General features: G+C 70.6%; 104 protein-coding genes, 1 tRNA gene and 2 pseudogenes (2 of these 107 only partly in view). 59 read left to right on the top strand and 48 right to left on the bottom strand.

Annotated features, from left to right (window positions below; translation table 11 throughout):
• Positions 1-650: the 3' portion of a cytochrome P450 gene (locus ACQPZX_RS38450; protein WP_433366806.1), read on the top strand. 553 nt of this gene lie to the left of the window's left edge; the window shows 650 of its 1,203 coding nt (coding positions 554-1,203); its start codon lies off the left edge, out of view; its stop codon occupies positions 648-650.
• On the opposite strand, the gene ACQPZX_RS38445 is transcribed toward ACQPZX_RS38450, so the two are convergent.
• Positions 647-1,420, bottom strand: coding sequence for a hypothetical protein (locus tag ACQPZX_RS38445; RefSeq protein ID WP_433366803.1), 774 nt, complete (start codon positions 1,418-1,420; stop codon positions 647-649). The genes ACQPZX_RS38450 and ACQPZX_RS38445 overlap by 4 nt on opposite strands.
• A 199-nt stretch (positions 1,421-1,619) precedes the next feature.
• On the opposite strand from ACQPZX_RS38445, the gene ACQPZX_RS38440 reads away from it, so the two are divergent.
• The 4 genes from ACQPZX_RS38440 to fxsT all read left to right on the top strand — a co-directional run bounded on the left by ACQPZX_RS38440 (position 1,620) and on the right by fxsT (position 7,882).
• Positions 1,620-2,447 (top strand): serine hydrolase, encoded by an 828-nt coding sequence (locus ACQPZX_RS38440; RefSeq protein WP_433385692.1) that lies wholly within the window; start codon positions 1,620-1,622, stop codon positions 2,445-2,447.
• 43 nt (positions 2,448-2,490) lie between these two features.
• A complete protein-coding gene (locus tag ACQPZX_RS38435) occupies positions 2,491-3,732 on the top strand; it encodes a L,D-transpeptidase (RefSeq protein ID WP_433366801.1) in 1,242 nt (413 codons plus the stop codon).
• A gap of 74 nt (positions 3,733-3,806) precedes the next feature.
• Positions 3,807-4,286 carry a hypothetical protein gene (locus ACQPZX_RS38430; protein WP_433366798.1) on the top strand — a complete coding sequence of 160 codons (480 nt, stop codon included), beginning with the start codon at positions 3,807-3,809 and terminating at the stop codon, positions 4,284-4,286.
• A 143-nt stretch (positions 4,287-4,429) separates the two neighbouring features.
• Entirely contained in the window at positions 4,430-7,882 is a 3,453-nt protein-coding gene (gene fxsT, locus ACQPZX_RS38425; RefSeq protein WP_433366795.1) for an FxSxx-COOH system tetratricopeptide repeat protein, read from the top strand.
• 1 nt (position 7,883) lies between these two features.
• Here fxsT and ACQPZX_RS38420 read toward each other — a convergent pair whose 3' ends face one another.
• Genes ACQPZX_RS38420 through ACQPZX_RS38410 form a run of 3 tightly spaced genes read right to left on the bottom strand, consistent with a single transcriptional unit; the run spans position 7,884 to position 9,747 of the window.
• Positions 7,884-8,489: a DedA family protein gene (locus ACQPZX_RS38420; protein ID WP_433366792.1), complete on the bottom strand. Its 606-nt coding sequence runs from the start codon at positions 8,487-8,489 to the stop codon at positions 7,884-7,886.
• Positions 8,486-9,262, bottom strand: coding sequence for an MBL fold metallo-hydrolase (locus tag ACQPZX_RS38415; RefSeq protein WP_433366789.1), 777 nt, complete (start codon positions 9,260-9,262; stop codon positions 8,486-8,488). Before ACQPZX_RS38415 ends, ACQPZX_RS38420 begins: the two co-directional genes overlap by 4 nt.
• Positions 9,259-9,747: a DUF1990 family protein gene (locus ACQPZX_RS38410; RefSeq protein WP_433366786.1), complete on the bottom strand. Its 489-nt coding sequence runs from the start codon at positions 9,745-9,747 to the stop codon at positions 9,259-9,261. The genes ACQPZX_RS38415 and ACQPZX_RS38410 overlap by 4 nt, the downstream gene beginning before the upstream one ends.
• A gap of 53 nt (positions 9,748-9,800) precedes the next feature.
• Here ACQPZX_RS38410 and ACQPZX_RS38405 point away from each other — a divergent pair, with 53 nt between their 5' ends.
• From ACQPZX_RS38405 to ACQPZX_RS38390, 4 genes are read left to right on the top strand one after another with little or no spacing between them, the layout of a single operon-like run.
• Positions 9,801-10,739 (top strand): diacylglycerol/lipid kinase family protein, encoded by a 939-nt coding sequence (locus ACQPZX_RS38405; RefSeq protein WP_433366783.1) that lies wholly within the window; start codon positions 9,801-9,803, stop codon positions 10,737-10,739.
• A complete protein-coding gene (locus ACQPZX_RS38400; protein WP_433366781.1) occupies positions 10,736-11,746 on the top strand; it encodes a YihY/virulence factor BrkB family protein in 1,011 nt (336 codons plus the stop codon). Before ACQPZX_RS38405 ends, ACQPZX_RS38400 begins: the two co-directional genes overlap by 4 nt.
• A gap of 9 nt (positions 11,747-11,755) precedes the next feature.
• Positions 11,756-13,303 (top strand): phosphatase PAP2 family protein, encoded by a 1,548-nt coding sequence (locus ACQPZX_RS38395; protein WP_433366778.1) that lies wholly within the window; start codon positions 11,756-11,758, stop codon positions 13,301-13,303.
• Positions 13,221-13,874: an endonuclease/exonuclease/phosphatase family protein gene (locus ACQPZX_RS38390; RefSeq protein ID WP_433366775.1), complete on the top strand. Its 654-nt coding sequence runs from the start codon at positions 13,221-13,223 to the stop codon at positions 13,872-13,874. The genes ACQPZX_RS38395 and ACQPZX_RS38390 overlap by 83 nt, the downstream gene beginning before the upstream one ends.
• Here the strand turns inward: ACQPZX_RS38390 and ACQPZX_RS38385 are convergent.
• Positions 13,861-14,823, bottom strand: coding sequence for a hypothetical protein (locus tag ACQPZX_RS38385; RefSeq protein ID WP_433366773.1), 963 nt, complete (start codon positions 14,821-14,823; stop codon positions 13,861-13,863). The genes ACQPZX_RS38390 and ACQPZX_RS38385 overlap by 14 nt on opposite strands.
• Before the next feature lie 113 nt (positions 14,824-14,936).
• Here ACQPZX_RS38385 and ACQPZX_RS38380 point away from each other — a divergent pair, with 113 nt between their 5' ends.
• Positions 14,937-15,569, top strand: coding sequence for an AfsR/SARP family transcriptional regulator (locus tag ACQPZX_RS38380; RefSeq protein WP_433366770.1), 633 nt, complete (start codon positions 14,937-14,939; stop codon positions 15,567-15,569).
• Between the two features lie 250 nt (positions 15,570-15,819).
• Positions 15,820-16,605: a hypothetical protein gene (locus tag ACQPZX_RS38375; RefSeq protein ID WP_433366768.1), complete on the top strand. Its 786-nt coding sequence runs from the start codon at positions 15,820-15,822 to the stop codon at positions 16,603-16,605.
• A gap of 84 nt (positions 16,606-16,689) precedes the next feature.
• Here the strand turns inward: ACQPZX_RS38375 and ACQPZX_RS38370 are convergent, their stop codons facing one another.
• Together ACQPZX_RS38370 and ACQPZX_RS38365 are read right to left on the bottom strand one after the other, a co-directional pair.
• A complete protein-coding gene (locus ACQPZX_RS38370; protein ID WP_433366765.1) occupies positions 16,690-18,075 on the bottom strand; it encodes a M36 family metallopeptidase in 1,386 nt (461 codons plus the stop codon).
• 34 nt (positions 18,076-18,109) lie between these two features.
• A complete protein-coding gene (locus ACQPZX_RS38365) occupies positions 18,110-19,513 on the bottom strand; it encodes an MFS transporter (protein ID WP_433385689.1) in 1,404 nt (467 codons plus the stop codon).
• A gap of 88 nt (positions 19,514-19,601) precedes the next feature.
• On the opposite strand from ACQPZX_RS38365, the gene ACQPZX_RS38360 reads away from it, so the two are divergent.
• Positions 19,602-21,041 carry an alpha/beta hydrolase family protein gene (locus ACQPZX_RS38360; RefSeq protein WP_433366763.1) on the top strand — a complete coding sequence of 480 codons (1,440 nt, stop codon included), beginning with the start codon at positions 19,602-19,604 and terminating at the stop codon, positions 21,039-21,041.
• Here the strand turns inward: ACQPZX_RS38360 and ACQPZX_RS38355 are convergent.
• Entirely contained in the window at positions 21,038-21,451 is a 414-nt protein-coding gene (locus tag ACQPZX_RS38355; RefSeq protein WP_433366760.1) for a hypothetical protein, read from the bottom strand. The two genes, ACQPZX_RS38360 and ACQPZX_RS38355, sit on opposite strands and share 4 nt — an antisense overlap.
• 106 nt (positions 21,452-21,557) lie before the next feature.
• Between ACQPZX_RS38355 and ACQPZX_RS38350 the strand changes: the two genes are divergently transcribed.
• From ACQPZX_RS38350 to ACQPZX_RS38330, 5 genes are all read left to right on the top strand, one after another.
• Positions 21,558-23,744, top strand: a complete 2,187-nt coding sequence (locus tag ACQPZX_RS38350) for a glycoside hydrolase family 3 N-terminal domain-containing protein (protein WP_433366757.1) — start codon at positions 21,558-21,560, stop codon at positions 23,742-23,744.
• 93 nt (positions 23,745-23,837) lie between these two features.
• Entirely contained in the window at positions 23,838-24,548 is a 711-nt protein-coding gene (locus tag ACQPZX_RS38345) for a hypothetical protein (protein WP_433366754.1), read from the top strand.
• Positions 24,549-24,601: 53 nt separating this feature from the next.
• Positions 24,602-25,489: a metal ABC transporter substrate-binding protein gene (locus ACQPZX_RS38340; RefSeq protein WP_433366751.1), complete on the top strand. Its 888-nt coding sequence runs from the start codon at positions 24,602-24,604 to the stop codon at positions 25,487-25,489.
• 28 nt (positions 25,490-25,517) lie between these two features.
• On the top strand, positions 25,518-26,219 hold the full coding sequence (locus tag ACQPZX_RS38335) for a metal ABC transporter ATP-binding protein (RefSeq protein ID WP_433366748.1): 702 nt from the start codon (positions 25,518-25,520) through the stop codon (positions 26,217-26,219).
• Positions 26,216-27,091, top strand: a complete 876-nt coding sequence (locus tag ACQPZX_RS38330; RefSeq protein WP_433366745.1) for a metal ABC transporter permease — start codon at positions 26,216-26,218, stop codon at positions 27,089-27,091. Before ACQPZX_RS38335 ends, ACQPZX_RS38330 begins: the two co-directional genes overlap by 4 nt.
• A gap of 7 nt (positions 27,092-27,098) precedes the next feature.
• Here ACQPZX_RS38330 and ACQPZX_RS38325 read toward each other — a convergent pair whose 3' ends face one another.
• Complete coding sequence (locus ACQPZX_RS38325) at positions 27,099-28,343, bottom strand: IS110 family transposase (protein WP_433366742.1); 1,245 nt, start codon at positions 28,341-28,343, stop codon at positions 27,099-27,101.
• 239 nt (positions 28,344-28,582) lie between these two features.
• Between ACQPZX_RS38325 and ACQPZX_RS38320 the strand changes: the two genes are divergently transcribed.
• Entirely contained in the window at positions 28,583-29,410 is an 828-nt protein-coding gene (locus tag ACQPZX_RS38320) for a metal ABC transporter permease (protein ID WP_433366739.1), read from the top strand.
• Here ACQPZX_RS38320 and ACQPZX_RS38315 read toward each other — a convergent pair.
• A complete protein-coding gene (locus tag ACQPZX_RS38315; RefSeq protein ID WP_433366736.1) occupies positions 29,407-30,066 on the bottom strand; it encodes a hypothetical protein in 660 nt (219 codons plus the stop codon). The two genes, ACQPZX_RS38320 and ACQPZX_RS38315, sit on opposite strands and share 4 nt — an antisense overlap.
• A gap of 214 nt (positions 30,067-30,280) precedes the next feature.
• Between ACQPZX_RS38315 and ACQPZX_RS38310 the strand changes: the two genes are divergently transcribed.
• The gene (locus ACQPZX_RS38310; protein WP_433366734.1) at positions 30,281-31,645 is read left to right on the top strand and encodes an MFS transporter; all 1,365 of its coding nucleotides are present in this window, start codon (positions 30,281-30,283) and stop codon (positions 31,643-31,645) included.
• Between the two features lie 3 nt (positions 31,646-31,648).
• On the opposite strand, the gene ACQPZX_RS38305 is transcribed toward ACQPZX_RS38310, so the two are convergent.
• Positions 31,649-32,452 (bottom strand): SAM-dependent methyltransferase, encoded by an 804-nt coding sequence (locus ACQPZX_RS38305; protein ID WP_433366731.1) that lies wholly within the window; start codon positions 32,450-32,452, stop codon positions 31,649-31,651.
• A gap of 138 nt (positions 32,453-32,590) precedes the next feature.
• Here ACQPZX_RS38305 and ACQPZX_RS38300 point away from each other — a divergent pair, with 138 nt between their 5' ends.
• Genes ACQPZX_RS38300 through ACQPZX_RS38280 form a run of 5 tightly spaced genes read left to right on the top strand, consistent with a single transcriptional unit; the run spans position 32,591 to position 36,804 of the window.
• A complete protein-coding gene (locus tag ACQPZX_RS38300; RefSeq protein WP_433385686.1) occupies positions 32,591-33,421 on the top strand; it encodes a helix-turn-helix domain-containing protein in 831 nt (276 codons plus the stop codon).
• A 37-nt stretch (positions 33,422-33,458) separates the two neighbouring features.
• Positions 33,459-34,175, top strand: coding sequence for an ArsR family transcriptional regulator (locus ACQPZX_RS38295; protein WP_433366728.1), 717 nt, complete (start codon positions 33,459-33,461; stop codon positions 34,173-34,175).
• Entirely contained in the window at positions 34,172-34,555 is a 384-nt protein-coding gene (locus ACQPZX_RS38290) for a VOC family protein (protein ID WP_433366726.1), read from the top strand. Before ACQPZX_RS38295 ends, ACQPZX_RS38290 begins: the two co-directional genes overlap by 4 nt.
• The gene (chrA, locus tag ACQPZX_RS38285; RefSeq protein WP_433366723.1) at positions 34,552-35,673 is read left to right on the top strand and encodes a chromate efflux transporter; all 1,122 of its coding nucleotides are present in this window, start codon (positions 34,552-34,554) and stop codon (positions 35,671-35,673) included. The genes ACQPZX_RS38290 and chrA overlap by 4 nt, the downstream gene beginning before the upstream one ends.
• A gap of 12 nt (positions 35,674-35,685) precedes the next feature.
• On the top strand, positions 35,686-36,804 hold the full coding sequence (locus ACQPZX_RS38280; RefSeq protein ID WP_433366720.1) for a CDGSH iron-sulfur domain-containing protein: 1,119 nt from the start codon (positions 35,686-35,688) through the stop codon (positions 36,802-36,804).
• Here ACQPZX_RS38280 and ACQPZX_RS38275 read toward each other — a convergent pair.
• Positions 36,777-37,844: a hypothetical protein gene (locus ACQPZX_RS38275; protein ID WP_433366717.1), complete on the bottom strand. Its 1,068-nt coding sequence runs from the start codon at positions 37,842-37,844 to the stop codon at positions 36,777-36,779. The two genes, ACQPZX_RS38280 and ACQPZX_RS38275, sit on opposite strands and share 28 nt — an antisense overlap.
• A 75-nt stretch (positions 37,845-37,919) precedes the next feature.
• Between ACQPZX_RS38275 and ACQPZX_RS38270 the strand changes: the two genes are divergently transcribed.
• Genes ACQPZX_RS38270 through ACQPZX_RS38260 form a run of 3 tightly spaced genes read left to right on the top strand, consistent with a single transcriptional unit; the run spans position 37,920 to position 39,292 of the window.
• Positions 37,920-38,339 (top strand): hypothetical protein, encoded by a 420-nt coding sequence (locus ACQPZX_RS38270; protein ID WP_433366714.1) that lies wholly within the window; start codon positions 37,920-37,922, stop codon positions 38,337-38,339.
• 3 nt (positions 38,340-38,342) lie between these two features.
• On the top strand, positions 38,343-38,564 hold the full coding sequence (locus ACQPZX_RS38265; RefSeq protein ID WP_433366712.1) for a helix-turn-helix transcriptional regulator: 222 nt from the start codon (positions 38,343-38,345) through the stop codon (positions 38,562-38,564).
• An 11-nt stretch (positions 38,565-38,575) separates the two neighbouring features.
• Positions 38,576-39,292, top strand: coding sequence for a DUF4386 domain-containing protein (locus ACQPZX_RS38260; RefSeq protein ID WP_433366709.1), 717 nt, complete (start codon positions 38,576-38,578; stop codon positions 39,290-39,292).
• A gap of 123 nt (positions 39,293-39,415) precedes the next feature.
• Here ACQPZX_RS38260 and ACQPZX_RS38255 read toward each other — a convergent pair whose 3' ends face one another.
• A complete protein-coding gene (locus tag ACQPZX_RS38255; protein WP_433366706.1) occupies positions 39,416-42,868 on the bottom strand; it encodes a PQQ-dependent sugar dehydrogenase in 3,453 nt (1,150 codons plus the stop codon).
• A gap of 137 nt (positions 42,869-43,005) precedes the next feature.
• Here ACQPZX_RS38255 and ACQPZX_RS38250 point away from each other — a divergent pair, with 137 nt between their 5' ends.
• Positions 43,006-45,288, top strand: coding sequence for an MMPL family transporter (locus ACQPZX_RS38250; RefSeq protein WP_433385683.1), 2,283 nt, complete (start codon positions 43,006-43,008; stop codon positions 45,286-45,288).
• A gap of 13 nt (positions 45,289-45,301) precedes the next feature.
• On the opposite strand, the gene ACQPZX_RS38245 is transcribed toward ACQPZX_RS38250, so the two are convergent.
• The 6 genes from ACQPZX_RS38245 to ACQPZX_RS38220 form a co-directional block, all read right to left on the bottom strand.
• Entirely contained in the window at positions 45,302-47,050 is a 1,749-nt protein-coding gene (locus tag ACQPZX_RS38245) for a hypothetical protein (RefSeq protein ID WP_433385680.1), read from the bottom strand.
• A gap of 273 nt (positions 47,051-47,323) precedes the next feature.
• Entirely contained in the window at positions 47,324-47,740 is a 417-nt protein-coding gene (locus tag ACQPZX_RS38240) for a PPOX class F420-dependent oxidoreductase (protein ID WP_433366704.1), read from the bottom strand.
• A gap of 40 nt (positions 47,741-47,780) precedes the next feature.
• Positions 47,781-48,641 (bottom strand): hypothetical protein, encoded by an 861-nt coding sequence (locus ACQPZX_RS38235; RefSeq protein ID WP_433366701.1) that lies wholly within the window; start codon positions 48,639-48,641, stop codon positions 47,781-47,783.
• Positions 48,642-48,686: 45 nt separating this feature from the next.
• The gene (locus ACQPZX_RS38230) at positions 48,687-49,478 is read right to left on the bottom strand and encodes an SAM-dependent methyltransferase (RefSeq protein WP_433366698.1); all 792 of its coding nucleotides are present in this window, start codon (positions 49,476-49,478) and stop codon (positions 48,687-48,689) included.
• A 339-nt stretch (positions 49,479-49,817) separates the two neighbouring features.
• A tRNA-Val gene (locus ACQPZX_RS38225) sits at positions 49,818-49,889 on the bottom strand.
• A gap of 51 nt (positions 49,890-49,940) precedes the next feature.
• Positions 49,941-50,309, bottom strand: a complete 369-nt coding sequence (locus tag ACQPZX_RS38220; protein WP_433366695.1) for a TIGR02611 family protein — start codon at positions 50,307-50,309, stop codon at positions 49,941-49,943.
• Between the two features lie 309 nt (positions 50,310-50,618).
• Between ACQPZX_RS38220 and ACQPZX_RS38215 the strand changes: the two genes are divergently transcribed.
• The 4 genes from ACQPZX_RS38215 (at position 50,619) to ACQPZX_RS38200 (ending at position 52,871) form a co-directional block, all read left to right on the top strand.
• Entirely contained in the window at positions 50,619-51,050 is a 432-nt protein-coding gene (locus ACQPZX_RS38215; protein ID WP_020514863.1) for an SsgA family sporulation/cell division regulator, read from the top strand.
• A gap of 199 nt (positions 51,051-51,249) precedes the next feature.
• Entirely contained in the window at positions 51,250-52,104 is an 855-nt protein-coding gene (locus tag ACQPZX_RS38210; protein WP_433366692.1) for a helix-turn-helix domain-containing protein, read from the top strand.
• Between the two features lie 65 nt (positions 52,105-52,169).
• Positions 52,170-52,625 (top strand): RrF2 family transcriptional regulator, encoded by a 456-nt coding sequence (locus tag ACQPZX_RS38205; protein WP_378977234.1) that lies wholly within the window; start codon positions 52,170-52,172, stop codon positions 52,623-52,625.
• Positions 52,626-52,691: 66 nt separating this feature from the next.
• The gene (locus tag ACQPZX_RS38200) at positions 52,692-52,871 is read left to right on the top strand and encodes a DUF4236 domain-containing protein (protein ID WP_433366688.1); all 180 of its coding nucleotides are present in this window, start codon (positions 52,692-52,694) and stop codon (positions 52,869-52,871) included.
• On the opposite strand, the gene ACQPZX_RS38195 is transcribed toward ACQPZX_RS38200, so the two are convergent.
• Complete coding sequence (locus ACQPZX_RS38195; RefSeq protein ID WP_433366685.1) at positions 52,863-53,741, bottom strand: hypothetical protein; 879 nt, start codon at positions 53,739-53,741, stop codon at positions 52,863-52,865. The genes ACQPZX_RS38200 and ACQPZX_RS38195 overlap by 9 nt on opposite strands.
• Before the next feature lie 98 nt (positions 53,742-53,839).
• Between ACQPZX_RS38195 and ACQPZX_RS38190 the strand changes: the two genes are divergently transcribed.
• The 3 genes from ACQPZX_RS38190 to ACQPZX_RS38180 all read left to right on the top strand — a co-directional run bounded on the left by ACQPZX_RS38190 (position 53,840) and on the right by ACQPZX_RS38180 (position 57,625).
• A complete protein-coding gene (locus ACQPZX_RS38190) occupies positions 53,840-55,375 on the top strand; it encodes a fibronectin type III domain-containing protein (RefSeq protein ID WP_433366682.1) in 1,536 nt (511 codons plus the stop codon).
• Positions 55,376-55,467: 92 nt separating this feature from the next.
• Positions 55,468-57,033, top strand: coding sequence for a diguanylate cyclase (locus ACQPZX_RS38185; RefSeq protein WP_433366679.1), 1,566 nt, complete (start codon positions 55,468-55,470; stop codon positions 57,031-57,033).
• A gap of 67 nt (positions 57,034-57,100) precedes the next feature.
• On the top strand, positions 57,101-57,625 hold the full coding sequence (locus ACQPZX_RS38180; RefSeq protein WP_433366676.1) for a hypothetical protein: 525 nt from the start codon (positions 57,101-57,103) through the stop codon (positions 57,623-57,625).
• Here ACQPZX_RS38180 and ACQPZX_RS38175 read toward each other — a convergent pair.
• Positions 57,553-58,437: an AraC family transcriptional regulator gene (locus tag ACQPZX_RS38175; RefSeq protein WP_433366674.1), complete on the bottom strand. Its 885-nt coding sequence runs from the start codon at positions 58,435-58,437 to the stop codon at positions 57,553-57,555. The genes ACQPZX_RS38180 and ACQPZX_RS38175 overlap by 73 nt on opposite strands.
• A gap of 54 nt (positions 58,438-58,491) precedes the next feature.
• Between ACQPZX_RS38175 and ACQPZX_RS38170 the strand changes: the two genes are divergently transcribed.
• On the top strand, positions 58,492-59,451 hold the full coding sequence (locus tag ACQPZX_RS38170) for a zinc-binding dehydrogenase (protein ID WP_433366671.1): 960 nt from the start codon (positions 58,492-58,494) through the stop codon (positions 59,449-59,451).
• A gap of 57 nt (positions 59,452-59,508) precedes the next feature.
• Positions 59,509-61,014, top strand: coding sequence for a serine/threonine-protein kinase (locus ACQPZX_RS38165; protein WP_433366668.1), 1,506 nt, complete (start codon positions 59,509-59,511; stop codon positions 61,012-61,014).
• Between the two features lies 1 nt (position 61,015).
• Here the strand turns inward: ACQPZX_RS38165 and ACQPZX_RS38160 are convergent, their stop codons facing one another.
• The 3 genes and pseudogenes from ACQPZX_RS38160 to ACQPZX_RS38150 all read right to left on the bottom strand — a co-directional run bounded on the left by ACQPZX_RS38160 (position 61,016) and on the right by ACQPZX_RS38150 (position 63,341).
• Complete coding sequence (locus ACQPZX_RS38160; protein WP_433366665.1) at positions 61,016-61,816, bottom strand: hypothetical protein; 801 nt, start codon at positions 61,814-61,816, stop codon at positions 61,016-61,018.
• 304 nt (positions 61,817-62,120) lie between these two features.
• Positions 62,121-62,255: pseudogene (locus tag ACQPZX_RS38155) on the bottom strand (P-loop NTPase fold protein); the annotation flags it as partial.
• A 108-nt stretch (positions 62,256-62,363) separates the two neighbouring features.
• Positions 62,364-63,341, bottom strand: coding sequence for an NAD(P)H-dependent flavin oxidoreductase (locus tag ACQPZX_RS38150; protein WP_433366662.1), 978 nt, complete (start codon positions 63,339-63,341; stop codon positions 62,364-62,366).
• Positions 63,342-63,435: 94 nt separating this feature from the next.
• Here ACQPZX_RS38150 and ACQPZX_RS38145 point away from each other — a divergent pair, with 94 nt between their 5' ends.
• The 3 genes from ACQPZX_RS38145 to ACQPZX_RS38135 are packed head-to-tail and all read left to right on the top strand — an operon-like array spanning position 63,436 to position 67,666.
• Positions 63,436-64,248 carry a TylF/MycF/NovP-related O-methyltransferase gene (locus ACQPZX_RS38145; protein ID WP_433385677.1) on the top strand — a complete coding sequence of 271 codons (813 nt, stop codon included), beginning with the start codon at positions 63,436-63,438 and terminating at the stop codon, positions 64,246-64,248.
• Complete coding sequence (locus ACQPZX_RS38140; protein ID WP_433366659.1) at positions 64,173-66,794, top strand: glycoside hydrolase family 3 C-terminal domain-containing protein; 2,622 nt, start codon at positions 64,173-64,175, stop codon at positions 66,792-66,794. Before ACQPZX_RS38145 ends, ACQPZX_RS38140 begins: the two co-directional genes overlap by 76 nt.
• Positions 66,791-67,666, top strand: a complete 876-nt coding sequence (locus tag ACQPZX_RS38135) for a hypothetical protein (protein WP_433366657.1) — start codon at positions 66,791-66,793, stop codon at positions 67,664-67,666. Before ACQPZX_RS38140 ends, ACQPZX_RS38135 begins: the two co-directional genes overlap by 4 nt.
• Here ACQPZX_RS38135 and ACQPZX_RS38130 read toward each other — a convergent pair.
• Genes ACQPZX_RS38130 through ACQPZX_RS38105 form a run of 6 tightly spaced genes read right to left on the bottom strand, consistent with a single transcriptional unit; the run spans position 67,656 to position 73,428 of the window.
• Positions 67,656-68,387 carry a GNAT family N-acetyltransferase gene (locus ACQPZX_RS38130; protein ID WP_433366654.1) on the bottom strand — a complete coding sequence of 244 codons (732 nt, stop codon included), beginning with the start codon at positions 68,385-68,387 and terminating at the stop codon, positions 67,656-67,658. The two genes, ACQPZX_RS38135 and ACQPZX_RS38130, sit on opposite strands and share 11 nt — an antisense overlap.
• Positions 68,384-69,715, bottom strand: coding sequence for an NtaA/DmoA family FMN-dependent monooxygenase (locus ACQPZX_RS38125; RefSeq protein ID WP_433366651.1), 1,332 nt, complete (start codon positions 69,713-69,715; stop codon positions 68,384-68,386). Before ACQPZX_RS38125 ends, ACQPZX_RS38130 begins: the two co-directional genes overlap by 4 nt.
• Positions 69,708-70,835, bottom strand: a complete 1,128-nt coding sequence (locus ACQPZX_RS38120; RefSeq protein ID WP_433366648.1) for an LLM class flavin-dependent oxidoreductase — start codon at positions 70,833-70,835, stop codon at positions 69,708-69,710. Before ACQPZX_RS38120 ends, ACQPZX_RS38125 begins: the two co-directional genes overlap by 8 nt.
• Complete coding sequence (locus ACQPZX_RS38115; RefSeq protein WP_433366645.1) at positions 70,832-71,806, bottom strand: ABC transporter substrate-binding protein; 975 nt, start codon at positions 71,804-71,806, stop codon at positions 70,832-70,834. Before ACQPZX_RS38115 ends, ACQPZX_RS38120 begins: the two co-directional genes overlap by 4 nt.
• A gap of 15 nt (positions 71,807-71,821) precedes the next feature.
• Complete coding sequence (locus ACQPZX_RS38110; RefSeq protein ID WP_433366642.1) at positions 71,822-72,562, bottom strand: amino acid ABC transporter ATP-binding protein; 741 nt, start codon at positions 72,560-72,562, stop codon at positions 71,822-71,824.
• Positions 72,559-73,428, bottom strand: coding sequence for an amino acid ABC transporter permease (locus ACQPZX_RS38105; protein WP_433366639.1), 870 nt, complete (start codon positions 73,426-73,428; stop codon positions 72,559-72,561). Before ACQPZX_RS38105 ends, ACQPZX_RS38110 begins: the two co-directional genes overlap by 4 nt.
• Before the next feature lie 122 nt (positions 73,429-73,550).
• Here ACQPZX_RS38105 and ACQPZX_RS38100 point away from each other — a divergent pair, with 122 nt between their 5' ends.
• From ACQPZX_RS38100 to ACQPZX_RS38075, 6 genes are all read left to right on the top strand, one after another.
• Complete coding sequence (locus ACQPZX_RS38100) at positions 73,551-74,651, top strand: LLM class flavin-dependent oxidoreductase (protein ID WP_433366637.1); 1,101 nt, start codon at positions 73,551-73,553, stop codon at positions 74,649-74,651.
• Positions 74,652-74,775: 124 nt separating this feature from the next.
• Complete coding sequence (locus ACQPZX_RS38095) at positions 74,776-79,515, top strand: carbohydrate-binding protein (protein WP_433366634.1); 4,740 nt, start codon at positions 74,776-74,778, stop codon at positions 79,513-79,515.
• 76 nt (positions 79,516-79,591) lie between these two features.
• On the top strand, positions 79,592-80,218 hold the full coding sequence (locus ACQPZX_RS38090) for a TetR/AcrR family transcriptional regulator (protein ID WP_433366631.1): 627 nt from the start codon (positions 79,592-79,594) through the stop codon (positions 80,216-80,218).
• On the top strand, positions 80,215-80,652 hold the full coding sequence (locus ACQPZX_RS38085) for an acyl-CoA thioesterase (protein ID WP_433366628.1): 438 nt from the start codon (positions 80,215-80,217) through the stop codon (positions 80,650-80,652). Before ACQPZX_RS38090 ends, ACQPZX_RS38085 begins: the two co-directional genes overlap by 4 nt.
• 77 nt (positions 80,653-80,729) lie before the next feature.
• On the top strand, positions 80,730-81,407 hold the full coding sequence (locus ACQPZX_RS38080) for a hypothetical protein (protein WP_433366625.1): 678 nt from the start codon (positions 80,730-80,732) through the stop codon (positions 81,405-81,407).
• 338 nt (positions 81,408-81,745) lie between these two features.
• On the top strand, positions 81,746-82,591 hold the full coding sequence (locus tag ACQPZX_RS38075; protein ID WP_433366622.1) for an oxidoreductase: 846 nt from the start codon (positions 81,746-81,748) through the stop codon (positions 82,589-82,591).
• Between the two features lie 853 nt (positions 82,592-83,444).
• On the opposite strand, the gene ACQPZX_RS38070 is transcribed toward ACQPZX_RS38075, so the two are convergent.
• A complete protein-coding gene (locus tag ACQPZX_RS38070; RefSeq protein ID WP_433366620.1) occupies positions 83,445-84,539 on the bottom strand; it encodes an aldo/keto reductase in 1,095 nt (364 codons plus the stop codon).
• Between the two features lie 99 nt (positions 84,540-84,638).
• On the opposite strand from ACQPZX_RS38070, the gene ACQPZX_RS38065 reads away from it, so the two are divergent.
• Positions 84,639-87,485, top strand: a complete 2,847-nt coding sequence (locus ACQPZX_RS38065) for an ATP-binding protein (protein ID WP_433366617.1) — start codon at positions 84,639-84,641, stop codon at positions 87,483-87,485.
• Here ACQPZX_RS38065 and ACQPZX_RS38060 read toward each other — a convergent pair.
• Together ACQPZX_RS38060 and ACQPZX_RS38055 are read right to left on the bottom strand one after the other, a co-directional pair.
• Positions 87,469-88,206: an ABC transporter permease gene (locus ACQPZX_RS38060; RefSeq protein ID WP_433366614.1), complete on the bottom strand. Its 738-nt coding sequence runs from the start codon at positions 88,204-88,206 to the stop codon at positions 87,469-87,471. The genes ACQPZX_RS38065 and ACQPZX_RS38060 overlap by 17 nt on opposite strands.
• Positions 88,203-89,093 (bottom strand): ATP-binding cassette domain-containing protein, encoded by an 891-nt coding sequence (locus ACQPZX_RS38055; protein WP_433385674.1) that lies wholly within the window; start codon positions 89,091-89,093, stop codon positions 88,203-88,205. The genes ACQPZX_RS38060 and ACQPZX_RS38055 overlap by 4 nt, the downstream gene beginning before the upstream one ends.
• Positions 89,094-89,182: 89 nt before the next feature.
• Between ACQPZX_RS38055 and ACQPZX_RS38050 the strand changes: the two genes are divergently transcribed.
• Positions 89,183-89,731, top strand: a complete 549-nt coding sequence (locus ACQPZX_RS38050) for a phosphohydrolase (protein ID WP_433366612.1) — start codon at positions 89,183-89,185, stop codon at positions 89,729-89,731.
• Here ACQPZX_RS38050 and ACQPZX_RS38045 read toward each other — a convergent pair.
• The gene (locus ACQPZX_RS38045; RefSeq protein WP_433366609.1) at positions 89,728-90,084 is read right to left on the bottom strand and encodes a PRC-barrel domain-containing protein; all 357 of its coding nucleotides are present in this window, start codon (positions 90,082-90,084) and stop codon (positions 89,728-89,730) included. The genes ACQPZX_RS38050 and ACQPZX_RS38045 overlap by 4 nt on opposite strands.
• Positions 90,085-90,146: 62 nt before the next feature.
• Between ACQPZX_RS38045 and ACQPZX_RS38040 the strand changes: the two genes are divergently transcribed.
• Positions 90,147-90,593: a group II truncated hemoglobin gene (locus tag ACQPZX_RS38040; protein ID WP_433366606.1), complete on the top strand. Its 447-nt coding sequence runs from the start codon at positions 90,147-90,149 to the stop codon at positions 90,591-90,593.
• On the opposite strand, the gene ACQPZX_RS38035 is transcribed toward ACQPZX_RS38040, so the two are convergent.
• Positions 90,594-91,172, bottom strand: a complete 579-nt coding sequence (locus ACQPZX_RS38035; RefSeq protein WP_433366603.1) for a class I SAM-dependent methyltransferase — start codon at positions 91,170-91,172, stop codon at positions 90,594-90,596.
• Positions 91,162-91,875 (bottom strand): helix-turn-helix domain-containing protein, encoded by a 714-nt coding sequence (locus ACQPZX_RS38030; protein ID WP_433366601.1) that lies wholly within the window; start codon positions 91,873-91,875, stop codon positions 91,162-91,164. The genes ACQPZX_RS38035 and ACQPZX_RS38030 overlap by 11 nt, the downstream gene beginning before the upstream one ends.
• Positions 91,876-92,065: 190 nt before the next feature.
• Here ACQPZX_RS38030 and ACQPZX_RS38025 point away from each other — a divergent pair, with 190 nt between their 5' ends.
• Positions 92,066-92,731 (top strand): DUF4097 family beta strand repeat-containing protein, encoded by a 666-nt coding sequence (locus ACQPZX_RS38025; protein WP_433366599.1) that lies wholly within the window; start codon positions 92,066-92,068, stop codon positions 92,729-92,731.
• A gap of 3 nt (positions 92,732-92,734) precedes the next feature.
• Here ACQPZX_RS38025 and ACQPZX_RS38020 read toward each other — a convergent pair whose 3' ends face one another.
• Positions 92,735-94,336: a CocE/NonD family hydrolase gene (locus ACQPZX_RS38020; protein WP_433366596.1), complete on the bottom strand. Its 1,602-nt coding sequence runs from the start codon at positions 94,334-94,336 to the stop codon at positions 92,735-92,737.
• Between the two features lie 40 nt (positions 94,337-94,376).
• Positions 94,377-94,718, bottom strand: a complete 342-nt coding sequence (locus ACQPZX_RS38015) for a nuclear transport factor 2 family protein (protein ID WP_433366593.1) — start codon at positions 94,716-94,718, stop codon at positions 94,377-94,379.
• Positions 94,719-94,790: 72 nt separating this feature from the next.
• Here ACQPZX_RS38015 and ACQPZX_RS38010 point away from each other — a divergent pair, with 72 nt between their 5' ends.
• Positions 94,791-95,660, top strand: coding sequence for an RNA polymerase subunit sigma-70 (locus ACQPZX_RS38010; protein ID WP_433366590.1), 870 nt, complete (start codon positions 94,791-94,793; stop codon positions 95,658-95,660).
• A gap of 95 nt (positions 95,661-95,755) precedes the next feature.
• On the opposite strand, the gene ACQPZX_RS38005 is transcribed toward ACQPZX_RS38010, so the two are convergent.
• From ACQPZX_RS38005 to ACQPZX_RS37995, 3 genes are all read right to left on the bottom strand, one after another.
• Entirely contained in the window at positions 95,756-96,946 is a 1,191-nt protein-coding gene (locus tag ACQPZX_RS38005) for a flavin-containing monooxygenase (protein WP_433366587.1), read from the bottom strand.
• 160 nt (positions 96,947-97,106) lie between these two features.
• A complete protein-coding gene (locus ACQPZX_RS38000) occupies positions 97,107-97,898 on the bottom strand; it encodes a winged helix-turn-helix transcriptional regulator (protein ID WP_433366585.1) in 792 nt (263 codons plus the stop codon).
• 83 nt (positions 97,899-97,981) lie between these two features.
• The gene (locus tag ACQPZX_RS37995) at positions 97,982-98,341 is read right to left on the bottom strand and encodes a hypothetical protein (protein ID WP_433366582.1); all 360 of its coding nucleotides are present in this window, start codon (positions 98,339-98,341) and stop codon (positions 97,982-97,984) included.
• A 641-nt stretch (positions 98,342-98,982) separates the two neighbouring features.
• Between ACQPZX_RS37995 and ACQPZX_RS37990 the strand changes: the two genes are divergently transcribed.
• The 4 genes from ACQPZX_RS37990 to ACQPZX_RS37975 are packed head-to-tail and all read left to right on the top strand — an operon-like array spanning position 98,983 to position 102,017.
• Positions 98,983-99,510 carry a SigE family RNA polymerase sigma factor gene (locus tag ACQPZX_RS37990; protein WP_433366579.1) on the top strand — a complete coding sequence of 176 codons (528 nt, stop codon included), beginning with the start codon at positions 98,983-98,985 and terminating at the stop codon, positions 99,508-99,510.
• Positions 99,497-100,612 (top strand): hypothetical protein, encoded by a 1,116-nt coding sequence (locus ACQPZX_RS37985; protein ID WP_433366576.1) that lies wholly within the window; start codon positions 99,497-99,499, stop codon positions 100,610-100,612. Before ACQPZX_RS37990 ends, ACQPZX_RS37985 begins: the two co-directional genes overlap by 14 nt.
• Before the next feature lie 30 nt (positions 100,613-100,642).
• The gene (locus ACQPZX_RS37980) at positions 100,643-101,302 is read left to right on the top strand and encodes a YdcF family protein (RefSeq protein ID WP_433366573.1); all 660 of its coding nucleotides are present in this window, start codon (positions 100,643-100,645) and stop codon (positions 101,300-101,302) included.
• Positions 101,303-101,312: 10 nt separating this feature from the next.
• A complete protein-coding gene (locus ACQPZX_RS37975) occupies positions 101,313-102,017 on the top strand; it encodes a glycosyltransferase family 2 protein (RefSeq protein WP_433366570.1) in 705 nt (234 codons plus the stop codon).
• A gap of 40 nt (positions 102,018-102,057) precedes the next feature.
• Here ACQPZX_RS37975 and thrS read toward each other — a convergent pair whose 3' ends face one another.
• The 5 genes from thrS to ACQPZX_RS37950 are packed head-to-tail and all read right to left on the bottom strand — an operon-like array spanning position 102,058 to position 106,388.
• Positions 102,058-104,037: a threonine--tRNA ligase gene (gene thrS / locus ACQPZX_RS37970; protein ID WP_433366567.1), complete on the bottom strand. Its 1,980-nt coding sequence runs from the start codon at positions 104,035-104,037 to the stop codon at positions 102,058-102,060.
• Positions 104,038-104,090: 53 nt separating this feature from the next.
• The gene (locus ACQPZX_RS37965; protein WP_433366564.1) at positions 104,091-105,005 is read right to left on the bottom strand and encodes a hypothetical protein; all 915 of its coding nucleotides are present in this window, start codon (positions 105,003-105,005) and stop codon (positions 104,091-104,093) included.
• A complete protein-coding gene (locus ACQPZX_RS37960; protein WP_433366561.1) occupies positions 105,005-105,319 on the bottom strand; it encodes a type VII secretion target in 315 nt (104 codons plus the stop codon). Before ACQPZX_RS37960 ends, ACQPZX_RS37965 begins: the two co-directional genes overlap by 1 nt.
• Before the next feature lie 53 nt (positions 105,320-105,372).
• Positions 105,373-105,675 carry a hypothetical protein gene (locus tag ACQPZX_RS37955; RefSeq protein ID WP_433366558.1) on the bottom strand — a complete coding sequence of 101 codons (303 nt, stop codon included), beginning with the start codon at positions 105,673-105,675 and terminating at the stop codon, positions 105,373-105,375.
• A gap of 8 nt (positions 105,676-105,683) precedes the next feature.
• Positions 105,684-106,388, bottom strand: a complete 705-nt coding sequence (locus ACQPZX_RS37950; protein WP_433366556.1) for a TetR family transcriptional regulator — start codon at positions 106,386-106,388, stop codon at positions 105,684-105,686.
• On the opposite strand from ACQPZX_RS37950, the pseudogene ACQPZX_RS37945 reads away from it, so the two are divergent.
• Both ACQPZX_RS37945 and ACQPZX_RS37940 read left to right on the top strand, forming a co-directional pair.
• Positions 106,387-107,040, top strand: a pseudogene (locus ACQPZX_RS37945) (SDR family NAD(P)-dependent oxidoreductase); the annotation flags it as partial. The gene ACQPZX_RS37950 and the pseudogene ACQPZX_RS37945 sit on opposite strands and share 2 nt — an antisense overlap.
• A gap of 337 nt (positions 107,041-107,377) precedes the next feature.
• Positions 107,378-108,052 (top strand): epimerase, encoded by a 675-nt coding sequence (locus tag ACQPZX_RS37940; RefSeq protein WP_433366553.1) that lies wholly within the window; start codon positions 107,378-107,380, stop codon positions 108,050-108,052.
• 57 nt (positions 108,053-108,109) lie between these two features.
• Here the strand turns inward: ACQPZX_RS37940 and ACQPZX_RS37935 are convergent, their stop codons facing one another.
• Both ACQPZX_RS37935 and ACQPZX_RS37930 read right to left on the bottom strand, forming a co-directional pair.
• Positions 108,110-108,823, bottom strand: coding sequence for a phosphotransferase family protein (locus ACQPZX_RS37935; RefSeq protein WP_433366551.1), 714 nt, complete (start codon positions 108,821-108,823; stop codon positions 108,110-108,112).
• 68 nt (positions 108,824-108,891) lie between these two features.
• Positions 108,892-109,605, bottom strand: a complete 714-nt coding sequence (locus ACQPZX_RS37930; protein ID WP_433366548.1) for a nicotinamide mononucleotide transporter family protein — start codon at positions 109,603-109,605, stop codon at positions 108,892-108,894.
• Positions 109,606-109,648: 43 nt separating this feature from the next.
• Here ACQPZX_RS37930 and ACQPZX_RS37925 point away from each other — a divergent pair, with 43 nt between their 5' ends.
• Both ACQPZX_RS37925 and ACQPZX_RS37920 read left to right on the top strand, forming a co-directional pair.
• A complete protein-coding gene (locus ACQPZX_RS37925) occupies positions 109,649-110,647 on the top strand; it encodes a magnesium transporter CorA family protein (RefSeq protein WP_433366545.1) in 999 nt (332 codons plus the stop codon).
• A 33-nt stretch (positions 110,648-110,680) separates the two neighbouring features.
• Positions 110,681-112,024 carry the start of an FtsX-like permease family protein gene (locus tag ACQPZX_RS37920; RefSeq protein ID WP_433366542.1) on the top strand. Its footprint extends 1,617 nt past the window's final position, so 1,344 of the gene's 2,961 nt are visible here — the first part of the coding sequence; the start codon lies at positions 110,681-110,683; the stop codon falls past the right edge of the window.

The raw sequence follows: 112,024 nt of genomic DNA, 5'->3' as shown, positions 1-112,024 counted from the left end.
TCACGATGGGGGCGTTCTACTGGCGGGACGTCAGGCCGGCGGTGGCGGTGCGCCGGAAACAGAGGCGGGACGATCTGATCTCGCACCTGATCGACGAAGGGTGCAACGCGCGGGAGATTCTTGGGGAATGTGTGACGTTCGCGGCGGCCGGGATGATTACGACGCGGGAGTTCATCTCGGTGGCGGCCTGGCATCTGTTCGGGGATGACGAGCTGCGGGCGCGCTATCTGGCGGGGGACGAGAAAGAGCGGTTCCTCGTGCTGCACGAGATTCTGCGGCTCGAACCGGTGGTGGCCGATCTGATGCGGTGGACCACGGCGGACGTACGCGTCAAAGGCGTGACGATCCCGGAAGGCTCTCTCGTGGATGTCGGTGTGGCGGCGGCGAATGCCGACGTTGCGGCTGTCGGCAGCGAGCCGGAGCGCGTTTGCCCGGGGCGGAAGCTGGCCGATGGGGTGGGTGACATGGGGCTGTCGTTCGGGGACGGCGCGCATCGGTGCCCGGGGGCCTACATCGCGATTCAGGAGACCGACATCTTCCTCGGCAAGCTTCTCCGCATGCCGGGGGTACGCATGGTGGGTGAGCCCGAGGTGCGGATCCGGCCCGAGATCGCCGCCTACGAGCTGGTGGGGCTGGTCGTCGAGGGTTAGGGGTGGGGGATCTCGCCCGCCTTTTCCCGCTCCTCGCCGCGGCGGCGGAGCAGGCGCAGGCCGGGGATGCCGGCGATGGCCAGGTGCAGGTCTTCCGTGACCTCCAGGAGCTTGTGGATGTCGGGGCCGACCTGGTCGAGCTTGCTGAGCAGCGGCATCACGTCGTTCACCAGGTGATCGCGCAGCTGGGGCAGCGTGTCGACCATGCGGATCGCGGCGGTTACCTCGGCGGGGGACAACTCGTCGACGAAACGGGCGGCGAGCGGGGCTCCCTTGCGCAGGGTCCCGGCGTACGCGTCAAGAAGCTCTGTGGCATCGCCCGCCGCCGACTCCGCCTGCCGGACCACCGCGGTGGCGTCGGCGGTGATGCCGCCGGCCGAGACGATCACGCCCTCGGCGGCCTGGCTGAGCGACGACGCCCGGGTGATCACGCCGGCGGCCGCGTCCGTGATGCCGGCCGCCTCACCGACGATGGCCGACGCGGCGTGCGTGATGCCGCCGGCCTGGCCGACCACGGCCGAGGCGCCCTGAGTGATGACTCTGGCCTCCGCCACCACACCCTCGGCGTCGGTGACGATCGTGTTGACGCGGCGGATCAGGGCCTCGGCCTCGTCGGCGAGCACGGTGATCCGGCTGACCAGCAGCTCGGTCTGGCCGAGCACGCCCAGCACCCGGAGCGGCAGGGTGACCGCGGCGGCGGCGCTTTCCACCGCCTGTCCGATCGCGGCGCGGGCGAGGTCGGCGGCGGGTGACACCAGCGGGATGCGCATGCCACCATCATGCGCCCCGCGGACACGCCGGGCGATCGATCACGCCGGGTGATCGTGGCAGTTCCTTCGAACTTCACCGGGGGTGCACCGGGCGCCGGTGGCGTAGACACGGCACTATGGCTCGGTGCGTACTCGAAGTTGGATCTTGGCTGTGGCGGCTGTAGGGGTCCTGGGGGGTGGCGGATTGGTCGGCGTGGGCATGACTCGCGGCGACGCGGGCGGGGTGCTGCCGCTGGCCGGCACGTTCACCTCGAAGGCGTCACCCACCCCGACCGGGCCCAGCCCCGAGGAGTTGGCTGCTCAGGAGCGTGCCAAGCGGGCGAAGAACCTGGACGCGGCGCTCAAGAAATACGCGGCCACGGTGCCCGAGTTCTCGGTCGCGGTGCTCGACAACAAGACCGGCCAGCGGTATTCGTACCGGGGCACGGAGAAGTACGAGACCGCGAGCGTCGTCAAGGTTCAGGTGCTGGCCTGCCTGCTGCTGACCGCGCAGGACAAGGACCGCGACCTCACCTCGACCGAGCTCGCCCTGGCCAAACGCATGATCACCCTTAGTGACAACGATGCGACGACGTCGCTGTTCTCGAAGCTCGGCAAGGCCACCGCGATCACCAAGTGCAACAAGCGGCTCGGTCTCACCCAGACCACCGTCAACAGCGCCTGGGGCCTGACCAAGACCACCGTCGACGACCAGGTGCGGCTGCTCGCCGAGCTGGCCGACACCAAGGGCCCGCTCGACGAGGACTCCCGCGACCTGGCGCACCAGCTGATGAGCTCGGTCGACGAGGCCCAGGACTGGGGAGTGCCCGCCGCCGCCAGGACCGGCGAGGACTTCACCGTCAAGAACGGGTGGCTGCCCCGCTCGACCGAGAACAACCGCTGGATCATCAACTCGGTCGGCCGCATCACGAGCGACGGCACCGACGTCTCGATCGCCGTCCTGTCCCACGGGCACTCGTCGATGTCGGGCGGCATCACCGTGGTGGAGAAGGCCGCCAAGCTGACGCGGCAATACCTTAAATATTGATCTCGAAGACAACGATTTCGGCGCGCGGTACGTCTTACCTGATGTGGTTCAGCGACGGAAGCTCATCATCGGCGGGGTGGGTGCGGCCGCCGGGCTCGCGGCCGCGGGTTTCGCAGTGGCGGGCCGCGCGCGCGGCGCGAAGGCGGCCCCCGATTCCATGGCGGGCAGCTGGCATTCGGCCGCCGTGCCGTCCGCCGAACCGATCGAGCTGACGGTCAGTCCCGCCGCCGACGCCGATGATGTGTCGCCGGCCGAGCCGATCGTTCTTTCGGTGGGCGGCGGCACCCTGAAGTCGGTCAAGGTCGCCGCCGGTGGCACGACCGTCGACGGCGCGATGCAGGCTGACGGGTCTTGGCGATCCAAGGGCACGATGACGTACGGCAAGACGTACAAGGTGACCGCGTCGATCGTCGACAGCACGGGTGCCGCGGTCGAGAAGACCTCCACCTTCTCCACCGTCAAACCGAAGGCCGTCGCCGGGATCACCTTCCAAGCCAACGGGATGGGCACTCTCAAGAGCGGCGGCACGTACGGGGTGGGCCAGCCGGTCATCGTCGCGTTCAGCAAGGCCGTGAAGGACAAGGCAGCCGCCGAAAAGGCGATCACCGTCGAGACGAGCCCATCGGTGCCGGGCAAGTTCTTCTGGGTGAACAACACGATCGTGCACTGGCGCCCGGCGAAGTACTGGGCGAAGGGCACGACGGTCAAGGTCAGCGTCGACGCGCTCGGCGTCCACCTGGGCAACGGGACGTACGGGAAGACCAACGCGAAGACGCACTTCACCATCGGCCGCGCTCTGGTCGCGATCAGCGACAACAACACGCACCGCACTCGGGTCTACGTCGACGGCAAGATGGTCCGCGACATGGCGTGCAGCAACGGCAAGGGCGGCTACACCACGATCGGGGACGGCAAGCAGATCCACTTCTGGACGCAGAGCGGCCCGCATGTCGTGTTGTCCAAGGAGCGCCGGCACACCATGAGCTCGGCCAGCTACGGCCTGACCGATCCGACCAACCCGAACTACTACGACCCCGAAGTGGTCGAGTTCTGCACGCGGATCAGCTACTCGGGCGAGTTCCTGCACGCGGCGCCGTGGAACCATTCGCTGGGGCGGGCCAACATCTCCCACGGCTGCGTCAACCTGAGCAACGCCGACGCCGAGTGGGTGTACGAGAACTTCCTCGTCGGCGACGTCGTCGAGGTCCGGCACACCCCGAAGAGCCTGCCGATCGGGGACGGCCTGGGCGACTGGAACGTCTCCTACGACAAGTACGGCGCCTGAAACGGGGGAAAGTGCGGACCTGGTCGCCCGTTCGGTGGTTTTGTGCCTTTGCGTCCTACGTGTAAGCAGGACGGATGGACGTGGATGTGGCACAAACGGCCGCCGCGGTGATGCCGTACGTCACGGCGGTGGCCGGCGCGTACGGAGCCCGCACCCTGGAGAAGTTGCGTGACGAGGCGCTCGATCAGGCCTCGGACGCCACTGTGGGGCTGGGCCGGCGGATCCTCAACCGGATCCTCGGGCGCGACGAGTCGCGGGGGGCGATCGAGGAGGCGTTGACGGAAGCCGTGGATGCGCCCGAGGACGAGGACACCGCAGCGGCACTGCGGTTGCAGATCCGCAAGGCGTTCAAGGCCGATCCTTCGCTTGCGGCGGAGGTGGCGGAGATGCTGCAGTCCGGATCGACCGGTGGCGTGACCGCGGATGGTCACGGCATGGCCGTCGGCGGCAACGCCCACATCCAGGCCTCCCACGGTGCAGTGGCGGCCGGGGTAATCCATGGTGGGGTGTCAACGTCGGGAAACCCTTCGCAGCCGGGAGCGGGCCAGGCCTGACCGCCCCGGGGCATTCGGCGACACATGTAGTTGCGCACGGCCCGACCTACATCGCGACCGGTGGTGGGATCGCGGGGGCTTGGAGCGAGCAAGGCCAGCGAGGTCCGGTTCGGCCCCGGCCCACGTTGGTGCCACTGCACGACTTGGCCGCGCTGGTGGCGATGCCGCTTGCCGGTCACGATCTGCCGCGACCGTTGCGTGGCCGGCAGGCCCTCGTCGACGAACTGGTGCAGGTGGCCGGCGAACGAGGAATCGCGACACGGTTGCGCGCACTGCATGGGCTCGGCGGCAGCGGGAAGACCGCTGTCGCGTTGCATGTCGCCCGAGAAGTGGATGCTCGCGGGGCAACGGTGTGGTGGGTGTCGGCCGCCGAGCGCTCCATATTCGTGACGGCTATGCATGCGGTCGCTCAGTTGGTGGGCGCGACCGAGGACGAGCTGGAGCAGCACGATCCCAGCGACATCCTGTGGCGGCAGCTGAGCTCCCGCACCGAGCCTTGGCTGCTTGTCGTCGACAACGCCGACGACCTCTCCGTGCTCGACTCCGCCGGCGACCGCGGCCTGGCCGGCGGCCGGGGATGGGTTCGCCCGATGTCGTCCGGCCCTGGCCTGGTCATTGTCACGAGCCGCGACGGCGATCCGAAGCGGTGGGGGCCTTGGTGTGAGCTCGTTCCGATCGGCAGCCTCGCGGTCGGGGACGGCGCTCAGGTGCTGGCCGACCACACCCGGGGCCGGTGCGGCCGCCCCGAGGACGCCGAGGCCCTGGCCGAGCGTCTCGGCGGCTATCCCTTGGCTCTCGCATTGGCCGGTGCCTATCTGGCCAACAACGTCGCCGATCCGTGGCCGGACGACGATTCCCCGATGACCTTCGCGGCGTACCAGGCCGCGCTCGACACCGGGCGCACCGACCTGCTCGCTCCCCGGTCCGGCGACGGCCAACCTCACGACCGGCGGCTCATCGACGGAATCTGGCAGCTTTCGCTGAGCCTGCTGGAGCAACGGGGAGCCAGCCGCGCCCGGCCTTTGCTGCGAGTACTTTCGCATTTCGCGGCCGCGCCGATACCCTATCGGCTGCTGCTGCGTCCGTCGGTGCTCAGCGCATCGACGATTCTGGACGGCGTCGACCGCGATCAGATCAGATCCGTTCTCGTGGGTGCCGGCGATCTCGGGCTGATCGACTTGTCGACGGCGGCACTGCCCCATGCCGGTGAGGACGGCGAGCTGCCCATCCTGAGCCTGCATCCGCTGATGCGAGATGTCAGCCGTCGTTTCGAAGATCCGGACTACGGCCATCGGGACTATTTGTCATTGGCGGCTCGGCTGCTCTGCGATGCGGTACTGGGCGACGATGAAACCTCCCCGCAGGATCCGAGGCAATGGCTCAAATGGCAGCTTCTGGGGCCGCATGCGGCGGGCCTGCTGAAGGATCTGACGGATCAGGGCGGGATCGATCCCGTTCTTCTGGCCGATGTCGCTCGCGTGGTCGACTTCACCATTCGCCAGACACAGGCCCAGGGACTGTTCGTGCTCGCTTACACCCAGTACCGCGCGCTGGAGGGATACGGAAGGGCCGCTCTCGGCGATGAGCACCCATCAGTGATAGCAAGTCGGCATGGCGCTGCTCTGGCGTTGTGGTGTCAAGGCGACATGTCTAGTGCGGAGGCGGAATTTCAGGGAGTTCTTGACGCCCGTCTGCGGAAGTTTGGCGAAGAGCATCCCGACACTCTGGCCACGAGGCACAGCCTCGCCGGTGTTCTGCGGGATCGCGGGGACTATCCGGCGGCCCAAGCCGAATACCTCGCCATTCTTGAGATTCGGCAACGGGTTCTGGGTGAGCAGCACCCCGACACCCTGGCCACGAGGCACAGCCTCGCCGGTGTCCTGCACGATCGCGGGGACTATCCGGCAGCCCAAGCCGAATACCAAGCCGTCCTCGCGGCTCAGCAACGGGTTCTGGGTGAGCAGCACCCCGACACCCTAGCCACGAGGCACAGCCTCGCCAACGTCCTGCAGAACCGGGGGGACTATCCGGCGGCCCAAGCCGAGCTCCAGGCCGTCCTCGAGACGGAACGACATGTTCTGGGCGAGGAACACCCTGGCACCCTGTCCACTCGGCACAGCCTCGCCGCCGTCCTGCAGAACCGGGGCGACTACCCCGCGGCCCAAGCCGAGCTCCAGGCGGTCCTCGAGACGGAACGACCTGTCCTGGGCGATGAGCACCCGCATACCCTGGCCACTCGGCACAGCCTCGCCAGCATCCTGCAGAACCGGGGCGACTACCCGGCCGCCCAGACCGAGCTTGAGGCGATTCTCGCCGCCTACCGTGAGGTTCTGGGCGATGAGCACCCGCACACCGTGACCATCCGGAACAACCTCGCCGGCGTCCTGCAGAGTCGCGGGCACCATCTGGCCGCCTTGGCGGAGCTTCGGGCCGTTTTGGACATCAACCGACGGGTTCTGGGAGAGGAACACCCCAACACACTGACCAACCGGCACAACGTTGCCGGCGTCCTGCAGAGCCGCGGGGACTACGCGGCCGCCCAGACCGAGTACGACGCGGTGCTCGCCGTTCAGAGCCGGATCCTGGGAGAAATGCATCCGGACACCCTCGGCACCCGGCTCAGTCTCGCCGGTGTCCTGCGGGATCGCGGGGACTTTCCCGCCGCTCAGGCCGAGTACGAGGCGATCCTCGGCATCCACCGCCGGGTTCTGGGTGAGGAGCATCCCGAAACCCTGGCCACTCGGCACGGACTTGCCGGCGTCCTGCAGGACCGTGGCGACTACCCGGCCGCCCAGGCCGAGATTCAAGCCATCCTCGCGATCCGGTACAGGGTTCTGGGTGACGAGCATCCCAGCACCCTGACCACCCGGCACAGCCTCGCCAGTCTCCTGCAGGACCGCGGGGATTACTCCGGCGCCCAGGCCGAGCTGAAGGCCGTTTTCGACACCGAACGCAAAGTCTTGGGGGAAGAGCATCCCAGCACCTTGGCCACGCGGCACGACCTGGCCGGCATACTGCAGAACCTCGGGGACTATCCGGGCGCGCAAGCCGAGTACGAGGCGGTCCTCGCCATCCGGTACCGGGTACTGGGCGAAGAGCATCCCGGCGCCCTGACCACCCGGAACAATCTCGCCAGCGTCCTGCAGGACCTCGGGGACTATCCGGGCGCGCAAGCCGAGTACGAGGCGGTCCTCGCCATCCAGCGCCGGGATCTGGGTGAGGAGCACCCCACCACCCTGACCACCCGGAACAACCTCGCCAGCGTCCTGCAGAACCGCGGACGCTATCCGGCCGCGCAAGCCGAGTACGAGGCGGTCCTCGCCATCCAGCGCCGGGATCTGGGTGAGGAGCACCCCAACACCCTGGGCGCCTGGCACAACCTCGCCAGCGTCCTGCAGGCGCGCGGCCAGCATGCCGCGGCGCATGCCGAATACCAGGCCGTTCTCCGGGTGATGAAACGAGTCCTCGGCTCTCAGCATCCGATGACGCGTAAGACTCTCAACAATCTGACGTCGCTGCGGCGACGCATGTCGAACCATGCCGGACCGGTCCTGTGGCATGGGCCAGGTAAGCGGCAAAAGGGAAAGAAGAAGTAGGTCAGGCCTCGGAAGGCGATGCGTCAGAGGGGGAGGTGTCGGCGGCGCGGGCTTCGCGACGCTTGGTGATGAAGGAGACGGTCTGGTTGACGACCAGGATGAGGATCACGGCGGCGACCACGCCTTCCCAAGGCCGGGGGAAGATCGAGCCGCCGGCCACCCCGATGCCGGCGTAGACGCCGGCCCACAGGGCACAGGCGGGCATGTTGGCGACGATGAAGATGCGCCACGACAAGCCCACGAAGGCGGCGGCCAGCAGGACGGGAACGCGGCCGCCGGGAATCAGGCGGGAGACCAGCAGGACGGGGACCGGGGACTTCTCCAGGCGTACCTTGACCGCCGCCAGGTGCTCCTCGTCGCGCAGCCAGCGCAGGCGCCGGGCCAGTTGCTCGCCGCCCAGGCGGCACATCGCGTACATCACCAGGTCGCCGCAGTAGGCGCCGGCGGCGCCGAACAGGATGACCAGGGCGATGGTGATCGGGTGATGCTCGTGGAACGCGAGGGCGGCGGCGCCGCTGACCGCGGCGCCGGTCGGGACGATCGGGATGATCGCGCCGAAGGCGACCACCCCGAAGAGCCAGAACAGGGCGCCCAGGTACGACATCATGGGGCGCGCTCCACGGTCAGCGACTCGCCCTGGGCCAGGACACGCACGCGACTGTCGGGGGCCGCCCGGGACGCCAGCTCGGCGAAGCGGGGACCGGGATCGCGGAACATGTGCAGCCGCATGCGGTTCATGCCGATCGGCCACAGGGTGCCGTAGTGGATCGGCACCGCCCAGTCGGCCTTGACCCGGCGCAGGGCCTCGGCGCCGTCGGCGGCGTCGAGGTGGTGGTGCGAGCCGAGGGTGGGCCCCCAGCCGCCGACCGGGATCAGGGCCAGGTCGAGCGGGCCGATCTCGTTCATCTCGTCGAACAGGCCGGTGTCGCCGGCGTACCAGGTGCGGGCCGCGCCCTCGACGACGAAGCCGATCGCCAGCGCGCGTTCGCGCGACCACGGGCCGCGGCCGCCGTCATGGGCGGCGGGGACGGCGCGGATGCGGACGGCGCCGACCGTGGTCTCCTCGCCGGGGGCCAGCTCGACGCAGCGGGAGGCGTAGGACGGGCCGAGCGTCTTGGCGACGAAGGAGGCCGCGCCGCGGGGGACGACCAGGACCGGGCTGCCGGCCACGAGGCGGAGCGACGCCAGGTGGAAGTGGTCGGCGTGCAGGTGGGAGAGGAGCACGGCGTCGGGTGGGCCGGGCAGCGCCGGCGTCGGGCCGGTCAGGCGCCGCAGATGTGCCACCCGATCGGTGAGAACCGGGTCGGTGAGCAGGGTGACATCCGAGTCGGTGAGCCACACGGTGCTGTGACCCCACCAGGTCACCGAGGTTGCGCTCACGCGTTCACGGTACAGAGCCGTTTCAGCGCGCGGCCCAACAGGCGGGCGTACGCGTGCTGGAAGAGGATCGCGAACGGGCCGCCGAGGCGCATCAGGGCGCCGGCCGGCCGGCTGTAGGCGGTCACCGTGAACCACACCCGGTCGTGGGGCTCGAGCGTGACCAGGAACGCCTCCTCGCCCGCGGCGGGGTGACCGGGCAATGTCCCGTACGCAAATCCGGATTTTTCCGTCCAAACCACCTCGCATGGCGCGCGCAGCGGGCCGAAACCGACGGTCACCCGCACCCCTGGAGCGGCAACGGGGGCGGAGGCAACGACGGACGCGCCGGTGGCCCTGTGCATGGCGAAGGAGAGCACGGCGTCCGAGGCACGCCGGTAAAGATCCGGCCCGGACCCCAGGAAGACCCGGTAGGTGAGGTGCCGGAAGCCGGGCGGTCGCAGCCCCGAAGAAGTGCCACCCACGGGGGAGTAGGTCAAGTCACTCACCCCTTCATGATTCCCGAGTCGCCGCCGGGCCATCCCTCCGGCACACTGACGTCGTGACAGGACCCCGCAGCGCGGTCGTGGTGAACCCGGCCAAAGCGCCCGACGACCTGCGCGACACCATCGAGCGGATGCTGACCGGCGCCGGGTGGCCGCGGCCCTCGTGGCACGAGACCACGCCCGAGGACCCCGGCCGCGGCCAGGCGAAGAAGGCGGTGGCCGACGGCGCCGAGCTGGTCTTCGTCTGCGGCGGCGACGGCACGGTGATGGCGGTCGTCGGCGCGCTGGCGAGCAGCGACGTGGCGATGGCCGTGCTCCCGGCCGGCACCGGCAACCTGCTCGCCGCCAACCTCGGCCTGGTCGGCGAGCTCCCGGCGGCGGTGCAGGTGGCGCTGGACGGCGGGCGCCGCCGCATCGACGTGGGCGTGGCCGGCGACCGCTGCTTCGCGGTGATGGCGGGCATGGGGTTCGACGCGCAGATGCTGGCTGGCACGTCCGAGCGGGCCAAGAAGAGGTTCGGCTGGATCGCGTACGTCGCCGGCGGCTTCAAGCACCTGCGCGACCGTCCGATGCGGGCCCGGATCGTCGTCGACAACCGCCCGCCGATGCCGCGCCGCCCGCGCACCGTCATCATCGGCAACGTGGGCCGCCTGCAGGGCGGGGTGCGCCTGCTGAGCCGGGCCGATCCGGCCGACGGCAAGCTCGACGTGGCCATCCTGAGCCCCAACAACCTGCGCCACTGGGCGAGCCTGGCCTGGGCGGTGCTGCGCCGGCGCGAGAGGGTGCCGCTGATGGAGACGTTCACCGCCGAGCGCGTCGAGATCCACACCAAGCGGATCGAGCCGCGCCAGCTCGACGGCGATCTCATCGAGCCGGGCCGGACTCTCAAGATCAATATCAAACCCCGGGCGCTATTGCTCTGCGTTCCGCTTCCGGAGGGCGATCCCGATTTGGCGTACGACGTGAAGGCCGCGGCCCGCAGGGCAAAATCTTGAGTTCGACCGAGCCGGTTCCGGAGACCCGGGACATGAGTGGCGACGAGCTGTCCGCCGACGACGCGCTGTTGGCCCTGCGCCGCTACGGCGGATGGCCGCTCGTGCGGGACGCGTTCATCCGGTTCCGCTACGGCGACGGCTTCAGTCATGCCCGGGCGTTCGCGTTCCAGCTCTGCCTGGCCGTGGTGCCCTTCATGATCGCCTTCGCCGGCCTGGCGGCCGATCTCGGCGCCGAGACGCCGGGACAGGTGGTTGCCGACACGATCGGTGCGATCACCCCGGGCGCGAGCGAGCCTCTCGTACGGGAGTTGCTCGCCGACACCGATCGCAGCCGGGACGCCGGCGAGGTCGCCCTGACGCTGGGCCTGATCACGGGGCTGGTGGCGCTGACGACGGCGATGGCGCAGATCGAGCGGGGCGCGAACCGCATCTACGGCGTGGAACGCGACCGGCCCGCCCTGCAGAAATACCTCCGGGCCGCTTCGCTCACCGCGATCGCCGGGCTCCCCGCCCTGTTCGGTTTCCTGCTGCTCGTGGCCGGCCATCCGTTCGTCTCCTCGGCCGCCAAGCACTGGGACTGGGCCGGCGGCCTGGTCAAAGCCTCCGAGGTGATCCGCTGGCCGGTCAGCCTCGCCCTGATCGTCGTCGCGGTCGGCCTGCTGTTCCGCTGGTCGCCGCGCCGCCACCAGCCGGCCCTGTCCTGGCTGCTCTTCGGCGCGGTGGTGGCGACCGTGCTGTGGTGGCTGGTGAGCCTGCTGCTGGCCGGTTACGTGCGGCTCAGCGCCGGCTTCGGCGCCACCTACGGCCCGCTCACCGCGATCATCGCGCTGCTGCTCTGGGCCAACCTCACCGGCATCGCGATCTTCCTGGGCCTCGCGTTCGCGGCCCAGCTCGAGGCCCGCCGGGTCGGCGTGCGCCGGCCGGCCAAGCAGGACAGCTGGAAGCCCGGCAAGGGGATCCCCACGCCGCGTGAGCACCGGCGTGTACGGAGCGATCCCGCCGGGTAAGTGCGGCGCGTGAGCGTTGTCGAGAATGTTCCCGAGAAGAGAGCGGGCTGGCATTTCGCCGAGCGGAGCGTGCTCGGCCTGGTCGCGGTGGTCGCCGCCGGGCTCGGGTTCGGGACGTTGCTGCTGCTGGTGCGCTACAACTGGGCGCCGATGCTGCGGCTCGACCAGCATCTGGACGACCGGCTCAACGCGGCGGTCGCGCCGCATCCGGCGGCGGTGGCCGTGCTCAAGGGCATCTCGACGGCCGGCGGGCGCGGCTGGCTGATCCCGCTGGTCGTGCTGGTGTGCGTGCTGCTGCTGATCCGGCGGCGGACCCGGCTCGCCATCTACCTGGCGATCACCGGCCTCGGCGCGGCGCTGCTCGACCCGTCGTTGAAGGCCCTGGTCGGCCGGGTACGGCCGGTGGTGGCCGACCCCATCGCGTACGGGATGGGCAACAGCTTCCCGAGCGGCCACACACTCGGCTCGACGATCGTCTACGGCGCGCTCACGCTGGTGTTCCTGTCGCTGGCGCACGGCAAATGGCGCTGGTGGCTGGTCGGGGCGGCGGCGCTGCTGGTCTTCGCGATCGGGCTGAGCCGCATCGCGCTCGGCGTGCACTTCCTCTCCGACGTGATCGCCGGGTGGCTGCTTGGCTTGGCGTGGATCAGCATCACCGCGTACGCGTTCCGGGTCTGGCGCCGCGAAGCGGGGAAACCCGCCACGCCGCTGGCGGAGGGCCTCGAACCGGAAGCCGCGCCTGACCTCGCCCCCGCCCCCTACGAGAAGGCCCTGCTGCCGCATCCGTGGGCGAAGGGCGCCGAGATCCTGGTCGGCTGGGTGTTCACGTTCGGCGTGCTCTATCTCGTCGGGTACGCGGTGACGCGCTGGTCGCCGCCGTTCGACGACGCGTTCCCGCGCTGGCTGCAGACCTTCCGCAACCCGACCCTCGACCAGGTGAGCTGGCTGTGGAGCAAGGCCGGCGACACCCACGCGATCCTCGCGATCTCGCTGATCTTCTGCCCGATCGCGCTGGCCGTGTGGCGGCAGTGGCGGCCGGTGCTGTTCATCGTGCTCGCCATGTTCGGCGAGCTCACCCTGTTCCTGCTCAGCGCCGCCGCGACGGGCCGCCCCCGCCCCGAGGCCGAGCACCTGGACGGGACGCTGCCGACGTCGTCGTTCCCGTCCGGGCACATCGCCGCCACCATGTGCCTGTGGACGGCGATCGCCCTGATCTGCATGGGTCGCATCGAGCGCTGGTGGCGCTGGCTGTTCCTGGTACCTGTCGTCGTGATGCCGGTCGGTGTGGCAGTGTCCCGGATGTACCGCGGCATGCACCACCCGACCGACGTGCTGGGCGCCCTGCTGCTCACGGTGTGCTGGCTGTCGGTGCTGTGGTGGACCGTCCGTCCGAACGCGGAGGCTCTCGGTGCGCGTGCTGACCTGGAACATCCTGACCGGCGGCGGGAACGGCCGGCTCGGCAAGGTCGTGACGGTGCTGCGGCGGGAAGCGCCCGACCTGGTCGCGCTGCAGGAGCTGCGCGGCTTCGACCGGCGGCGCATCGCGACGCTCGCTGACTCGCTCGGCATGGTGGCGCACCTGGCGCCGTCGGTGTTCGGCCAGGCGGTGGCCGTGCTGGTGCGCCCGCCGCTGGTCATGGGCCGGCGCGAATCGGTGACCTGGCGCCTGCACCACGCGGCGGCCGCCGTGACGGTCGGGCCGCTGACGCTGGTCAGCACACACCTCAACGCGAACTCGGCCCGACGTCGCTACCGCGAGGCGACCTGGCTCGCACACCGCTACGCCCGCCGCGGCCAGGTGCTCATCGCCGGCGACATGAACGCGCTCAGCGGGTTCGAGCCCTCGCCTTCCACCGGACGGTTCTCGGTAGGAAGCAGGTCGGATCCGCGGGCGATCGCCGCCTTCGAGCAGGCCGGGCTGGTGGATCTGTGGAAGGTGGCCGGGACCGGATCGGGGCTCACCGTGCCGACCAGCGTGGGTGATCCCTTCGACCCGATGCGCCTCGACTACTTCCTCGGCACCCCGTCGGTGGCCGCGCGCGTGCGCGAGGTCCGGGTCCTGCGGGGCGACGAGATCGAGTACGCGTCGGACCACCGCCCGCTGCTGGTGGAGCTCAGGCCGGCGTGATCGTCTCAGTCGCGTCGTTCCAGCGCCAGGGCACGTGACGCCCGCGCAGGTGCACGCCGCCGATCCACCGGTCGATGCCGTTGAGCGTCACGTGGTCGGCCGTGCCGGCGAGCACTCGCGCGCCCGTCTCGGTCAGGCGCAGGCTGGTCTCGCGGTCGACCTTCGCCGACTCCGCGTGCAGGAGCGGGTCCGGGGCGTGCGCCATCCGGTCCATCATCGCGAAGGCCCAGGTGTCGCCGAGATAGGGGCGCGTTTCCCGGTCGGCCGCGCGGACGAACGCCGTGCCCGCCACCGTCGCGCCGCCCGCGACCGCGGCCAGGATCCGCCGCTCGGTCAGCGACAGACCGTCGCGGGTCGACGGGTACTCCCGGCCGAGTCGGTCGAAGGCCTCGCCCAGGAACCGCAGCTCGCCCGAGCGGCTGGCCGCGACGGCGGCCAGGCCATCGGGCGCCGGCGCCCGGAAGGCGGCCCACGCCGCGGTGGCGAGCTCGATCGCGGCCGGCGTCAGCCGGACGGGCGCGTTGGTCGACGGCAGCTCGCGCAGTTGCGCGGCGGTCAGCTCGCCGAGACCGCCGAAGCGGGCGATGCCGGGGTACTCGCCGATGCAGATCAGGGTGATGCGGCCGGCCGGCACGCCGAGCTCGCCGAGCCGGGCGAGGATCTGAATGATCTGGAGCTGGTCGTACAGGTCCGCCTCGAACCACAGCACGTAATCGCCGTCGCGGTTGGCCGCCAGGATGCTGTCTCGCTCGGCGAACATGTCGTCGCCCTCCGCGCGGTCGTCCACGCGCTCGCCGGCCAGGAAGGCGGCCCTGACCCGGCGGAGCTCCTCGGCGCCCACCGGCGGCACCGGGCCCTCGTGCAGCGAGTCGCGCCAGTACAGCACCTCGGACGCCAGCCCGGTGCCGGGCAGATCGGTGGCGTCGCCGTTGCTCACGTGGAGAGCCATGGGCCTCCTTTGCCTCCGGAGAGTGACCCGGCTGGGGCGGGCCGCCGGAGGTTGGGCCCGGCCAGGATACTCTCGGGTTCGCTCGGGACCGCCTGCGCGAAGGAGATACCGCGATGACCGGCGGGCTGCGGTTCGAAATCCTGGGACCGGTCCGCGCCTACCGGGGTGCCGAGCCGGTGGACCCAGGTCCGATCAAGCAGCAAGCGGTCCTCGCCCTCCTGCTGCTGCACTCCGGCGAACCCGTGCCGGTGGACCGCATCATCGGCGCGCTCTGGGACGGCGACGCGCCGGAGAATGGGATCGACGTGGTGCAGCGGTGCGTCGGCGCCCTGCGGCGGGCTCTCGACCCGTCGTTGGTCACGCTGAGCCGGGGCGGATATCAGCTTCACGCCGGCGAGACCGACGTGGACGCCGGCCTCTTCCGCGCCGCGCTGGCCCGCGCGCGCACCGCGCTTCAGACCGGCGATTTCGAGCTGGCAACCGGCGAGATACGGCAGGCGCTCGCCCTGTGGCAGGACGAGCCGTTGGCCGGACTGACCGGGCCGGTGTTCGAATCCGCCCGGGCCCGGCTCCACGAGGAACGCGCGACCGCCTCGGAGCTGCTGACGAAGCCGATCCCGGCGGCACCCTTCATGGCGTCGGCACCCGCCACGGCGTCGGCACCAGCCACGGCGCCGTCATCCTCCTATCCGGAGCCGGTCGACCCTTGGGCCGGCCAGGAGCTCTTCCCACCCGGTCCGTTTTAGAGAGGGCCTGCCCGGGCCCCCAAGTAGCTTCGTCGTTCACGTCCTGGCGCTGGTGTGGCATCCGTTCTGGACAGATGGCCGGGATGACTTCGATTGCACCGACCAGCCGTGAGGGCGTCGGCGACATCCCGGGAGCCTGTTGTCCGGCTGAGACAAGATTCGTTGGTCGCGCAGTGGTGCTCACATTGGCAGACGTCGCTCGTAACGGTGTGCGCATTTAGCCCTCGCGCAAAACCGGTATCATCTGAACATGTCGCGGAGGAGTGGCAAAGAGGTGGAGGTGCACCTCCCGGCGGTCAAGCTCTTTGCGGCCGCCACGGGGACGGTTGCCGAGTCCCTTTTCGGCCTAGCCGGCGCTAACGACTTCATTGAATCCAGCGCCGGGGCAGCGTTTGCAGTTGGTACTGAGAATGTGCTTGGCGGTTGGCTGAGTCGACGTGAGCAATGGAATGCCGAGACTGTTGTCCGGCGAGCCGTTGAACGGGCCGCGGAGAGATGCGCGGGCGGCGAGTCGCCGAGGGAGGACGACTTCATAGCGGGAACTCCGTCCTCATTCGAGGAGTTGGTTGAGGGCACGCTCGGTACGGCTCAGCGCAACTACGAGTCCAGAAAGCTTGAATATCTGGGCAATCTCGTTGCGAGTTTTGCCTTTGATGCAAGCATGGACAGGACGACAGCGAACTGGTGCATCCGAATGGCGGAGTCGTTGAGTTGGGCTCAGTATGTGCTCCTCGCGCTTGCCAGCGAGGACGAATCCAAATATCCGCGCGCTAGCATCAACGCCGGCCGTGACCGTACGGTCGACGATTCGACAGTATTTAGCGTTTGGGAAGATTTTGAGGACCTGCATGCCCGGCGACTTATCGGTGCTGACCCCGATCGTCTGGGTGAAGGGGCTATCCCGCGCCGTATGATATACATTCCGATGCACGGCGGAGGGTTGCTAATTCGCCTCATGGAGCTTCATACCATAACTGCGGATGACCGAGACCTGATTTATTCAGCACTCTTAAGGGGTACGGCGCCCGAGTCATAGCGATTTCCAATTTCGTATGATTCGTGGGCTACGTGGACAGCGCGCCTAGGGCCGGCCGCTCCTGGACGGAGCGGCCGGCGTGATCTAGAGGATGCCCCGGGCGTGGAAGGCCGCGCGGACCTTGGCTGCCGCCCTCGGGCCGTACAGGAAATAGGCGGTTGTCACGGTCTTGCCGGCCGCCTGCGGCATGGTGATCTCGGGGTTGAAGAAGAACTGCGACTCGAGGATCACCCGGTTCGCGGCCGTGCGGCCGAGCGCCCGGTTGACGTCCCACAGCGCGTGCGACCAGATCTCGCCGTCGTCGTGGACCTCGCCGTCGAGGTCGCCCGGGTAGACCTTGGGCCCGTCGACCCGCCGCAGGCAGTGCGGCTCGTCGACCGTGTACGACGTGGCGTCCCAGTCCATCACGCACGCCCACGGCGTGGTCCGCGTGTTCGGGCTCGTCGCCTGCGACATCGTGACGGCCCAGTAGTCGCCGAAGCCCTCGCCGATCGCGCCGGCCTCGGGGGAGACGCCGAAGTTCGGCACCTGGTCGTCCTGGATGGCGTGGCCGTACTCGTGCCAGATCACCTCGTTGTCCTCGGCGTCGTCCACGCCGCCGGTACCGAAGGTGATCGCGTCCACGCTGCCGTCGTAGTAGGAGTTGTCCTCCTCGTACCCGGTGGTGCTGAAGTCCTGCGGCTCGTTGTTGACGTGCCGGAACCCGAGGCGGTGGATGTACTCCTGGGCCGAAGTGATGCTGTAGTACGCCATCACCTGCTCGAACCCGTCCTGCGACCGGGTGAACGTGAAGACCCGCCGCGGCGAGGTCACCTGGTTCTCGCTGATGTTGTTCGCGTACGCGCCCTGCAGCGTGGTCGCCCCGCGGTTGAGCTGGGTGAGCCGCACCGTGCGGTAGGCGCGGGCCGGCACGGCGCTGTCGGCGTCGTCCTGGTCGGTCAGCGACTCGTCCTGCAGCCGGACGACGGGGTTGGGGTCGAAGACCCGGCCCTTGCCGTCGGAGTGCTGAACCGTGTTCTCCTCGTGGAGCACGGCGCCGCTGCCGGCGTCGACCAGCGTCCGGAACGTGCCCGTGCGGGTCGGGGTCAGCGTCATCCAGGCCAGCTTGGCCGGCGAGCCCGGCATGATGACGAGCTCGGCGCTGCCCGGCTGACCGCCGAGCCGGCCGGCCACACCGGACTTGGCGCGCTGCGCCGGAAGCTCGGCGACCGTGTCGGCCAGGCCGGTGACCGCCTTGCGGCCGTCGTCCACGGTGACCGAACCGTTGGTGTTCGTGTGCTTCGCGTAGTAGCCGCCGAAGACCGGGATTCCCCGATAGGTCTGTTGGTACCAGGTGTGCTGACCGAGCAGCGACTGGCGGGTCTGCACCTGCTTCAGGCCCTCGGGCGCGGCCTGTGCGGCGGTGCCGCCCGCGATGACCAACCCGGCCGCGACCAGCGGCGCGAGCACGATGAATGCCCTCTTCTGCAAAGGAGCCCCCTCGATCCTTGGAGAGGGCTCGATGCTAGTGGGCGTGGCGAGGAATGGAAATGTCTGGATCTTCGCGACGGGTGGCGAGCACGTCGGCGGCCGCGGCGCCGAGGGCGATCAGCACGAACCCGATCGTCACCCACAGCGAGTCGCGGAACGCCAGATCCCAGCTGCCGTGGTGGAACGCGAGCCGGTTGAAGAACATCGAGCCGACCGCGGCGATCCCGATGGCCGTGCCGATCCGCTGGCCGGTCTGCAGCACCGCGCCCGCGCTGCCGGCCCGGCGCACCGGCACCTCGGCGAGCGTCAGCGCCTGGTTGGGCGCGATCACGAAGCCGCTGCCCAGGCCCGCGACCAGCAACGGCAGGGCGGTGGCCCACCCCGCGTGGTGCCCCGGCACGAAATGCAGCGCCAGCACCACGCAGGCCAGCCCCACCGCGACCATCACCAGGCCGATGGCGACCAGTGGCCGGCCGTACCGGTTGACCAGGCGCCCGCCGATCGCCGACGTGACCGCCGACCCCAGCGCGAACGGGGTGATCGCCAGGCCGGCCTCGAGCGCGGTGTAGTGCAGCCCGCTCTGCAGCAGCAGCGTGTAGGTGAAGAAGATCGACGTGAACCCGCCGAAGTAGAGCATCCCCACCAGCGCGCCGAGGGCGTACGACCGGACCCGGAACAGCGACAGGTCGATCAGCGAGGTCGCCCGCCGCCCGTAACTGCGCTCCCACCACACGAAACCGGCCAGCACCAGCGCTCCCGCGACCGCGAGCAGCCACTTGGCCGAGCCCTGCCACTCCCGTTCCTGCACCAGCGGCAGGAGCAGCAGCACCACGCCGACGCCGAGCAGCAGGACGCCGACCGGGTCGAGGCTCTCCTGCTCGCGCCGTTCCTTCGGCCGGCCCGGGATCCACCGGTAGCCCAGCACGATCGCCACCAGCCCGATCGGCACGTTGATGTAGAAGATCCAGCGCCACCCCTCGGCCGTGCCGAAGACCTGGATCAGCAGCCCGCCGAGCAGCGGCCCGATCGCCGTGGAGATCCCGATGGTCGCGCCGAGCAACCCGAACGGACGCCCCCGCTCGGCCGGCTCGAACAGCTGCTGGATCAGCCCCGAGACCTGCGGGTTCACCACGCCGGCCGCCGCGCCCTGCACGAGCCGGGCGACGACCAGCCAGAGCGCGCCGGTCGCCATCCCGGCGGCCGCGCTGGCCAGCGTGAACAACGCCAGCCCGAAGATGAAGACGTTGCGCCGTCCGCGGGCGTCGCCGAAGCGCCCGGCCGGCACGAGCATGAGCCCGAAGGTCAGCGCGTACCCCGACAGCACCCATTGCAGCTCGCCCGCGCTGAGATGCAGTTCGGACCGGATGGACGGCAGCGCGACGTTGACGATGCTGACGTCGAGAAGGGTCATGAAGCCCGCGACCAGGGCCACGCTCATGGCGTGCCAGCGATTCACCACCACGCCGCAGTTTCCCGCGCCAGGGCCGGGCAAACCAGGGCTTGAGTGAGCGCGGTAACTTCCGCGCATGCACTTCGCCCGCCGCGTATCGATGGTCGCCGTTCTGCTCGTCGCCTCGGCCGCGGGGCTGTGGCTGACGCTCGGGGCCGGGGGAGACGCTCGCACGGAGCACGTCGTGGCCGGCGGGGTGCCGATGGACGAGGTGCATCCGCCGGTGGCGCCGGGGGAGCGGCGGCCCGGGGTCGTGGTGGCGCACGGCTTCGCCGGCTCGGCGCGGCTGATGGCGCCGTTCGGGGACACGCTCGCGGCGCACGGGTACGTGGTGGTGCTGCTGGACTTCGACGGGCACGGCGCCAGCCGGCGCACGCTGCCCCGCGACGACGCGGCCGACACCGTGGCGCTGCAGCGGAACCTCGACACCGCGCTGGCCCACCTGCGGTCGCTGCCCGACGTCGACCCGGCCCGCGTCGCGCTGGTGGGGCACTCGATGGGCGCGGCCGCGGTCACGCGGTACGCGGCGGCGCATCCGGAGGTCGCCGCCACGGTGGCGATCTCGCTGCCCAGTGGCGCCGACCGCCCGGCCGACAACCTGTTGCTGCTGGTGGGCGGGCTGGAGTTTCCGAGCTTCCACACGGCGGCCGAGGTGGCCGGCGAGCACAGCGGACCGCATCACGCGGTTTCGACGGTGCCCGGGGTGGAGCACATCTCGATCCTGTTCGCGCCGCGCACCCATCGGGAAACGGCCGGCTGGCTCGACGACGCGTTCGGCGGACCGCCGCAACCCGGCCCCCTGCCGAATCCGGCCCGGCGCGTTCTCGGCGCGGTGCTTCTGATGGCGGCGCTCGCGGCCGGGGTGATTCCGGTGGCTCGGCTGTTGTTCGGCCGTCCGGGCGGGAAATGGCCGCGATTCGACGGGCAACTGATCGGCCGGGTGGTCAGGGTCGCCGGGGTCGCCGCGATTCTGGGCGCGTTGGTCGCGCCATTCCTGCCGAGCGCGCGTCTCCCACTTTCGCTCGGCGGTTACGTCGTCGGGCTCACCTCGGTCACGGGCGCGGTCGTCATCGCGTACACGTTGCGGAAACCGGAATCTTTTCGCGTCGCTTTCGCCGCGCCGGTCCTTATCGTCTATGCGGCGATCGCTGTCGCGATCCCGCTGCAGCTGGGCCTCACCTACGCGATTCCGGGTGGCTTGCGCTGGTTCTTGTTGGTCGCGGTCTGGGCGGGCTTCGCCATTCTCGCGTACGGCGGGGAGCGCCTCGCTCTTGGCAACAGCTTCGGGGTCCTCGCGGTTTCGGCCGTCACGGTCGTTGCCCTGACCGCCGGGGCTGTCGCCGGCCTGACCTCGAGTTTCGTCCTGCTCGTCGTGCCACTGCTGGCCGTGCTGCTGTGGTGGCAGGCGCTGTGGAGCGCGGTGCTGCACCGTTTCGAGGCACCGCGATGGCTGATCGCCGCGGCCGGCTCGCTGCTGGTCGCATGGCCGATCGCGACCGCTTTGCCGACGCTTTAGAGAAGCACCACCCCGGTCACGATCAGCGCGACCACCTTGACGATTTCCAGCGCGACGTACGCGTGATGGCCGCGCGACCGCGGCGCGTCCAGCCCCTCGAGGATGGCGTGCGATCGGCGGGTCAGCGCCGGCCGTACGGCAAGAAGCTGGACGGCCAGCGCGACCACCGCGACCAGGAAGGCCACCCACCCGCGGGCGCCGCCCGCGAGCAGCGCGACGGCGATGCCGGCCGCCAGCACCACCTCGACGGCGTTGAGCGCGCGAAAGACGAGGCGTCCGATCCCCAGTCCGATCGGCAGCGTGACGCCCGGGGCCCGGAACTTGAGCGGCGCCTCGAGGAACGAGATGCCCAGCACCATGCCCAGCCACACGAAAACCAGCGCCACGGCCACCGCCGCCCCGTTCTCCATGTGCCGAAACTAGCTCCGCCATCGGGCGCGGGCACGGGTCGAAGGTCCCGTCCTGCGCTATCCTGGCTTACACGTTTAAGTGACGACGACCAGGGGCGTGGGAACCATGACGAACGTCGACGAACTACTGGCGCGGATGTCGCCGGCTGAGAAGGCGGGGCAGCTGACTCAGTACTTCTACTTCCGGCTGCCGGCGGGGGCCGAGGCGGAGCCCGCCCTGGGGCTGGATGTGGCGGAGCAGCCGCGGGCGGTCGAGGCGGCGCTCGGGCGCGGCGAAGCGGGATCGCTGCTGTTCGTGACGGATCCGGCGGAGATCAACCGGCTGCAGCGGCTCGCGCTGGCGGGGAATCCGCACGGGATTCCGCTGCTCTTCGGGTTCGATGTGATCCACGGGCTGCGCACGATCTTCCCGGTGCCGATCGCGATGGCGGCCTCGTGGGATCCGGAGATCATCGAGCGTGGGCAGGCGGTCGCGGCGCGAGAGGCGCGGGCCGTGGGGATCCACTGGGCGTTCGCGCCGATGGTGGACATCGCCCGTGACCCGCGGTGGGGGCGGATCGTGGAGGGCGCCGGCGAGGATCCGTACCTCGGGGCGGTGGTCGCCGCGGCCCAGGTGCGGGGGTTCCAGCAGCACATCATCGCGGGGCCCAAGCACTTCGGCGGGTACGGCGCGGCGCTCGGCGGGCGGGACTACGACGAGGTCAACCTCTCCGATCACGAGCTGTGGAACGTCTACTTCCCGCCGTTCCGGGCCGCGATCGAGGCGGGCGCCGGCAACGTGATGACCGCGTACATGGACCTCAACGGGATCCCCGCGACGGCGAGCCACTGGCTGTTCACCGAGGTGCTGCGGGACGCCTGGGGTTTCGACGGCTTCGTGGTGAGCGACGCGAACGCCGTACGGAATCTGGTGGTGCATGGTTTTGCTCGTGATCTGACCGAGGCGGGAGAGCGTGCGCTGACCGCGGGCGTCGACATGGAGATGGCGATCGCCGACCCGGCCTATGCGCGGTTGCCTGAGTCGCAGGCCGCGCCGGAGGTGATCGACGCCCGGGTGCGCAAGGTTCTCGAGGCCAAGGTGCGGCTGGGACTGTTCGACGACCCGTACGTCGACGAGGAACGCGCCCGTGCGGTGCTCGCCGACCCGGCCCACCGCGAAGCCGCGCGGGAGGCCGCCCGGCGATCGGCGGTGCTGCTGCGCAACGAGCGTGACCTGCTGCCGCTCGACGCCGGATCGCTCAGCTCGATCGCGGTGCTCGGGCCGCTCGCCGACTCGAAGCGCGACACGCTCGGGCCGTGGGTCTTCGACTTCGACCTGGACGAGACCGTGACGGTGCTCGACGGCATCCGTGCCTCCTTCGAGGGCCGGGTCGACTACGCACCCGGCATCCCGGTCGGGCAGCGCACGTTCCCCTCGATGTTCGACATGTTCGGCGGGAACGCGCCGGCCGACCCGCCCGGCTTCGACGCGGAGGCCGAGTTCGCCCGCGCGATCGCGACCGCTGCCGCGGCCGACGTCGCCGTGGTGGTGGTCGGCGAGTGGCAGAACATGATCGGCGAGGCCGCCTCGCGGTCGTCGCTGGAGCTGCCCGGCCGGCAACTCGAGCTGCTGCAGGCCGTGGTCGCCACCGGCACGCCGACCGTGGCGCTGGTGATGAACGGGCGGCCGCTCGACCTGCGCTGGGCCGCTGCGAACGTCCCGGCGATCCTGGACATCTGGTACCCGGGCACCCAGGGCGGCGCCGCGGTGGCCGACCTGCTCTTCGGGGAGGTCTCGCCGAGCGGGAAGCTGCCGTTCACCTGGCCCCGCACGGTCGGCCAGATCCCGATGATCTCCTCGCACACCATCTCGCACGAGCCGGACAACCAGGCGCGCCGCTACTGGGACGAGGAGAGCACCCCGCTGTTCCCGTTCGGGCACGGGCTCAGCTACGGCAAGTTCGGCTACGGCGAGCTGACGGTCGACCGTCCGGTGGTCGGCCGCGAGGGCACCGTCTCGGTGTCGGTCGAGGTCACCAACGACGCCGACCGGGCGGCGGCCGAGGTCGTCCAGCTCTATCTGCACCAGCGGCACGGCACGGCGTCCCGGCCCGTACGGGAGCTGAAGGGCTTCCGGCGCGTGGTGGTGCCGGCCCGTTCGACGCTGGTGGTGGAGTTCCCGATCGGGCCCGAGCACCGCCGGTACTGGAACGCGGCCGTGCGGGACTGGGTCCTCGACGCCGCTGTATTCGACGTCACTGTAGGTGGCAGCACCGCGTCCTTCGAGGTCGGGCCGCCGATGTCGGAAGGTTAACGGAATATGTACGGGGGTATACGGCCCGGCGTCTCGAACGCAACGTACCGTTGTCGAGGCGCAAGAGAGGACGGGACGTAGACCGTGACGAGGATGGGATTCTGGCAGCCGGCTCCGTTGGAGACCCTGGCCGGCCAGGCCGACGAGGTGGAGCTCAAGGTGGTCGTGCCCCGGCGCGACGGCCGGTCGCTGGGCGTCGACCTGGACCGTGGGCCGGCCCGCCGGGTGTACTTCCTCGACACCCCCGGCCTGGACCTCTACCGCCACGGCGTGATCGTCCGGTTCCGTGACCGCCCCCGCCGGCGCGACGACGCCGTGGTCAAGCTGCGGCCGGTCGTGCCGGGCCGGGTGCCGGGCTGGCTGCGCCAGACCGACCGGTTCCAGATGGAGATCGACGCGCTGCCCGGGCACGCGGTCTGCTCAGGCGCGCTCAAGGAGCGGCTGGGCCGCCACGACGTGTCCCGGGCGGTCGCGGCCGGCCGTCCCCTGACCCGGCTGCTGTCGGCCCGGCAGCGCAAGCTGCTCGCGAAGTACTCGCCGGAGGGCGCCGGCCCCGACGACCTCGTCGTGTACGGGCCGATCGACGTGCGCTGCAACAACGTGAGGCTGCGCGGGCTCGACCGCGGGCTGACCGCCGAGCGCTGGCGCTTCCCGGACGGCTCCGACCTGCTGGAGCTGTCCACCAGGTGCGCGGTCGACGAGGCCGTGGCGGTGGCGAAGCGGGTCACGGCGGCACTGCGGGCGTACGGCATCGCTCCGGCCGCCCAGCAGCCGACGAAGACGGAGATGGCGCTGCTCGCTTGAGCGTCGTATTGCCATTAGACAATAGAAAATGAAAACGATTACCGTTTCGCATCGTGAAACGGATCCTCCCTGCTCTTCTTGCCCTGGCGTTCCTCGCCGGATGCGGCTCGGGCTCGGCGTCGTCTGCCGGTGACGCCCTCGCCGTCGTGGCCACCACCCCCGAGGTCGCCGACTTCGTCCGCAACGTCGCGGGCTCCGACGTGACCGTCACGCAGATCATCAAGCCCGGCGTCGACCCGCACGAGTACGAGCCGACGCCCGCCGACATCCAGGCGATCGGCCAGGCCAAGCTGGTCGTCAAGAACGGCGTCGGCCTCGAGTCCTGGCTCGACCAGACCATCCAGTCGGCGGGCTTCCAGGGCAGCGTCGTCGACTCCAGCCAGGGCGTGTCCCTGCGTCCCGACGATCCGCACATCTGGCACAACCCGCAGAACGCCAAGATCATGGTGGCGAACATCGCGAAGGGGCTCGCCGCTGCTGACCCGGCGCACGCCGCTGACTACTCCGCCGCCGCCAGGATTTATTCCGATAAATTGGACAAATTGGACGCGGATAACGAGGCCGCCTTCGCCAAGCTGCCCGCCGGCCAGCGCAAGCTCGTCACCAACCACGACGCCTTCGGGTACTACGTCGACCGCTACAAGCTGGAGTTCGTCGGCTCGGTCATCCCCAGCATGGACACCTCGGCCGAGCTCTCCGCCAAGCAGCTTACCGACCTGGTCGCGAAGATCAAGTCGACCGGCGCCAAGGCCATCTTCACCGAGAGCTCGCTGCCGCCCAAGACCGCCGAGGCCATCGCCAAGCAGGCCGGCGTCAAGGTCATCGGGGGAGAGGACGCCCTGTACGGCGACAGCCTGGGTGAGCTCGGCACGCCGCAGGGCACGTACCTCGGCGCCGAGGAGCACAACACCCGGGTGATCGTCGCGGCGTTGGGCGGCTGAGGTGGCGTCGGCATTGCGGTACGCGGGGGTGAGTGCTGGATACCGGGGCACGCCGGTGCTCACCCACGTCGACCTCGATCTGGCCGCCGGGAAGCGGCTCGCCCTGGTCGGCCCCAACGGCGCGGGCAAGTCCACGCTGATCAAGTCGGCGCTGGGCCTCGTGCCGGTGCTCGGCGGCGAGGCGACCGTGTTCGGGCTTCCGCCCGCCCAGGCCAGATCGCTGACCGGGTACGTGCCGCAGACCGGCGCCCTCGACGCCGACTTCCCGGTCAGTGCCGCCCAGGTGGTGATGATGGGCCGCTACCGCCGGATCGGCTGGTGGCGGCCCACCCGGGCGGCCGACCGTCGCGCCGTGCGGGAAGCCCTCGACCGGGTCGGCCTCGCCGACCGGGCCGGCAAGCAGTTCGGCACGCTCTCCGGCGGACAGCGCCAGCGGGTGCTGCTGGCCCGGGCGATCGTCGCCGAGCCGCGGCTGCTGCTGCTCGACGAGCCCTTCAACGGCGTCGACATGGTCAGCCAGGAGACCATCCTCGACGTCCTGAAAGCGATGCCCGCGGCCGTCGTGCTCAGCACGCACGACCTCACGCTCGCCCGTGAACTGGCCGACCTCGTCTGCCTGCTCAACGGCCGCCAATGGGCCTTCGGGCCGCCCGGCGAGGCCCTTACCGTGGCCAACCTGCGCGCGGCCTACGGCGGCCGCGTGATCGAGAACGTCCTGGTCGAGTCATGACCTTCATGGCCCGCGCCTTCGCCGAGCTCGCCCTGCTCGCCCTGATCTGCGGCCCGGTCAGCGTCCTCGTCTTCGCCCGCCGCCTGTCCTTCGTCTCGGACGCGCTCACCCACACGGTCTTCCCCGGCGTGGTCATCGGCTTCCTGACCGGCGGGGTCGAGGGCATCTTCGCCGGCGCGCTGGTCGCCGCGGTTGTGACGGCCGTGGTGCTCACCCTGCTGACCCGGTGGGGCGCACTGTCCGACGACGCCTCCACCGCGGTCGTGCTCACCGCCATGTTCTCGATCGGCGTGGCCCTGGTGTCGCGCCGCGCATCGTACACATCGGACCTGACGGCCTTCCTCTTCGGCCGCATCCTGACCGTGACCCCGCGCCAGCTGGCCGAGACCGCGGTGCTCGCCGTGGTCATCCTCGGCCTGCTGCTGATCGGCGCCCGCGCGCTGGTCTTCCGGGCCTTCGACCCGGCCGGCGCGGCCGCCGCCGGCTACCGGATCGCGTGGCTCGACCTGTGGCTCAACGTGATCGTCGCGCTGGTGGTCGTGGCCGCCGTCCGCGCGGTCGGCACGATCCTGGTGGTGGCGCTGCTGATCGTGCCCGCCGCGGCCGCCCGCATGATCACCGCCCGCTTGCTCACGATGGCCGCCTTCGGCACCGGCCTGATCCTGCTCGCCGCGTACGCCGGCCTGCAGGCCAGCTGGACCGCGTCGGTGACCTACGGCTTCGCTTTGACCTCGGCGTCCGCCGTGGTCCTCGCCCTCGTGCTCGCCTACCTGCTGCTGTTGCCCGTCGGTGCGGCACGCCGCCGGCGCAGACCGTCGCGTCCCGCTGCCTCGCCGTCCGTCCCGGCCGAAGGAGGCTCCCCGCATGAGTAGCCCTGTGTCAACCCGTCGCGGTTTGGTCTTGGTTGAGGAGGCGTTGGAGGGCTCGGTGCTGGTCGGGGTCGTAGGTGGTGTTGGTGGTCCAGCATTTCCAGATGATGTCGAGCCAGGCTTTGGCCAGGATGCGGACGGCGTGGGGATGGTCGTGGCCGCGGTTGCGGGCGCGGTTGTAGAGGTCGGCGGCCCAGGGGTTGGCGCGGCGGCTGTCGCCGGCGAAGTCGCAGACGGCGTCGCGCAGTTGTTTGTCGACAGCCCAGCGGAACGCGACGACGCGGGCTTTGCCGGATTGCCGGGTGGAGGGTGCGACTCCGGCGAGGCAGGCCAGCGAGGCCGCGGTGGGGAATCTGCCGCGGGCGTCACCGATCTCGGCGAGCAGCCGGGCGGCGCGGACCGTGCCCGAGCGGGGCAGGCTGGTGAAGATTCGCCGGTCGGGGTGCAGGGCGAGGGCTTCGCTGATCTGCTGCGCCAGGGCCTCGATCTGAGTAGTGATCGTGTGCAGCGTGCTGAGGTAGGCGTGGGTGATGCCGGCCAGGGCGCGGCCGTGCTCACCGGCGACGCCGGCCGGCGCGGCGGTGATGCGCTGGTGCAGCACGGCGGGATCGACGCGTCCGCGGTAGCCGACGCTGCTCAGCCAGGCGGTCAGGCGTTTCGGCGAGAGCCAGTCGAGGGCGTCCTGGGTGTCGAAGCGGGTCACGAACTGCAGGCTGATCGCGGAGTCGAGGTCGCGGAACAGGTCGATGACCGCGGGCAGCGCGGTCTGCAGATGGGCGCGCAGCTGGTTGGTGACGGCGACGCGGTGGGCGACGAGGTCTTTGCGTGTCCGGACCAGTTTGCGCAGCGTGGTCGTGGCCGGGCTGTCGAGCAGCAGTGGTGTCAACCGGCGCTGGTCGGTGCGCACGGTGTCGGCCAGGACGTAGGCGTCGAACCGGTCGTCCTTGTTACCGGCCGAGCCGTAACGCTGCCGCAAGGCCTTGACCTGCGACGGCGGGACCACGAAGACGGTGCGGCCGGCAGCGAGCAACGCGTCGACCACGGGTCCGTCACCGCGTTCGATACCGATCGCGTCCACACCATGGCGGTCCAGGACCGCGTTGAGCCGGGCCAGGCCGGCCTTGCTGTGAGCCACGGTGAATCGTTCGATCGGCTCGCCGTCACTGTCGATGATGCAGACGGCGTGGTTGTCCTTCGCCCAGTCGATACCGGCCGTGACCGCTCGCCTCACGCCGGGGGTGTCCTGCACACTCATTGTTGCCTCTCCGCTGCGCTACCAGTGGGGAAGCACCTGGCGGTTCCGGGACACCGCAGCCGGTTGCTCATTGAGCGGCGTTCGCAGACGCATAGCCCTGTGGCCGATCGGGGTGTCCCGGGCCGTCGGGCCTCGCAGAACTCATGCTGGACCTCGAAGGTCGAGCGAGCAGGGCGATGGCCCGAGGGTCACCGGTGCACTCGAACCAACATCAGCTCGAGTGGAACAAGGGTGCACCAATGAGCTGGTGGGATGACGCGCTGCACCGCGCGACCATCGAGGTCCTGCTGGCCGGCGCCCTGGCCGGCCTGATCGGCGTCCAGGTGGTGCTGCGCCGCTTGTCGTTCTTCACGATGGCCCTGACCCACGCCACTTTCCCCGGCGTAGTAGCCGCCTCGATCATCGGCGTCGACATCCTCCTGGGCGGCGTTGTCGCCGGCAGCATCATCGCCCTCGGCGTGGCCGCCCTCTCCCGCCGTCGCGGCCAGAACGCAGCCTCGGCCACCGGCGTCCTGCTCTCGGCGGGTTTCGCGCTGGGCGCCGCCCTGGTGGCCACCCAGAACGGCTTCAGCCGCGACCTGTCGGCTTTCCTGGTGGGCTCGATCCTGACCGTGAGCTCCCAGGATCTGGCGATCACCACCATCGTCCTGGCCGTCGTCGCCGCGGTTCTGCTGGCCGGCAATCGCCCCTTGAAATTCACGGCCTTCGATCGTACGGGTGCGCAGGCGGCCGGCTTCGCGACCGGCGCCTGGGACATCGTGCTCCTGCTGACCATCGAGCTGGTCGTCGTAACCATCGTCCCGGCCGTAGGCACCATCCTCGCCCTGGCCCTGATCGTCGCCCCCGCCGCCGCGGCCCGCCCGTGGTCAAACCGCTTGAGCGTGCTCACTGCCATGGCCGTCGCCCTGGGCGCCACCAGCGGCGTAGGCGGCCTCTACATCTCGACCCGCTGGAACATCGCCGCCGGCGCCAGCATCACGCTGACCGCCACAGCCCTGCTCGCGGCGTCGCTGCTGCTGTCCCGAGCTGGTCTGTCGCTCGGCCACCTGAGGGCACGATCGAGCTAGTCCGCGCCCGCGGGGTCGGATAGGGGTGCGCACCGGCCGGCCGGGTTGGCCGGGCGGAGCGTTTGCGGGTCGAACCGGACCTCCCAAGTCGTGCCGTCCTTCGCCACTACCTTCACGGTGTTGCCGCTGAGGCTGGCGTGTTCGAACTGCCAACCCTCCACGTCCGAGTCGCCCCAGATGAGGCAGGCGACGGGGGCGGCGCCTTGGTAGCTGAGAAGCCCGTTCCGGCTGCGGACATGAAGTATCGCCGTGCCGGGGGACTCCTCGTACTTGACAACCTTGTACTGCGCCGAGCTGGCCACTGTCGATCCGCCCGACTCGCCGAGCATGTACCGCAACATGAGATCGGCGCCGAAGACGAGCAGAAGGAGCAGGGCGCATGCGCCGGCGGCGACCGCCGCCCAGATCCGCGCACGGCGCCGGACGACGCCGTAGTAGCCGGCGGCCACCAGCATCGCCAACCCGGCCGCGAGGCCCAGCTCCAGCGGATTGCCGAGTATCTGCAGGTAGATGTGGCCTTGATGCCGGCCGGGCAGGTTCAGGGCGCCGTCGTCGATGCGATAGCCGGCGTCGGCGGCGGACACCACGCTGACAGCGATCGTCGCGACTGCGCCGATCACCAGACCGGCAGCGAGCCTGCGGCGAGGACGGACCACTTCGGGAGTGTGCCATCAGCGTCGGTCCTTCGTGCGCCCGCTCCGAAGCGCCGCGACATTGCCAGCAGCCAAGTCGTCCTGTCGACTCCGCACTGGAACGGCTACTCCGCCAGGACGTGATGCCCCTCCGGCCGGCTCGAAACTCTGACGGCGGTCCGCCGACCGGGCATTACATTCCTTTCGTGTCACCCCGGGCGACGAAAGGACCCACACCTTGCTGACCGATTACGAGTCGCGGCAGGCGCTGCATCACCGGACGATCAGTGTGGTGATGGCCTCGCAGGTGTTCAGCGGGGCGGGGCTGGCGGCGGGGGTCACGGTGGGGGCGCTGCTGGCCGAGGACATGCTGGGGACCAGTCGGCTGTCGGGGCTGCCGTCGGCGCTGTTCACGGCGGGCTCGGCGGCTACGGCGCTCGGAGTCGGGCGGCTGTCGCAGCGGCTGGGGCGGCGCGCGGGGCTGACGGCGGGGTATGCGGCGGGGGCGCTCGGTGGTGCGGGCGTGGTGGTGGCCGCGGCGCTCGGCAACATCGTGCTGCTGCTGGTGTGCCTGCTCGTCTACGGCGCGGGCACGGCTACCAACCTGCAGGCGCGCTACGCCGGCGCGGACCTGGTCGAGCCGGGGCGCCGGGGGCGGGCGGTCAGCTCGGTGCTGGTGGCTACGACGGTGGGGGCGGTGATCGGGCCCAACCTGGTCTCCGTGACCGGGCGTGTGGCGGAGCGTTGGGGGATCCCGGCGCTGGCGGGGCCGTTCGCGCTGTCGGCGGCGGCCTACGCGGTGGCGGGGACGATCCTGTTTCTGCTGCTGCGGCCCGACCCGCTGCTGGTCTCCCGCGCGCTGCCGCCGGAAGAGCCGCAGGCAGCAGCAGGGCCGGCAACCGCGAGCACGGCGGGGTCGGCGCAGGCAAGCGCGGCGGGGTCGGCGCAGGCAAGCAGGGCGGGGTCGGCGCAGGCAAGCACGGCGGGGTCGGCGCAGGCAAGCGCGGCGGGTCCGGCGCGGGCGGGGACGATTGCGGGGGCGGTGCCGGCGGGCTCGGGTGGCGTGCTCGCCGGCGCGGCGACGATGGTGCTCACGCAGCTGACCATGGTCGCGGTGATGACTATGACGCCGGTGCACATGAAGGCCCACGGGCACGATCTGGCAGCCACGGGGCTGGTGATCGCGGTGCACATCGCGGCCATGTACCTGCCGTCGCCGATCACGGGCATCCTGGTGGACCGTGTCGGGCGCGTGCCGGTGGCCGTCGCCTCGGGGGTCACGCTGCTCGGGGCGGGGCTTGTGTCGGCGACGGCGCCGGATGACTCCGTACCGCTGCTGGCTCTTGCCCTTGCTCTTCTCGGTCTCGGCTGGAACCTCGGGCTGGTCGCGGGGACGGCGATGATCACCGATGCGGCGCCGTTGGAGACGCGAGCCCGGACGCAGGGGACGGTCGATCTGTGCGTGGCTCTCGCGGGTGCGGGTGGCGGTATCACGAGCGGACTGCTCATGGCCGCCACCAGCTACGCGGCGCTGTCGATCACGGGCGGGCTGCTCGCGCTGGCGGTGATCCCCTTCGTGGTGACCACCGCCAGGAGGACGTGAAAGTTACGGCTTGCGGCCGACCGCGCCGAACTCGTCGACCTCGCGCAAGTCCTCGGCGGGAGCGTCGGCCGGCGGGCGCCACTTGGAGCACGGCACCAGGCCCGGCTCGATGATCTCGAGGCCCTCGAGGAAGCGGGCCAGCTCCTCGGGGCGGCGCAGGTGGTAGGAGAGCGGCGCGTTCGCGTTCCAGACGCCGATCGCCTCCTCGAAGGCGGGGCCGTCGATGACGTTGGTGCCGTCCGCCGTGACCAGGTAGCTGCCGGACGGCAGCGCGGCCAGCAGGCGGCGGACGATCGACACCGCCTCGTCGAGATCGGGCACGTGGCCGAGGATGTTCATCAGGATCAGGCCGGTGGGCTTGGACAGGTCCAGCGTGGTGCGCCCGGCGGCCTCCAGGATCGCGGCCGGTTCCCGCAGGTCGGCGTCGATGTACTCGGTGGCGCCCTCGGCCGTGCCGGTCAGCAGGGCGCGGGCGTGGACCAGGACGAGCGGGTCGTTGTCCACGTAGACGATGCGGGAGTCGGGCGCGGCGGCCTGCGCGACCTGGTGGGTGTTCTCCGCGGTGGGCATGCCGGTGCCGACGTCGAGGAACTGCCGGATGCCGGCCTCCTGGGCCAGGAAGGTGATCGCCCGCTTGAGGAAGCCCCGCGAGGATCGCGCCACTACGGTGATGTCGGGGTACAGGCCCGAGAACTGGTCACCGACCTGCCGATCGACCTCGAAATTGTCCTTCCCACCCAGCCAGTAGTTCCACACACGGGCGGAATGCGGAATGCTGGTGTCCAGCTTGGCGTCGGCGTCGGTCATGATTGCCCCCATCGGCGAGTCCATGTCGGGCTGTTCATGGGTATGCTAGCGCCCGAAGATCAAGACCTTCCACTGTAGACGAGATGCGGGCGGGGCGAGGTGACTCAGGGACAGGGCGGCGGCTCGACGGTGCGCCGCATGCAGCTCGGCGCTCGCCTGCGCGCCCTGCGACATAGGGCGGGCCTGAGCCGTGAGGAGGCCGGTCACCCGATCAGGGCGTCCGACTCCAAGATCAGCCGGATGGAGCTGGGCCGGGTCGGTTTCAAGGAACGCGACATCGCCGACCTGCTCACGCTGTACGGCGTCCACGATCAGGCCGAGCGCGAGGCGTTGCTGGCCTTCGCCAAGGAGGCGAACGCGCCGAGTTGGTGGCACCCGTACGGCGATGTGACCGACACCTGGCTGCAGACGTACCTCGACTTCGAGGAGGCCGCCGAGCTGATCCGTACGTATGAGGTGCAGTTCGTCCCGGGCCTGCTGCAGACCGAGGCGTACGCCCGCGCGGTGATCAGCATCGGGTACGGCAAGTCGGCGCCGGAGGAGGTCGACAAGCGGGCCCAGCTGCGGATGGAGCGCAAGAAGCGGCTTACCCAGCCGAACCCGCCCAAGGTGTGGGTGGTGCTCGACGAGGCGGTGCTGCACCGGCCGATCGGCGGCCGCGCCGCGCTGCGCGAGCAGATCGCCTCGCTGCTGGAGCTCACCGACAACCCGTTCATCAGCATCCAGGTGATGCCGTTCGCGTCGGGTGGCCACGCGGCGTCGGGCGGCGCCTTCAGCATCCTTCGATTCCCGTATCAGGAATTGTCCGACATTGTGTATGTCGAGCACCTAACCGGCGGCCTGTACATGGACAAGCGCGAGGAGGTCGACCGCTACTCGGCGGCGATCGGCCGGCTGTTCATCGAGGCCGCGGAGCTGAGCGAGACCCCGGCCATCCTGCATCGCATTCTGAAGGACCTTGACCGCTGAGGTTGAATGCATCAAATCGTTTTGATGTAATCGGGGCATGGGGCATGAACCTCCGGCCTTCCTGAGCGCCGCCGGCCACCCGGTGCGCTGGGGGCTGTTGAACGAGCTGGCCGCCGGCGACCGGCAGGTGCACGAGCTGACCGCGCTGCTCGGCCAGCCGCAAAACCTGGTGTCGTACCACCTCGGCAAGCTCCGCAAGGCCGACCTGGTCACCGCCCGGCGCAGCAGTGCCGACCGGCGCGACACCTACTACGCGCTCAACCTGGCGCGCTGTGCCGCCCTGCTGGCCGACACCGGCGGCGCCCTTCATCCGGGGCTGCGACTGACGCCGCCGGCGCATCCGGCGGGAGTGTCGGCGCGGGTGCTCTTCCTGTGCACCGGCAACAGCGCGCGCTCCCAGATGGCGGAGGCGCTGCTGCGTAGCCGTACGGGAAAATCGGTTGAAGCCCGCAGCGCCGGCAGCCACCCCAAGCCCCTCCACCCTGATGCCGTGGCGGCCATGGCCGCCCGCGGCATCGACCTCGCCGGCGCCCGGCCCAAACATCTGAGCGAGTTCGCCGGCGAGCGCTTCGACCGGGTGATCACCCTGTGCGACAAGGTCCGCGAGGTCTGCCCGGAGTTCCCGGGCCACCCGCAGCCGACGCACTGGAGCACGCCCGAACCGTCCGAGAGGGCCGAATTCGACCGGCTCGCGGAGGCGCTCGACGAGCGGATCACCTTCCTGCTGCACAGTCTGAAGAAGGAGACGTCATGACTGCCGTTGATGGCGCCGTGCACGTCCGCTACCTGGTGGACGACGTGCGGGCCGCGATCGACTTCTACACAGGGCACCTCGGCTTCGTTCCCGGCGAGAGGGTGTTCCCGCCCGCGTTCGCCGACGTGCGGCGCGGCAACCTGCTGCTCCTGCTCTCGGGACCGGAAAGCTCGGCGGCGCGTCCGATGCCGGACGGCCGCAAGCCCGGCCCCGGCGGCTGGAACCGCATCCACCTGCTCGTCGACGACATCGACGCGGAGGTCACGCGGCTACGGAAGGCCGGCGTCGAGTTCCGCAGCGAGGTCGTGTCCGGCCCGGGCGGCCGGCAGATCGTCCTGGACGACCCGGCCGGCAACCCGGTCGAGTTGTTCCAACCGTGACCGTCGGCCTCGGCACCGTCCTCAAGGAATGGGGACGGATCGGCTGCATCGGCTTCGGCGGCCCGCCCGCGCACATCGCCCTGCTGCGCAAACTCTGCGTCGACGACCGCAAATGGATCACTTCGCAGGAGTTCGAGGACGCCATCGCCGCCTGCAACCTGCTGCCCGGCCCGGCGTCCACCCAGCTGGCGATCTTCTGCGCGTGGCGGGTGCGCGGCCGGGCCGGCGCGCTGGTCGGCGGCGCGGCCTTCATCGTGCCCGGGCTGATCGTGATCCTGGCCCTGGCGGCGCTCTTCCTGGAGGGCGATCCGCCGGTCGCGGTGACGGCCGCCGGGGCCGGAGCCGGCGCGGCGGTGGCCGCGGTCGCCCTGCATGCCGGTTGGAGCCTGATGCCGCCCGGGTGGCGTCGTGCGCCCGAGCACAGCAGCCGCGTGCGGTGGTCGATCTACCTGGTGCTCGGGGCGGTCGCGGCGGCCACCGTCGGGCCGTGGCTGGTGCTGCTGCTCATCGCCTGCGGTGTGGCCGAGGTTGTCGCACAGGGCTTGCCGGCTTCGTCTCGCCAAAGCCGGCCGCTTGTCGCCGTCGGCCTAAGCGGCGGCGTCCTGCTGTCGGTCGCGTGGGTCGCGCTGAAGGTCGGCGCCCTCTCCTACGGCGGCGGCTTCGTCATCATCCCGCTCATGCAGGCCGACGCCGTCGACCACTACCACTGGATGACCGCCGCGCAGTTCCTCAACGCCGTCGCGCTCGGCCAGGTCACGCCCGGCCCGGTCGTGCACACGGTCGCGGTGGTCGGCTACGCGGCGGCGGGCCTGGCCGGCGGCCTGCTCGCCGCCGTCGTGGCGTTCAGCCCCTCGTTCGCGTTCATCCTGCTCGGCGCCCACCGCTTCGATCGGCTCCGCGCCGACCGCCGGGTGCGCGCCTTCCTCGACGGCGCCGGCCCGGCCGCGATCGGCGCCATCCTCGGTTCCGCCGTCCCACTGGTCCGCGCGCTCGAGGAGCCCTGGCAGTACCCGATCCTGGCCGGCGCGCTCATCCTCGTCTTCGTGTTCCGCCGCGGACCGGTGCTGACCCTCCTCGCCGCGGCCGCCGCCGGGATAGTGATCGTGGCGCTCACGTGATTACATGATTACGTGGTAATCATCAGGGTCACCGAGGACGGTCCGTATCGGGTCGAGGGCGAGATCTCGATCCGCGACACCGAGGGCAACGAGCTGCGCCGCGAGGGCATTTGGCACCTGTGCCGCTGCGGTGGCTCACGCAACAAGCCGTTCTGCGACTCGACGCACGGCCTCAAGGGCTGGTCGGGTCCGGAGACCGCGCCGCAGGCCTCCGACCAGCGCGAGACCTATGACGCCGAGGGCATCACGCTCACCGACGACCGCAGCGTGTGCGCCCATTTCGGACAGTGCACCGACCGGCTGCCGCGGGTGTTCCGGGCCGACGAGGAGCCGTTCGTCGACCCCTCGGCCGACAGTCCCGCGCAGATCGCCGAGGTCGTCCGCGGCTGTCCGTCCGGCGCGCTGGCCCTGCCGGCCGAGGAGCACGACGCGCCGTCGATCACCCCGATCGTGGACGGCCCCTATCGCGTCCGCGGCGCCGTTCAGGTCATAGGAGCAAACAACAAGCCTTATTCCGTACGGGAGAAGCAGACGCTCTGCCGTTGCGGCCACTCCCGGAACAAGCCCTTCTGCGACGGCTCCCACTGGTATGCGGGCTTCCGCGACCCGGTCCCGCCGGAGCTCGACAACACGCCCACCCTCTTCGAGTGGATCGGCGGCATCGCGGCTCTGGAACGGCTGACCACCGCGTTCTACGACGGCATCCTCAACGAGCCCGACGAGTTGCTCGAGCCCGTCTTCCGCGGCATGGACCCCGACCATCCGAAGCACGTCGCGGCCTGGCTGGCCGAGACCTTCGGCGGTCCCGCCGACTACACCGCCCACCACGGCGGCTACGAGCACATGGTCCACGCCCACATGAACCGGGCGCTCACCGAGGAGCAGCGGGTCCGCTGGGTCGCCCTCCTCGCCCGCACCGCCGACCAGGTGCTGCTCCCCGACGATCCCGACACCCGCCAGGCGTTCGTCTCCTACCTGGAGTGGGGCTCCCGGATCGCGGTGTTCAACAGCCAGCCCGGCGTCGAGATCATCGAGCACGCGCCCGTCCCCCGTTGGGGCTGGGGAAACTCCGCGCCCTATGTGCCGCAGCCCTGGGAAGCCGATCAGACCGACCGCAAGTCCAACGAGTGACGCACGTAGTCCTCCTGTGTCCCGGTGGACCACCACAAGACCCCGTTCTTGTACGAGACGTCGGTCGCGTCCGGGCTGATCTCCACGACGGTCCGGGTGTCGATCTTGTAGGCCAGTAGCTGCACGTGGCCGGTCAGGTCGGAGTTGCCGGTCTGCTGCGAGAAGATCTCGAAGCGGTCCAGCACCGCCGGGTCGGCGATGACCGTCGCGGCGGTGCCGTCGGCGACCTTCCGGCGGTCCTCGCCGTCCGGCCGCACCAGGTCGATCCGGGGATAGCCGTCCTTGTCGAAGGCGACGACCTGACACCAGACCGGGCTGCACGCGGTCACGCCGCGGCGGTGGGCCGGGACGGCTCGGGTCTCGCCGGTCGTCAGATTGCGCAGCCGCGTCGTGCCGGCCGCCGCCGTCAGCCCGTCGATCAGCCACGGCCAGGCCGACAGCGCCCAGGTGCCCGGCTGTTGTCGCACCTCGACCGGCCCGCCGCCGCGGAGATCGACCGAGCGGACCTCGGTCGTGTCGCCCGCCCCGGCCGCCACCCAGTGCACCCGGCCCTCGGCGACCACCAGGTCGTACTGGGACTGGTAGAAGCGCGCGTCGCCGAGGTCGGCGGTAAGGCGGCGGGGTGGGCGGCCGTCGCGCAGGTCGGCGGTCCAGAGATCCTCGCCGGCCTTGGTGCTCTCGGCCCAGACCAGGGTCTGGCCGTCGATGGTCGCGCTCTCGAAGGACGGGTTCTGGCTCATCGGCAGGGTCCGCAGGGAGCGCGCGGTGCCGTCGGCCCGGCGCAGCAGCAGGCGCATCGTCTTGCCGTCGGCGGTGAGCGCGGTGCCGACCGCCTGCTTGGCGTCGACGAAGACGGCCGGCTCGAAGAGCGTCCCGTCGCCGAGCGCCGCCGTCATGACGCCGCGCTGCGCACCCGGCCAGGCCACCCGCGCGTTGACCGGCGCCGCCTCTGCTCCGCGCCCGGCGGCCGGGGCGAAGAGCATCGTCCCGGCGGCGGCCAGCGCGACGCCAAGGCTCGCCAGCCGTCGCTTGCCTGCCATCCGGCCATGATTTCACACCCGGGGTCGAGTAAAAGATTCTTGACATGATGTTAGCTCTGCTTTACTTTCGAGCACATGTCCTCCGAGGAGAAGCGCACCTGGATCTCCGCCTTGGTCGGCGTCGTCGTCCCGATTGCGTACGTGGCGTTTGTCCTGTCCAAAGTGCCGGGTGGGGACGTGGCGGAGATCGCCTACGTGGGACCGATGGTCACCTCGATCGGCGCCGGGATCGCCGCCGGCATCGTCCTGGCCATCGTGGCCGCCATGGTCTCCCGCAAGGAGCCGGACCGGATCGACGAGCGCGATCGGGAGATCAACCGGCGGGGTGAGCTCGCCGGGTTCTACGTCATGAGCATCGCCGCGATCGTGCCGCTGGTCCTGGCGATGGCCGAGGCCGAGCAGTTCTGGATCGCTCACACGCTCTACCTGGCATTCGTCCTGGCCGCGTTGGCCTCGTCGGTGGTGAAGATCGTCGCCTACCGGCGGGGTTGGTGACCGATGGGCAAGCCACCGACCAGAGTCACGAACTCCATCCGGCAGCTGCGCTTCACCCACGGGGAGATGACCCAGGCCGAGCTGGCCGACCGCATCGGGGTGACCCGCCAGACCATCATCGCGATCGAACAGAGCCGCTACTCCCCGTCGCTGGAGATGGCCTTCCAGATCGCGCGGGTCTTCCAGGTGCCCCTCGACGACGTCTTCGGCTACCCCGACCCTTAGGAGGAGTCATCATGCACGCGCTGACCCGCACCGCCCGCACGACCGGCTTGTTCTACCTGGGCATGGCCATCACCGCCGTTCTCGGCTTCCTCGTCATCCGCCCGCGGCTCTTCGCCGCCGACGACCCCGGCGCGACGCTGGCCAACCTGGTCACGCACAGCTCGCTCGCCCGCGTGGGCGTGGCCCTGGAACTGGCCATGGTCGTCGCCCAGACCCTCACCGCCGCCTGGTTCTACCGCCTGTTCCGCACCGTGGATTCCGTCGCCGCGCTCGGGATCGCCGCTTTCGGCCTGGTCAACGCCGTCGTGGGCCTCGTCAGCGCGGCCATGCTCGGCACCGCGGTCCAGGTCTCCGCCGACCCGTTCGGCGACGCCGCGGCCACCGTCCAGACGCTGTACCTGATCAGCCTCAACATGTGGATCGTGGGAGCCCTGTTCTTCGGCCTGTGGCTGATCCCCATGGGCTGGTGCGTGTTGCGCTCCCGTTGGATGCCCCGCGCCCTGGGCTGGATCCTGGTGGTCGGCGGCGTCGGATACGTGCTCAGCCCGTTCGTCTTCTACCTGGCCGGCGACGCGCAGGCCCTCTTCGACGCCATGGCCTATCCCGCATCCGTGGGCGAGTTCTGGATGGTCGGCTACCTGCTCATCCGCGGCGTGCGCCGGCCGGCGCCGGACGAGACACCCGTTCAACCGTCACAGGTCCCCGATCAGCCTCACTCGCTGATCTGACCCGCGGCGGGCCTCCGCGGCGCCACGCGATGCGCGCAGCCCCCACCGACGTGATCGGCGGCCGCGAATGACAGTCGCCGCGGTTGCCTCGCCGCGGTTGCCTCGGCGCGGTTTGCCTCGGCACTACGAGGCGTAGATCGAGAACTTGGCGGTCCAGCGGGAGGATGTGCCGAACGACGGCGGCCACGTGCCGAACGACGTCGGTGCGCTCCAAGCGCCCTGATTGGCGCTCCCGGTGTCGTAGCTCATGTTGTTGTTGCCGTTGGTGTTGTACATGAGCCAGTACGCCGTGTTCGGCGCCAGGGTCGCGGTGACCGGTCGGCTGTTCCACGAGTTGGCGGTCAGCGTGCCCGAACTGCTCGACGCCGCCAGGGCGCCCGGCGAGCCGTTCGCGTCGGTGTAGATCGCCACCTGGTACTGGTTGGCCGGCGCGGCCTGCACCGCCTTGAGGTACACGGAGATCTGGCTCACCGTGAGGCCGGTGGGGCCGGTGACGAACCGCGAGCCGTTCATGTAGTTCATGTCGCCGGCGTCCAGCGTGCCGCCCACCTGGTCGTACCCGAGCCGCGGGGCGCTCGGGTCGGTCGTGGTGAACGAGAACTGGTGGTTGGCCGCGAGGGCGTTGCCCGCCGCGTCGGTCACGCCGGTCCGGACGGTCACCGTGTACTGCGTGGATGCGGCCAGCGCGGCGGACGGGGTGATCGTCGCCGCCTGGTTGGCCGCGTCGTAGGTGACGGTGCGGTTGACCAGCGTGCCGCCCGGGCCGCGCAGCTCCAGGTTGGCCGGCGTGATGGTGCCGGCCGCCATGCTCTCGCTGAACCGTACGGTGATCGGCGCGTTGGTGGCCACGCCGGTGGCGCCGCCGGCCGGGGTCGAGGAGGTCACCGTCGGCGCGGCGGTGTCCGCACCGGTGGTCGCGTAGATGGAGAACTTCGCGTTCCACCGGCTGGACGTGCCGAACGGGTTCGGCCACGTGCCGAAGGACGTCGGTGCGCTCCAGGCGCCCTGGTTGGCCGTGCCCGCGTCGTAGCTCAGGTTGTTGTTGCCGTTGGTGTTGTACATGAGCCAGTACGGGGTGTTGGCGGCCAGCGTCGCGGCGATCGGCCGGGTGTTCCACGAGTTGGCCGTCAGCGCGCCCGACGTGCTGGTGGCCACCCGGGCGCCGGGCGAGCCGTTGGAGTCGGCGTAGACGGCGAGCTGGTACTGGTTGTTCGGGGCCGCCTGCACCGATTTCATATACACCGACATGGACGTCACCGTCGCCGGATCGGACCCGGTGACGAACCGCGAGCCGTTCATGTAGTTCATGTCGCCGCTGTCCAGCGACGCGCCGGCCTGGGTGTAGCCGATCCGCTGCGGGGCCGGGGCGGTCGCGTACGTCGCGGTGTATGTCGTGGCGGTCGTGGGCGCGGTGATCACGTGGGTCTGCGCGCCGCCGTCGGACCACGACGCGAACGTCGAAGAACCCTGCGGCGACGGCGCGGACACCGAGTTGGTCGAGCCCTGGATCACCGTACGGGAGAAGGGCGTCGTGCCCGACGATGAGCCGACGGTGAGCTGGAGCCCGGTCGGCAGGGTGTTGAAGGTCAGGTCGACCGTCTTCGGGTCCAGCCGGCGCGTCACGGCATGCGTGAGGCCCTCCTGGTCGGTGGCCACCAGCTTGAGCTCCAAATAGGACGGATACTCGTGGTCCGGCGCCTCGAAGGATCCGGACGCCGCGCCGGTCCAGCTGCGGATGGCGTGCTCGTGGCAGTTGTCCGGCGCGGAGCAGTGGTGCATGACCAGGTCCCAAGTGAGGCGGGACGCGGGCAGGGCGCCCTCCTGCGGATCGGTGGCGTGGCCGGAGAAGGCGATCGTGTCGCCGACCTTCCAGGTCGTGCCCGCGGCCGGCGTGTCGATCACCGCGGTCGGCGCCTCGTTGCCGGGGGTGACGGTGACCGTGCTGGTGCTGGTCGCGTTCAACGTGTCGGTCACCGTCAGCCGCGCGGTGTACGACCCCGTCGTCGTGTAGGTGAACGTCGCCGTCGGCGAGGTCGAGTCGGTCACGCCGTCGTTGGTGAAGTCCCAGGCGTACCGCAGGCGACCCTCGTCGGCCGGGTCGGGATCGGTGGAGCCGGCGCCGTTGAACGTCACGGTCAGCGGCGCCGGACCCTGCGTGGGCGTGGCGTCGATGACCGCGCTCGGCGGCTGGTTGCCCGGGAAGTAGCGCACCCGGCGGATGGTGCCGCCGAGGTCGGCGTAGTAGAGCTCGCCGCCGGGGCCGACCTCGAGGTCGACCGGGCCGGCCGCGTCGGAGACGAACGTCTGCAGGTTGGCCGGGTCGGGCAGGCCCCCCGGCGTCGACGGCAGCGACGCCCAGATGCACCGGCGCGAGTAGTCGGCGAAGAAGACGGCGCCGTTGTACGCGGCCGGGTACGGGCCGCCGGCCGTCGGGTAGAACGCCACGCCGGTCGACGAGGAGCTGCCGGTCGGGCAGGCCTCGCCCGCGACCAGCTTGCTCGCGTGGTTCCAGGCGACGAACGGCGCGGTGTGTGTGCTGGCCGGCGCGGTGTAGAGGCTCTCGCAGATGGACAGGTCGGCACTGTCGTACCCGGACTGCCGGGCGTTGCCCTCCCAGCACGGCCAGCCGAAGTTGGTCACGCCCGCGGTGGGGTTGACCACCCGGTTGACCTCTTCCCAGGTGTTCCACCCGGTGTCGGAGATCCAGGCCTCGCTGGTGCCCGGCCGCATGGTGATCCGGTACGGGTTGCGCAGGCCGTTGGCGACGATCCGGCGGGTGTCGGGGTCGGCCGCGCCGATGTTCGGGTTGCCGGGCGCGGCCGCGCCGGTGGCCGGGTCGAGCCGCAGCAGCGCGCCGTCGAGCTGGGTCTCGTCGGCGGCCGTGCGGATGTCCTGTGCGCGCAGCGCCCCGCCCTCGTTGGCCGGGTCGGCGCACGGGTTGGTCGGCGCGCCCGCCGGGAACTGGCCGTAGTCGACCGCGCTGAAGCTCGCGCCGTCACCGGCGGAGACGTAGAGCATCCCGTCGGCGCCGAACGCGATGTCGCCGATGGAGTGGCTCGGGAACTGCTGGCACCAGTCGTGCAGCAGCACCTGCTCGCTGCCGGTCATCGTGTCGCCGGCGGCCTGCAGGCGGGAGAGCCGGCCGGTGACCACGCAACGCCCGTCGTTCGCGTTGGCGCATACGTCGTTCCACACCGGGGCGGTCTGGCCGGGCGGCGCGTCATAGGTGTAGAGCACGTACACGTACGGGTTGGCTGGGAAACCGGGCGCCAGCGCCATGCCGAGCAGCCCGCGGTCCCACTGGTTGTGCACGTTGGCCGACAGGTCGGCGAACACCGTGGGGGTCGTGTCGGCGAGGTCGTCGAAGACCTTGATGCGGCCGCCCTTCTCGGCGACGAAGACACGTCCGTCCGGCGCGAACTCCAGATCGACCGGCGAGCTGAGACCGCTGAAGACGATCTGCTCCTGAAAGCCGGTGGGCAGCGCCACCGCCGACGCGGGCCGCGGACCGACGAAGGACGACATCGTCACCACGGCCGCCACCGCGACCAACCCACCGAGTGCACGCCGGAACACGGGCAGCCCCCCACCCTCGAAAGATTTAAGGAATCCTAAATAGACGTAGGTCGCAGCAGCCGCCCGCCGACCGGTCAGAACTGGCGTCTGTCCGGAGGCTGGCGCGGCGAACGCGAAAGTGTTTGCATGCCGCGGTGATGCTAGGCGCGCTCGGCCGTACGTGTGCTCGCCGTCGATGGCTGGTGCTCGGCGCCTGGCTGGTGTTGATCGTCGCCGGGCTGGTCCTGGGTGGCCAGGTCTTCGAACGGCTCGGCGCCGCCGGCAGCCTGCGGCCGGACGCCGAGTCGCAGCTCGCGGAGAAGCGAGCCGAGCAGTTGCAGCCCGAGGGGCCGGTGGTCGTCGCCGTCGTGAGTGGACGCGACGTCTACGACCAGGCGCTGGTCGGCGACATCACGGTGGTCACCGGCGAGATCCGGGAGATGGACGGCGTCGCCGAGGTGGACGACCTGTACAGCGCTCCCGGCGGGCGGATCGGGGCCGACAACCGGAGCTCGCTGATCCGGGTCGAGCTGGAGGCGGGCCTGCCGGACGACCGGCGGGAGCAGGCGGAGGACGCGGTCGCCGGCGCGCTGCACCGCATCGACGCGCCCGAGGTGCTGGTCGGCGGGGAGAAGCTCGCCGAGCGCGCGTTCGCCGACCAGGCGATCGCGGACGCGGCCCTCGGTGAGTCGGTCGCGCTCGGCGCCCTGCTGGTGGTCCTGGTGCTTGTTCTCGGCGGCTTCGTCGCCGGCGCGATCCCGCTCGCCGCCGCGCTCGCCGCCGTGTCGGTGACGCTGCTCGGCCTGTACGGGCTGACCGCGCTCACCGAGGTCAGCGAGTTCACCGTCAACGTGGTCACGCTGCTCGGGATCGGGCTCGCCGTCGACTATGCGCTGCTGGTCATCGCGCGGTTCCGCGAGGAGCGCGAAGCCGATCCCGACGCCCCGGTCGAGGAGCTGGTCGCCCGTACCACCGCGACCGCCGGCCGTACCGTGCTGATCTCCGGGCTGGCCGTCGGCGCCGCGATGGCCGGGCTGTTCGCGTTCGCCGAGCCGCTGCTCGGCGCGATGGCGCTGGGCGGCGCGGCCGCGGTGCTGCTGGCCACCCTGGCCGGCCTGACGGCGGTGCCCGCGCTCATCGCCGTGGCCCACCGCCGCATCCCCGGGCCCCACGACTCCACCCGGGTGCTCGCCTTCCGCCGCGCCGTCGCGGCCGCGCTGCGCCGTGGCCTCATTGCGACCGGGCTGCGCCGCGGCCCCGTTGCGGCCGCGCGAAGTCGCCGCCCGGCAGGGGCCGCGCTGAGTGGCCGCCCGGATGCGGTCGCGCGCCGTCGCCGCCCCGAACCTGGGCCGGGGCTGCTCGCCCGGCTCGCCGCCTTTGCGCAGGAGCGGCCGGCGCCGGTTGCGCTCGCCGTCACGGCCGGGCTGCTCGCGCTGTCACTGCCGTTCCTGCTCGCGGTCAACCTGGAGAACTCCGACGCCCGCGCGCTGCCGGCCGGGGCCGAGGCCCGCAAGCTGCAGGAGAAGGTGCAGCGCGATTTCAGCGGCGGGCAGGCCGATCCGATTGTCGTGGTGGTCGACGCCGATCCGGCCGGCCTTCCGGCCCGCGACTTCCTGAACGCCCTCAACACGCTCGACGGCGTCCTGCGGGTGGAACCGCGGCCCGACATCGCCGGGGCGGCCATCATCGACGTCACGCCCGAGGGCGAGACCGCCGGCCCGGCCTCCCGCGACGTGGTCCGTGCGATCCGGGCGGCGGATCCGCCGTTCCCGGTGCTCGTCGGCGGCGCCGCCGCGGAACTGGCCGACTACCGCGAGTCGGTGGCCGCCCGGTTCCCGGTCGCGGTGCTGGTCATCCTGCTGTCCACGGCGGTGCTGCTGTTCGTGCTGACCGGCTCGCTGGTGGTGCCGGTCAAGGCGCTGCTGATGAACGCGCTCACCCTGCTCGCCACCCTCGGGGTGCTGGTCGTCGTGTTCCAGTGGGGAGTCGGCGACGCGTTGCTGGGTTTCGACTCGTGGGGCGCGATCGACGTCACCACGCCGGTCCTGCTGTTCGTGTTCGTGTTCGGGCTCTCGATGGACTACGAGGTCTTCCTGCTCGCCCGGATCAAGGAGGAATGGGACGCAAGCACCCACCCGAACGCCCGCACCCACCCGCGCGCCGGCGACCAGGCGGTCCGCGCGGGCCTCGAGAAGTCCGGCCCGGTGGTCACCGCCGCCGCGCTGTGCATCGGCGTGGTGTTCCTCGGCTTCCTGCTGGGCGACCTCATCGCCGTCAAGGAGATCGGCTTCGCCATGGCGGTCGCGCTCCTGCTCGACGTCACCGTCGTGCGCGGCCTGCTCCTGCCGGCGGTGATGACTCTGCTCGGTGACCGCAACTGGTGGGCGCCGGCCCCGCTACATCGGCTGCACGGCCGGTTCTTGAAGCCGCAGTTGTCCTGAGGCAACGCCGCCGTCAGTCGAGTCGGTAGAGGATGTAGTAGCCGATCTGCTCCCGGGTGATGCCGAGGCCGTCGATCGAGCGCTCGGGCACGCCCTCCCACGGGGTCCCGGGCAGCCATTCGGGCAGGACGACGACCGATTTGATGCCCGCCGCCCGCAGCGCGGCGATGCTCGTGGTGTCCGGAAAGGTCATGCTGGCCGCGCGGATCCGCTCCTGGCCGGTCGGGACGAAGGTGACCAGGCCGTTGGGGACGCGCGGGAACCCGTTCGTGGTCCACAGCATGATGGACATCTCGAGGCTGCCGGCGCTGGGCAACACCAGGATCGGCTCCCGCGCGGCACTCATCGCGGCCGGATAGCGCAGCACCTCGGGATGCCCGGTCCGGTTGACCCCTTCCACGACGACCAGCACGAGCGGGATCAGCAGGGCAAGGCGCAGCACGACGAATTTCCCGCGGGCCATGACCCCGGGCCGCCAGGGCGCCGTGGCCCGTGCGCCGGCGACCCATTCACTGACCGCGCCGGCCGCCAGGATGGCCAGCAACAACGAGACCCACACCATCATCCGCCCGGGGGTGCGCAGCGCCGCCCACCCCGGCAGGTGTTTGGAGAGGGTCAGATAGCCCGGGTCGCCGTGCCAGGGCAGGGTCGCGCCGAGCGTCAGCAGCACCGCCCCGAGCGTGCCGAGGGTCAGCAGGATCCGATGCCGGAGCCGGAAGATCGAGATGATCGCCCCGACCACGGCCAGGACGATCAGGGTGATGCCGGGGAGCAGCGCCATCTCCGGCGCCCAGGGCAAGTGCGAGCGCGCCCCCGCGTGCCGGGTGCCCCACAGCCAGGACGCCTCGGGCGCGATGAGGAGGCCGCGCCACGGCGGCGAGTACATCTCGGTCCAGGCCAGCCCCCGGTCGGCCTGTGGGTGGAGCTGCACGACGCGGGTGAAGGCAAGTCCCATGAAGGCCGTGGCCGCGGCGAAGCACAACCCGCCGGCCAGATCGGCGGCGAGCAGGCGCCGGCCGAAGACCGGCCGGCCGCGCCGCCACCAGGACCAGCCGAAACACGCGGCGGCCACGAGGCAGATCAGGATCATCACGTACGCGTACGCGAGCCCGATGGCGAGCCCGAGGGTGATCTGCCAGGCCCCGACCAGCCAGCCGGCCAGCGCCCACCACGGGCTGTGCCGTTCCGGGCGGTGGCCGGCGCGCAGCGACCAGCCGTGGCCGCGAGCGATCATGGCGAGGCTCAGCGCGATGCCGCCGGTCGAGATGACATTCAGGTGGCCGGCATGCGCGAGCCGCCACGGCGCGAATGCCCAGGCGACGCCCGCAACTGCCGCACCGAGCGGATGCGCCCCCAACTGGCGGGTCAGCGCGTAAGCCCCGACGAAGGCGAGCGCATGCAGCAGGACGTACAGGATGTTGTATCGCAGGAGGGCCGACTCCATGCCGGACCCGATCATGCCGAACGGCGCGTAGCCGACGACGGTGTCGGTGAAGGCCAGCGAATGCGGGTCGGGGAAGAAGGTGTTCGAGTCCCACAGGTGCAGGGGGCTGTGCAGCAGCGCGTGCCCGCCCCAGGCGATCTGCCAGGCAAACAGTGCCGGATCACCGATGTCCCCGGGCACCGTGTGCCGCGGGTCGCGCAGCGTCGGCCAGGTCAGCGCCACGGCGAGCGCCAGCCCGCCGAGAATCACCAGAATCCACTCGCGGCGGCCCCACACCCGTTTCAGCACGCTAGGCGCCGCCGCCGGCCCCGGAGTCACCGCCTCCTCGCTGGGAGGAACCTGGGTGGCGACGCCGTGGGACGGCCCTTCGATCTTTGTCACCCAAGCCCCCGAATTTCCTGGTTCGACGCGGCACAGCGCAACAGATTGTCACACGTCGATGCCAAACCCGGAACCGTCGCCACAGGGCGCGGGGGTTCCGGGGATTGCTGGACTTCTGGGCCCGGCGGCCGCCGACATGCTCGGAGCGCTCCGGGCGCAGGGACTGGTCGGCCTCGAGGTCCGCAGCCGGCGTGGGCTTCGAAGGAGGGCTCATGAGACGTTGCGGTTGTGGGGCCGGACCTGGCCCGGAGCGGTGCCTTGGTCCTCGGTGCCGTAGCTGATGATTCGCCGGGCTCGGATCCGGATGATCGGGTCGCTGCTGCCGTAAGCCGAGTCGGATGGCTTCTCGATCGCCTCGGCGGTGCCGCGGATCTCCAGGCAGCGCACCTTCCACGGGCTCAGCGACGGCACGTCGTCGACGACGAACGCGACCTGCCCGTTCGCCGCGACGTTGCGGTATTTGCGGCTCGAGGTCAGGTTGTGGCCGCCGATATCGATCGTGCTGAGGGCGTGGTTGTAGCGGAACCCGACCGGGCTGTTCTGCAGGGTGCCGTCGGGGCGCAGCGTGGCTAGACGCCCCAGGGTCTGTTCGTCGAGGTAGGCGATCTCAAACGGGGTGAAGGTCATTTCGACAGGCTGCAAGTTGAACCTGAGTCGAAGTCAAGTCTCAGGCAGGTTTGCTGAGGTCGGGACCGCGGAGAAGCTTCAGTACGGCGGCTGAGGGCTTCTTGACCAGGTCGGCCGGCGGTGCGGTCAGCGGCTGGATCGCACCGTACTCGGACAGGCGGATGACCCACGTGTCGGCCGGGTCGGGAGCGATCAGCGAGAGCGTCGCAATCCGGCCCTGGGCGTCGAGCGAGGCCTGAAACGGCATCGCCGTGCCGGTGGGCAGCGAGTGTGCGCGGGCGTGGCGGCCCACGACGGTCTGCGCCTCGGTGACCTGAGACGTGTCCAGCGTGCCGGTGATGAACAGGTCGTCGCCCTTCGCGGCCTTGACGCCGCTCAGCAGCCTTTTCACGCCGATCACGTCGGGGTCGTGAAGGTCGATCTGTGGGACGACGGAGGGCGGCACCGCCTCCGGCGGCATCCAGTACGTGCCGTTGACGTAGTCCCGGAACGAGCCGAGCTCCTCTCCTTTCCGGCGGGACTCGGCGTCGCGCGAACTCCGCAGCAGCTCCACGTCTCGATCGAGGTCGTCCCAAAGGCCGCCGGAGAGGTCGAGATACAGGTAGGTTCGGCCGCCGGCGATCCGGAACCGCGTCGTGACGTTGACGTTCCGTTGTTGCTCCTGCGACAAGATCTCCGCACTGCCGGAAGGGGTGTGGACGGCGCCGCTCACCTCGAATTCAGGCCCGGTCACGCTGAAGGTGTAGCCGCCCCCGTCGATGCCGGCGGTCGACGCGGCGAGCGCCGCCGCCGGGTCGAACGGCGCACTCGCCGAGGGCGCCGCGGCCGGTGCGGTGCAAGCGGTTATTGACAGGCAAAGGGCCAGAGCGGAGGCCGACAATGCGAGCGGGCGTCGAATCACGACGGAAGCGTAGCGGCCGTTGCAGTGTGGACGGAGCGCGTGTTGCTATCGCGGTTTGCGTCCTACGCCGCCGTATTGCTCGACCTCGGGTGCCTCGGAGTCCGGCCGCCACTGGGTCACGGGGACCAGGCCGGGCTCGACGAGTTCAAGGCCCTGGAAAAACTGGGCAAGGCGGTCCGTGCTGCGCAAATGGTATGGCAGAGCGGCGGACTCGTTCCAGATACGAGCCGCCTCGACCACCTCGGGTGAGACGGGGGCGCTGTCGTACAGGGCGAGGTAGCTGCCGGGCGCCGCAGCGTCCAGCGCCTTGGTGACCATGGCCTGCGCGACCGTGTCCTTCTCGACGTGGCCGAGCACACCCATGAACAGGATCGCGACGGGCTCGGAGAAGTCGAGGGTGCGAGCGGCTTCGCGTAGCACCAGATCCATGTCGTACATGTCAGCGTCGATGTAGCTGGTCAAGCCCTCGGGCCGGCTCGTGAGCAGGGCGCGAGCGTGGGTGAGCACCAGTGGGTCGTTGTCGACGTAGACGATGCGGCTCTCCGGCGCCACCGATTGGGCCACCTCATGCGTGTTGTTGGCGGTGGGCAGCCCGGTACCGATGTCCAGGAACTGGCGCACACCGGCGTCGGTGGCCAGATAGCGCACCGCGCGGATCAGGAACGCGCGGCACCGGCGGGCGTTCTCCGCGAGCGCTGGTTGACCGGCGAGAATCTGGTCGCCGACCACGCGATCGGCGGCGAAGTTGTCCTTGCCGCCCAGCAGATAGTTCCAGATCCGCGCCGTGTGCGGGACCGAGGTGTCCAGCTGGGGTTCCGTCTGTTCATCGTTCGACACGTGCGCGTCTTCCTACTCGGATGGACCGATGTCGATAGATTGACGCCAGCATAGACCGTGGCGGGCCAACGGGCGTCCACGCTCAGATCAAGGGGTGACCGCGGTGTCAGTCGGAGACGCCGAGGTGAAGCAGCCAGACCTGCCGCCGCATGGTCTTCGTGGGGTTTCAGGGGGCTCGGCCCCCTGAGCCAGCATGACGAGGCCCCCGGGTCCGCGCTTCTCAGCGGACACGAGGGCCTCGGGGACTCGTGGGGTTTCAGGGGGCTCGGCCCCCTGAGCCAGCATGACGAGGCCCCCGGGTCCGCGCTTCTCAGCGGACACGAGGGCCTCAGGGACTCGTGGGCGATACTGGGATCGAACCAGTGACCTCTCCGGTGTGAACGGAGCGCTCTCCCGCTGAGCTAATCGCCCCTCAGCGAGACAGACTGTACTAGACCGAGGCCGCCAGGGGCCAACCAGGGGTCAGCTCAGCCATTCGCGAGTCTTCTCGATCAGGTCGATGCCGAAGCTGACGCGGACCGAGGTCCACACGACGGCGGCCACGAAGATCATGCCGACGATGCCGATGAGGCCGCGCATGGGCAGGCTCTGCCGGCCTATCCAGCTCGTCCACGCCTTCACGTTGCGCTTGGTGAACTCGAGCAGCCTTTTCGCCCAGGCGAACTCGAGGGCCCAGATGGCCAGTCCCAGGATCACGATGGCCCAGCCCGGACCGGGGAACGGGATCAGGACGATGCCCAGGGCTATGACGAGGGAGCCGAGGACGCCAATTCCGATCTTGAGGGCTAGGCGGCCTGTCGGGTTTGCCCGGATCTTGTCCAAAACACCCATCGGTGCCCGATCTTCGTCCGCTTTCGTGCTCATTTCATCCCCCAGTGTCCCCGAGCCCCGTCACTACCCGGGAGGAATGGACGTTACCGGAGTAAGTCAACTGCTGGACCACCCGACGCCGGGCGGAACCGAGTACATGGGCATAACAGGACAAGATATCGCTTTACGTCCTGTGTGAAGACGTTTTCGGAACCGTCTTCCCACTACTGGGTGAGATCAGCGTATGGCGGAGCGTAACGACAGGGATCACCTGAGTATGGGAAACGCGGGGTTCACCAGCCTCGCAGCGGTGCCGGGGGGAGTTCGTCCATGAGTACCATTCGTCCAACGACCGTCGAGGTCGAGACCTCGCTGCGGCTCGTAGCGCCTGACGCAACGGCCCTGCCCGTGCGCGCCAGTCTGCGGTACGACCCAGCGGACCCGTATGCGGTCCATGTGTTGTTCCACGCGGAATCAGCCGGTGGGGAAGCCGTGAGCTGGTCCTTCGCGCGTGAACTGCTCGTGACCGGGCTCGATGAGCCCGCGGGTATCGGCGACGTGCGGGTGTGGCCCTGGGCCACGCCTCGCGGGGATTTCGTCGCCTTGGCGCTGTCGTCTCCGGATGGCAACGCGTTGTTCGAAGTGCCCCGCAGCGTCCTCGTCCGGTTCCTCCGGCGCACCTATGTCGTGGTGCCGCGCGGCCGGGAATCCGAGCATCTCGACGTGGACGCGGCGGTCAACCGGTTGCTGGCGGGGAGATAGCAACCGGCGATAGCTAAAGAAAAGCGACGACCCGCGCGGACACTGCCGATCCGCGCGGGTTGTTCGTTTCCCGGAGGAAAAGGACAAAGGCCCGATTCCCGGGCAAGAATCGGACATTGACCCCGATTATCCGACACATTCCCGTCAACCCGCGTTTTGGCAGGTGCGCGGCTGGTCATCGACGGTTACCGTCGGCCCGATGACCTCTCTCGCGACGCGCGCCGCACCGCTGATCCCGCCCGGGTGGGCGGGGGTGGCGACGTGCGCGCTGGGTGAGGTGCAGCCGTCCGGCCCGTGGTGCCCGCCGTACCATGCGCTGCTGCTTGCCACCGCGGGTCACGGCGCCGTCGAGGTCGACTTCGAGCACCATTCCTGCCGGCCGGGCACGCTGCTCTGGATCCGCCCGGGCCAGGAGCTGCGCATCGGCGGGAACGGCCTGGCCGCCTCGGTGGTCACCTTCGACACCCGGCTGGCCGGCGACCACTGGCCCGAGCGCCCCGAGGCCCCCGGCCGCTGGCAGCTCGAGGGTGAGGACGAGGACGCGGTGATCAGCGAGTTCGCCCAGCTCGCGGTCGACTGCGAGCGGCACCGCTCGGGCCCGGTCGCGGCCGACCTGCTGCGCCATCAGCTGGCGGTGCTGCTGCTGCGGATCGCGCTGCTCACCGAGGACTCAGGCCCGCTCGGCGCGGAGGGGCGCACGTTCGCTCGGTTCCGGCGGCGGCTGGAGTCCGGTCATCCGCGCAGCCGCCGGGTCGAGGACTACGCCGAGGAGATGGGCTGTTCGGTGCGCACGCTGACCCGGGCCAGCCTCGCGGTCACCGGCCGGACGGCCAAGCAGGTGGTCGACGACCGGGTCGCGCTCGAGGCGCGCCGACTGCTCGCGTGCACCCCGATGTCGGTCGCCGAGGTCGGCCGACACCTGGGCTTCCCGGAGCCGACGAACTTCGGCCGTTTCTTCCACCGCGAGGTCGGGGTGAGCCCGGGCCAGTTCCGCGCGGACATGGCCACGAACGGCCGCGGCGGCATACCGATTCAGCGACGACCCGCTGACTGAGTGTAATTCCCACAAATCCGTGGGGTATGTGCGGAGTCCTGGCGCGGAAGAGGCATGATAGGTGGGTGCAGATCTCCGCGCGCGGCGACTACGCGGTCCGGGCCGCCCTCAGCTTGGCGCAGGCCTACCCGGCGCTGATGTCCGCCCAGGCCATCGCTCAAGATCAGAACATGCCCCGCAAGTTCCTCGAGGCCGTCCTCGCCGACCTGCGCCGCGCCGGCGTGGTCCGGGCGCAGCGCGGGGCCGAGGGCGGCTACACATTGTCACAACCTCCGCGCGACGTGACGATCGGCTCGATCCTGCGCGCGGTCGACGGCCCGCTCGCCGGCGTGCGCGGTCTCCGTCCTGAGGAGACGCAGTACGAAGGCGCCGCCGAGAACCTGCCGAACCTCTGGGTCGCCGTGCGCGCCGCGGTCCGCGAGGTGGTCGACGAGGTGAGCCTGGCCGAGCTGATCAGCGGCCGGATGCCCGCCCACGTCCGCAAGCTCACGACCCGCCCCGACGCGTGGCAGCCGCGCTGACGTTTGTAAATTTCGAGAACCGGGAACCGAACGCCCATCCCCAGAGACCCCCGGAGGGACGTAGCGATGGGCATCGTGTTCCGCAGCCGCAAGAAGTTCGGCCCGCTGATCCTGAACTTCACCGAGAACGGATTCTCGTCGTGGAGCTTCAAGATCGGTCGCTGGTCGTGGAACTCGCGCACCCGCGCGCACCGCGTCGACCTGCCCGGCCCGCTCTCGTGGAAGCAGGACAAGTCGTCACGGTAGAGCGATCACCACGTCCCCGCCCAACCGCCCATGCGGCGGTTGGCGGGTGACGGCTCCCGAGTCGGCGAGCGTGTGCAGCACCCGGGTGGCGTCCGCCGCCCGATAGACGGTTTCGGTCAGCGCGAAGGTTCGCAGCTCGGTCACCGTCGCCGAGCCGACCCGCTCGAGGTGGGCGAGGATCTCGCGGCGCAGCGGTCCCGGGTGGGGCTGGAGCGAGATGTCGATGAGATGCCGCTCCGGATCGCCAGGATCGCGATACCGCACCCCGGCGAACTCGTCGACCGCCCAGAGCGCCTCCTTGAACCCCTCGAGGCTCTTGCCCGAAGTCGTCCCGAAGGCCAGCAACTCGCCCGGCTCCTCCCCGGTTGCGAGCTCCACGGCGGCGAACAGCGGCCACTGCTCGCGATAATCGTTTGCGGACACCCCGGGCGCCAGCACGAGCAGGACCTCGGCCGGCTTTCCGGCATTGAGGGCCGCGACGGTGGCCGGGCTGGGCGGTTCGCTCGCGCTTGCCGCGTCCAGAAAACCCAGCAGGGGTACGCGTTGAGCACCGGCCGCCTTGAGAGCGACGCCGAGCGAGTCGGTGCCACCCGACACGGCGTGCACCGGCAACGAACCGAGCTCCGGGATCGCCGCCAGCCGTTTCGCCACGGCGGTGACGTCGTCACCCACGAGCAGCATGGACAGCTCGCGCCCGCGTACGAAATCGGTTTGATCCGCAAGCACCCGCGCGGCCGCCTCGGCCGACTCGCCTCCGTCCGCATCGGCGTAGCCGTGCGTGTAGAAGACCCGGCGGGCGCGATGCAGCGCCGCCGGGGCCCAGGCCTCCAGATGCCTGACCAGCAGTTCCCGCTTCACCGTCGCGATCACGGCCGACCTCCCAGTCCCGTGGATCTACATTGTCCCGGATCGGGGGATGAACCGGGGAGACTTGTACCCACGGTGTTCATACGAGCACTATGGGACACATGCCTCCGGCTCCGCCCATTGCCGAGCTCACCCAGCGCGCCCAGACACTGTCGTCCGCGGGTGACCTTCAGGGTGCGCGCCGGGTCCTCGCCGGGGTGCTCGATCGGGCCGACGCCAGCGATCCGCAGGCGGCCGACCCCGAGCTGGCGCTGGCCGCGGCTCTGCACGCGCGCATCCTGATCGCTCTCGGCGACTCGCACGGCGCCCGGCTCTGGGCCGCCTTCGCGCACGAGGCCGAGGAGCGGCTGCACGGCCCGCGCGACGAGCGCACGGTGGCCGCCGCCGCGACGCACGCCGCGATCCTGCAGCGGGTCGGCCACTACGGGCGGGCCGCGCAGGTCTACGAGCGACTCGTGCACGACCTCACCGCGCTGGACGGCCCCGACTCGCCGCGCGTGCTGGCGGCCGAGGCCGACCTGGCCACCGCCGAGCACGCGGCCGGGCACTGCACCTCGGCCCGCTCCCGGCTCACCGGCGCCTGGGTGCGCCACCGGCACCGCCACGGCGACGCCGCCCCGGCCGGCATCAAGATGCTGGCCCGCCTCGGCGCGATGGAGCGTGAGTGCGCCCGCGACGCCGAGTCCGCCGAGCACCTCGCCCTCGCCCAGGAGCTCTGCGCCCGATATCTGCCCGCCGACCACCCGCTGGTGCGGCAGGTCGCGGCCCTCGCGGTCGCTCCCGCCTCGGGCCGGCACGTGTGCGGGCGGGTCGAGCAGTCCACCGGGCCGCGCTCGGTCCCGTTCCCGCGCCGCCCGACCGTGCCCGACCCCGAGCAGGGCGGCGACTTCCCGCCCGAGGACGCGCTGCGGCCGCCGCCCGACAATCGGCCCACCGACCCGAACGGCACGGTCTACCAGCAGCCGCTCTACCTCTCCGACGTGGCGCAGGCGCCGGGCGACCTCACCGGCCGGCACGCCCGCGCCGACACGCCGCCGCCGATGCCGGGGCAGCGCGGCCAGGGCGGGTGGCCTCCGAACGTCGGTTCCGCTCCCGCCTCGACGCTGGACACCCCGCCCAACTCCGAGCGGCTGCTGCCGGTGCGCACCGACCAGCCCGCGGCTGTTCGCCGTCGTCAGCCGTTCCTGCTGGTCGCCGTGCTGATCGCGGGGATCGCGGTGGCCATCGCGGTGATCGCGCTGACCCTGCCGGACGCGAACAGCTCGACCGGCGCGCAGCCGACCGTGCCGGTCTCGCCGGCGCCGGTCGCCTCCAGCCCCGCCCCGTCCGCCGCGTCCGCCGCGCCGACCAGCGCCGCACCGACCGGCGACCCCGGCGCGCCCACGGGGGTCAAGCTCCAGGACAACCGCGACTCGGTGTCGCTGAGCTGGGCGTACCCGAAGGACGCCGAGGGCCCGGTGCTGGTCTCCGGCGGCCGCACGGGTCAGCCGCTGCGGGCGTTCCAGCAGCTCCCGGCGGGCACCACCGACTACATGGTGTACGGGTTGAACGAGGCCCAGAACTACTGCTTCAAGGTCTCGGTGGCGTACTCCACCGACCGGATCGCCGCCTCGGCGCAGGTGTGCACCGCACGCTGAAGTCGCTCCCGATCCGCAACCGTCCGGGACCGTTCCTGCTCCCGGTCCTCCCCACACTGATTCGTCACGGCCCCGGCAGGAAGCAGGCATCTGTGACGACGAAAGCGGCGGAGCGCGTTCACGACGCACTCGGGCTTGCGGCTGCCCTGCTCGAACTCGAGACCCGGGACGTGACCGCGTTCCGCACCGTGCGCGCGCCCGCCGAGGAGGCACGACGGGTGGCCGAGGAGGCCGGCGACGAGGAGGCCGCCCAGCGCGCCGCCGTGCTGCTCGCCGACGTGCTGCTGCGCGAGGGCCGGGTCGGCGAGGGCGGCCGGCTGGCGCATCAGGCCCTCGCCTGGGGCGTGCGGCACGACAGCCCGTACGTGCAGGCCCGCGCCCACCGCGAGCTGTCGATCTTCTACCGCCTGGTGGGTGACATCTCCGACGCGCTCACCCACGGCGTGCAGGCCGTCGCGCACCTCACCGACGACGCCGCGCCGGGCATCCGCGCGCGGCACCTGATGACGCTGGCCGTCGCGCTCGACGACGGTGGCTCGATCGACGAGGGCGGGCGACGCTCCCGGGAGGCCCTCGGGCTCGCGGAGGAGATCGGCGACCGCGAGCTCGAGCTGCTGATCCTCAACAACATGACCTACACCGCGTACGAGAACGGGGACGAACCCGCCGCGCGGGACCTCGCCGGCCGGATGCAGCGGGTGTCGTCGGCCACCGGACGGCGGCTCGCCGCCAACGAGCTGGACACGGTGGCCCGGGTCGAGATGATGGGCGGCCGGTTCGACTCGGTCGAGGCCGCGCTGGCCGGGGTGATCGAGGGCCGGATCGCGGGGAACGAGGGCGACGCCGCGGCCGAGTGCATGCTGACCTTGGCCGAGGCGCGACGGCTGAACGGGCGGTACGAGCAGGCGCAGGCCGCGCTCGACCGGGCCGTGCGCGAGTGCGAGAACAACGGGCTGGCCCGGCTGCGGGCGCGCGCCCGGCAGGAGCAGGCGGCACTGTTCGCCGCCGCGGGGGACTACCAGGCCGCGTACGAGGAGCATCTGCTCTTCCACGCCGACTCGTCGGCGCTGCATTCCGCCCAGCGTGAGTCCCGCGCCCGGGCGATGCAGGCGGTCTTCGAGGCCAACGAGGCGCGGCGGGCCAGCGAGCACTTCCGCGAGATGGCCCACCGCGACGCGCTGACCGGCCTGTACAACCGGCGCTACGTCAACGAGCGGCTGCCGGCACTGCTGGCCGAGGCCACCGCGACGCGGGGGCCGATCTCGGTGGCGATCGCCGACCTCGACCACTTCAAGCGGATCAACGACACGCTGTCGCACGCCACCGGCGACACCGTGCTGCAGCACATCGGCACGCTGCTGCAGGAGGCGGCGAGCGGGCCGATCATCGCGGCGCGGATGGGCGGCGAGGAGTTCTTGCTGATCTTCCCGGGCATGGACGGCGCCGAGGCGGCGCGGCGGTGCGAGCTGCTGCGGCTGCGGATCCGCACGCACGGGTGGCACGCGGTGACCGGGGCGCTGGCCGTGACGACGAGCATCGGCGTGACGACGGCTCTCGACGGCCGGGCCACGGTGTCGGCGTTGCTGTCACAGGCCGACCGCAATCTGTACGCGGCCAAGCGCGCCGGACGTGACCGGGTCGTGGCCGACCTGGCCTGACCGATGGTGCAAAATCCGTCGGATGACGGGCGATCCATCGATTTCCGTTTCCGTTTCCGTTTCGAGAGTGGTGGTCGTCGCCACGGTGGCGCTGCTCGGCGGCTGCGCCCAACCTGGCTCGGCCCCGGGCATTGCCCGGAGCGCCGCCGTTGACGGTGCGGCACCGTCGGCGGGCCAGGGGCTGCCGGACGCGGTCTCCTGTGCGCGGGACGCGGCGCCGACGCCGTACTCGGATCCGTCCTCCTCTTTTGACGTGAGTGACCCTGAACAACGGGCTCGCCGCGCGTTGGAGGCGCAGCGCAAGCCGACGCCGCGGCGGGCCGGCGTCCCGGAGACCGCGGTCGCCGGCGCCGAATCCTGCGTCCAATTCCTGATGAGGCACTTCACCCTGCTCACGACGGGCTTCCGCAGCGTGCCGGACGAGTCGGCGATCGACACGGCGCTCCGCTCGGCCGGCCTGGAGCAGGTTGTCGTCGGTGCGGGTCCCGCCTTCGCGGCGTCGACCGGGGCCGCCTGCGTCTACGGCACCTTCACCGGCAGCGGCCTGGACTTCGCCATCGGCCCCCGCGCGGCCGACGGCTCCTGCCCGTGAGCGGATCCGGCGCGGTGGCGGCCGGGGGTGGTGCCGACGACGGCGGTGAAGGCGGCGATGAAGCCGCTCGGGTTGGCCCAGCCGCAGGCGTGCGCGACGCGCGTGGTGTCGTGGCCCTCGGCCAGCAGGACGAGGGCGTGACAGACGCGCAGCTGGGTGCGCCACTCGTAGAAGGTCATGCCGAGCTCGTCGTGGAACAGCCGGCTGAGGGTGCGGCCGCCCGCGCCGACGGCCCGGCCGAGCTCGGCCAGGGTGCTGGTGTCGGCGGGGTTGTCGTCGAGGATGCGCGCGACGGCCCGTAGCCGGTCGTCGCGCGGCTCGGGCAGGTGCAGGGGCTGTTCGTGCGCCTCGTGCAGCTCGTCGACGAGTACCCGGTGCAGGCGGGCGCGCGGGCCGCGTGCTAGCTCGCGCGGGCCCTGTTGGAGCTCGCGGGTGCCCTGTTCGGGCTGGCGCAAGCCCTGTTCGGACTCGCGCGGGCCGGTGAGGGTGAGCAGGACCTCGCGGGCGAGGCCGGAGGCCAGGAACACGGCGGGGCGGTTCGGCAGGAGCCGGGCCAGGGACGGCGGCAGGAAAACGATGCGCATGTCGGTCTCGCCGTGCGCGCGGTGGTGGTGGATGAACCCGGCGGGGATCCAGGCGACCCGGTTGGCCGGGACGATCGAGGTGCCACGCTCGGTGTGCATCGAGAGGACGCCGGCGGCCGCGTACACGAGATGCCCGCGAGGGTGGGAATCCGTCGCGCTTGTGCCGCCCGAGGGCCACAGATGCACGCCGCCGGACGGCCAGACCCGGGATTGGCGGGCTATAGGCATGAGTTGGCATTCTACCGGTGGGCGGCCTCTCGGCTCAGGGGCGACCGTCAAGGCATGACGACGATGCGAGCGGCAGTTTGTGTGCGGGCCGGCGGCCCGGAAGTGCTGGAGATCCGCGAGCTGCCGGTGCCGGCCGTCCGGGACGGCTGGAGCCTGGTGCGGGTGAAGGGCGCGGGCCTCAACCGGTCCGAGTTGCGGACCCGGCAGGGGCATTCGCCGAGCGTGCGGTTCCCGCGGGTGCTGGGCATCGAGTGCGTGGGAGTGGTGAACGCGTCGACCGATCCGGCGCTGCCGGAGGGCGCGACCGTGGCGGCGGTGATGGGGGAGATGGGCCGGGATTTCGACGGCGGCTATGCCGAGTACGCGTTGCTGCCCAACGAATTGCTGATGCCCCTCACCACGACGCTGCCGTGGGAGGTGCTGGCGTCGTTGCCGGAGACGTACCTGACTGCGCAGGGCGCCTTGGACGCGCTCGGGGTGGGAGCCGGTGACTCGCTGCTGATCCGCGGTGGGACGTCGTCGGTGGGCATGGCCGCCGCGGCGATCGCCTCCGGCCTGGGCGCCGAGGTCGCGGCCACCACCCGGCAGGCGGGCAAGGCCGGCGCGCTGACCGCGGCCGGCGTCGCCCACGTGCTTCTCGATGGCGATGAAGCGCGCCTGGAGACACCGCCGAGCCACGTGCTGGACCTCATCGGGGCGAGCACGGCCGCGGACTCGCTGCGCCTGGTCCGCCGGGGCGGGACCGTGTGCGTGGCCGGCTCGCTCAGCGGGTGGCTGATCCCGGACTTCGAGCCGATCGCGATGATCCCGTCCGGGACCAGGCTCACCGCCTTCCACAGCAACGACCTCCGGGGCGCCGCGGGCGCGGCCCTGCTGCGGCGGGTCGTCCACAATGTCGAGACCGGCGTGTACCGGCCGAACGTCGACCGGGTCTTCGGCCTGGACGACATCGTGGCCGCCCACCGCTACATGGAGGACAACCAGGCCACCGGCAAGGTGGTCGCGGTGCCGTAGTTGCGCTCTCCGTGAGGCCCTGCGCACAATGGGTGCCCGTTTGCCCTGGAGGCACCCATGTCGCGACCGGCGAAGCTGGGGCCGCACGACCCGCCCCGGATCGGGCCGTACACGACGCTAGCCCGGCTCGGGCGGGGCGGGCAGGGCGAGGTGTACCTCGCCGCCGATGCCGAAAGCAACCGGGTGGCCGTCAAGGTCCTCAGGGTCGACTGGGACCCGAGCGGCGTGCTCAAGCGGAGCCTCGACCGGGAGCTCGTGAACGCCCGCAAGGTCGCGCAGTTCGTGACCGCCAAGGTGCTCGACTTCGACGTGGTGGGCGAGCTGCCGTACATCGTCAGCGAGTACATCGAGGGGCTCACGCTCGCCGAGCACGTGCAGGAGAACGGCCCGCTCAAGGACAGCGACCTGCTGCAGGTGGCGATGCAGGCGCTCACCGCGCTGGAGGCGATCCACCAGGCCGGCATCATCCACTGCGACTTCAAGCCCGCGAACATCATCCTCGGCCAGGGCGGCGCCCGGGTGATCGACTTCGGCATCGCCCAGGCGCTGGACTCCACGCACCGGGTCGGCGAGATCGTCGGGTCGTTCCCGTACATGTCGCCCGAACAGGTCGCCAACGATCCGCTGACGTCGGCGGTCGACCTCTTCGCGTGGGGGTCGACGATGGTGTTCGCGGCCACCGGCGAGCAGGCGTTCCCGGGCGACAGCCGCGAGCAGGTGGCGCACGCGATCCTGACCCGGCCGCCCCGGCTGGAGGGCATCGAGGAGCCGCTTCTCACCAGCGTCCGGACCTGCCTGCGTAAACGCCCGGAGCGCCGGCCGACGGCCGCCCAGGCGCGCAAGATGCTCTTCGGCCGGCGCCCCCACCAGACGCCGGCCGTCGCGCGGCCCGCGAAGCCGGCGCCCCCGCCCACCCGGGTGGAACGCCCGGTCGCGCCGCCGCTGCCCCCGCCGGCGCAGCAGCCGGACCCCGCGAAGACCGGCAAGGCGGTGGCCGCTCTCGTCGCCATGGTCGCGGCCGCGGCGGTGGCGATCTGGGTCGTGCCGCACCTGTCCGACGGATCCGCGGGACAGAACGCTGTCGGGTCGGTTCCGCCGCCCGAGTCCGTCGCCGCGGTGGCGCTGTCGCTCCCGGAGACGTATGAAGCCTTCTGGCCCGAGTTCACGTGCACGACCGACGAAACGAGAGCCGGCCAGCGGACCAAGGACAAATGCCAGACCACGGCGACGACAATCCGTCTGTTGTGCGTGCAATGGACCGACCGGACCACGATGGCCAAGCGCGGCAACCGGCCGGCGCGGGAGGAGAACGACGCGCTGGAACAGGTCGGAGGGTGGCGGAACTCGTGGTACCGGCAAGACTCCGACCGGCATGGCAGCTTCTACAGCTACCCGCTGTCCGAGGACCGGGAGAGCGGCCCCTGGGCGATCTGGTGGGAAGACAGCAGCGATCCGATCTCGTGCTACATGCAAGGCCCGCCGGGTAGTGAGGGCGCCATGCTGGACGCGTACGCCAAGCACGGTTTCGCGCTTCGCGAGCCCGTGCCGTCCCGTTCTTCCTAGCTCAGCCGGGGCTGGTCTCGGAAGCGCGTCTTATCAGGCGCAGCTCCTGCTGCAAGACGTCGATCTCGCCTCGGACGTCCTGGCGCCAACTCTCCAATTGGGCGGGAGATGTCTCCTCCGGCTCGTCGGTGGAGGACGGGGCCAGCACCGAGATCAGGGATTGCAGCTTGCTCAGGGGCCGCTCCAAGGTCTTCCCGAAGGCGCCGTTCGCCTGCTGATAGCTACTGAGCCGGCCGAGCACGTCCTTGACTTGCACCGCAATCGTTCGTGCCTCGGGGCTGGCGAAACGTAGCGGCGGGCGGGCACGGCGTACGTACTGCCGGAGCGTTCCCACGTCCCGCATCGCGTCCTTGACCCAGCTCTGCGTGGTGCGCGTGGTCTCGAGGAAGGACACGTACCGCTCGAGATCCTGGGCCGCGGCGAGCGGGGCGGCCTCGGCCGAGCGTAGGAAGCCGGACAGTTCCAGGGGCAGCACGCCGATCTCGGGCCACAGGTCCTCGAACGCGTGCGAGTCGCCGTCGCGGAAGCTGTTGAGCGCCGCGACGAACACGTCGGGCTCGGCCAGCGCCACATCCTCGTAGATCTTGTCCCAGTCGCTGCGGAAATCGATCGTCTGCAGGGCAAGGACCGTAGCCGCGTCCAGGTCCGGGCGGACCATCCGATGCAACGTGTACGCGTTCAGATAGCGCTTCACATCGCGGGGGTTGATGCGCCCCTCGGTTGCCAGATACCCCAGATATCGCCGTACGCGGTCGCGCAGGTCCTGCCGCTGGGTCTCGCCCAGCCGGCCGTGCTCGTCCATCCCCGGCCAGCTCCTGGAAGGCACCGAAGTAGAGCGACTGCGGGCTGCCGGCGGTGTCCTCCGACTGCGGGTTCAGATCGTCGAGGGCCTTGCCGGCGTCCAGCTCCACCGACGCCGCGCCTGGGAAGCCGATGCTGACCGAGGTGGCTCGCACCAGCGCCCGGATGACCCGGCCCACCCGGCGTGCGATCGCCCGTACGTGGTTCCGCTCGTCCTGGGTGTGTGCCGGATCCGCCGCCCAGTCCGACAGGCTGGCCCGGACCGTGTCCAGCAGCGGGACGATCAGATGCGGCTCGCGCTCGTAGCGCCAGGCGTTGAACCGGACGACGACAGCGCCGCTCTCCTTCGCCACTCGCCGTTCGATCTCGTTCATCAGGGTGCTCTTGCCCGACCCCCAGCCGCCGAAGATGCCCACCGCGAAGCGCGGCTCGCTGGTCATGACGATCGTCGCGAGCGCCTCCGCCATCTGCTCGAACCGGAATGTGGGGTGCTCCGCCGGCACATCGAGCAGGATGTGGCCGACGAAAGGCGTTGCGGCAGTCATCGTTCAGCTCCGGGAGAGGAGGGCGGTGGCCTGGGCGGTCATGTCGGCGATCACGGACTCGGCGCCCTTCACCGCGTCGATCAGGCCTACTCCCTGGCCGGCCAGCAGGGGCATCTCGTCGAGGTCGCCGGTGGTCAGGCCGCGCATCGGGACCATGTTGGTGTAGCGGCGCAGCTCCATGACCTCGTCGCCCAGGGTGGTGTGGCCGATGATCGGGCGGTCGTCGGTGGGTGGGGCGTCGACGGCGCGGTTGCGTAGCACGCGCATCGGGTTGAACTCGGGGATCTCGGGGCCGAACAGCGAGGTGCGCACGGTCTCGGTCGCGGAGGCGGCCACCAGGCGGGACTTGTACTCGTCGTGGGCCAGCGACTCGTCGGTGGCGACCAGCCGGGTGCCCACCCACGCGCCGTCGGCGCCGAGCATCAGGGCGGCGGCCAGGCCCCGGCCGTCGGCGATGCCGCCGGCCGCCAGCACCATGGTGGGGGCCACCGCGTCGACCACCAGAGGCACCAGCGCGAAGGTCGGCAGCGTGGCGTAGTTGTGGCCGCCCGCCTCCAGGCCCTGCGCCACGATCACGTCGATGCCGTCGCCGGCCGCGCGCTTCGCGTCGTCGATGGAGCCGACCTGCTCGAAGACCCGGATCCCGGCCTCGTGCAGCCGGTCGATCCACTCCTGCCGCGGGTGACCCCAGTGAAACGAGACGGCGGCGGGTGCGGCCGCGCAGACGGCGTCGATGCGCGGCTCGTCGGTGAAGATGGTGATGAAGTTGACGTGGAAGGGGCCGGGTGTCCCGGCCCGGATCGCCGCGATGGCCTGGGTGATCGCGGGTGGCGGCAGCAGGCCGACCCCGAGCGAGCCGAGCGCGCCCGCGTTGCTGACGGCCACGGCGAGGTCGGGCGTCATGCCGACGAAGGCCATGCCGGCCTGGGCGATGGGAGTGCTCAACCCGTACGCGTCGGTGAATCTGGTCTTGAGCTCCATGCCCTTGACCTTTGCCCATGTGAGGGTTTGGCGCCGTCTGTGATTTGACATCTGTTCATGTTGTGGTGATCTCTGTTACCTTCCCGCCGTGACAATGGGTCGAAGTGTCAATCGAGTGTTGCGGGGCCTCACCGGATACGAGGTGCGCAAGGCGAAACCGCCGCGTGTGGTGGTCAAGCCGGCGCCCGCGCCCAAGCCGGAGCCGAAGCCCGCGCCGAAGCCGGCGATCACCTTCCCGGCGGACTTTGACGAGCAGGTCCGGGAGACCATCACGACTGTCAAGCCCTGGACCATGACGTCGCCCGGCAAGCTGCACGCCCTGGTGTCGTCGGTGCGCTACGTGGCTAAGCACCAGATCCCCGGCGACATCGTCGAGTGCGGCGTCTGGCGGGGCGGCAGCATGCTCGCCGTGGCCCGGACGCTCATCGAGGCCGGCGACACCGAGCGCCACCTGCACCTCTACGACACGTTCGAGGGGATGAGCGAGCCGACCGAGCACGACAAGCGGCACGACGGCAAGAGCGCGGCCGAGATGCTGGCGGCCAGCGACAAGAGCGCGGGCGTCTGGGCGTACGCGTCACTGGAGGACGTGCAGGCGACGATGGCCGAGTCGGCGTACCCGGCCGACCGGATCCACTACTACAAGGGCAAGGTCGAGGAGACGATCCCGGCCGGCGTGCCCGAGCAGATCAGCATCCTGCGGCTGGACACCGACTGGTACGAGTCGACCCGGCACGAGCTCGAGCACCTCTGGGACCGCCTGGTGCCCGGCGGCGTGCTGCTGCTCGACGACTACGGCTGGTGGGACGGCGCCCGCCGGGCCGTGGACGAATGGCTGGCCGAGACCAACGTCCCGCTGCTTCTGCTGCGCATGGACGAGGGCAGGGTCGCGGTGAAGCCCGCCTGATAATTACCCTCTGGGAACGCTCCCGGGGAGGTCGCATGAGGCGGATGCTGTCGGCGGTGCTGGTCGTGGCCATTCCGCTCGGGCTGGTCGCGGCCGAGGCCACCCCGCAAGCGGCCGCCGTCTATCTCGATCCGGCCTATTCGCCGGCCGAGCGCGCCGCCGACCTGGTCTCGCGGATGACGCTGCCGGAGAAGGCATCCCAGATGATCAGCAGCATGTCGGCCGCCATTCCCCGGCTGGGGGTGGCGGCCTACGGCTGGTGGAACGAGGCCGCCCACGGGGTTGCCCGCGAGCAGACCAACGACGGGGACCAGCCGCCCAATCTGACGAACACGACTTCGTACCCGGTCTCGTTGTCCTTGGGGTCGACCTGGAATCCCGGGCTGGTCAACCGGGAAGCGAGCCTCATCTCGGACGAGGCCCGCGAGATCGTGCGGGAGAACCGGCTCGACCTCGACTTCTACACGCCGACCGTGAACCTCGCGCGGGATCCGCGGTGGGGCCGCAACGACGAGACGTTCGGCGAGGATCCGATGCTGACCGCGACGCTGGCCGCGCAGTTCGTCAACGGGCTGCAGGGGCCGCCGGAGAACGGTTATTACAAGGCGATCGCGACGCTCAAGCACTACGCGGCCAACAACAGCGAGTCCAACCGGCTCCGCGGATCGTCCGACATGGACGAGCGCACGCTGCGCGAGTACTACACGGCCCAGTTCCGCGACGTGATCCGGTGGAGTCACCCGGGCTCGATGATGAGCGCCTACAACAGCGTGAACGGCGTGCCGAGCGCGGCGAACAGCCACCTCATGGAGACGCTGGCGCGGCAGACGTACGGCTTCGACGGCTATTTCACCTCCGACTGCGACGCGATCTACGAGATCATGGCCGGGCAGAACTGGCTGCCGCCGGGGCAGGGGCCGCTCGACCAGTACGGCCGGACGGCGGTGGCCCTGAAAGCGGGCGAGGACCTGGACTGCAACATGGGCTACCACGACGAATGGCACTACGCGAACACCATCCCGGACGCGGTCCAGCGGGGGCTGATCAGCGAGGACACCGTCGACGTCTCGCTGGTGCGGCTGTTCACGGCCCGGATGGCGCTGGGCGAGTTCGACGCCGAGCGGCAGGTGCCGTGGGTGGCGCAGGCGCGCAAGCGGCTCGCCCCGGGCACATGGGTGAACGAGGAGTCCAACAAGGCGGTCACGCAGACGCCGGAGCGGCTGGCGATGGCCCGGCAGGTGGCCGACGAGAGCATCGTGCTGCTGCGCAATCAGGGCAACCTGCTGCCGCTGAAAACCGGCAAGCGGATCGCGGTGATCGGCACGTTCGCCGACCCGGGCGAGCTTTACCTGGGCGGGTATTCCAGCAATCAGACGCATTCCGGGACCGCCAACTCGGTCACCGGGGTTCAGGGGCTGCAGAAGGCGTACTCCGTCGATTTTCTGCCGGGGACGATGCCGGGCAATCTCGACGTGGTGGATCCGGCGGCAGTCAAGGCGGCCAAGGATTACGACGCGGTGATTGTGTACGCCGGCACGGACCGGGAGACGGCGAGCGAGGACCACGATCGGGCGACGCTTGCATTGCCGGGCGCTCAGGCCGAGCTGATCCGTCAGGTGGCGGCGGCAAATCCGCGTACGATCGTCTATCTGGAAACGGTCGGGCAGGTCGATGTCTCGCCGTTCGCCGGCCAGGTGCCTGCCATTTTGTGGAGCTCGTTCAACGGGCAGCGTAAGGGCGAGGCGCTCACCGATGTCATTTCCGGAGCGGTGGCGCCGAGCGGGCGGCTGCCGTTCACTTGGTATGCCGATGAGCGCCAGCTCCCGCCGATGGAGGATTACGCGATCCGCCCGTCGGGCGGTTCTCCCGGCCGCACTTACCAGTATTTTTCCGGAAAAATCGCCTATCCGTTCGGGTATGGGCTCTCGTATACGACCTTTACCTACTCGCCGATGGTCTTCGACGGCTCACGCATCAAGGCAACGGTGACCAACGCCGGCAACGTCAAGGGCGCCGAGGTGGTCCAGCTCTATGCCACCACCCCCGACTCGCCCAAGGTTGGCGAGCGGCCCCGCAAACGGCTGATCGGCTTCCAGAAGGTCTTCCTCGATCCGCATCAGAGCGCCGAGGTGACGATCCCGGTCAATACCGCCGATCTCGCTTTCTACGACGAGAAAGCCAAGGCCTTCCGACTCGATCCGGGCCGCATCGGCCTGCAATTGTCCACTTCGAGTGCCGAAAAGGACATCAAGCAGCGCGTGTACGCCTCCGTGAGCACCCCGCCCGCCCCCACCCCGGCCGTGGTGACGGCCAAGCCCGGCCGCGTGCAATTCCCGGTCGGCGCGCACATCGACCCGCACCCCACGGTCGCCTATTCCGACCAGAGCATCCGCGACACTTCGGTTGGCTACCAAAGCAACCGCCCGTCCGTGGTGGAAGTGACCCCCACCGGCCTGATCGCCCGCGCCCCCGGCGTAGCCACCATCACCCTCACCGCCGGCGACGCTCACGGCACCTTCGTGGTCAAGGTCGTCGACCCGTCATGACCGGATCGGCCGGCGGGTCTGACGAGGCCGGCGGGACAGGGCGAGCCGCTGAGGCCGCCGCCGCGCGGGTCGCCGCCGTGCGGGACGATCCCGCGGCCCGCCTCGCCTTGGCCGCCGGCTTCTACGACAGCCCCGCCGGCAGCCCCGGCATCCGGCCGTACCGCCGGGCCGAGGTGGCCTTCATGCGCTGGCAGATCAGCCGGGGCGTGCTGGCCGCCGGCGGCAGCGCGTGGTGGCGGGCGGTCAACGAGGGCCTGATCCGCGACGCGTGGGAGGCGGAACATCTCGTCCGCGCGGGGGAGCGCGCCGACCTGCCGCAGGTGGAGCGCTGGGTCGAGTTCCTGCAGCGCCCGTCGCCGCGGGCCTGGTACCGGGCGCACAACTCCAGCATCGTCGCCGGCTATCTCGCGCACCGCCCGCTGGCCGACCGCGAAGGACTACTGGAACGCTTCTTCATGGACGTGGCGCTGCTACGCGTGCTCTACGCCGACTCCCTGCTCTCCAACGCGCGCCTCGCGCTGGGCCGCTTCTCGCCAGTCGGGCGCTGGCTGGGCGATCCCCGGCGGCAAGGCACCGACGTGTTCCTGTCGCTGCGCAACATCCTGCCGGTGACGTACCCGCTGCCCGACACGCACTTGACCGAGATCCTCGACCAGGAGAACTATCTGGGCCGCCTGATCGACTACGGCGTCATCCTGCCGCGGGCGCGGCGGCTCTACGAGCACGCCGCCCGCGACCTCGAGCAACCGGGCCTGCTCACGCTGATCAGTGACGACTTTCCCGCGTACGCGTGGCCGCCCGCCGAGACCTACGCATGGCAGAGCCGCCGCCCCCGCGCGACGCGGATGGTCCAGCGCCTGGTCACCCCGTGAGGCGGTAGCGGGCGAACGTGGTCTGACGCCGCAGCTCGAACCCCAGCGACTCGTAGAGCCGGATCGCCGGGGTGTTGGCCGCCGACGTGTGCAGGAACGGCGTCTCGCCACGCTCGCGGATCCCGTGGGCGACCGCCCGGACCAGCGCGGTCGCCAGCCCCTGCCCGCGGAACGCCGGGTCGGTGCAGACCGCGCTGATCTCGGTCCAGCCCGGCGGGTGCAGCCGCTCGCCGGCCACCGCCACCAGGGCGCCGTCGCGGCGGACGCCCAAATAGGTGCCGAGCGCGATGGTCCGCGGCCGGAACGGTCCGGGCCGGGTGCGGTCGACCAGATCGAGGATCTCCGGCACGTCGGCCGCGGTCAGCCGCACGGCCTCGGCGAACGGTTCGGCCTGCAGCCCCTCGTCGATCAGCTGCACGCCCGGGATCTCGTCGACCAGCGTCCACCCCGGATGAGTGCGCGGCGGCGAGCCGGAAACGGCAACCTCGGCGCCCAGCCCCGAGCCACCCGCCCGCGAGCCGCTCGGCGGCGAGGCCGCGAGGTCGGCCAGGTCGGCCCAGGCCTGCGGGTCGTCGCGGTCGGCCAGGCCGTAGAACTGGGCCACGTCGTCGGGATAGCGGGCCGCCAAGCCGTGCGTCTCGGCCAGGTGGGCATGCGGGCCGGCCAGCGACTGCCAGATCGCGTTGTCGAGGACGGCTTGGCCGGGCGTGACTGTCGTCATCGGGTCAGGCCTAGGTGGTCGCGCAAGGTGGGTCCTTCGTAATCCGTACGGAAGACGCCGCGCTCCTGCAGCAGCGGCACGACCGTGTCGGCGAACTCGTCGAGCCCGTCCGGGGTCACGTGCGGGACCAGGATGAAGCCGTCGCTGGCGTCCTGCTGCACGAGGTTGTCGATCTCGGCGGCGATCGTGGCCGGCGAACCGATGAACGTCTGCCGCCCGGTCACCTCGATGATCAGCTCGCGGATGGAGAGGTTGCCCGCCTCGGCCCGCGAGCGCCACTCCCGCGCGGTGGCGAGGGGATCACGATAGAGCCGCACACTCGCCCGGCCCCGCGAAAACGAAATATCGGAAATGTTCGGATCGAAAGGCGGCAGCGGTCCGTCGGGGTCGAAGCTGCTGAGCTCCCGGTTCCACAACTGCTCCAGGAACTTGATCGCGGTAGGGCCGCTGACCTGCTGCCGGCGCACCTCGGCCGCCTTCTCGGCCGCGGACGCGTCGGTGTCGCCGAGCACGAAGGTCGCGGCGGGCAGCACCAGCAGATCGTCCCGCCTCCGCCCGTAGGTCGCCAACCGCCGCTTCACGTCGGCGTAGAACTTCTGGCCCTCGGCCAGCGTCGCGTGCCGGCTGAAGATGGCGTCGGCCGTCGCGGCGGCGAACTCCCGGCCCGCGTCCGAGTCGCCGGCCTGCAGGATCACCGGCCGGCCCTGCGGCGATCGCGGCACGTTGAAGCGGCCGCTGATGTCGAAGTGCGCGTCCGCGTGCTTGAACGTCCCTGCCGACCCGTCCCGCAGGAAGACGCCGGTTTCCGGGGAAGCCACGATCGCGTCGGCCGGCCACGAGTCGAACAGCAGCGAGGCGGTCGTGAGGAACTGCGTCGCCCGGCTGTAGCGGTCGGACTCGGCGAGGAAGCCGCCCCGCCGGAAGTTCTCGCCGGTGAAGGCGTCCCAGGACGTCACCACGTTCCACGCGGCCCGGCCGCCGGAGAGGTGGTCGAGCGACGCGAACTGCCGGGCCACCTCGTACGGCTCGTTGAACGTCGAGTTGATCGTCCCGGCCAGCCCGAGGTGGCCGGTGACCGCGGCCAGCGCCGACAGCACGGTGAACGTGTCCGGCCGCCCCACCACGTCGAGGTCGTAGATCTGGCCGCCCTGCTCGCGCAGCCGCAGCCCTTCGGCGAGGAAGAAGAAGTCGAACTTCGCCCGCTCGGCGGTCTGGGCGAGCTTCACGAACGAGGAGAACTCGATGTGGCTGCCCGCGCGCGGGTCGCTCCACACGGTGGTGTTGTTGACGCCGGGGAAGTGCGCGGCGAGATGAATTTGCTTAGGCAACGCGAGCCTCCACGTAGCGGTTGGCGGGACGGGAGAGGCCGAGCAGGCCGCGCAACGTCGAGGCTTCGTAGGCGTCGCGGAAGGCGCCACGGCGCCGCAGCTCGGGCACCAGCGAGCGGGTGATCGACTGAAGGTCGGCGGGCAGCCGGCCGGGCCGGAGCCGGAATCCGGTGATGCCGGCCGCGTGCCACTCGAGCAGCAGGTCGGCGAGCTGCGACGCGGTGCCGCTGAAGATCGCCGCATCCGACGTGTGGACCGACCGGTCGAGGGTGTCGAGCCGCTCGCGGGCGGAAGGGTCGAGGAACACGACCAGGTCGGCGAAGATGTGGCGCGTGGAGACCTGAGCGACGATCTCGCGCGCGTGGTCGGCATTCGCCGGCGTCACGTACGTGAGATCGGCCGCGCTGTTCGCGAAGGCGTACGGGATGGAAGCGTGCGCGAGCGCGGTGACCAGCGGTTGTCCTTGCGGGGGTCGCGGCGTGATCGATGGGCCCTTCACGCTGAAGTAGCGGCCGTCGAAGTTGATGTGGTGCAGCTTCTCCCGGTCGACGAACCGGCCGGTCGCGGCGTCGCGGATCTCCGCGTCGTCCTCCCAGCTGTCCCAGAGCCGCCGCACCACCTCGACGTAGTCGGCGGCCTCGTCGAACAGCTCCCGGATCGTGGAGTCATCCAGGGGTCCGACCACCCGGCGGCCGAAGTGGGCCGCCTCGTGCGCCCGCCCCGACACCTGCACCCGCCAGCCGGCGCGCCCGCCGCTCACGTAGTCGAGCGTGGCCAGGGCCTTGGAGATGTGGAACGGCTCGGTGTGCGTGACGGTCGCGGTCGGCACCAGGCCGATGCGGGTCGTCGCGGGCGCCACCCGGGCCGCGATCAGCACCGCGTCGAGCCGGCCGCGCACGTGGTCGGTGCGCTCGTCGGGGCCGTCGGGGCGGTCGGACTGCAGGCCGAGCGCGTCCTCGAAGGTGACGAAGTCGAGCGCGCCGGCCTCGGCCTCGCGGGCCAGATCGACCCAGTAGCGGGCGGTGAAGATCTCGGCGGGCCGGGCGTCCGGCTCCCGCCAGGAGGCGGGATGCCAGCCGGTGCCGTCGAGCGCGGCGGAGAGATGGATGGCCATGGTCATTTCCCGTCGATCGGCAGGCCGGGCGGGTTGACCTCGGCGGCGTCGACCGCCTCGCTCGTGAGGTTCCACCGCTGGAGGATCTTGGTGTAGTCGCCGGACTTCTGGAGCTCGTCGAGGGCCGCCTTGTACGCCTGGACCAGGCCGTTGTCCTTCTTGGTGGTGAGCGCGATCTTGCCCTGCAGCCCGGCGCCGGCCCCCGAGTAGGTGCCGATGATCTGGGTCTCGCCGGCGACCGCGACGTGGTAGGCGGAGGTCGGGTTGGGCCCGAGGTAGGCGTCGATCTGGCCCGAGCCGAGCGCGAGGTAGGTCGCCTGGTTGGTCTGGTAGTACTTGATGTCGACCGCGGGCAGGCCGTCGGCGACGTCCTGTTTGGACCACTCGACCAGGATCTTCTCCTGGTTGGTGCCGGAGCCGACCGCGATCTTCTTGCCGGCCACGTCCTTCGGGCCGGTGACCGTCCAGTCGACGCCCTTCTTCGCCTCGAAGGCCAGCTCGTCCTTGCGGTAGGTGACGAAGTCGTACGTCTGCTTGCGCAGCTCGGTCACGGTGATGTTGGAGGCGCCGACGTCGTACTTGCCGCTGTCCAGGCCGATGAAGAGGTTCTCCCAGGACGTGTTCTCGAGGTCGGGCTCGAGGCCGAGGACGCCGGCGATCGCCACCGCGATGTCGGGCTCGCTGCCGATCAGCGTCTTGTTGTCGGTCGCGGTGAAGGCGAGCGGCGGGAATCCGGCGCCGGCCGCGCCGACCCCGATGGTCAGCCTGCCGGTCGAGCGGATCTTCTCGGGCACCAGCGCCGCGATCGCGTCCACTTTGGCCGGCACGATCCGGTTCTGGTCGGGACCGTCGTTGATCTTCGGGGTTCCGGCCTGGACCGCGGCCTGTGCCGCCTTCGGCGTCTCGTCCGGCGCGGCGCAGGCGGTGAGGCTTGCGGCGGCTATCGCGGCGGCGAGCAAAGCATTACGCGTACGCATGAAAGCTCCTGATCTTTAGGAAAGAACCTTGGAAAGGAAGGCACGGGTGCGGTCGTGGACGGGCGCGTCGAGGACCTGGGCCGGCGGGCCGTGCTCGACGATGCGGCCGTCGTCGAGGAAGACGATCGAGTCGGCCGCCTCCCGGGCGAAGCCGATCTCGTGCGTGACCACGATCATCGTGGTGCCGGCCTTCGCCAGGTCGCGCATGACGTCGAGCACCTCGCCGACCAGCTCGGGGTCGAGCGCGGAGGTGGGCTCGTCGAAGAGGACCAGCTTGGGGTCGAGGGCCAGCGCCCGGGCGATCGCCACCCGCTGCTGCTGGCCGCCGGAGAGCTGACGGGGGTACGCCTTCTCCTTGTCCTCCAGGCCGACCTTCCGCAGCAACTCGGACGCGGTGTCCTTCGCCCCGGGACGCTTGCGGATCGCCTCGACGACGTTCTCGAGGACGGTGAGGTGCGGGAAGAGGTTGAAGGTCTGGAAGACGAAGCCGATGTTGGCCCGCTGCTTGAGAACGTGGCGCTCGGGGAGCTCGTGCAGCCGGTTGCCGTCCTGGCGGTAGCCGATGAGCTCGCCGTCGACGCGGACGTGGCCGCGGTCGACCTTCTCCAAATGGTTGATGGTGCGTAGCAGCGTCGACTTGCCGGAGCCGCTCGGACCCAGGATGACGGTGACGCTGCCCTTCCCGATGGTCAGGTCGATGCCCTTGAGCACCTCGAGCGATCCGAACGACTTGTGCACGCCGCTGATCTCGATCATCGCCGCCATCCCCGGGAGAAGTGCCGCTCGACGTAGTGCTGGAAGAAGCTCAGGACGGCGGTGAGGATCACGTACCAGACGGTGGCGACCAGCAGCAGCGGGACGACCCGGCCGTTGCGGCCGTAGATGACCTGTACCTGGTAGAACAGCTCGCCGATCGCCAGCACGTAGACCACCGACGTGCTCTTGAGCAAGTTGACCAGCTCGTTGGCGGCGCTGGGCAGGATCGCCCGCATGGCCTGGGGGAGCAGGATGCGGCGGAACTGCCGCAGGCGCGGGATGCCGAGCGCGGCGGCGGCTTCCAGCTGGCGCTGGTCGACCGAGATGATGCCGGCGCGGACGATCTCGGCGGCGTACGCGGCCTCGTGCAACGCGAGGCCGATCAGCGCCGCGCCGATCGAGCTGACCAGGTTGCCGGTGCCGAAGTGCAGGAAGCCCGGTCCGAAGGGGACACCGATCTGGAGGCTGTCGTAGAGGTAGCCGAGGTTGGCCCAGAACAGCAGCTGCACGATCAGCGGGACCGAGCGGAACACCCAGATGTAGGTCCAGCTCACCGAGCGCAGCACCGGGTTGCGGGACAGTCGCATCGGGGCCAGGACGATGCCGCCGAGGAAGCCCAGGACGGCGCCGGCGAAGGTCAGCTCCAGCGTGATGACCAGCGCGTCCATCACCGACTTCTCGAAGAAGTAGCCGGCGAAGGTCGCCCAGTCCCAGCCCGGGTTGGTGACCAGGCCGTGCACGAACTGGGCGACCAGGATCAGGACGGCGGCGGCGCCGGCCCAGCGCCAGGGGTGGCGGGCCGGCACCACGGTCAACGGTTCGGCCGCTTCGGGCGGCGCGGCTCGGGACTCCGACAGAACACTCACATCTCGGAAGCTAGGGCCGGGCGACCGTTCCCCACAAGTCCTACGGGCATTGAAGGAAATTACCGAGTTGTCAACGACCCACGCCCTTGCCTTTTAGCCTAGTTCGGCTATAGGAAAAGAGGATGACTGTTCCGCTGTCGATCCTGGATCTCGCGCCGCTGGTCGCCGGTGGCACCGCCGGTGACGCCCTGCGCCGCACGCTCGACCTGGCCCGGCGGGCCGAGCAGTTCGGCTACCACCGGTACTGGGTGGCCGAGCACCACCTGACTCCCGGCGTGGCCAGCTCCCAGCCGGCCCTGCTGCTCGGGCAGATCGCCGCGGTCACCGACCACATCCGGCTCGGCTCGGGGGCGGTGCAGACCGGTTTTCTCACCCCGCTCGGCGTCGTCGAGCAGTGGGGGCTGCTCGACGCGCTCTATCCGAGCCGTTTCGACCTCGGCCTCGGCCGCAGCGCCCAGCGCCGCAAGGCGCCGGAGGAGACGGCGACCGAGGCGCGAGTCGTGGATGGGTTGGTCATCCCGAAGTCGTTCTCGTTCGCGCCGATCCTGCGGTCGGCCCGGTCGGCGCTCTTCTTCAAGCTGCTGCACCAGCCCGAGGCGGTCCCCGTCGACTTGGACACCGCGATCGCCGACATCGAGACGCTGCTGGCCGGCCCCTACACCGACGGCGAGGGGAACGAGGCCCGGGCCGTGCCGGGGGAGGGCGCCGACCTGCAGATCTGGGTGCTCGGGTCGAGCGGCGGCGAGAGCGCCCGGGTGGCCGGCGCGCGCGGGCTGCCGTTCGCCGCCAACTACCACGTCTCGCCGGCCCGGGTGCTGGAGGCCGTCGAGGCGTACCGATCGGCCTTCCGCCCCTCGGCGACCCTCGCCGAGCCGAAAGTCATGGTCTCGGCCGACGTGATCGTGGCCGAGGACGACGAGACGGCCCGCCACCTGGCCACCCCGTACGGCCTGTGGGTGCGCAGCGTCCGCACCGGCGAGGGCGCGATCCCGTACCCGAGCATCGCGGACGCGGAAGCCTACGAGTGGACCGAGGAGGAGCGGCTGCTGGTCGCCGACCGGGTGGAGACGCAGTTCGCCGGCTCGCCCGACACCGTCGCCGAGCGCCTGGAGACCCTGCGCCGCGTCACCGGCGCCGACGAGCTGCTGGTCACCACGATGACGCCGGACCACGCCGACCGCGTGCGCTCGTTCGAGCTGCTCGCCAAGCGCTGGTACGGCTGAGACCGGAACACGAACGTTTCCGTTCGCGACGTCTGTTGATCACTGTGGGAAAGCTGTGAGTTCGCGCGTGCTGCGGAGGGTCTTCGATGGCCCATCGTCAGCACCGCGCACAAGGAGTAGCCCTGTGAGGCATCGACTACGCAAGCACGTGGTGTGGCCCGTGCTGCTGGTCGCGCTGGTCGCCGGATCCGAAACCGTGGTCGTGCCCTCCGCTCAAGGGGCCGAAACCACACCGGGGACGGCGCCGACGCTCAATCTCGGCAACGGGCAGACGCTCGACGGAACCACCGAGGTCGTCGCCGAACCGGCGACCGAGGGGGACTCGGTCGTCTCGCTCACCGTGGACGGCGACGAGGTCGACGCCGGCAAGACCGCGGGCACCGCGCACCTGAGCTTCGACATGGGTGGCAACGGCACCGAGGCCCGCTACCACAACTACATCCTGGTCAACGAGCACACCGAGAAGGTCTGGTTCCCCGATGCCGCGGGCGGTGTGCGCGGCACGCTGGACTTCCCGGGCAACTGGCTGCACGAGGGCAACAACACCGTCACCGTGTACGCCGGCGCGAACTGGGTCGACACGACCAACACCGCCGCGGTGGGGGTCGAGACGCTGCCCAACGGCGAGGGCCTGCGCTGCCCGAACTACGACGACTTCACGCTGACCAGCATCGGCCTCGGGCTGCTCGGTGTGGTGGCCGACGCCGAGCAGAACGCGTTCAGCTACACCTTCGGCGACGGCACCTGCGGCAGCTCGAAGAAGCTGCTCACCCAGCCGCTGACCTTCGTGGTCTCGGGCGAGCCGGGCAGCACCGCCGGCCTGTCGGCCGACCTGGACACCACGAAGCTGTCCAACGGCGACCACACGATCGCGGCGACCACCGCGTCGGGCGCCAAGGCGAGCGTCACCGTCGAGGTCAACAACGACCCGGCCGGCGCCGCGAAGATCACCCCCGACGACGGCGCGCTGATCCGCGGCGAGCAGCGGGTCGTCGCTGCCCCGCCGGCCGGCGGCGCGCGGGTCGAGTCGCTCAAGGTCGACGGCGACGCCGCCGAGGACGACGAGACCCTGGCCGCGGGCACCGCGACGCTGGGCCTCACGGTCGAGGCCGGCAACTCGGCCGAGGCGAAGTACCACAACTACCTGCTGGTCAACGGCAACCGGGTGGACCTGGGCGGCGACTACGGGGTGGCCGGGGCCGAGCCGGTCAGCATCGCCTTCCCGGCCTGGTTCCTGCACGCCGGCGACAACACGATCCAGCTGCGCACCGGCGACTACAACGGCACGTCGGCGGGCGCGACCTGCGCGAACCACGACGACTTCAAGGTGACCCGCTCGTCGGCGAACCTCGGGTTGAGCATCGCGGGCACGGTGACGGCGGGTGACACGTACGTGATCACCACCAGCGGAACCACCGAGACGAAGGCCGTGACGACGGCCGAAAGCATCGCCTTGGGCGATGGCACTTGCGGCGCCAACAAGGACCTGGAGCTGCACTACGCGATCGACGGCGCGCCGGTCACCCGCACGATCGACACCCTCGCGAGCGGCGGCGACGCCCACCTCAAGGTGTTCGTGGGCGGCAACGGCTCGGACGGCGGCTACGACAACACCGTGGTGATCAACGGGATCCCGCTCTCCCTCGGGCTGTGGGAGAAGGAGGTAGCCGACCTCGCGTTCCCGAACGAGTGGCTGGTTCCGGGCGTCAACAGCGTCGAGTTCGTGGCCGGCACCGACCACGGCAGCGCCAAGCCGGGCGGCTGCGACAACTACGACGACTTCACGCTGCGCGACTTCCAGCTGGCCCCGGTGGGCGGCACGGCGACGCAGCTGACCAAGGAGATCGCCGAGAACACGGTCACCATCGGCTCGGCCAGTTACCCGGCCGGCGCCCAGGTCACCACCTACATCGGCGACGGCACCTGCGGCAGCAGCTACAACTACGCCTACCGCAAGGTGATCATGTTTGACGTCGAGGGGGCGACGCTCGGCAAGCGCGCCGACATCGACACCGCCAAGCTCGGCGACGGCAAGCACCTGATCACCGCGGTGGCCGGCGGCAAGACCTCGACCCGCCACGTCACCGTCGACAACTCCGCCCCCGTGGTCGAGGACAGCGTCCCGGCCGAGGGGCAGCGGCTCACTTCGACGGTCGCGCTGACCGTCAAGGTGACCGATGCGTCCGGCGTCGCCGGCGCGCCCGCGATCACCTTGGACGGGGCGGCGGTGAAGGAGGGCGACGAGATCGGGCACGGGCTGCCCGCCGGCGACCACACGATCGCCGTCACGGCCGCCGACAAGCTCGGCAACACCGCGACCCGGCAGATCCGCTTCACCAGCGCGAGCATCCCCGATGTGCCGACCGATTTGTCCGCTTCGACAACGAGCAGCGCCGCTCAGCTCTCGGCGCGCATCCCGGGCGCGGCCGGCACGCCGCTGACCGCGACCTTCACGAAAGCCGCGGTCACCCTGCCGGCCGGCGGGTACCAGGGCGTCGCCGGGAAAACACCGACCACCTTGGACGTCGCCCACGACGCGACCGTCGACGTGAAGTCGCTGCAACCGCTCGACGGCACGACGATCGACACGCCGTCCGGCCGGGACGTGGTGTTCCAGCGCTACGACCTCGCCGCCGCCGCGAACGCCACCCTGCGCTGGGAGGGCACGATCGACCCGGCCCGGGTCGTGGCGCTGCGCGTCTGGGACCCGGCCGCCACCAAGTGGGTCGCGCTCACCAGCTCGCGCGGCAAGTCCGACACGACCACGGTGCTCACCGCGGCGCTGCCCGCGGCCTATGTCGACGGTGGCAAGGCACACGTCCTGGTCACCGGCGAGGACCCGTTCGCCGACGACCTGTCGCCGCGCGACGCGAGCGCCCAGAACGACAAGGACCACTTCGAGGACCCCGCGTCGTACGACTTCTCGCTCGCGCACTTCACCGACACGCAGTACCTGACCGAGGGCGCGGCCGGTGGCACGTACGACGACTGGGACGGCAAGGCCGAGGCGTCCGACGTGGAGACCGCCGACGAGCAGGCCATCTGGCAGGCGGCGTACCGGTCCGAGACGCAGTGGATCGCGGACAACGCGGCGTCGCGGAAGATCTCGTACACGGCGCACACCGGTGACGTGATCGAGAACGACTACTACGATCCGCTCGCGAAGAACCCGGATGGCTCGCTGGCGCGACCGGGCCTCAACGAGGAGGTCGAGAAGGAGCTGGCGGTCTCGTCGGGCTTCCAGAAGATCCTCGACGACAACGGCGTGGTCAACCAGGTCATCGCCGGCAACCACGACAACCAGCTCGGCGCCGAGACCGGGCCGGCGTCCCGGTTCAGCAAGACGTTCAGTGCCGACCGGTACTACCAGGCCGCCCGGAAATGGCCGGCCGGGGACTCGTACCACGCGTGGGACGAGACCACGACCACGCCGGGCAAGGACAACCAGAACAACTACGTGCTGTTCTCGGCCGGCGGCCTCGACTTCGTCGCGGTCGGCCTGTCCTACGGCGTCACCAAGGAGGAGGCCGCCTGGGCCGACTCGATCTTCAAGCGGTACAAGGACCGCAACGGGATCCTGCTCTCCCACGACTACCTCAAGCCGTCCACCAACGCGGACGGCCGGGGCGCGGCGTTCTCCGAGCCGGACGGGTCGGCGCTCTACAAGCAGGTCGTCACGGCCAACCCCAACGTCTTCCTGGTGCTGGCCGGCCACGAGCACGGCGTCGGCACCAACCTGAAGACGAACCTCGGCCCGACCGTCAGCCACGACGTCGTCGAGCTGCTCGCGGACTACCAGTTCTACACGGTTCCGGCGTCCCAGCTGTGGCCGTCGAAGGTGGACGCGAGCGGCAACATCGACGTCAACGGCGACGGCACGGTCGACCACAAGGCCACCGACCGGCTGCAGTTCGGCGCGAGCTTCCTGCGCCTGCTGCAGTTCGACGTCAAGCGCGCCGAGATGCACATCGACACCTACTCGCCGCTCCTCAACAATTTCGGGGCGACCGAGTGCGACATCCGGCAGGACGGCAGCCAGAACACGCCGCGCTACAACGGCGCCGAGGACAACCTCACCCTGCCGGTCGACCTGACCAGCCGGAAGACGTCGTTCTCCACCGACTCCCTCGCGGCCTACGTGCCGTCCGGGGAGATCGGCACGGCGTCGATCACCGCGGGCGAGACGGCGACGGCGACGTGGCCGGGGCTGACGCCAGGTTCCTCGTACGCGTGGATCGTGGCGGCCAAGAGCGCGGACGGCGGCTTCTCGACGGCTCAGCCGGCCGTGTTCCGTACGCCCAAGGTGACGTCGACGGTGACCGCGACCTCCGCACCCACCGCTTGGGGCACCGCGGCGACGGTGAAGGTCAAGGTCTCCGCGCCGCCGCCGGTGACCGGCACGGTCGAGCTGCGGGAAGGCGACGTCGTGCGCGGCTCGGCCGGGGTGACCGGCGGGAACGCGACCTTCAAGCTGCCGCCGGGACTCGCGGGCGGCACCCACCAGCTGACCGTGACCTACTCGGGCAGCGACACGGTTGAGCCGGCGCAGGCCGCGGTGACCGTCACGGTAACCCTGCCGCCGGCCTGGTCGGCCCGGACCGTCTACCGCGGCGGCGAGCAGGTCACCTACCAGGGCCGGGTCTACCTGGCGTCGTGGTGGACCCTCGATCAAAGGCCGGGCGACGCGTACGGCGCATGGCAGGAGATCGCGTTGACCGAGGGCGGGGACGCGCTCTGGACGGCATCGCGGATCTTCAACGCCGGTGAGAAGGCGGTTTACCAGGGCCGGACCTACAAGGCCCTGTGGTGGACGCGGAACCAGAAGCCCGGGGACGCCTTCGGCCCCTGGAAGCTGCTCCCCTGATCGACGGGCCCGCCACGAGAGTGGCGGGCCCCACAGCTTTGTTTACGACCGGTCGGTCGTTTTGTAGGCTCGGGGCATGACAGTCGACGGCCGCCTCGCCCGCGGCGAGCGCACCCGCACCGCGGTGCTCGACCGCGCCCTGGTGCTGGCCACCTCCGAGGGCCTCGACGGGCTCTCGCTCAACCAGCTCGCCGTCGCGCTCGGCATCAGCAAGGCCGGCCTGTTCGCGCATTGGCGCTCCAAGGAGTCGCTGCAGCTCGCCGTCATCGAGCACGCCCGGGCGCAGTGGACCACCGAGGTGATCCGGCCCGCCCTGCAGGCCCCGCGCGGCGTTCGCCGGCTCTGGGCCCTGCACGACCGGCGGCTCGCCTTCTACGAGGCCGAGCGGCTGCCCGGCGGCTGCTTCTTCGCCAACGCCAACTTCGAGTTCAACGCCCGCCCCGGCGAGATCCGCGACCGGCTCGCGGTCCAGCTCCGGGACTGGATGGCGTTCCTCACCTCGCTCGCGGCCGACGCGATCGCCGTGGGCGACCTGCGGCCGGAGGCCGACGCCGGCGCCATCGCGTACGCGGTGGAGTCGCTCGGCGTCTGCGCCGTGATGCAGGCGCCCGTGCTCGAGGACACCTTCGCTCACGCCCGCAACGCCCTGCTGGGGCACCTGCGGGCGCTCGCCACCGACCCGACTCTCCTGGAGCTGCCATGACCGCCGCCGTCGCCTACGGGCACACCACCCGCGTACCGGTGCATTTCGACGACCTCGACGCCCTCGGGGTGCTGCACAACTCCCGCTACGCCGTCATGATCGAGCGAGCGATGATCAATTGGTGGGCCGAGCGCGGCGTATCCTTCGCCGACGGCCGCCCGACCACGCCCGACGCGTTCAACGTCGTCCGCGAATACGCGATCACCTTCCATGTGCCGGTGCGCGGCACCGGCGAGATCGCCGTGCATTTCTGGGTGGAGAGCCTCGGCACCACCAGCGCCGACTATCGCTTCCGCTTCACGTCGGCCGACAACCAGATCGTGTACGCCGAGGGCAGGCGCGTGAACATCCACCTCGACCCCGCGACGATGCGTCCGTCGCCGTGGACCGAGTCGGGGCGGGAGCTCGCCGCGCAGCTCCTGCGCGAGGTCTAGCCACCGGCCGGGTCGCCTGGCGCGCTCGTGCCACGCCAGGCGCCCGCGTGGTTGTGCCGCGTGATGGTGCCGCGCTCTTGGCGCCGCGTTTCAGTGCGGCTCAGGGCATGGCCGGGCCTTCCTCGGCGGTGCCGATCGTCTCGGTGCCGGTGGTCTCCGTGCCGGTCGTTTCCGTGCCGGTGGTCTCCGTCGGGGTCGTCTCGGTTCCTGTCGTCTCCGTGCCGGTGGTTTCGGTCGGCATCGTCTCTGTGCCGGTGGTTTCGGTCGGCATCGTCTCTGTGCCGGTGGTTTCGGTTGGCATCGTCTCTGTGCCGGTGGTTTCTGTGGGCGTCTCGGCCGGTGTCTCGGGCGTGCCCACCGGCTCTACCGTCGAGGTCGGCTCGGTGGTCGGTGCGGCGGTGGTGGGCTCGGTTGTCGGAGCGGCCGTCGGCTCGGTTGTCGGAGCGGCCGTCGGCTCGGTGGTGGGCGCGGCCGTCGGCTCAGTGGTGGGCGCTGCAGTGGGCTCGGTCGTGGGAGCCGTGGTCGGTGCTGTGGTCGTCGGAGCCGTGGTCGGTTCGGTCGTGGGCGGGGTCATTCCGCCCGGGCCCGTCGGCATCGGCCAATCCTCGGGCGGCATCTCGAACTGCCCCAGGATCGCGTCGATCGGCCAGTCGTCGTTGCTCACCGTGATGATCATTATGTGCAGGGGGTTGAGCGGCATCCCCGCCCCGCACATCGGGTCGCCGGGCGGACAGTTGACGGCCGAGACCGTCTGATCGCCCGGGCCGAGCGGCGGCGGGGCGGCCTGCGCCGGCGCCGCCCCGATCGTCGCCCCGGCCAGCAGTCCCGCGCCGAGCAGGGTGAGATTCCGCATGTGCCTGTTCATGTCAGAGCCTTTCCAGAAGGACCGTTTACGCGCACAGTCCAGCACGGCATTTCAGATCATTTCTGCCGCTCGGAGGAATAGCAGCCGATGTCGGGTTCCGGGCCCTGACCAGGGAATACTCCACAGGGGACGCTTCCCCGCGACGCGCGTGTCAAACCACTTCATTTCCGGAAAAGGGGTTCCGCCGGACCCTCCCTGCACGCCGCCACCCCGCGAAACAATGGCCGCATGACAACAACGTGGCTGATCACCGGATGTTCGACCGGCCTGGGCCGGGCCCTCGCCGAGGCGGTGCTGGAGCGGGGTGACAACGCCGCGGTCACGGCCCGGGATGTGACCGCGGTCGAGGACCTCACGAAGGCGTACGCGTCAAATGCCCTCGCCCTTGCTCTTGACGTCACCGACGCCTCGCAGGTCGCCGCCGCGACGAGGGCGGCGACCGAGCGGTTCGGCGCCATCGACGTGCTGGTCAACAACGCCGGGTACGGCTACCGCGCGGCCGTCGAGGAGGGCGACCCGGGCGACGTGCAAACGCTGTTCGACACGAACTTCTTCGGCGCCGTCGCGATGATCAAGGCGGTGCTACCCGGCATGCGCGCCCGCCGCAGCGGCGCGATCGTCAACATCTCCTCGATCGGCGCAAAGGTCTGCCCGCCCGGCTCCGGCTACTACGCGGCGGTGAAATCGGCGCTCGAGGGCATGACCGGCTCGCTGCGCAAGGAGGTCGCGCCGCTCGGGATCACGGCGATGGCGGTCGAGCCGGGCGGCTTCCGCACCGACTTCGCGGGGCGCTCGCTGACCCAGTCGGCGACGGCGATCGCCGACTATGCCGACACCGCGGGCAAACGCCGCAAGGAGAACGATCCCACCCACGGCACCCAGCCCGGCGACCCTTCGCGCGCCGCCGAGGCCATCATCAAGGCCGTCTCGTCACCGGCGCCGCCGGCCATGCTCGTGCTGGGGAACGACGCTTTGAGCGCGTATGCCGCGGTGCTCGACGCCCAGCGTGCGGAGCTGGAGGAGTGGCGCGAGGTGAGCGCCGCCACGGACCTTCCGGGAGCCGACGGCGAGTGACCCGAGGGCGGCGTGGCCTGTCACCGCGAGCCGGGGCTTGCCATGGCCCGGCTGTGCGTGGTCGCCGTGGTTGCCGCCCGCCGGGGCGATCGGTGGCTGGGCGGGGTTTGCCATGGCGCGAGCCGTACGTGGTCGCCGTGGTTGCCGCCCGCCGGGGTGATCGGTGGCTGCGCTGGTTTGCCGTGGCCCGGGCTGTGCGTGGTCGCCGTGGTTGCCGCCCGTCGCGGTCGTTTCTGGCTGTCTCCCACGCCTGGCATTGTCTTGGCTCGCGCGCCTGACGCGGCCGCCGCTGGATCATGATGAGTTCCGGTTCGGCGCTGACCGGAACTCATCATCCTCGACCGGCCTTGATCAAGTAGTGGTCGACATGAGCGGATATTTCCGGCGGAGCGTCCGTAGGATGGGACGCGTGGTCCAGTCGGCAGGACGCGCGGCCAGCATGCGGGAAGCGCTCCACTATGCGAGAGTCGCCGCCACAGCGCGGGATCCGGCCTCGGCGCGACGGGCCGCAGTCGCCGCGAGTGCCGGCGCCCGGGCCATGGCGATCCAGCCCAGCCACGGATGACCGCGACTCGCCGTGCCCGTCGCGCCCACCCGTGCCGTCGCGCCCACCCGTGCCGTCGAGCCCACCTGTGACCGGCTGCGCCCACCCGTGCCGTCGAGCCCACCTGTGACCGGCTGCGCCCACCCGTGCCCGCCGCGGCGCTCACCCGTGCCCGCCGCGGCGCCCACTCGTGCCCGCCGCGGCGCCCACTCGCGGGTGCCCTGAGTGGGCGCGGGTCGGGGCCATGGCGGGCTTAGCCGCGGAGGAGCTTCATTGCCTCGACGAAGTCGTGGACGAAAGTGCCGTTGTTCATGAGGGGACTCCGTTGAAGACGGGCGGGTTGTACGTGGCGGGCTTGTCGCCGATGCCGAGGCCGGGGCTGACCACCCAGGACTGGTACTGCGGCGTGAACATCGAGTAGAGGGCGCCGGTCTGCGGGGCGCTGGCCTCGTCGAGTTGTTGCCGCGCGGCCGCGGGGATCTCGAAGTCGAGCGCGCCGAGCGTGACGTCGAGCTGTGCTGGGCTGCTCGCGCCGACCACGACCGAGGAGACGGCGGGCTGGGTGGCCACCCAGTTGACCGCGACCTGCGCCATCGGGCGGCCGAGATCGGCAGTCACCTTCTCGAGGGCCTCGATGACCTGCCAGTCGTGCGATGTGATCGGCGCACCGGCGACCTCCGGCAAGCCGAGCCGGCCCTCGCCGGTGACGCCGGTGGCTGCGCGCTTGTACTTGCCGGTGAGCAGGCCGCCGCCGATCGGGCTCCACGCCGTCAGGCCCATGCCGAGGTTCTGCGCCATCGGGGTGAACTCCGCCTCGATGTGGCGGGCCTTCAGCGAGTACGGCAGCTGCACGGTGACGATCGGCGGCAGGCCGTGCGCCTCGGCGTAGCTCTGGGCGCGGGCGGCGTACCAGGCGGGCACGTCGGAGAGGCCGGCGTACCGGATCTTGCCGACCCGGACCAGGTCGTCGAAGGTCTGCATGACCTCCTCGACGGGGGTGATCCGGTCCCAGGTGTGCAGCAGGTACAGGTCGAGGTAGTCGGTGCCGAGCCGGCGCAGCGACGCCTCGACCGCGCGCACGATGTGCTTGCGGCCGTTGCCGCTGGCGTTCGGGTCGGTGGGGTCGATGGTGTTGGTGAACTTGCTGGTCAGCACCAGCCGCTCGCGGTTGCCGGCCTTGGCGATCAGGCGGCCGAGGATGCGCTCGCTCTCGCCGGCGGTGTAGAAGTCGGCGGTGTCGATGAAGTTCCCGCCGGCCTCGACGTACCGGTGGAAGATCGCCTCCGACTCCTCCTCGGTCTTGCCGTAGGCGGCGTGCCAGCCGTCGACGCCGAAGTTCATGGTCCCCAGCGCCAGGCGGCTGACCCGCAGCCCCGACCGGCCGAGCAGATAGTAGTGGTTCATCGCCCCTCCAATGGACTCATCAGTCCATACTTTTGCTCGAAAAAAGTAGACCGCCAAGTCCAAAACCTGTGAGGATCGGCACGTACTAGCCTGGCGTCGATGGACGTCGAGCTGACCGTGCTGTCGGGGGTGCGCTGGCGCGGCGAGGAGATCGCCGGGGAGCGGCTGCGCGGCTTGCTGGTGCTGCTCGCCGACGACCTCCGGGCGGGGTGCAGCGCGTCCCGGCTCGTCGCGGAGCTCTGGCCCGGCGAGATGCCTTCGCATCCCGCGAAGGCGTTGCAGACCTTGGTCTCGCGGGCGCGGCGCCAGCTGGGTGCATCGGTCATTTCGAGCACACGTACGGGGTACCGACTCGCCCTCGAGCCATCGCAGGTCGACGCCGCGGTGGTGCTGATGCGGGCCGACGAGAGCGCCCGGTCTCTGCGCGACGGGGACGCGGCAGCGGCGGTGGCCTCGGCGGTCGCGGGGCTGGCGCAGTTCGGCGACGGCAAAGCAGACACCATCCGCGCGGCGACCTATCGGGATTTGAAGCGAGCCCGGGCGCTCGGGCTGGCTCGGCTCGGGCGAGCGGCCGAGGCGTTGCCTCTTCTGCTGGCCGAGTCTCATCACGATGAGGAAGTGCTCCTCGAACTGCTGCGTTGTGAGGCGGCGACCGCGGGGCCTCCGGCTGCGCTGGCCAGGTACGACGGTTACCGGCGGACAATGCGTGACGAGCTGGGGGCCGACCCCGGGCCGGAGTTGCGGGCGTTCCATCGGGAGCTGCTGCTCAGCGACGCGCCGGCCGTGCGCCATGGGCTGCGGGAAGAGCCGAACGAGCTGCTCGGGCGGGACGACGACATCGCGGCGGTGACGGCTCTGCTGCGTACGGCGAAGGTTGTCTCGATTGTTGGCGCCGGAGGCCTTGGTAAGACGCGGCTCGCGCAGGCGGTGGGTCGTGGGGGCCGGCAGCGGGTGGTGTGCTTCGTGGAACTGGCGGGCGTGACGGGTGATGTGCTGGGCGAGGTCGCCTCGGCGCTCGGGGTGGGGGAGTCGGGGTCGATCGAGGCGGTGGTCGGCGCGCTGGGGCCGGGGGAGGCGCTGCTGGTGCTCGACAACTGCGAGCATCTCGTGGGGGAGGCGGCCGCGGTGGTGCAGGGCCTGGTGGCGCGGGCCGGGCGGCTGCGGGTGCTGACCACGAGCCGGGCGCCGCTCGGGCTCTCCTCCGAGTCGGTGTACCCGCTCGGTGAGCTGGATCTGCCGACCACTGTGGAGCTGTTCGCGCGGCGGGCACGGGCGGCCCGCCCGGGCGCGGAGTTGCCTGCTGACGCCGTACGCGAATTGTGCTGGCATTTGGATGGTCTTCCGCTGGCGGTGGAGCTGGCCGCGGCGCGGGTGCGCGTGATGTCGGTGGCCGAGATCGGGCGGCGGTTGGACGACCGGTTCGCGCTGTTGCGGGGTGGCGCCCGGGATGCGCCGGAGCGGCACCGGACGCTGCACGCGGTGATCGACTGGAGTTGGCATCTGCTGTCGCCGTCCTCCCGGGCCGAGATGCGCGCGTTGTCGATCTTTCCCGGTGGCTTCCCGATCGCGGCGGCCGGCGATGTCGACGAGCTCGTCGATCAGTCCCTGCTCAAGGTCGTCGACGGGCCGGGCGGCACGCGATATCGGATGCTGGAGACCGTTCGCTCGTTCAGCGCGGCGCGGCGGGAGGAGGCCGGGGAGACCTCCGCCGCGGTGGACCGCCTGCTGGCCTGGGCGCGCGGCATGGGCGTGATGTCGGTCGAGGAGGCCGTCGCCGCGGTCGAGACGGTCCGGGCCGAGCAGGACAATCTGGCGCTGGCTCTCCGGTACGGCCTGGAGCGCGGCGACGGTGGGGCGGTCGCGGCGGCGGCCTCGCTGCTCGGCACGCTGTGGATCACCGAGTCCAACGTGACCCGGATGATCGGGATGGCGTCGTCGGTGCCGGCGGGGCTGTCGGGTTACCGGCCGGCGCCGGAGCTGGTCGAGGCGGCCCGGACGGCCGCGGTGTGGAACGCGCTGATCATGTATCTGGTGCGGGGGCCGCGGCCGCTGCGCGCGCTCGCGATCCTGCGCCGGCTGCCGCCGCCCGTGCCCGGCAGCCTGATGGGGGCGGCCCAGATCGTGCTGCTCGCGGCGGATCCGCGGGAGCTCTGCGACGACCCGCGGCCGTTGATCGCGGGCATCGCGAACTATGCGCACAGCTATCAGGCCGAGTATGCGAACGACCCGGAGACGGCGCTGCGGGCGGCCAAGCGGATGCTCGGATTGCTGGGCGACGCCGATCCTTGGCTGCGGGCGCTCGCGCACGCGCGGATCGGGGAGGTTTGCCTGCACGCCGCGCCGGGGGAGGAAGCCTATCTTCATCTGCGGGCGGCGCTGTCCATCATGGAGTCGCTGGGGGCCTGGTCGAGCGCGGCCCGGGCCCGGTGGGCGCTCGTGCTGGCCGATCTGCAGCGTGGCGAGCTGGATCAGGCCGAGCAGGGGTTGGACGTTCTGGGCCGGCAGGAGGATGGGCCGCCGCTTTTCGATCTCTGTACGCGGGCGCAGATCCTTCTTGGTCGCGGGGATGTCGACGGTGGGCTGGCGTTGTGGCGGCAGGCCGCGGAGGGGGTTTCCGGGGATCTCTGGGCTTATGAGGTGCAGGCCGTTGCCGTGATCCTGCATTGCCGCCACGGGCGCTTGGATCTAATCGGACACGTCGCCTTTTTCCTTGTCAAAGCCCTCTCGGATCTCCTGCCCACCGCGCCGGCCGCCGTCTTCCGGGTCTGTGGCGTGCTGCTGCTGGCCGTCGGTCTTTCGCGCGGCTCTTCGGAGATGGTCCTGCTGGCGGAGCGGTTCGGGTGTTCGAGCACGTTCCTGCCTTTTGTTGCGGCCGCCGCCCCGCCGGACTCCGACCACGGAGCCCTGCGGGCGGCGGCCATGGCGCTGCTCAGCGATCTCGACTGAACAGCGCCCGCGCCCACGCGTAGCCGGCCGCGGCCAGGATCAGGCACCAGGCCACGGCGGTCAGGCCGTCGCGCCCGACCGGGGTGTCCAGCATCAGCCCACGCAGGCTGTCGATGATCGGGGTGAACGGCTCGTGCGCGGCGAACCAGCGGACCGCGCCCGACATCGACTCCGGCGGGACGAACGCGCTGCTCAGGAACGGCAGCAGCTGGATGATCAGAGTGAACGGCGCGGTCGCCTCGGCGGTCGGCGCGGCCAGGCCGGCGGCCACCCCGAGCCAGGTCAGCGCGATCGTGAGCAGCGTGAGCAGTCCGGCCGCGCCGAGCCAGCGGACCGGGTCGCCGTGCGGGCGGAACCCGAGGGCGAGGGCCACGCCGATCACCAGGACGGCGCTGACCAGCGTGCGGACGGTCGAGCCGATCACGTGGCCGGTCAGCACCGACGTACGGGAAATGGCCATCGTGCGGAACCGGTCGATGATGCCGGCGGTCATGTCGCGGTTCACCGCGAGCGCGGTCGTCGTCGCGCCGTAGCCGACGGTCATCAGCAGCACGCCGGCCACGACGTAGTTGGTGTAGTCGGCCTGGCGGAAGGCGCCGCCGAACACCCCGACGAAAAGCAGGAGCAGCACCACGGGCAGGCCGATTGTCATGATGAGGGCGCTGGGGTTGCGGGTGGTGTGGCGGACATTGCGGCGGAGCATGGTCGTGGCGTCGCTCATCGTTTCTCTCCCGTCATCGCCAGGAACACGTCGTCGAGATCGGGCTTGTGGACGGAGAGAGATTCGAAGTTCTTTATCTGCGCCAGCACTGCTCGCACGTCCACCCCCGGCACCCGCAGCGCCAGAGCGTCGTCGTCCCTCGTTGCTTGATCGAAGATCTCTGCCGCGGCCTTCAGCGCGTCGGCGTCAGCAAATTCCACGCGTACGTGTCCGCCCGCGACCCCGCGCTTGAGCTCCGCCGCCGTCCCCTCGGCCACCAGCCGTCCGCCGTCGAGGATCGCTATCCGGTCGGCGAGCCGGTCCGCCTCCTCCAGGTACTGCGTGGTCAGGAAGATCGTCACCCCGCCGGCCACCAGGTCCTCGACCGTCTGCCACATCATCCGCCGGCTGCGCGGATCGAGCCCGGTCGTCGGCTCGTCCAGGAAGATTACCTTCGGACTGCCCACCAGCGTCATCGCCAGATCGAGCCGCCGGCGCATGCCACCCGAGTAGGTGGACACCGGCTTGCGGGCCGCTTCCGCGAGGTCGAACTTCTCCAGCAGCCCCGCGATCTGCTTTCCGGCTTTCCGGAGGTGATGGAGATCGGCCATCAGAGCCAGGTTCTCCTCGCCGGTGAGCAGGTCGTCCACCGCCGAGAACTGCCCCGTGACCCCGATGCTCGCCCGCACCGCGTCCGGTTCTGCCCGCACGTCGTGCCCCGCCACCGTAGCCACCCCGGCGTCGAACCGAATCAGCGTCGACAAAATCCGTACCGTCGTGGTCTTGCCCGCCCCGTTGGGCCCGAGCAACGCGAAGGTCGTCCCTTCGCCCACTTCGAAGTCGATCCCGTCGAGCACCACTTTGTCGCCAAAGGCCCTACGCAGCCCACGCACCGCGATCGCAGTCATCGCACTCCCCTCCTCGCTTTCCGAGGGGAGCTTCCCGCGCACCGCTTTCACGGCGGAGTCATGACGCCCTCACGCCGCTACCATGGCGCTTGCTCCTGGAACGAGGCTTCCCGTCCCCGGCCGCCGAGCTGCTGCGCCGCCTTTCCGCGTCGCCGCGGCTTGTCGCCCACCTCCGGCTCGTTCACGACGTGGCGTTTCGGCTCACCGAGTGGCTGGCGCACGCGCACCCGGCCGTGCTCTTCGACCGTGAGGCCGTGTTGTTCGGCGCCGCCACCCACGACATCGGCAAGGCCCGCGTTGCCGAGGAGCTTTCCGCTCCGGGTTCGCGCCATGAGCAGCTCGGCGAGCAACTGCTGCTCGCCGAGGGCGTGTCGCCGCGGCTGGCCCGCTTCGCCGCCACCCACGCTTCGTGGCACGCCGACGGCGTCGAGATGGACGACCTGCTGATCAGCCTGGCCGACAAGGTCTGGAAGGCGAAGCGGGTCCCCGACCTGGAACAGCTGGTGGTCGACCGGCTGGCGGTCGCGTCCGCCGTCGAGCCGTGGGCGGCCTTCATGTCCCTGGACGACTGCCTGGACCGCCTCGCCGCGGGCGCCGACGAACGCCTGGCGTTCCAGAACGCCCACCCCGTGAGCTAGCGGCGCGCGAGTCGGCGCTCGCCGCTGACGCCGGGCTGGTAGGGCAGTTCGTAGTGGGCGAACACCCGCGCCTCCTCGGCGGCCGGCAGCTCGCCGTCGACGTCGATGCTCGGGGCGTCGCCGACGAGTTTCTTCTCGTGGCGTACCCGTACGGCGTCGGGGGTGACTGTCGCGCCGGCCAGGGGGACGAAGACGAGGCGGTGGCGGCCGATCATGCCGACCCGGACCGTGGCGAAGCTCGGCTCGTCGGTGGCGGTGTCGACGTAGACCGCTTCCAGATCGCCGATCTTGTCGCTGTTCGGGTCGATGACCTTCTTGCCGCGCCAGTCGCGCAGGTTCTCAGCGGGAAACATGCACGTCGGATGCCCGGCGAGGGGGTGGCGAAAACGCCCGCCGGTGAACCATCCTGGAGCCCATGCCCACCGTGTACGAGGCCGCCGGCGGCGCCGAGGGCCTGACCCGCCTGGCTGCCGCCTGGCATGCCCGCGTGCTCGCCGACGAGGTGGTGAGCCACGCCTTCAGCCACGGCTACCACCCCGATCACACCGAACGCCTGGCCGCCTACTGGGCCGAGGCGCTGGGTGGCCCGGCGACCTATTCGTCGAAGTACGGCTCCGAGACGACCGTTGTCCGCATGCACAGCGGGAACGGGCCGCACCAGGAGATGGACCGGCGGGCGATCGAGTGCTTCGACGAGGCGCTCACCGATTGCGGCCTGACCGGGGAGCCGCTGCGCCAGGTGCTGCACGACTATTTCGCCTGGGCCACGACCACCACGATGTCGCAGTACCACCATTCGGTCGCCGACGTGCCCGCCGGACTGGCCATCCCCCAGTGGTCGTGGGATGGCCTCAAGCCCTGATCATCGGGCCGCGATCGCGGCGAGCGGCCGGCCCGTGCCCTCGGCGACCCACCGCACCCGGTCGGTTTCCACGAAGCCGGCCGCCGTCAGTCGCGCGGCGAACTCGTCGGCCGGCCAGCGGTAGGCGGTCGCGACCTTGTGGTCGAACGGGCCGGCCTCGTCACCGGTGAAGATGCCGGCCACCAGGGTGCCGCCCGGGGCCAGCGCGCGCCGGAATTCCCGCAGCACACCGTCGACGGCGGGCGGCGGCAGGTGGATCAGCGAGAACCAGGCCAGGATGCCGGCGACGGAGTGGTCGGCGGCGTCGAGAGTCTCCATCGAGCCGACGCGGAAGTCGACCTCGGGGTGCGCGGCCCGGGCATGCGCGATGAACTCCGGGACCAGGTCGATCCCGGCGGCGTCGACGCCGAGCGAACGAAGGTACGCCGTGAGGTGACCGGGCCCGCAGCCCAGGTCGAGCACCCGGCCCCGCACGCCGCCGAGGTGCTGCCCGACGAAGGCGGGCTTGTCGGTTGCGAACAAGGAGATGTAGAGCTCGGCGACGGACCCGTAGGCCTGCCGGATCGCGTCACTCGTCACGGGCCGGCCCGGTGTGGAGCACCTCGCGGGCCTGGACCGCGGCCCGGGTGATGCTCTCGCTGATGAAGTCGAGGAAGCGGGCGATGTTCTCGAGGCGGGCGGCGGCCCTGGTGTCCGGGCCGAGGATCGCGACGCCCTGGCGGGCGGCCTGGACGAGCTGGTCGTTGGCCCGGGCGCTGGCCAGCGTCGCCTGAAAGAAGAGCTCGTCGTCGACGAGGTAGCGGTCGCGGCGTCGCTCGTCGCGCTCCCGGCGGACGAGACTCTGGCTTTCCAGGAACGTGATCGCCTTGGAGACCGACGCCGGGCTGACCTGCAGCCGCTGGGCGAGCTCGGACGCGGTGAGGCTGCCCGCGTCGGTCGTGAACAGGCAGGTCAGCACCCGGGCCGTCATCTTGGGCAGGCCGGAGGACATGAGGACGGTGGTGAGCGTTTCCTCGTACTCCGCGATGGCCTCGTCGTTGCGCCCGGCTGCCTGCGGGGCCGTGCGCGGGGTGGCGGGCCGGCGGCGGTGGGCGCGGCGCTCGGTGGCGCGGTGGGCCAGGTCGGCGCGGTAGGCGTTGGGGCCGCCGTTGCGCATCACCTCACGCGTGATCGTCGAGGTCGGGCGGTCGAGCCGCCGGGCGATCTCGGCGTAGGGGAGGCTGTCGGCCAGCCCCACCGCGATCTGGTGGCGCTCCTGCTGGGTCAGCCGGCCTCCGGGCATCGCGATCTCCTTCCAGTCCGGGACACCCTAGCACCATTGCAATGTTGCGTTGCGTTAAAGGCATAGCCGTTGCAACACTTGCAAACGTCTGAGCTGCTAAAACATGGGCAGAACGCAACGATGACGTTGCAAAGGAAGGGAAAGCAACGTAGCGTTTCTCATGTAAGAAACTACAACGAAGGAGCCCCCGATGCAGAAGTTCGACACCCCCGCCCCCATCGCCGCCGTCATCCACCTCGCCGCCGGTCGCGTCCAGGTCATCGCCGCCGAGCGCGCCGACACGACCGTCGAGGTCCGCCCGTCCAGACCCGGCAAGAGCAAGGACGTGCAGGCCGCCGAGGGCACGACCATCGCGTACGCCGATGGCGTCCTCCGCGTCGACACGCCCGAGCCCAAACATCAGCTCTTCGGCTCCTCCGGATCGGTGGAGATCACCCTGCAGGTGCCGGCCGGCTCCCGCGTCGAGGGCAAGTCCGCCGCCTCCGAGCTGCGCGGTGTGGGCAAGCTCGGCGAGGTCGCCTTCGAGGGCGCGTACAAACAAATCAAGATCGACGAGGCCGCCGGCGTACGGCTGACCGCGATCGACGGCGACGTCGAGGTCGGCCGGCTCACCGGCCCCGCCGAGATCAGCACCACCCGCGGCGACATCCGGATCACCGAGGCCTCGCGCGGCGAGGTCGTGCTCAAGGCCATGGACGGCAGCATCTCGATCGGCGCTGCCGCCGGCGTCTCGGCCGCCCTGGACGCCGGCACCAGCCTCGGCCGGGTCAGCAACTCGCTGCGCAACGACGGCACCGCCGAGCTCGACATCAAGGCGACCACCATGCGAGGCGACATCACCGCCCGCAGCCTGTGACAACTAGCCCGGAAGTAGTAGACGGGACGGGCCGAGCGTGATCGTGTGCCGCGACGGCACCAGCTTCGTGCCCGTCCCGGGATTCTCCGAGGTGCCCAGATTGCGGCTGAACTGCGGATAGCACCCGCCCGCGACCATCACCCGGATCCGCGACCCGGCCGCGAAGCGATGCGCCGTCGGCAACAGCTCCAGCCGGATCGGACCGTCCTGGTCGCGGTGGGAGAAGCGCCTGTACCCCTCGGTCACGTTGCGCGATCCGCGCGCGGTCACCTCGCTGACCCGTACGAACAGGTCGAAGTGCGGATTGTCCGAGCGATGCGCCAGCTCCACCACCGGCGCACCCAGCACCTCCAGCGGAGCCGGCAGCGGCGATCCCGTGAACGCCAGCACATCCGCCCGGGCCGCCAGCGCGCTGTCGTTCACGTACCCGCCGCCGTCCAGCAGCGGCCCACCCACCGCCGGCGTGGGCGACGCCGGGTCGAAGGTGAAACTGGCCGATCCCGGGGTGGCCTCGCCGAGCCCGCCGCCGGGCCGCAGATGCAGGGCGATCTCCCGGGCGGGTGGCGGCCAGGCGTCCATCTCGCGCCATTCGCCGCTTCCGGTCACCTTGACGCGTACGCGGGAAGCACGGCGCAACGGCTCACCGCGCAACTTCGCGCCCAGCCAGTCGAGCGCCTCCGGAATGAGCACCGGCGCGCCCTTCCCGATCACCTCGGTGTGCGTCCACGGCCCGATCGTGAGCCCCACGTCGACGCCGCGGGCCGACAGCCGCGCGAACTGCTCGATCGTCTGCCCGAGGAAGAGGTCCTGCCACCCGCTGTGCAGCAGGATCGGGATCTGGGCCCGGTCGAGCGCCTCCGGGTACCGCATCGGCGCCCAGTACGGGTCCTCGAGGTCGGGCCGCGTGACCCGGTCCCGGAACCAGCGCGCCCGCCCCGCGTAGTGCCGCTCCCCGGCGTCGGCGAGCGGCAGGTCGGTGAAGACCGGCCGCAGCGCCCGCTTCTGCGCCGGCCCGCTCATCGTCTGCCGGATCGCCGCGGCAAGCGACGGTTTGTCCGAGCGCGGCAGCTGGGAGACCATGTCGCTCCACCCGACCAGGTCGAGGTTGAGCGCGCCCGTGCCCCACGAGTGCCGGGCGAAGTCGTGCGGCCCCACGGTCACGACGGCCGCGGCCATCTCCGGCGGCGGGTCCGCGAGCAGCGTCCACTGCGTGTATCCCAGATAGGAAGGCCCGACCGTGGCGAACGTTCCGGTGAACCAGGGCTGCGCCACCAGCCATGCCACGACGTCCCGCCCGTCGTCCCCCTCGGTGCGCATCGGATCGAAGTCCCCGCCCGAGGCCGCCGTGCCCCGGCTGGACACGAACACCACGTGGTAGCCCCGGGCCGCGTACGGGCGGGCGTACAGATGATTGAACGGAAACCGGCGACCGTAAGGCCCTCGCACCAGCAGTGTCCCGGCCGGCTCGCCGGCCGGGACGTAGTGATCGGCCGCCAGCGTCACCCCGTCGCGCATCGGGACGCGGAGCCCCCGCTCGATCCAGAACTTCCGGGCCGGGCCCGGCAGCCCGAGCACCCGCGTGACGAGGTGATCCTGCAGCGACATGATCACACAATGGCCCGAAACGGCCCCGCTGTCGATGACTTCAGCGGGCGAACGGCAGCCGATCGAAGAGGAACCGGCTGTAGGTGATCCGCCCGTCCACCACCGTCACGCACTCGGCCCCCGGCGCGCTCGCCACCCGCGGCGACGCCGTGTCATACATGACCAGCGCCGTCTCGTCGTCCCCGAACGCGGCGATCATCGTGGCCGCCGTGAGCGTCCCGGCGAACGGCTCGAGGAAGGCCCGGTACGCCGCGGCCCCTTCGATCCGCCCGGCCGGCGCGTCGCAGACGATGTCGTCCGCCACGAATTCCATCGCCCGGTCCATGTCCTTGCCGGTCCACGCCGCGAAGTACTCGAGCGCCACTCGCTTTGCCTTGCCCATGGGGTGTTCCCTCTCTGATGAGATTGCGGTTCACCTGTTCAGACACCGCCGCCGAGGGAAACGGAACGGTCCGTGGACGACTTCGCCGATCTGGTCGGCCCGTACCGCCCCGAGTTGCTGCTGCACTGCTACCGCCTGCTGGGCTCGCGAACCGACGCCGAGGACGCCCTGCAGGAAACGCTGCTGGCGGCCTGGCGCGGCATCGACGGTTTCGAGGGCCGCTCGTCGCTACGCACCTGGCTCTACAAGATCGCCACAAACCGCTGCCTCAACTTCCGCCGCCGCGTCCCGCCCGCTCCGGCGCCGAGCTTCACCCCACCGCCGTCGTCCCGGTCGGGCGACGTGCCGTGGCTGCAGCCCTTCCCCGACGACCTGCTGCCGGATGCCGCCTACGAGATGCGGGAGACGGTAGGCCTGGCCTTCATCACCAGCCTGCAGCGCATGCCCCCGCGCCAGGCGGCCACCCTGATCCTCCGCGACGTGTTGGACTACTCCACCGCCGAGGTCGCCGCGATGCTAGGCGAGACCCCCACGGTGGTGAAGGGCTTGCTGCAGCGCGCGCGGGCGTCGCGCGCTCCGGCCCCGGCGGCTCCGCCGCCAGGTTCCCCCGAGGAGGTCGCGCTGGTCGACCGTTTCGCAGAGGCATTTTCCGTACGGGATATGCCCGCGCTTTTGTCTCTGCTGACCGACGACGCCTGGCTGTCGATGCCCCCGGCTCCCCACGAATACCACGGCCACCAGGCCATCGCCGCGTTCCTACGGTCGAGCCCCACCTGGCGCCCCGACCTGTCGTTGCGGCTGACGCCGACCAGGGTCAACACCCAGCCCGCGTACGCGTGTCGCCTGGACGACGCGCCCGCGGGCCTGCTGGTTCTGACCCTGCACGGCGACCGCATCGCGGCTATGACCCGCTTCCTACCAGACTCGGAAACAGCCGGATGAACGTCGCGAGCAGGGTCAGCCGACCAGGCCGCATTTGGCCGCCTGTAACCAACTCCCGAGCGCCGGCTGTTCCGTCGATGACCATTCGAGAATGCTCAACTGTTCGCTGGGGCGGTGTGCCGAGGTGACCGGTGGCGGGCGATCGATTGGGCCACGATCGCGGCGTCCTCGCCCACGCCGAACAGCACGGCGGACTTGCGTTTGCGCAGGAAGTGGACACCACAGAAGAACAGGCCCGGGACCACCGTGCTGGCCCCGTCGTCGGTGAGCGGGAAACCCATGGCGTCGAAGGCCGGTAGCCGGATCCAGCGGGTGTAGTCGGGGCGGAAGCCGGAAGTGAAGATCACCACTCCGACTCCGGTGAGGTCCAGCTCCCGCGGTGGGTCGGTGTGGAATGGCGCAGGGTCGGCCAGCTGAGGCGCCGGGATGCCCTTGGCGGGAAGTTGTTCGGTGAGGAGCTTTCGGATGTCGGCGTAACGGGCATCGCCGAAGGCGACCGAGTCGGCCAGGTCGTCGGCGAAGTAGGCCCGATGTCCCTCCACCCCGGCCAGGTGGCCCAGGAGGTGTACGCCCATGCTCTGCAACGTGCGGTAGTGCAGGTCGTGGCCGCCTCGCCGGCCAGTCACCAGCAGGTTGGCGCCCAGCCGGGCGGTGGGTGAGGCCAGCGCGCTCAGTGGGGTGTCGAAGAAGGTGGTCTCGTTGAGCCAGGTGACGATGTCGCGGCCGTCGACCCGCCGGGGCAGCCACGGCGCTCGTCCACAGGCCAGGAACACCTCACGGTCCGACTCGTGCAGTTCCTCGGAGATCTGACAGCCGGTCTGGCCGCTGCCCACGACCAGGACCTTCCCCGGCGGGAGGGTGGCCGGGTTGCGGTAGTCCTCGGCATCGATGGCGAGGACCTCGGGCGGGAATCCCGCCGCGACATCGGGGCGGTGCGGTCGCTGATAGGCGCCCGTGGACACGACGACCGTCGCGGCCTGCAAGTCGCCGGCCGAGGTGCGAAGCAGGAACCCGCCGTGGGGCGCGTGTTCGAGGCTGTCCACACCGACGCCCTCACGGACCGGCGCGCCGAAGCTCGACGCGTACCGGAGCAGGTATTGAACGATCTCATCGCGGGGCACGAACCCTTCCGGGTCGTCGCCGCTGTAGGTGGCGCCCGGCAGGCTCATGGTCCAATTCGGCGTCACCAGGCGAAAGCTGTCCCACAACCCCCGCCAGGTCTGGGCGATGCGTGCCCGCTCCAGAACTACGTGCTCGATCCCGCGAGCGGTCAGCTCATAGCTCACCGCCAGACCTGCCTGACCCGCTCCGATCACGACCACTGGGAGCCGACTGGACACTGCGACCACCACGTCTCTTTTTCGCTGTCCGCTGAGGAACGCAAGCAAGCTCGATGGTGATGGCCGCAGGACCGCGACAGAAGTGCAGTGTTTGAACCCGGACGTGTCAGGCGGAGGTCGCCGCGTGCAGCGGCTGCGGGCCATCGTGGGGATCGCGGTGCCAGGTCGGCAGGGCCCGGGCCAGCGCGGGGGAGCCGTTCAGCTCGATCGCCCCGGAGCGCAGCGCGTCACGCCAGCGGATCTCTCCCAGGTGCCAGCGGGCGAACGCCACCGGGTCGCGCACCACCACGACCAGCTGCTCCTCGCCTCCCGGGTGCTTCTCACAGATCTCGGCGTCGCCGCGCTCTATCAGCAACCAGTTGCGGCTGCCCGGCCCAGACAGGGTGGGGTAGTCGAACCGGATCAGCGCCCGTTTCCGCGGGAACCGGTCACGGTCCAGGAAGTACGTCGCCCACATCCACAGCACGATGCCCGGATGAGCATGCTGCGGCGCGAGATCGGCCCACCTCGACCCCCAGTGCTGCAGGGCCACCATGACAGCGGACAGCTCGCGACCCGCTTGAGTCGGCTCGTACGTCGATCCGGAGCCGCCGAGCTTAGGACGAATCTCGATCACACCGGCCCGTTCCAGCTCACGCAATCGCTTGGAGAGCAGCCCACGGGAGAGCCCAGGGGCTCCGTCGGCGATCTCGTTGAACGTTCGGCATCCCAAGATCACGATGTTGCGAAGAATAATGAGAGACCAACGCTCAGCCAGAAGCTCCGACGCCCTTGCGATAGGGCAGTACTGCCCGTAGGTGCGCACACCAGCAGCCTGCCACTTCGCGGATACCTGGATAAAGTGCAGATCCTGAACCCGACAGTCACCATCGTCCTCGGCGGTCGACTCGCCCAGCACCGCCGAGCGGGTGTGCCGCGGACCAAACGGTTCGACTCATGAGGATTCCGCCGTCGGGTCGCTTCGACGTGACGCCGTGATGTTTACGCTGCGACGAGGGGCCGGACTTCGACCCACCCTTCATTGACCGGAATCATGCGCCCGATCCATACAGCGTGGTCGAAGTCGGAAGCCTCCACGATGAGGTAGCCGGCGAACGTCGTCTCGCCAACCACCAACGATCCGCCGCTCACCACGTTGTCGCGGATTGATACCCCGGCGGATGCGGGCCGCGCTGCATGCCCCGCAACGATTCGGCCGCCCGTTTCGGCGATTTTCTGCGGCAGCCACATGTGTGCTTCGAGGATGGCGGGCGAGGCTGCTGCCGCGCTGTCAGGCACCTCGCGCTCATACACAAGAATGATGAACTGCGACAACGGCGACTGGTGCTCCGGCGCAATCACGGTTTCGAGCCTAGCAACGGCCGGTTGCCGGCCCGCCACCTGAACAGCGAAATGTCCTCTCATGCCGTGATCCGTCCTCATTTAGCCGCGAGCAGCGCTCCCTCAAAACGTGGCTCGCAACCTGCTCCTCGGAGAAACTCCCGCCTCCGGCGCGGAGCCAAGTTCGGGGAGCGACCGTAGGAAGAGAAATGGAATGAGGTCACCGGCCTGCTAGCGGAGATCGAGGCCATGTACACGGATCGCCAGCATCGACACTGCCCCGCCCGGCATCGGGTGGAGATTGCTTGGAGTATGCCAGGCGATCCGGAAAGCCAGGTAGATGCGCTTGATCTGGCCCGTGCGACCGTTGCGTCCTGGCGGCGGTACTTCGCCCAGGAAGGGCTCACACCGTCGGCATAGGCTCTAACCACACGGGCCTGAACACCGACAAGACGGCTTAGTGCCTGTCCCGCCGGGCGAGGTCGTACCGATAAGGCGCGCATCGCAGCCTCAGCAGAGCATCGGCGCCGGAGCGGAGTGCATGGCTCAGGGAGAACCTCACGAATGGGCGTTCCGTCAGCACGCTGCCGCTGGCTCGGGAGTTCGGCGGTGATTTCGGGGAACGGTGCAACGTTTCGGTGGCCGCGGTCCGTTTTAACGCGGTGAGAGCCGACGAGGAAGAAGCCTTCCGAGACTTCGTCGCCGCGCAGCTGCTGCCGCTGCGGAAGCTGGCGTACGTCACCTGCGGTGACTGGCACCTGGCGGAGGACGCGGTGGCGACCGCCCTCGCCAAGCTGTACCCGCGATGGCGCCGGCTGGACCGGCCCGATCTGTATGCCAAGACGATGGTCTACCGGGCTGCGATCGACGAGAAGCGGCGGCCGTGGCGGCGGGAACGGGCAGCGAGCGACGCGATGCCCGACGTAACGGTGCGCGACCCCGCGCCGGTCAGCGATGAGCGCCTGCGCGTGCGGGCGGCGCTGCTGGAGGTGCCGCCACGGCAACGGGCGGCGCTGGTGCTGCGGTACTACCTCGGTCTGACGCAGGAGGAGACGGCGACGGTCCTGGGCTGCAGCACCGGCACGGCCAAGAGCCAGGTGTCGCGCGGGCTCGGCAAGCTGCGGGAGCTGCTGACCGCCGAACAGATCGAGCTGAGCGACGTGGAGGTGTGGAGCAATGCGCATGCATGAGGTGGTGGACATGGCGACCGACGACGGGCCGCCCCTGAACGTGGGCGTTGACGACATCGTCGCCTCCGGGCGGCGGGTGCAGCGGCGCCGCCGGACCGGCCTTGCGGTGGCCGTGGCGGTGGGGGCCGTGGCCGCGGTGGCGGTGACGACGACCGCCCTGGCGCCGGCGCGACACCGTACCGGCAAAGATGTGGCGGTGGTGGCGGCGCCGAGCAGCCCCACGGTGGCAAAGCCGGCGACCGGCGCGCTGCTGGCGGACCCCTTCGAGTTCACCTTTTCCGGATACTCGGTGGGGCCGGTGCATGTGCAGAACCCGATCGTGGCGGGCAACGCCTACCAGATCGCCGCGGTGACGGTCGACGGGACGACGGACGGCCGCCACCCCGGGAAGGTGACCGACCGGCACGTGACGCCGAGGTTGGACGCGTCGCTCGCGCTCTACCGGCCGGGCGCCTACGCCGCGCAGCGGCTGGCGGGCGCCACCTCGACCACCGTGGCCGGGCACCGGGCGCTGAAGATGGAGCATCACCAGAGCGGCGGCCCTTGGCTCAGGACGCTGGCCTGGGAGTACGCGCCGAACGCCTGGGCGGTGCTGGACAGCAGCGCCGATCGGGCCGACCTGCCGTCGATGCGGCAGCTGGAGGCGACGGCCGCCGCGCTGACCGGGTCCGCGGCCCGGCCGGTCACGGTGCCTTTCCGGTTGAGCTACGTCCCGGCGGGATACGACGTGTTCGCCGTCGGCGACCACATGACCGGCAGCCTCGACGCCGTCGGCGGCCCGAGCGCCACCGAGTACAGCGGTGTCTTCTTCGCCAAGAGCGGGCTGGCGAAGTCGGGCCTGCTGGGGCCGTACGACAACATGATGTGGGGCGCGTTCCAGATCATGATCTCGGCGAACACCCCTGACGCGCCCGGCACGCCCGGCTGCGATTCGGGGCTCTGCACCCGGCTGGACGACGGCGGCAAGGTGACCGTCGAGGTGGCGAGCAACGCCGGCAGCCTCTCGAAGGCCGAGACCATGAAGGTCCTCAACGGGATCCGGCTGGCCGACGTTACCGACGCCGGCACCTGGGTCGACATCCGAACGGCACTGACCCGATAACCTGCACGAACGCGGAGGGGAGGGCAACCTATGTCGGCGCCGGCCAGAGTGTTGTTGGTGTTCGGGCGCGGCGTCGCGCGTACCGGAAACGGTTTTGCCCTCACGCCGGCTGGAGCTGCCCGGGTGCGCGCGGCCACCGCTTACGTAGCGGCTCACCGTGCGGTACTGGCCGCCGGCGATCGGATCCGGATCGTCTTCACCGGCGGCTGGCCGGAGGCCGGCACCGGCGCCGCGCCGCCGCCGGTGGGCTCGCGCGAGGGAGATCTCATGCGGCGGGCCGCGTCCGCGGCCGGCCTGGGCGAGCACGCCGAGCTGTACGTCGAGACGCGCTCGCGCAGCACCCTGGAGAACCTGCTGCATACGGTGGAGGACGGGCTGCTGAGCGGCTATGTGTTCGATGCGCGGACCCCGCTCGGCCTGGTGACGCACGCCTGGCACCTGCCGCGGGTCCGGTTCCTGGCCGGCCGGGTGCTTGGGCTGACCGGCGCGGCGCTGCGGGACGTGCCGGCGCACGGCGGCGAGGTGCACGACGACCGCGGTGCGTTGCTGCTGGCTCGGCTTGGCTTTCTCGGCGCACGCGCCGACCAGCTGCTGCAACGCGAACGGGGGATGGTCGCCGTCGGCCACCTGGCCCGGCGGGTGATCAACGGTCGGCCTGGGTATAAACGCCGCACCGTCGAACAGCAATGAGGGAGAGCCGGTGCCGCACCTCGAGAAGACGATCGCTCTGCTCCCAGTGTTCGAGCCCGGCCCGCATCTGTCCGAACTGGTCACCGCGCTGCTGACCGAGGTTCTCCGGCCGGCCCAGGTGGTGGTCGTCGACGACGGCAGCGGCTCGGCCGCCGACGCCCGGCTGGCGGAGATCGCAGCGCTGGGCTGCACGGTGCTGCGGCTTGCGGTGAACCGGGGCAAGGGTGTCGCCCTCAAGACCGGGTTCCGGCACATCCGGTCCCGGTATCCCGGTTTCGCCGTGGTCTGCGCCGACGGCGATGGCCAGCACAGTGTCGCCGACATCCGCGCGGTCGCCGAACGTGGCGGACCCGGACGCATCGTCCTGGGCGTGCGTCGCTTCGACCGGATGCCGCCGCGCAGCCGGCTCGGCAACACCGTCACCCAGGCCGTGTTCCGGGCGGCGACCGGCCGGACCGTCACCGACACCCAGACCGGCCTGCGTGCCTATCCCGCCGACCTGCTCGGCCGGCTCTGCGCGGTGCCGGGAGAGCGTTTCGAGTACGAGATGAACGTGTTGCTGCACGCCGCGACCACTGGCCACCCGATCGACGAGGTGCCGATCCCGGCCACCTACCTCAACGGCAACACGGGCTCGCATTTCAGCGGCCTGGCCGACTCGGCGCGGATCTACGTCCCACTGCTGCGCCACGCCCTGCTCAGCGCTCTGACATGAAGAAGGCCGGCCACGAGTGGCCGGCCTTCTTGCGGAGTGGTCAGGCCGCGGACGGGCCCGTGTTGACGCGGGAGCGGACGATCTCCACCACGTGGACGACCGCCTCGTCGATGGAGACGCCGTTGCGCTGGGAGCCGTCGCGGTAGCGGAAGGAGACCGTGCCGGCGGCCACGTCGTCGTCGCCGGCGATGGCCATGAAGGGGATCTTCTGCTGCTGGGCGGTGCGGATCTTCTTTTGCATGCGGTCGTCGCCGTAGTCGACCTCGGCGCGGATGCCCTGCTTCTGCAGGAGAGCGACGAACTTCGTCAGATAGTCGGCGTGGTCGTCGCGGATCGGGATGCCGACCACCTGTACGGGCGCGAGCCAGGCCGGGAAAGCGCCGGCGTAGTGCTCGACCAGCACGCCGAAGAAGCGCTCGATCGAGCCGAACTTCGCCGAGTGGATCATCACCGGCTCCTGGCGGGTGCCGTCGGCGGCCTGGTACTCGAGGCCGAAGCGGGCCGGCTGGTTGAAGTCGTACTGGATCGTCGACATCTGCCAGGTGCGGCCGATCGCGTCCTTGGCCTGCACGCTGATCTTCGGGCCGTAGAACGCCGCGCCGCCGGGGTCCAGGACGAGCTCGAGGCCGGAGTCGGTGGCCACGTCCTCGAGCACCTTGGTCGCGACGGCCCACTGCTCGTCCGTACCGATGAATTTGTCGCTCTTGGGGTCTCGGGTGGAAAGCTCGAGGTAGTAGTCGTCCAGGCCGAAGTCGTCGAGCAGGGAGCGGACGAAGTCGAGCAGGTGCTTGATCTCCTCGGGCGCCTGGGCGGCGGTCACGTAGGAGTGCGAGTCGTCCTGGGTGAGGCCCCGCACGCGGGTGAGGCCGTGCACCACGCCGGACTTCTCGTAGCGGTAGACCGAGCCGAACTCGAAGAAGCGCAGCGGCAGCTCACGGTAGGACCGCCCGCGCGCCTTGAAGATCAAGTTGTGCATCGGGCAGTTCATGGCCTTGAGGTAGTAGTCCGCCCCCTCCAGCTGCATCGGGGGAAACATCGTGTCCTTGTAGTACGGCAGGTGCCCGGAGGTGTGGAACAGCCCCTCCTTGGTGATGTGCGGCGTCCCGACGTACTGGAAGCCCTCCTCGATGTGGCGGGCGCGGACGTAGTCCTCCATCTCGCGCTTGATCACGCCACCCTTCGGGTGGAAGACGACCAGACCCGACCCGATTTCATCGGGGAAGGAGAAGAGGTCCAGCTCGGTGCCCAGCTTGCGGTGGTCGCGGCGTTCCGCTTCGGCAAGACGATTGAGGTACGCCTTGAGCTCGTCCCGCGAAGGCCACGCCGTCCCGTAGATCCGCTGCAGCTGCGGGTTCTTCTCGCTGCCGCGCCAGTAGGCCGCGGCCGACCGCATCAGCTTGAACGCCGGGATCAGCCGGGTGGTGGGCAGGTGCGGGCCGCGGCACAGGTCGCCCCAGACGCGCTTGCCGTCCTTGTCGACGTTGTCGTAATGGGTCAGCTCGCCGTGGCCGACCTCCATCACCTCGTTGGCGTCCACGTCGCCCTTGAGGTCGACCAGCTCCAGCTTGTACGGCTCACTCGCCAGCTCGACCTTGGCCTCGTCGAGGGATTTGTACTCCCGGCGGCGGAACGACTGGCCGGCCTTGACGATCTCCTGCATCCGCTTCTCGAGCTTCGTCAGGTCTTCCGGCTGGAACGGCTTCGGCACGTCGAAGTCGTAGTAGAAGCCGTCCTGGATCGGCGGGCCGATGCCGAGCTTCGCCTCCGGGAACGTGTCCTGCACGGCCTGGGCCAGCACGTGCGCGGTCGAGTGACGCAGCACGTTCAGCCCGTCGGGCTCGTCGATCGCGACCGGGGTCACGTCGGTGTCGAGCTCGGGCTGCCAGTCGAGGTCACGCAGCCGGCCGGACGCGTCGCGGACCACCACGACCGCCTTGGGGCCGCTGGTGGGCAGGCCGGCCTTGGCCACCGCGTCGGCGGCCGCAGTCCCGGCCGGGACGACTAGAGGGTCGGCGGACACGGTGTACTCCTAGAGCGCTCGGGATTTCGGACCGTTCCCGATGCTATCCGGAGCTACTTCTTCAGCTTCACCGGCGGCACGTAGTTGTCCCACTCCGGGTCACTGTCGGCCAGAACCGCCGGCGGATAGTTCATCAGCCTGCTCTTCGGCTCGTCGGCCAGCCGCTTCTCGATAGCGGCGATGTCGGCCAGCCCCGCCTCGGTGTCCATGGTCGCCCGGCTCGCCGCGCCGTCGTGCTGCTCGTCGAGGCGTTGTTGCCGGGCCAGCAGGGCCGCCTTGTTGCGCCCCAGCAGCAGCCGGTTGGCCCGGTCGCGGGCGTCGCTGGGCAGGCCGATCGCGGGCCCGACCAGCTCGGGGTGCTCCTCGATCAGCTGCTCCCGGTTGAGCGGGTGGATGTCGTGCCAGGCCTGCGCGCGGGGGCGCGCACCGATGTCGACCAGCAGGAAGTCGGTGGTCACCTCGGGCAGCTCGCCCTCGGGACGCTCCTCCTCGCGCAGCTGGTACCGGTCGAGCATCTCGCGTGCGAGCCGGTCGGCGTCGTTGGTCCGGGCGAGGATCTCCTCGATCTGCGACACGTACGCGTCGACGCTCGCCTGGGTGCCGGTCACCGGCGCGGTGATGCGTCCCGCGGCCAGGTCGACCTCCATGCCGTCGGCCCGCGCCTCGGCCACGACGCCGTGCAGCATCTGCTGGTAGTGCTCGACGTCGTGGGCGAACCGGCGCAGCGTCTCGGCGATCTTGCCGCAGTAGCGGTGCGCGTTACCGATCTGCAGCTGCAACTGCTGGTTGCGCTGCTGGGCGGCCTGCGCGGCGTCGCCGGCCCAGAAGTGCGGCAGGTCGCGGGTGCCCTGCACGAGATCTTCCACCGTGTCGTCGATGTCCTCGACGAGCCGGTCCCAGCCGGCGGCCACCGCCCGCAGCCGGCCCGTGTCCGCGTCGAGCAGTCCTTGCAGCGAGATGCCGGCCATCAGAACCCCGCCCCGGTCGCCTTCATCCGCCCGTACGCGTCAAGGTCTGATCCTTGGTAGTCGGCGGCCGTCTGATGGAGGTTTCCGGCGAACTCGCGCACGTCCGCGGCGAGACGCTCGAGGTTGCCGTGCCAGTTGCGGGCGACATCCGGCATGGCCCACTCGCTGGTGCGCGACCCCTCGATCGCGCCTACGGTCTGATGGGTCATCCCCTCGACCCCGGCGCCGAGCCGATCGAGGCGCCCGGCCACCTCCTGCACCGCGTCGCCCATCGCCGCCAGCCGCGGCGCGTCGACGCTGGTGATCTCGCCCATCAGGCCCTCCCATCGACACCCATCGTGACGGTACCGCTACCCGCCAAGTCCGCTCAGCTATCGCCCGCGTTGACGTCGTGGACCTCGATCACCCGGGTGGTGGGCGCGGCGTCGCCGGCCTCGGCGCGGTGGGCGGCGCGGTCGGGGTCGGCCATGAAGGCTTCGTAGCCCGCCCGGTCGCGGAAGCGGATGAGGTGCACCTCGGCCGTGCCATCGGTGCCGCGGGTACGCCGCTCCAGCGTGCCGCCGTGCCGGCCGAGCAGCTCGAGCACCGCGTCCTCGTAGCGCTGTCCGGCCTCGGCCGCGCCGGGGACCATTTCGACGATCGCTGCGAGAAGCAGCTCCTGGGAATCCATGCGGGAGATCATCGGGGACTCTCGCCGATGGCCGCCGCACCGACCGGGAGATTCTCCCGGCGGGCGAGCAGGCCGGAGATGGTCACCGCCAAAGTTTGGCGCAGCAGGTCGGTGAAGTCCGTCCGCATGGCGGCCACCGCCGGGTCGGCGGCGTAGGCGGCCAGCAGCGCCTCGGACGGCTGGCTGTACGGCCAGGCGGCGGCGGTGATCAGCGTCGCGGTGGCGGCCAGGTGGGCCGCGTCCTGAACGCCGAGCTCGGGCAGGCACCGCAGGAAGAGCCGCGTCTGCTCCTCGTAGGCCCGCCGGGTGGCCAGCTTGTGCTGGATGGCCACCTCGGTCGACACGTTCTGCTCCAGCACGCCCGCGTGCGCGCTGGCCAGGTCGCAGAGGATCGGCCGCTCGGCCAGGGACTCGGCCAGGACGGCGGCGAGCTCGTCGCCGCGCTGCCGGGGCGTGCCATCGCAGCCGGTGAGGGCGCGGTCGAGGTGAGCCAGCCACTCCTTCATCTCGACGTCGAGCAGGTCGAGCAGGACCGCCTCGCGGGACTCGAAATACCGCAGAACGTTCGACTTGGCCAGCCCGACGCGGCGGCTCAGCTCGTTGAGCGTGAGCTTCGCGACCGGCATCTGGGTCAGCATCGCGGCCGCGGTGTCGAGGATCTGCCGCCGCCGCTCGTGCCGCTGCTCGTCGGTCCGGGCGCGCTTGAACTCCATGGCCCCTAGCTTACAGACCGATGGTCCTGTTATCGTGGACGAAATAACAGACCGACGGTCTTTAAGGAGCCCGACCATGTACGAGGTACCCGACCAACGCGGCAAGCTCGCCGTCGTGACCGGCGCGAACAGCGGCACCGGCAAGGAAGCCGCCAAGCGTCTCGCCGGCGTCGGCGCGGACGTGATCCTCGCGGTGCGCACGCCGGCCAAGGGCGAGCAGGCCCGCGCCGAGATCCTCGCGGCGCATCCCGGGGCCGAGGTGCACGTCCGCCGCCTCGACCTGGCCGACCAGTCCTCGGTCCGCGACTTCGCCGACGGCCTGATCGCCGGCGGCCGGCCCCTCGACCTGCTGCTCAACAACGCCGGCGTGATGATGCTGCCCACCCGGATGGAGTCCGCCGACGGCTTCGAGATGCAGCTGGCCAGCAACTACCTGGGTCCGTTCGCGCTGACCGTGCGCCTGCTGCCGTTGCTGCTGGCCGCCCGCGCTCCCCGCGTGGCCACCATGAGCAGCGGCACCTCTGCCCGGGGCCGGATCGCCTTCGACGACCTGCAGCTGCGCGACGGCTACACGCCCGTCGCCGCCTACGCCCAGTCGAAGCTCGCCGACCTGATGCTGACCCTGGAACTGGCCGACATCGCCGCCGAGCGTGGCTGGCCGCTGCTGTCGGCCGGCGCGCACCCCGGCTACACCAAGACCAACCTGATGACCTCGGGCCCGAATCTGGGCGGCCGGGCGAGCCTGGGCATGCGGATCTCGTTCGCGATCACTCCCGGCCAGGGCGTCGAGCAGGGGGCGGAGCCGTTGCTCTACGCGGCGACCAGCCCCGATGCGGTGGCGGGCGGCTACTACGGGCCGCGGTGGGGGCTGGTCGGCCCCGCGCGAAAGGCAAAGGCAACAACCGGGCAAATGACAAGGACGCACGCGTACGGCTGTGGGCCGAGTCCGAGCGCCTCACCGGAGTCTCCGTCCCCGCCGGCGAACGGTCGTGAAGGTAGTCGTCTTCGGCGGAAGCGGCCTCATCGGCGACGGCTTCCTGCAGGAGAGCCTGTGGGCCGCCGACGTCACCGAAGTCGTCACCGTCGGCCGGACGCCGCTCGACGCGCGGCACCCCAAACTGCGCCACGTCGTGCACGGCGACTTCCTCGACTTCTCCGCGATCAGCGACGAACTGGCCGGCGCCGACGCGTGCTTCTGGGCGCTCGGCGTCTCCTCGGTCGGCATGGACCCGGCGGACTACGAACGCGTCACCCATGACTACACGATCGCGGCGGCCCGCACCCTCGCCGCGATCAACCCCGCGCTGACCTTCGTCTACGTCTCCGGCGGCGGCACCGACAGCACCGAACAAGGCCGCAGTCGGTGGGCCCGGGTGAAGGGCCGCACCGAGAACGCGATCATCGCCACCTTCCCCAACGGGTACGCGCTGCGTCCCGGCTTCGTCCGGCCCCTCCACGGCGTGCGATCCCGGACGCCGGCCTATCGGCTGTTCGCTTCGGCTCTGCCCGCGATCGCCCCGCTGCTCCGGCTGGTGCGGCTCGCGCCGGTGCTCATGACCAGCACGGTGCAGCTGGGCCAGGCCGCGCTCCGTCTCGCCCGACATGGCTCTCCACGCCACGTCCTGGAGAACCGCGACATCGTCGCCGCCGCCCCGGGGCTCTGAAGCGCCCGGCCTCAGGGCTCTGAAGCGCCCGGCCTCAGGGCTCTGAAGCGCCCGGCCTCAGGGCTCTGAAGCGCGCTCGGCCCAGGCGGTGTGGCGGTCGCGGAGGGCGGTGGCGGTCAGGTCGGTGCGGCCCAGGTCGCGGTAGTTGGGCACCCACGTCTCGACGGTCTCGCGGGAGTTGGCGAGCGCGAAGGCATCCCACCACGCCATCTCGGGAACCGTCACGCCGGCCGCGTCCTGGTAGGCGGCCAGGAACTCGTCGGCGGCCTGCGCGCCGTGCAGGAGGAACAGGTCGAGGCGGCACCAGCTCACGTCGAAGCCGCGCGGGGCACGGCGGGCGCCGGACCAGTCGACGACGCCGGTGAGGGTGTCGCCGTCCCAGAGGACGTTGCCGGACCAGAAGTCGTTGTGGGTCAGGACCAGCGGCTGCTCGACCGGCTTGAGCTCGGGGAAGGCGGCGAGGCGGTCGAGCGGCGTCGCGTGGACGCGGGCCAGCGCGCGGCCCAGCTGGGTGGGCCGGGGCGCGAGCGACGCCTCGCCCGGCAGGCGGGTCAGCAGCGTCGCCGGCTCGCCGAAACGACGGCCGGCGGGGTCGGCGGCGAGCAGTCTCGGCGCGAGGCCGTCCAGGCCGTCGAGGGCCGCGAGCACGATGGCCTCCCGCGACGCGGCGTCGTCGCCGGGCGGGAAGCGCCGCAGCACCAACTCGCGGACCGGGTCGGTGGTGCGGATCAGGTGGGTGATGGCATGGGTGCCTCCGGCGAGCTTGCTCACGACGTACGCGTGCGCCTCGGGGCCTGAAATTGACGCGGCCCAAGCCAATGCGGCTGCCGGTGGGGGAATCATGCCGCCGCAGGCGTGGGGGTAGTCAGGCGAGGGCCGGACTCGGCGCGGGAGATGCGCAGCCACACGACGAAACCCCAGATCACGAAGCCGGCGTAGACCGCATAGAGAACGGCCGACGGGTAATAGCCGAAATGCAGGAGCTCGGGGACGCCGACCAGGTCGACCGCGATCCAGCACAGCCAGAACTCGACCCAGCCGCGGGCCATCGCATAGGTGGCGAGCATCGAGCCCACGAAGATCCACGAGTCGGCCAGGTAATACCACCAGGGGACCGGGAAACCGGCGCCGATCGCGCGGAAGACGAAGAAACAGACCACGACGGCGGCCAATGCCGCCGTCCCGTAAACGGCTCGCTGCTTCGGCGAAGCCCAGTGCGGGGTGACGGCGATTCCATGCGTACGGGTGGAGTTGCGCCGCCACCGCCACCAGCCATAGACGCTCGTCACGATGAAGAAGACCTGGCGCGACGCCTGCCCGTAGAGCGGCGTGCCCTGATCGTTGCCGATGGCCTGGCCCATGAAGACCGTGAACAGCAGCACGTTGCCGACGATGCCGACCGGCCACGCCCACGCGCTGCGCCGCAGGCCGAACAGCGCCGAGCCGAGGCCGAACGCGTTGCCGACGATCTCCCGGTAGTAGATCGCCTGGCCGGGTGTCACCTGCCACTTCGCGTTGTAGAACGTCGTCAGCAGATGATCGAGCCAGGTCACGGCTCATGGTATGGCGGTACCACCGGTGGGGCATAGTGTGACGGTGACCGCGCCGTCCTGCCCCGCCGAGACCCGCCTCTATGAGAACGGCCGGCCGATCGCCGAGGATTTCCCCGCCGACCAGGTGTCCGAGATGCTGGCGCGGCATCCGGAGGCGGTGCTGTGGCTCGATCTGTACCGGCCGAGCGCGGCCGACCTGGCCGCGGTCGCCGAGGAGTTCCACCTGCACCCGCTCGCGGTCGAGGACGCCACTCAGGACCACGAGCGCCCGAAGCTCGACCGCTACCCGGAGCATCTGTTCCTCAACGTGTACGCCGTGGATGTCTCCACCAAGCCGGAGGACCCGCCGTTCGGCAAGACCGAGATCAGCGCGTTCGTCACGGCGCGGGCGCTGATCACCGTGCGGAAGGCGCCGAGCGACACCGCGAAGTTCATCGAGCGCTGGGACGCCGACGCGCAGCTGAACGCGGCCGGGGGCGTCGGGTTCCTGCTGCACGGACTGCTGGACGAGGTGGTCGACGGGCACGTCGCCGCCGCGCAGGAGCTGGACGTGGCGATGGACGGCGTCGAGGACGCGCTGCTCGAGGAGGGCGGCGCGCCCCGCGAGGTGCGCATGCACGGCCTGCGGCTGCGCAAGACGGTGGCGGCGCTGCGCCGGGCGGTGTCGCCGATGCCGGAGCTGGTCTCCCAGGCGATGCGGCCCGAGCTGAAGCTGGTCGACGAGCACCTGGCGCCGTACTTCCGGGATGTCGAGGACCACTCCCGGCACGCGAACGACCAGGTCGAGCACCTGCGCGAGCGGATCGAGAGCCTGCTGCAGGCGGACCTGGCCGAGCAGGGCAACGTCCTCAACGACATCACCCGCAAGCTGGCGGCGTGGGCCGCGGTGATCGCCGTCCCGACCGCCCTGACCGGGTACTTCGGACAGAACCTGCCGTATCCCGGCTTCGAGAAGATGTGGGGTTACGTCCAGAGCCTGGTCCTCATCGCGTTCTCGGCCGGCGGCCTGTACTGGTACCTGCGAAGGCGCCACTGGCTGTAACCTCCCGGGTGATTCCCGCGGGGGAGGTGGGGCATGCTGGCATTGGTATGGGGCGCTGTCCGCACCCGCCGTGCCCAGGTGCTGACCGTCCTCGTCCTGACCGCGCTGGCCACCGCCGTGGCCGCGGCCGGGCCGTGGTTCGCCATCGCCGGCGCCACCCGGGCCGCCTCGGCCGACGTCGACGCCGCCGCGGCCGGCGACCGCACGCTGTCGATCCGCAAGATCGTCGAGACCGGCGGCGATCCGGCCGGCACGCTCGACCAGTTCGCGGCGAACGCGCGCGGCGAGCTCCCGCTGCCGGCCACCGACCCGGTCGGCGGCATGGTGCTGCCACTGATCATCACCCACGGCGGGCAGACCCCGTCGATGGCCATCGCCTACCGCGAGGACGCCTGCGACCACCTGCGCCTCGACGGCCCCTGCCCGGCCGCCCGGGGCGAGGCCGCGATCAGCGTGAACGCGGCCCAGCAGCTCGGCCTCGGCCGCGGCAGCCGGCTCGACCTGCGCCGCCAGCCCGACGCGAAGCCGCTCACCCTGCGCGTCGTGGCGACGTACTCGCTCGACGACCCGGCCGGCTCGTACTGGAGCAACCCGCTGTTCGTGGCGGACGCCGGCCTCGACCCGGCCTTCACCACGATCGACACGTTCCGGGACGAGGATCTCGGCGACCCCACGCTCAGCTACGACGTGCAGGTGCCCGACCGGCTGATCCGCGGCGAGGGCGGGTACGACCTGGCCGGCGTGCTCCGGCAGTCCGACTACGACTTCGGCCGGCAGGGGCTGCGGCTGGTCAACACGACCGGCCCGCTGCTGGGCACGATCGCCCGCGACCGCGAGGCCATCCGCGAGGGCGTGCTCGTCGCCGTCCTCCAGGTGCTGGTCCTCGCGTGGTTCGCGATCGGCCTGGCCGGCCAATACACCGGGCGCGACCGGCGCGGCGACGCGGCCCTGCTCAAGCTGCGCGGCGGCTCCCGCGGCGCGATCCTGCGCCTGGCCTGGGGACAGCATCTCGTGCCGCTCGTGCTGGGCGCGCTGTTCGGCCTGCCGCTGGGATACCTGCTGGCCCGGTGGCTGGCGGGCCCGGTCGGCGCCGACCAGCAACCGGCCGCGCTGGCGCTCTCGGCCGCGGCGGCCGGAGCCGTGCTCGTCGGCGGGCTGGCCGTGCTCGCGCTGATCGAGGCCGTGGCCCTGCGCCGGCCCGTCTCCGACCTGTTGCGCGAGGTCAGCGGCGGCCGGGGCGACTGGCGCGCGGGCCTCGCCGACGTGCTGCTGCTCGCGGTGGCCGTGTCCGCGATCTATCAGGCCCGGTCCGGGGCCGCCGGGCAGGGGCTCGCGCTCGCCGCGCCCGCGCTGGTGGCGCTGGCGGTGGCGCTGCTG

The organism is Actinoplanes sp. CA-142083, assembly GCF_050942195.1.
In the GTDB taxonomy this organism is placed as follows: Bacteria; Actinomycetota; Actinomycetes; order Mycobacteriales; family Micromonosporaceae; genus Actinoplanes.
Note: the sequence above shows the minus strand (reverse complement) of the source record. Positions and strands in the feature narration are given on the sequence as shown.

What these genes read in the sequence shown, in the direction of transcription:
- ACQPZX_RS38445 (WP_433366803.1), bottom strand. Translation starts at nt 1,420, where the DNA reads ATGCGCATCCCGCTGGTGTCACCCGCCGCCGACCTCGCCCGCGCCGCG.
- ACQPZX_RS38440 (WP_433385692.1), top strand. Translation starts at nt 1,620, where the DNA reads ATGACTCGCGGCGACGCGGGCGGGGTGCTGCCGCTGGCCGGCACGTTC.
- ACQPZX_RS38430 (WP_433366798.1), top strand. Translation starts at nt 3,807, where the DNA reads ATGGACGTGGATGTGGCACAAACGGCCGCCGCGGTGATGCCGTACGTC.
- ACQPZX_RS38420 (WP_433366792.1), bottom strand. Translation starts at nt 8,489, where the DNA reads ATGATGTCGTACCTGGGCGCCCTGTTCTGGCTCTTCGGGGTGGTCGCC.
- ACQPZX_RS38385 (WP_433366773.1), bottom strand. Translation starts at nt 14,823, where the DNA reads ATGGCTCTCCACGTGAGCAACGGCGACGCCACCGATCTGCCCGGCACC.
- ACQPZX_RS38380 (WP_433366770.1), top strand. Translation starts at nt 14,937, where the DNA reads ATGACCGGCGGGCTGCGGTTCGAAATCCTGGGACCGGTCCGCGCCTAC.
- ACQPZX_RS38375 (WP_433366768.1), top strand. Translation starts at nt 15,820, where the DNA reads ATGTCGCGGAGGAGTGGCAAAGAGGTGGAGGTGCACCTCCCGGCGGTC.
- ACQPZX_RS38365 (WP_433385689.1), bottom strand. Translation starts at nt 19,513, where the DNA reads ATGAGCGTGGCCCTGGTCGCGGGCTTCATGACCCTTCTCGACGTCAGC.
- ACQPZX_RS38360 (WP_433366763.1), top strand. Translation starts at nt 19,602, where the DNA reads ATGCACTTCGCCCGCCGCGTATCGATGGTCGCCGTTCTGCTCGTCGCC.
- ACQPZX_RS38355 (WP_433366760.1), bottom strand. Translation starts at nt 21,451, where the DNA reads ATGGAGAACGGGGCGGCGGTGGCCGTGGCGCTGGTTTTCGTGTGGCTG.
- ACQPZX_RS38350 (WP_433366757.1), top strand. Translation starts at nt 21,558, where the DNA reads ATGACGAACGTCGACGAACTACTGGCGCGGATGTCGCCGGCTGAGAAG.
- ACQPZX_RS38345 (WP_433366754.1), top strand. Translation starts at nt 23,838, where the DNA reads ATGGGATTCTGGCAGCCGGCTCCGTTGGAGACCCTGGCCGGCCAGGCC.
- ACQPZX_RS38330 (WP_433366745.1), top strand. Translation starts at nt 26,216, where the DNA reads ATGACCTTCATGGCCCGCGCCTTCGCCGAGCTCGCCCTGCTCGCCCTG.
- ACQPZX_RS38325 (WP_433366742.1), bottom strand. Translation starts at nt 28,343, where the DNA reads ATGAGTGTGCAGGACACCCCCGGCGTGAGGCGAGCGGTCACGGCCGGT.
- ACQPZX_RS38320 (WP_433366739.1), top strand. Translation starts at nt 28,583, where the DNA reads ATGAGCTGGTGGGATGACGCGCTGCACCGCGCGACCATCGAGGTCCTG.
- ACQPZX_RS38305 (WP_433366731.1), bottom strand. Translation starts at nt 32,452, where the DNA reads ATGACCGACGCCGACGCCAAGCTGGACACCAGCATTCCGCATTCCGCC.
- ACQPZX_RS38300 (WP_433385686.1), top strand. Translation starts at nt 32,591, where the DNA reads ATGCAGCTCGGCGCTCGCCTGCGCGCCCTGCGACATAGGGCGGGCCTG.
- ACQPZX_RS38295 (WP_433366728.1), top strand. Translation starts at nt 33,459, where the DNA reads ATGGGGCATGAACCTCCGGCCTTCCTGAGCGCCGCCGGCCACCCGGTG.
- ACQPZX_RS38290 (WP_433366726.1), top strand. Translation starts at nt 34,172, where the DNA reads ATGACTGCCGTTGATGGCGCCGTGCACGTCCGCTACCTGGTGGACGAC.
- ACQPZX_RS38275 (WP_433366717.1), bottom strand. Translation starts at nt 37,844, where the DNA reads ATGGCAGGCAAGCGACGGCTGGCGAGCCTTGGCGTCGCGCTGGCCGCC.
- ACQPZX_RS38270 (WP_433366714.1), top strand. Translation starts at nt 37,920, where the DNA reads ATGTCCTCCGAGGAGAAGCGCACCTGGATCTCCGCCTTGGTCGGCGTC.
- ACQPZX_RS38265 (WP_433366712.1), top strand. Translation starts at nt 38,343, where the DNA reads ATGGGCAAGCCACCGACCAGAGTCACGAACTCCATCCGGCAGCTGCGC.
- ACQPZX_RS38260 (WP_433366709.1), top strand. Translation starts at nt 38,576, where the DNA reads ATGCACGCGCTGACCCGCACCGCCCGCACGACCGGCTTGTTCTACCTG.
- ACQPZX_RS38250 (WP_433385683.1), top strand. Translation starts at nt 43,006, where the DNA reads ATGCTAGGCGCGCTCGGCCGTACGTGTGCTCGCCGTCGATGGCTGGTG.
- ACQPZX_RS38240 (WP_433366704.1), bottom strand. Translation starts at nt 47,740, where the DNA reads ATGACCTTCACCCCGTTTGAGATCGCCTACCTCGACGAACAGACCCTG.
- ACQPZX_RS38220 (WP_433366695.1), bottom strand. Translation starts at nt 50,309, where the DNA reads ATGGGTGTTTTGGACAAGATCCGGGCAAACCCGACAGGCCGCCTAGCC.
- ACQPZX_RS38215 (WP_020514863.1), top strand. Translation starts at nt 50,619, where the DNA reads ATGAGTACCATTCGTCCAACGACCGTCGAGGTCGAGACCTCGCTGCGG.
- ACQPZX_RS38210 (WP_433366692.1), top strand. Translation starts at nt 51,250, where the DNA reads ATGACCTCTCTCGCGACGCGCGCCGCACCGCTGATCCCGCCCGGGTGG.
- ACQPZX_RS38200 (WP_433366688.1), top strand. Translation starts at nt 52,692, where the DNA reads ATGGGCATCGTGTTCCGCAGCCGCAAGAAGTTCGGCCCGCTGATCCTG.
- ACQPZX_RS38190 (WP_433366682.1), top strand. Translation starts at nt 53,840, where the DNA reads ATGCCTCCGGCTCCGCCCATTGCCGAGCTCACCCAGCGCGCCCAGACA.
- ACQPZX_RS38175 (WP_433366674.1), bottom strand. Translation starts at nt 58,437, where the DNA reads ATGCCTATAGCCCGCCAATCCCGGGTCTGGCCGTCCGGCGGCGTGCAT.
- ACQPZX_RS38170 (WP_433366671.1), top strand. Translation starts at nt 58,492, where the DNA reads ATGACGACGATGCGAGCGGCAGTTTGTGTGCGGGCCGGCGGCCCGGAA.
- ACQPZX_RS38165 (WP_433366668.1), top strand. Translation starts at nt 59,509, where the DNA reads ATGTCGCGACCGGCGAAGCTGGGGCCGCACGACCCGCCCCGGATCGGG.
- ACQPZX_RS38160 (WP_433366665.1), bottom strand. Translation starts at nt 61,816, where the DNA reads ATGGACGAGCACGGCCGGCTGGGCGAGACCCAGCGGCAGGACCTGCGC.
- ACQPZX_RS38150 (WP_433366662.1), bottom strand. Translation starts at nt 63,341, where the DNA reads ATGGAGCTCAAGACCAGATTCACCGACGCGTACGGGTTGAGCACTCCC.
- ACQPZX_RS38145 (WP_433385677.1), top strand. Translation starts at nt 63,436, where the DNA reads ATGGGTCGAAGTGTCAATCGAGTGTTGCGGGGCCTCACCGGATACGAG.
- ACQPZX_RS38140 (WP_433366659.1), top strand. Translation starts at nt 64,173, where the DNA reads ATGGCTGGCCGAGACCAACGTCCCGCTGCTTCTGCTGCGCATGGACGA.
- ACQPZX_RS38135 (WP_433366657.1), top strand. Translation starts at nt 66,791, where the DNA reads ATGACCGGATCGGCCGGCGGGTCTGACGAGGCCGGCGGGACAGGGCGA.
- ACQPZX_RS38130 (WP_433366654.1), bottom strand. Translation starts at nt 68,387, where the DNA reads ATGACGACAGTCACGCCCGGCCAAGCCGTCCTCGACAACGCGATCTGG.
- ACQPZX_RS38120 (WP_433366648.1), bottom strand. Translation starts at nt 70,835, where the DNA reads ATGACCATGGCCATCCATCTCTCCGCCGCGCTCGACGGCACCGGCTGG.
- ACQPZX_RS38115 (WP_433366645.1), bottom strand. Translation starts at nt 71,806, where the DNA reads ATGCGTACGCGTAATGCTTTGCTCGCCGCCGCGATAGCCGCCGCAAGC.
- ACQPZX_RS38110 (WP_433366642.1), bottom strand. Translation starts at nt 72,562, where the DNA reads ATGATCGAGATCAGCGGCGTGCACAAGTCGTTCGGATCGCTCGAGGTG.
- ACQPZX_RS38100 (WP_433366637.1), top strand. Translation starts at nt 73,551, where the DNA reads ATGACTGTTCCGCTGTCGATCCTGGATCTCGCGCCGCTGGTCGCCGGT.
- ACQPZX_RS38090 (WP_433366631.1), top strand. Translation starts at nt 79,592, where the DNA reads ATGACAGTCGACGGCCGCCTCGCCCGCGGCGAGCGCACCCGCACCGCG.
- ACQPZX_RS38085 (WP_433366628.1), top strand. Translation starts at nt 80,215, where the DNA reads ATGACCGCCGCCGTCGCCTACGGGCACACCACCCGCGTACCGGTGCAT.
- ACQPZX_RS38075 (WP_433366622.1), top strand. Translation starts at nt 81,746, where the DNA reads ATGACAACAACGTGGCTGATCACCGGATGTTCGACCGGCCTGGGCCGG.
- ACQPZX_RS38070 (WP_433366620.1), bottom strand. Translation starts at nt 84,539, where the DNA reads ATGAACCACTACTATCTGCTCGGCCGGTCGGGGCTGCGGGTCAGCCGC.
- ACQPZX_RS38065 (WP_433366617.1), top strand. Translation starts at nt 84,639, where the DNA reads ATGGACGTCGAGCTGACCGTGCTGTCGGGGGTGCGCTGGCGCGGCGAG.
- ACQPZX_RS38060 (WP_433366614.1), bottom strand. Translation starts at nt 88,206, where the DNA reads ATGAGCGACGCCACGACCATGCTCCGCCGCAATGTCCGCCACACCACC.
- ACQPZX_RS38055 (WP_433385674.1), bottom strand. Translation starts at nt 89,093, where the DNA reads ATGACTGCGATCGCGGTGCGTGGGCTGCGTAGGGCCTTTGGCGACAAA.
- ACQPZX_RS38045 (WP_433366609.1), bottom strand. Translation starts at nt 90,084, where the DNA reads ATGTTTCCCGCTGAGAACCTGCGCGACTGGCGCGGCAAGAAGGTCATC.
- ACQPZX_RS38040 (WP_433366606.1), top strand. Translation starts at nt 90,147, where the DNA reads ATGCCCACCGTGTACGAGGCCGCCGGCGGCGCCGAGGGCCTGACCCGC.
- ACQPZX_RS38030 (WP_433366601.1), bottom strand. Translation starts at nt 91,875, where the DNA reads ATGCCCGGAGGCCGGCTGACCCAGCAGGAGCGCCACCAGATCGCGGTG.
- ACQPZX_RS38025 (WP_433366599.1), top strand. Translation starts at nt 92,066, where the DNA reads ATGCAGAAGTTCGACACCCCCGCCCCCATCGCCGCCGTCATCCACCTC.
- ACQPZX_RS38020 (WP_433366596.1), bottom strand. Translation starts at nt 94,336, where the DNA reads ATGTCGCTGCAGGATCACCTCGTCACGCGGGTGCTCGGGCTGCCGGGC.
- ACQPZX_RS38015 (WP_433366593.1), bottom strand. Translation starts at nt 94,718, where the DNA reads ATGGGCAAGGCAAAGCGAGTGGCGCTCGAGTACTTCGCGGCGTGGACC.
- ACQPZX_RS37985 (WP_433366576.1), top strand. Translation starts at nt 99,497, where the DNA reads ATGCGCATGCATGAGGTGGTGGACATGGCGACCGACGACGGGCCGCCC.
- ACQPZX_RS37980 (WP_433366573.1), top strand. Translation starts at nt 100,643, where the DNA reads ATGTCGGCGCCGGCCAGAGTGTTGTTGGTGTTCGGGCGCGGCGTCGCG.
- ACQPZX_RS37965 (WP_433366564.1), bottom strand. Translation starts at nt 105,005, where the DNA reads ATGGCCGGCATCTCGCTGCAAGGACTGCTCGACGCGGACACGGGCCGG.
- ACQPZX_RS37960 (WP_433366561.1), bottom strand. Translation starts at nt 105,319, where the DNA reads ATGGGCGAGATCACCAGCGTCGACGCGCCGCGGCTGGCGGCGATGGGC.
- ACQPZX_RS37955 (WP_433366558.1), bottom strand. Translation starts at nt 105,675, where the DNA reads ATGGATTCCCAGGAGCTGCTTCTCGCAGCGATCGTCGAAATGGTCCCC.
- ACQPZX_RS37950 (WP_433366556.1), bottom strand. Translation starts at nt 106,388, where the DNA reads ATGGAGTTCAAGCGCGCCCGGACCGACGAGCAGCGGCACGAGCGGCGG.